This is a genomic window from Pseudomonas tensinigenes (assembly GCF_014268445.2).
Lineage (GTDB): Bacteria > Pseudomonadota > Gammaproteobacteria > Pseudomonadales > Pseudomonadaceae > Aquipseudomonas > Aquipseudomonas tensinigenes.
Map to the genome: position 1 here is coordinate 2,190,514 of NZ_CP077089.1, position 115,343 is coordinate 2,305,856.

Here is a 115,343-nt window from a genome sequence, read left to right on the forward strand (position 1 = left end):
TGATCGGCAGCCATTCGTTGGCCGGCAACATCATGTCGCTCAGCTCTTCCTTGGCCAGGTCGAACTCGTTGCCCCAGCGATTGAGCGGGCTGTCGGCGCCGGTAAATTGTTTTTCGAAGTTGGACAGGGTGCCGCCGATCAGGCCGAGCACGCCTTCTTCAGGGCTGGCCTGGGCTTTTTTGGTGGCGTCGCGAAGCTTCTTCAGATCGGTCAGCAGCTGTGCGCGTTGCTTGTCGTTTTCCAGCGACTTGATGACTTCGTCGAGGGACTGGCCGAGCGGTTCCTGGGCTTCCGGTTGGGCCTTGTTGGTGTTGAGCAGACCGGGCAAACCGACCGCGTGGGCGGGGGCCAGCGGCAACAGCGTCATCAGGCAGACGAGAAACAGGCTGGGCAAAGCAAAAAGACGAGCGAACACTAGGCGGTCAACCTCGCAAGGGGCGGATTCGCTGGAGTGTACGAGGCCCACTAATGCAATGCGAGCCGGGCGCGGATTTATTCGTTGAGTTTGGCGAGGATCTTGTACACCACCGTGGCGAGGATCGTCAGCATGCCGACCCACATGGCAAACACCCCGGCGTTCTTGTCACGGAAGTTGAAACCGATCGCCAACAGGATCATTCCGCACAGGATGGGAATGAGCATGGCGTGGAACGAAGACATCGAGATCATGGAGACTGCCTTGTCGAAATGAATGATGTAAGTCTAGGTCGGTTTTGGTGGAGCGGTTCTGATGTGTATCAGAATTGAGCCGGTTTCAAAATGAAATTTGTGCTGCCTGGACTGACGCTTTCGCGAGCAGGCTCGCTCCCACATTTGAAATGCATTCCAAGGTGGGAGCGACGGTGCGACGATTCGACCTGCTCGCGAAGCTTTTAAGGCAACTCGCGGCAGGCGTAGAACGCGCTCAGCACTTTGACCAGATGCGCCAGGTCGTGGCTGCCGCACAGTTCGCGGATCGAGTGCATGGCGAAGGTCGGCAGGCCGATATCGACAGTACGCACACCGAGGTGGCTGGCGGTGATCGGGCCGATGGTCGAACCGCAGCCCATGTCACTGCGGACCACGAAGCTTTGCACCGGGACTTCTTCGGCCATGCACAGGTGGCGGAAGAAGCCGGCGGTTTCGCTGTTGGTGGCGTAGCGCTGGTTGCTGTTGACCTTGATCACCGGGCCGGCGTTGAGTTTCGGGCCGTGGTTGGCGTCGTGCTTTTCCGCGTAATTCGGGTGCACGCCGTGGGCGTTGTCGGCCGACACCAGCAGAGATTTCTGGATGGTGCGGACGAACTCGTCACCTTCCGGCAGCAGACGACGCAGGGTCTGTTCGAGCATCGGGCCATCGGCGCCGCAGGCCGAGCAGGAGCCGACTTCTTCGTGGTCGTTGCACACCAGAACGCAGGTTTCGTCGGTTTCGGCGGTGAGCAAGGCTTGCAGGCCGGCGTAGCACGACAGCAGGTTGTCGAGGCGCGCGCCGGCGATGAAGTCGCCATTGAGGCCGATGACCGCAGCACTTTGCGTGTCGTAGAAGCTCAACTCGTAATCCAGCACGACGTCGGCGTTCAGGCCATGTTCGCGGGCCAGTTGATCAGTGAGTACGGCGCGAAAATCGACGCGCTCGTCACCGGCAAATTGCGCGAGGATCGGCGGCAGTTCGGTCTGCGCGTTGATCGCCCACCCCTGATTGGCTTCACGGTTGAGGTGAATGGCCAGGTTGGGAATGATCGCGATCGGTGCCTTGAAATCGATCAACTGGCTTTCGACCTTGCCGTCGCGGCGGAAGGTTACGCGGCCGGCCAGCGACAGGTCGCGGTCGAACCACGGTGCCAGCAGCGCGCCGCCGTAGACTTCAACGCCCAGTTGCCAGAAGCCCTGACGCTGCAACTCCGGTTGCGGCTTGACCCGCAGGCACGGGCTGTCGGTGTGCGCGCCGACCAGGCGGATGCCGCCGTGCAGTGGCGAAGTGCGGCCCATTTTGATCGCGACTATCGAGGAGTCGTTGCGGGTGACGTAATAGCGGCCGTTCGGCTCGGTGGTCCATGGTTCGCGCTCGTCGAGGCGCACGAAACCGGCAGCCTCCAGACGCTGCACCAGACTGGCAGTGGCGTGGAACGGGGTAGGGGAGGCCTTGAGAAAGTCGATCAGGCCTTGGTTCAACTCTTCGCGCATAAGAAACTCCAGACAGCAATGGGCGGGAGTTTAACGCATCGGCCGGGGAATTGAATCTGCACCCGAACCCTTGTGGGAGCGAGCCTGCTCGCGAAAGCGATTGATCAGTCAACATCAATGCTGAATGTGAAACCGCTTTCGCGAGCAGGCTCGCTCCCACAGGGGGCAGTGTGGTCTGTCAGAACGGCGCAGGGCACTCGAAGCGCAGGCGTTCGCCGGTTTGCGGGTGGGTGAAGCTGAGCATGCTCGCGTGCAGGCACAGGCGTGGCCATGCCGCCAGCGCCTGCTCGTGGGCGTAGAGCCCGTCACCCAGCAGCGGATGCCCGATCGACAGCATGTGCACGCGCAACTGGTGCGAACGACCAGTGATCGGCGTCAACTCTACACGACACCAGTCACCGCAACGCTCCAGTACACGCCAGAAGGTCAGCGCATGCTTGCCGAATTCATGGTCGACCACATGACGCGGTTTGGTCGGCGGGTCATAACGCAGCGGCAAGTCGATGCTGCCACTGTCGAGTTCCGGCTGACCCCAGGCCAAAGCGGTGTAGGCCTTTTCGGTTTCGCGGTCGTGAAACTGGCGCGACAATTCGCGGTGCGTGTCGGCGTCACGGGCGAGCAGAATGATGCCGGAGGTTTCCCAGTCCAGACGATGGACGATGCGCGCTTCCGGGTAGCCGTTTTCCTGCAAACGGGTAATCAGGCAATCCTTGTTGTCGTCAGCGCGACCGGGCACCGAGAGCAGCAACGTCGGTTTGTTCACCACCAGTACGGCGGCGTCCTGATGGAGGATGTGGATGTTGGACAGCGGCATTAAAACAGCCTCGTAACAAATGCCAACGGCGGCTCGGAACTGCTGATAACCCTGTAGGAGCTGCCGAAGGCTGCGATCTTTTGACGTTGAAGATCAAAAGATCGCAGCCTTCGGCAGCTCCTACACAAGCATCAATAGTCCGAGCCGCCGTAGCGACTGCCAAATCGACTCAGCGATCGGGCAGGGTGATGTTGAGTTCCAGAATCGAGCAACTGCCCTGGCTTTCCAGTGCAACATGTACGTCGTCGTTGCCGATGTTGACGTACTTGCGGATCACGTCGACCAGTTCCTTCTGCAAGGCTGGCAAGTAATCCGGCGTGCTGCGCTGGCCGCGCTCATGCGCCACGATGATCTGCAGACGCTCTTTCGCTACCGAGGCGGTACTTGGCTTTTTGTTGGCACGAAAGAAGTCAAAAAGGTTCATTACCTACCTCCAAACAGGCGCTCGAAGAATCCCTTCTTCTCGACATCGAGGAAACGGTGGGCTTTTTCTTTGCCCAGCAAACGGTCGACGGTATCGCTGTAAGCCTGACCGGCATCGCTCTGGTCGTCGAGAATCACCGGCACGCCCTGGTTGGATGCCTTGAGTACCGCCTGGGATTCCGGGATCACGCCGAGCAGGGTTACCGAGAGGATTTCCTTGACGTCTTCAACGCCCAGCATCTCGCCCTTTTCAACACGCTCCGGGTGGTAGCGAGTGATCAGCAGGTGTTCCTTGATCGGGTCTTCGCCACGTTCGGCACGACGCGATTTGCTCGCCAGCAGGCCGAGCATGCGGTCCGAATCTCGTACCGAAGACACTTCCGGGTTGGTCACGACGATCGCTTCATCAGCGAAGTACATGGCCAGGTGCGCACCTTTTTCGATGCCGGCCGGGGAGTCGCAGACGACGAACTCGAATTGCTCCTTGAGTTCCATCAGGACTTTTTCCACGCCTTCGACAGTCAGCGCGTCTTTGTCGCGGGTCTGACTGGCAGCCAGTACGTAGAGGTTTTCCAGGCGCTTGTCTTTGATCAGGGCCTGTTGCAGGTTGGCTTCGCCGTTGACCACGTTGACGAAGTCATACACCACGCGGCGCTCGCAACCCATGATCAGGTCAAGGTTACGCAAGCCCACGTCGAAGTCGACGATCACTGTTTTGTGGCCGCGCAGAGCGAGGCCGGTACCGATAGCGGCGCTGGTGGTGGTCTTACCCACACCACCCTTGCCGGATGTAACCACGAGAATCTTGGCCAAGGTGTTTCACCCCTAAGGAAGAAGGACTTTTTAGCCCCTGAAAAACATCTCTTGAAAACTACTGCAGTCGGACAGCCTTGGCTGGAATTCGGCGTTGAGCCTTTTTCCTACTTCGTTTGAGCCGTTTTCGCTACGTTTTAGAGATGCTTGGAAAATGCGGCAGTATCCGTTAAAGCCGAATGATGTTCAACACGTCGCCCGACAGGCTGACCTGTACGCCCGAGCCCCACATAGGGTCGCGACGCAAATCTTCGGAAACCTTGTAATGACCGGCGATGGAGATCAGTTCAGCGCTCAATTGCTGACAGAAAATCCGTGCCTTGGTGTCACCCTTCACGCCGGCCAGCGCCCGACCGCGCATCGGGCCGTATACATGGATGTTGCCATCGGCGAGAAGTTCCGCCCCCGGACTGACCGAAGACACCACGACCAAATCGCCACCCTGCGCATATATCTGTTGGCCACCACGTACTGGCGTGGTGATGACGCGGGTCGGTTTGACCGTTGGCTCCGGCGGTTTTTCCGGTTTCTTTTTGACTTCGGCTTCCGCTGTTTCCAGCGGCCGCTCACGGGCGCCGGACGGCGGCAGCACCGGAATGTCGATGGCGATGGCGGCGGCGATGTCTTCGATGCGGCTGGCGCGAATCGCCAGGGTGCGCAGGCCATGTTGACGGCAGACGCGCATCAGGCCCGGCAGATCGACGGCGCCTTCGCTCGGCGGCAGTTTGTCCAGCGCCAGAACCAGCGGCGCGTTGCTGAAGAAGTTCGGCGCCTGGGCGACTTTGGCGGCCAATTGCCGATCGAGGCTTTCGAGGTCGTTACGGGCCAGTTCCAGCACAGTAATGGCCAGCATGCTGCCCTTGAGCTGGAATACGGGATCTTGGTCTAACGGTTCGGTTTGGCTCATGTCGGCATACAACGGCTTGTCACTAAAAGTGCCGAGACTTATAACGAGAACGCCCGCAGGCCGCAAGCCGGGTCGAACGATGTAGAATGCGCGGCCACTGTATTTACGGAAGCTTTAATGGATCGCCCGCGTTTTCGAAAAGCATTTCTTGCTCCACGCTTCTGGCCGCTCTGGTGCGGTCTGGGGCTTTTATGGCTGATCGTGCAGTTGCCGTATCCGGCGTTGCTGACCATCGGTCGAGTTTTGGGCGCGTTGATGTATCGCGTGGCCGGCGACCGGCGGCGCATTGCCAAGCGCAATCTTGAGCTGTGCTTCCCGGAAAAATCCGCCGCCGAGCGCAAACGTCTGCTCAAGGAGAACTTCGCCTCCACCGGCATCGCTTTCTTTGAAATGGCCATGAGCTGGTGGTGGTCGCGTGAACGTCTGGCCAAGCTGGCCCACGTTGAAGGCCTGGAGCATTTGCAAAAGGCCCAGCGCGAAGGCAAAGGCGTGATCCTGATGGCGGCGCATTTCACCACGCTGGAAATCGGCGCGGCGTTGCTCGGCCAGCAGCACACCATCGACGGCATGTACCGCGAGCACAAGAATCCGTTGTTTGACTACGTTCAGCGTCAGGGCCGCGAGCGGCACAACCTCGATTCGCTGGCGGTGGAGCGTGACGACGTGCGCGGCATGCTCAAATTGCTGCGTTCCGGTCGCGCGATCTGGTATGCGCCGGATCAGGATTACGGCGCCAAGCAGAGCATCTTCGTGCCGCTGTTCGGTATTCAAGCCGCGACCGTTACGGCGACAACGAAATTTGCCCGTCTGGGCAAGGCGCTGGTCGTGCCGTTCACGCAGGAGCGTCTGGCCGACGGCAGTGGTTATCGCTTGGTGATTCATCCGCCGCTGGAAGATTTCCCTGGCGAAACCGAAGAAGCCGACTGCATCCGCATCAACCAGTGGGTCGAGAGCGCTTTGCGTGCCTGCCCCGAGCAATATCTGTGGGCGCACCGTCGCTTCAAGAGCCGTCCACCGGGCGAGCCAAAGCTGTACGCCAAACGCGGTTGATTCACCCATCCTTTCAAGCACCATGGAGTGTTGCGATGAACCCAGCTGAACCGGTCACAGGTTTGATTCTTTCCGGCGGCGGGGCTCGGGCGGCGTATCAGGTGGGGGTGCTGGCGGCGATTGCCGAATTGCTGCCGGTGGGCGCGGACAATCCGTTTCCGGTGATCGTCGGCACCTCGGCCGGGGCGATCAATGCGGTCAGTCTCGCCAGTGGTGCCACGGATTTTCGTGCTGCGATCGAGCGTCTCACCTTGTTCTGGCAGGGCTTTCGCAGTCATCGCGTGCTGCGCAGTGACTGGCCCGGGGTTATCCGTCAGGCCAGCCGCTTTGTCAGCCACAGCCTGCTCGGCCTCGGTCGACAATTGCCGGTGGCGCTGCTCAACAGTTCGCCGCTGCGCGAACTGCTCAATGAAAAACTGCACATGCCCGGCATCGCCGAATCCATCGCGCGCAAGCAACTACATGCCGTGGCGGTGACTGCGTTCGGCTATGAGTCGGGGCAAGCGGTGACGTTCTATCAGGGCGGCGGCAAGATCGATTCATGGCTGCGCCATCGGCGCATTGGCGTGCCGACGCAATTGTCGGTGGATCACTTGCTGGCCAGTTCGGCGATTCCGTTGCTGTTCGCGCCGGTGAAAATTGGCGATGAATACTTTGGCGATGGCGCGGTGCGGCAATCGGCGCCGATCAGCCCGGCGCTGCACTTAGGCGCGAGCCGGGTGCTGGTGGTGGGTGTCAGCGGCAACCCGCGCGGGTTTGATCCGCAGCAGCCGCTGGAGCGCGCTTACACGGGGCAACAGCCGACGCTGGCGCAGATCGGCGGGCACATGCTCAACAGCACGTTCATTGACAGCCTGGAGAGCGACATCGAGTTGCTGCAGCGTCTCAACCAGTTCAGCCACTTAATGCCCGCCGGCACGCCGACCCGCGAGCTCGGTGTGGCGCCGGTGGAAGTGCTGGTGATTTCGCCGAGTCAGCCAATTGATGAGATCGCGGCGCGGCATCGCCAGGAATTGCCGGCGGCGTTGCGTTTGTTTTTGCGCGGGCCGGGAGCGACCAAGACCAGTGGGGCTGGGGTGTTGAGTTATCTGCTGTTCGAGGCGGGGTATTGCAGCGAGTTGATTGATTTGGGGCGGCGCGATGCGTTGGCCAAGCGCGAGGAGCTGTGCCGGTTTTTGGGATTGCCATTTTAAAGCAAAAGATCGCAGCCTTCGGCAGCTCCTACATTGGAATGCGCTATCCCTGTAGGAGCTGGCGAAGCCTGCGATCTTTTGATTTTTATCAGAAGTGGAACTTCACCAGGAAGCTCGTGGTGCTCTGATTGGTCTTGAACGCACCGGTGTCGTCGATGCCGTACTTGTCTTTCCAGTAGTCGTATTCCACACCGACATACAACTGCTTCTCGCCAAAACTCAGCGCCTTGCCCAAGTCGTATTTGACCTGTGGGTTGAAGTGCAGGTTGGCGTGGTAATCGCCTTTGGAGTTGGAATCGTTGTCGGTGACCCAGTCCATGAAGCCGTCGATCAGGATGTCCGACTTGCCGACCGGGATGGTGTACGACCAGACCGGGGTGATCTGCCAGACGTTGTCACCGGCGCGAGCACCTTGGGTGTGGCGCTGGTAGAAGTTCAACTGGAAGTAGTCGAAGCCCGGGATCGCCAGGTCGAAGCCTGGACCGATCAGGTACGACTCGGTGTCGCCTTCGCCGAACTCGTAAGTCATCGCCACCAGGACGTCTTTGATCGGGCCGAACTCGATCTTCTGGTCGAGCACTTTGCCCAGCGAGATGCGCGGGCTGAACTCACCGTAGTAGGTGTTCGGACCGTTGCTGAAGTCCTTGCCACCGTTGTAGAAGATCTTGTCGAGGAAGAAGAAGTTGTCGCCGTACGTCCACGCATCCGCGTGTTCGAAGGTGACGGTCTGCTGGATGCGCGGGTTGACCTGGAAGTCCTTGCCATAGAGGTAGGTCAGGCTGTTGTTCTGCCACTGCAGCAGGCCTTCGGCCATGGCCTGGCCGCCGGCCAACATCGATCCCGCGAGCATCAGGCTGGTGCACATACGTTTCATTCGGTTGCTCCCAAAGTAGGTGTTGCACGTTTATTTTTTTAAGATCGGCGCTCTGGTGTGGCGCCTTTTTTCGTTGCTGCAAAAGTCATCCGATCGGTCAGCTTCGTTGCTGTTAGCAAGAGCCGAGCCAAGGCTTTCGAAAAGCAAAAAAACACCCGCTCGGCTGCTGAAAAACAGTCGATTGAGTGTGTTTTCGGGATGCCTCGGTACTGACCGGGGCCGGGATAAGTTGGCTTTTCGGTCAGGAATTAAATCCGGGCTTTTTTTTAGACCGAATTCAAGAGGCCGCGGAGAATACTGACTCAACGGCCAGGCCTCAAGTGCCCCGCAACAGAGCACCGACGACAGGCATGGGGCATGGTTGCGGGCCATCTTAGAAGTGCACCTTGACCAGCAGGCTGGCGGTGTTCTGATTGGTGTCGAAGTTGTGCGTATTTTCGACGCCGTATTTGTTTTTCCAATAACTGTATTCGGTGCCAACGTACAGCTGCTTGTGGCTCCAGCCCAAGGCTTTGCCCAGGTCATATTTGATCTGCGGGTTGATGTGCAGGTTGGCGTGGTAGGTGCCGCGCGAGTTCTCGTCGTTGTCGACTACCCAATCGAGGTAGCCGTCGATCAGCACATCGGAATTGCCTAAAGGAAAGCTGTAGGACCAGCCGGGGGTGATCTGCCAGACGCCGTCGCCGGGGCGCGGGCCTTCGGTCTGGCGGCGGAAGATGTTCAGGGTGACGTAGTTGAAGCCGGGCACCTTGAGGTCGAAACCGGGGCCGATCAGGTAGGCCTCGCTGTCGCCTTCGCCGTACTCGTAAGTCATCGCCAGCAAGACGTCTTTGATCGGGCCGAACTCGAGTTTCTGGTCGAAGATCTTGCCGAACGAGAAGCGCGGGGTGAATTCACCGTAGAACGCGTGCGGGCCTTTGTTCGCGTCTTCTTTGCCGTTGTAGAAGATCTTGTCGACGAACAGGAAGTTGTCGCCGTACTTCCACTTGTCGGCGTGCTCGAAGGTCAGCGTCTGCTGGATCGACGGGTTGATCGCAAAATTCTTGCCGTACAGATAGCTGAGGCTGTTGGTCTGCCACAGCAGTAAATCGCCGGCCATGGCCTGACTCGCGGCCAGCAGGCCGCCACTCAACAGAACGTTGGTTTGCGTGCGAATCATCTGTTGCTCCCTCTTGTTTTTATTGTTTGAGGCGCAGAGCTGTTGCTTAGCCCTTGTGGGAGCGAGCCTGCTCGCGAAGAGGGCGTGTCAGTCGCCATCATTGTTGAATGACACACCGCTTTCGCGAGCAGGCTCGCTCCCACAGGGTTTTGTGGTGACTTCGTTAGTGCTGGTGCGCGTGGCAGTCGTTGATCTCTGCGCGCTCTTTGCCGCCGAGAATGTTGAACAGCAGGTTCAGCGTCAGCGCACTGAGCGTGGCCATGGCGATGCCGCTGTGGGTAATCGGGCTCATCCACATTGGCAGGTGCGCGAAGAACTCCGGACGCACCACCGGGATCAGGCCCATGCCGATGCTCACCGCGACCAGCAACTGGTTGCGACGGTCACCGATGTCGGCTTCCTGGAGAATCTTGATGCCGGTGGCCGCGACCATTCCGAACATCGCAATCGCTGCGCCGCCGAGTACCGCCGGCGGAATCGACGCCACCAGAAACGCTGCTTTCGGCAGCAGGCTCAACACGATCAGCAAGCCACCGGCAACGATGGTCACCGAGCGGCAACGTACACCGGTCATCTGCACCAAACCGATGTTCTGCGCGAAAGAGGAGTGGGTAAACGTGTTGAAGAAACCCGCCACGAACGAGGCGCCGGCATCGCACAGCAAGCCGCGACGCAGCATGCGTGGGCAGACTTCCTGGCCGGTGATCTTGCCCAGCGCCAAAAACATCCCGGTCGACTCGACGAAGATGATCACCACCACCAGACACATCGACAGGATCGGTGCCAGTTCGAATTTCGGCATGCCGAAATGCAGTGGAGTGACGAATTGAACCCATGGCGCGTTGGCCATGCCACTCAGATCGACCATGCCGATCGCACCGCACAGCAGGTAGCCAAAGCACATGCCGATCAGTACGGAGATGTTGACCCAGAAACCGCGCATAAAGCGGTGAATCAACAGAATCGTGCCCAGCACCAGAGCGGCGATGGCCAGATAAATCGGTGAGCCGAATTGCGCAGCGGCAGCGCCGCCACCGGCCCAATTCACGGCCACGGGGAACAGCGACAAACCGATCGAGGTGATGACCGTGCCGGTCACCAGTGGCGGGAAGAAGCGCACGACTTTGGACATGAACGGCGCGATGAGCATGCCGAAGAAACCGGCGGCGATCGTCGCACCGAAGATGCCTTGCAGGCCGATACCGGGCATGCCGGCCATGGCGACCATGCTGCCGACTGCAGCAAAACTGGCGCCCATCATCACCGGCATGCGAATGCCCATCGGGCCGATGCCCATGGATTGCACGATGGTGGCGATACCGGCGACCAGCAGGTCGGCGTTGATCAGGAAGGCAATTTCTTCACGACTCAGGCCAGCGGCCTGTCCAATGATCAGCGGCACCGCGATGGCACCACCGTACATCAGCAGAACATGTTGCAAACCGACCAGGATCAGTTGCAAAAGGGGCAATCGCTGAATGGCGGGTGCGTCGGGGATGCGCGCTTTGGACAGCTCGGACATGCAACACCTCGGATCTTTTTATTCTTGTGATTGAACAGCTGCCGGGTTGCTCACAGCTGTTTCTGTGCATCAGGTAAACCGCGTTAAGGCGATTCGCGAGCAGGCTCGCTCCCACAGGAAATGCGCGATCTCTGTGGGAGCGAGCCTGCTCGCGAAGCTTTGTTGCTTAGTTGGTCTGTGCTCCCTGGGCGATCCATGCACCGATCAGGTCACGTTCCTGCTGGGTCATCTGAGTGATGTTGCCCAGTGGCATGATCTGCGTGGTGATGGCTTGCGCCTGGATGCGCGCCGCGTTCTGACGGATCTGCTCAGGGGTGTCGAGCATCACACCCGCCGGAGCTGCGCTGAACAACGGACTGGTTGGTTTGGCCGAGTGGCAAACCGCGCAGCGTTCCTGGATCACTGTGTGCACTTTGTCGAAACCCGGGCCTGCGTTGGAGGCTTGTGCTGGTGCAGCAGGTTCAGCAGGGGCTGCCGGTGCTGCTTCAGCCGGTTTCAAGCCACCGCCCAGTGCCGTTTCCGGCAGCGGTTGGTACTCGATTTTCGCTGGTGCCTTGGCCACTTCCGGCGCGGTCGACATCGGCATCGGGCCGGTGACGTACGCCAGACTGATCATGCCCACCGCTGCCACTGGCAGGGTCCAGGCAAACTTGTGGCTGTCGTGACGGGTGTTGAAGTAGTGACGCACCAACACCGCCAACACCGCGATCCCGGCCAGGATCAACCAGTTGTACTGGCTGCCATAAGTGCTCGGGAAGTGGTTGCTGATCATGATGAACAGCACCGGCAGGGTGAAGTAGTTGTTGTGACGCGAACGCAGCAAGCCTTTGGCTGGCAGCGCCGGATCCGGCGTGCGGTTTTCGGCAATCGCCGCGACCAGTGCGCGTTGCGCCGGCATGATGATGCGGAACACGTTACCGACCATGATCGTGCCGATGATCGCGCCGACGTGCAGGTACGCACCACGACCGCTGAACACTTTGCTGAAGCCGTACGCCGCGCCGATGATCAGCACGAACAGAATGAAGCCGAGCAGAGCAGGGCGTTTGCCCAGGGCCGAATCACAGAGGAAGGAGTAGATGAACCAGCCGATAAACAGCGAGCCGATACCGATGGCCACGCCTTCAGGGCCGCTCAGGGTGCTGCCCGGAGCCAGCAGGTAGAGCGTTGGATTGGAGTAGAACACCACGCACAGCAGCGCGATACCCGACATCCAGGTGAAGTAGGCTTCCCATTTGAACCAGTGCAGGTTTTCCGGCATCGCCGGCGGGGCCAGTTTGTATTTTTCGAGGTGATAGATACCGCCACCGTGGATCGCCCACAGGTCACCGGCCAGGCCGGTTTTCGGGTTGACGCGGTTGAGGTTGTTCTCCAGCCAGACGAAGTAGAACGACGCGCCGATCCAGGCCACGCCAGTAATCATGTGAACCCAGCGCACGCTCAGGTTCAGCCATTCCAACAGATGTGCTTCCACAGTCTTTACCTCTCGCCTGTCACTCTTGTTGTCGAGTGATCAGACCTTCTCTTATTGGTGGGGGGCGAGGATCAAACGCTCATCCTCTTTGAAAAAATGCTCATCGCAGTTATTGCCTGTGCCACTGCGATCAACCACCAGGAAGTCATCCCGCTTTTCGATCGTCAGCACCGGATGGTGCCAAACGCCGCGATGGTAATTAATGCCCTGCCTGCCGTTGGTGACGAAGGCGCGGACCAAGCCTGATACAGGTTCATCGCCAACTGGCGCGACCACGATCAGAAAGGGGTTGCCGAGCAGCGGAATGAAAGCCTGGCTGCCCAGCGGATGGCGTTCCAGCATGCAAACGGTCAGCGGCATGTCCTGCGCGTCGGCGCGGAAGATGCTGATGATCGCGTTGTCCTCAGGCTGAGCGGTTTCGACCGTCGCCAGTTTATGGAAGCGCATGGTCGAACCGTTGTTGATCATGAAGTGATCGCTGCCGTCGGTTTCGATGACGTCACCGAAAGGGGCGAAGGCTTCTTTGCTCAGCGGTTCAATCGTTAGTGTGCGCATGCTGTTCTTCTTATCCGAATTCTGTGTTGACTGTTCTGACGCCTTCGCGAGCAGGCTCGCTCCCACAGGGGAATGCATTCCAAATGTGGGAGCGAGCCTGCTCGCGAATGGGTTCAACCTTATTTAGCGACCTTGCCCAGTACGCGCAGGCGACTCACGCCACCATCCGGGAACACATTCAGGCGGATGTGAGTGATCGGGCCCAGCGCCTTGATCTGCTCGACGAAGGTGTGTTCGGCGTGCATTTCCAGCTTCTGGCTCGGCAGCAGTTCACGCCAGAACAGCGACTGGGTTTCGATCTGGCTGTCAGTACCGCCCTTGACGAACGCGCCCTGGATCGAGCAGGTGTCCGGGTAGTTGCCTTTGAAGTGCAGGGTGTCGACGACGATCTTCTCGATCTCGCCCGGGTGACCCAGCGCGACGATTACCCAGTCATTGCCCGGCGTGCGACGACGTGCAGTTTCCCAGCCGTCGCCCATGTTGATGCCACGGCCCGGGTTGAGGATGTTGCTCATGCGGCCGAAGTGTTCGTCGGAGCAGGCGAGGGCGCGGCCACCATTGAGGGCTGCTGCCAGATCGACTTGTTCGTTGTCGCCAACCGCCGACCAGTCACGATGCGGCACACCGTACACGCGCAGACGAGCTACACCGCCGTCCGGGTAGATGTTGAAGCGCAGGTGGCTGAACGCTTGGGCGTTGCTGATTTCGTGGTAGTGGTGGCTGTTGCCCTGCAGCTCGACGGCCGACAGCACTTCAGTCCACTGGGTGTTTTCATCAGGCTCGCCCGAGGCCAGGAAGCACGCTTCCAGAGAGGCCGATGGCGGGAAGTTGCCGGTGAAGAATGAAGTGTCGATGTCCACGCCTTTGATCGAGCCCGGTACGCCCAGACGAATCACAGCGCTGTCGAAGCCTTCGAAGCGCTTGCGGCGCGATTCCCAGCCGTCCATCCACTTGCCGTTGTCATCGAACACGCCCTCCTTCCATACGGCCGGGGTCGGTTGGAACAGACGATTGGCGTCTGCGAACCAGTCATCGGTGACCGAGATGATTTTGGTGCCCAGACGGGCATCGGCCAGGTTGACGAATTTTTCGAAAGGTACGGCGTAAGCTTTCATTCTTCTTGTCTGCCTTTAAAAAAGTGGCTGGGGATGCTTGCAAGACCCTGGGTACTCTCCGCGTTTGATGTACTCGGGTCAGGCTTGCTAAAGAGTCAGTAAACGGAACAGGGCGATCTTGTTGATCTCCGCCAGCGCGCATTTGAACTCGGTGTCGACCGAATTGTGAATGCGCGTTTCGAACGCCGCGAGGATCTGATGCCGGTTGCTGCCTTTTACCGCCATGATGAAGGGAAACTTGAACTTGGCTTTGTAGGCGTCGTTCAGCTCGGTGAAGCGCTGGAACTCTTCGGCCGTGCATTGGTGAATACCGGCGCCAGCCTGTTCATTGGTGCTGGCTTCGGTCAGTTGGCCCTGGACGGCGGCTTTGCCGGCCAGGTCCGGGTGAGCGTTGATCAGTGCCAGTTGACTGGCGTGATCGGCGCTCAACAGGATGTCGCTCATGCGCTGGTGCAGGGTTTCGATCTCGTCGATCGAGGCATCTACGCCCAGGTCGTAGGCCTTCTCGGCCACCCATGGCGAATGTTCGTAGATGTCGGCGAAGGCTTTGACGAAAGCGTCGCGGCTCAGACTCGACGGTTGCAGGGTTTGAAAGCGGCTCATTGGGCGGCCCCTTGGTACGGCTGGGTTTCGTGCCAGTGACGCGCGATGTCGACGCGACGGCTGAACCACACCTGTTCATGACTTTTGGCGTATTCGATAAAGCGCTTGAGCGAAGCGATGCGACCCGGACGGCCGATCAGGCGGCAGTGCAGGCCGATCGAGAGCATCTTCGGTGCTTCAGCGCCTTCGGCATAGAGCACGTCGAACGCGTCTTTGAGGTATTCGAAGAAGTCGTCACCCTTGTTGAAACCCTGCACTTGGGTGAAGCGCATGTCGTTGGTGTCGAGGGTGTACGGGATCACCAGATGCGGCTTGCCGGTCGGGTTGTTCGGTTCCCAGTAGGGCAGGTCATCGTCGTAGGTGTCGCAGTCGTAGAGGAAACCACCTTCTTCCATCACCAGACGACGGGTGTTCGGCCCGGTGCGGCCGGTGTACCAGCCCAGCGGGCGCTCGCCGGTGATTTCGGTGAGGATGCGGATCGCTTCGAGCATGTGCTCGCGTTCCTGCGCTTCGTCCATGTACTGATAGTCGATCCAGCGGTAGCCGTGGCTGCAGATTTCGTGGCCGGCATCGACCATCGCACGGATCACGTCCGGGTGGCGCTGGGCGGCCATGGCGACGGCGAAGATGGTCAGCGGAATGTCGAATTCCTTGAACAGTTTCAGGATCCGCCAGACACCGGCACGGCTGCCATACTCGTAAAGCGATTCCATGCTCATGTTGCGCGCGCCTTGCAGCGGCTGGGCGGCAACCATTTCGGAGAGGAAGGCTTCGGATTCTTTGTCGCCGTGCAGAATGTTGCGCTCGCCGCCTTCTTCGTAATTGAGTACGAACGACAGGGCGATGCGGGCATTGCCCGGCCAGTGTGGGTGAGGAGGGTTACTGCCGTAACCGATCAGGTCGCGTGGGTAGTCAGCGCTCACTGCAGTCTTCCTTCTTGTTCGTTGACAGATGTATGTGGCGGCCTGGCAGGCTGGCGTCACAGCGATGGGCTGATTGTATACAACTTTATTCGCAATTTGTAAGCCTGAATTTTCGCATTTTTCACCGACTGTCATCTTTTACTGCTATTGGCGTGAGCCTGCAAGAAACCTGCCTGACCAGTCAGCTAATGGATAGGAGGTTCAATGAATAGGCGTATCGCTGGCTCATCGGCAGGAAACCCCCGAATGGCGGGGGTGAAGTGAAAAATGTCGTTTTTATTGTGTACAATTTTTTTGAAAAATGTCTTAATCAATCGCTCGCCGCAGCGTTTCGTGCTCCGAATCGGTGCGGTCTCCTTTTTATCTGACTTCGGGAGGCGCGAGGTCTGACTGCTCCACGCAGGCAGGCGCGCAGAATCAATGGGACGTTTGACAACACACGTTTTGGACGCTGCACACGGTTGCCCGGGCAGTTCGATCAAGGTCGAGCTGTACCGCGTTGAAGGTTCGCAACTGGAATTGGTCGCCAGTGCTGTAACCAACAGCGATGGCCGGGTCGATGCGCCGCTGCTGCAAGGCGATGATTATCGTACCGGGGTTTATCAGGTTCAGTTCCACGCGGGCGATTACTACCGCGCCCGTGGCGTTCAGTTGCCGGAACCGGCATTTCTGGACGTGGTTGTGCTGCGCTTCGGCATCTCCGCCGAACAGGATCACTACCACGTGCCATTGCTGATTTCGCCATACAGCTATTCCACGTACCGGGGCAGCTGACCCCCAAGCAGCTGCCCCCACCGGGAAGCGACTGCGCATATAGCTTCTTTGGTCTTTCGCCCGCTCACACTGCGGGCTTTTTTTCGTCTGCGTCAGGCTGATGTCAGACCTGGCCAGGCTGAAGGCTTGAACCTGACGCGCTCGTTATTTTTGGCGGAAAACAAAAAGACTCGGTTGGCCCGAAGAATCTCTTTCCAGACCGCCGATCAAATATACGACCTTGTCTTCGGCGAGTGCCTTGTTCAACAGGGCCTCGTCGGAAGGCTCATGTTTGTTGACCAGCGCTTTGGTTCGCAGCCAGTTCGTGACATCGAAATCCAGGTAGTTGCCCTGCATCAAGGCCGGGAAGCGCAGGATGAATACAAGATCGACACCTTGCTGCTGAATCATCAATGCATCTTGCTGGGCCGCCGATCCGCGAAAGCTAGAGGAAACCTGATAACCCTGTTCCGTCAGAATGCTCTGGAACAGGGTTCGCAGTTTTTTGCTGCGATACTCGTCGTTGATCTTGCGCAAATGCTGAGGCACGCGCTGCAAATCGAAGTCGATACGTTGCAGGCCTTCGGTGAACCCTGACGGTTTGGCAATGTAACTCTCGCCGGGTCTGGAAAGCGCAGGCAATAACAACAACGGGTCGACCAGATCGTATCGGCTGACTTTTTGATCCCACATGTTTTGCGGCCTGACTGCCCAATACTGGAAGGTTTCAAACAAATCGTTCAGCCCGTAACCGTTGAGCGTTTCGGCGTGATTGGCGCGATTGAACATGGCGCGGGCGACGGCACTCGTCGAATGCTCTGCCATGTATGGAAAAGTATCGGCCACGTACTGCGCGAGGGGGTTTTTAAATGGAGGGCCAGCGACGACCTCCCATTTGTCGTTGACCGGTATTCCCCATCTTTCCTTCAACTTCACTGCGCCCTTGGGCTGCAACTGCGGGGTGGTGCCTAACATCTGCTCGAAAGCCTCGAAGCCTTCGGCGGCGAACAGTGGGGGTTTGATAAAGACCAGGGCGTCAGTGGCATGTCCCGCCTGCGAAACGATCGGATAGTGTTGTCCGTCGATCTCGATAGAGTCTCCGGTGCCTGGTTTTACGGCGCTTCCCCAGGCATGCCAGTCGCTGGCAGATAGCACAGGAGCAGACGGCCCGGTAGCGTCCGGTTCAGCCTCCAGACGTGGCCGTTTGCTTGGCCCGGCTGTCGGCTCCTCGGCGGCGGGGGCTGGTCGGCGATTGTCCGCTTGCACCGCGCCGCTGACCTTGCGACGCCAGAGCGTTGTTTGCGGTATCTGCTCGACCAGATCGCCGGTTGACCGCTGTCCGGACCACGCCAGTTCAAACTGGCCATCATCGTTGCGGCGCACCATGGCAGTGCCTTCTGCCATGTTGACGTAGGCATTTTTGTGCTTGTCGTAACGGATACCGTTCGTGGTGTCTGGCGCAATGGTCAGCAGCGCCGCGAGGTGCGGGGGCAGAAAGAGTGACGTCTGTGAGGGAGGCGCGGGTGCCAGCACTGGCGGTAACCGGGTTTCAGACGTTGGCGGGCGGGAATACCAGTCGGCCTCGAGACGCCAGCGTGGCTGACCGGCGATTTTTTTCAGCAGGGGAGGCGTTACACCCGGAGCGGCGGGCCAGGGAATCTGCAAGTCGCCATCGACGTTGTGTTCGGCGCGGTAATAGCCACCTTCACCAAGATGCGCATAAAGGTGACCTTCTGGACTGAAAAACAAACCGTCCACGGATTCATGCGGTCGCAGCAGATGACTCTGCAAGGCGGGCCAGGAAATCTCCCTGAGTTTCGCATTGAGGTCGGTAGTCACTGGATCGGTTATGTACGTCACCGTTACTTGTGGGCTTGTATCCCTCCCTGAACTTGCGGTGGGAACGTTGTCGAGGAACGAGGCAAGCAACGGGCCAGGCATAGGGCCAATCATAAGGGCGGGCGAATGGGGCGGCCCCTGATCCTGCACCGGTCGGGTCGTAGAAGCATCAGGCGTTCGATTGCCCATCGGGGGCTTGGGTGGTTTAGTCATTGGCGTATCTCTAAGTGATCTATCGTTGAATGTTGTCGGGCCATGGGTTGATTGAATGGGCCGTGCAGCGTTTGTTGCCGGGTGCCTGTAACGGTCGTCCCGCAGGCAACAAATGGCCATCGTCGCCTTGCGACGTTGGGTTATTTCATTGGTTGTACTTGTCCTGAAAAGACTCAGCCCTCCCTGACGATAAACAGCGTTGCCAGACGTTGCGTGCGTTTATCAATGCCACCCAATAGATGGACCAGCCGCTGTTCCTCTCTATAAGTGGCCAATGTTTGCTGTTTTTCACCCATACGGATTTGCAGGTCGGTATCGCTCCAGGCAATACCGGGCGTTGCGTTGCGCTGTATTTGCTGACCGCTGACTGCAGGGAAGGTCAATACAAACAGGCTGTTGATCTTTTCCCGGTGAAACAGCAGCGTGTTTTCACCAGTGCTGAGCGTTGCAGGCTCGAGGCGGTAGCCGTTTTTCGTCAGTACGGCGCTGAACAGTTTTCGCAGTTCAGGTGTCGCCGGCAGCACGGCATGATCGATCCAGAGCTGAGCAAATTGCCCCGGATCGAAATCCAGTCGCTGCAAACCTTCACCCAGCGAGGAAGGAAGCGCTGATGACCGTTGGGCCTCATTCAAGGGCGGCAGTTTGCGCAACAGGCAAAGTGGCTCGGCCAGATCCTGTCGCTGCACCTTGTTGTTCGTCCGGTCGGCCCAGAAGCGCAACGTCTGATTCAATACCGCCAGACCGTGGCCGTTGATGATTTCCGATCTGTTGGCCTGGTTGTACATGGCTCTGGCGAGGAAACTGATCGATTCCTCGGTGAGATATTTGAAATGGGCCGAAATGTATTGCGTCAGCGGCAACTCGAACGGCAAGCGCTGGCCCAGAACGCTCCACCGATCATTGACCTTGACCACCCACCGGGGTTGCAAGGCGGGGTCGGTGACAAGCATGCGCTCGAAATTGTCATACAGATCCGGTGAAAACCGTGGGTGTTTCATATAGGCCATGGGGGTGTCGGCGATTAGGGTCTGAGTCACCACCGGGTAATAAAGGTTGTCGATTTCAACGTGCGTTTCCAGCGGCCAGGGGGTTGTCTTGCCCCAGTCGCGCCATGCCCCGTGAGACAGATCGAGCGCGCCTTCGCTTGACGAAATCAGGCTTTGGGCAAGTGCCTGCGTATCGGTGGCACTGTCTGCGTCGTGGCCCATGAATGACCGTTTACCGGGGCGTGGTGCGAAGTCGGTCGGCGTCGCAGGTCGGCGCCTGTCCTGACGTGGATTGTCGTGCCGGGCAGAGGTTTGCGGATTTTTTTGCCGCCAGTAGAGCGTTCCGGGCATCCGTTCCAGAAATACGCCAGAGGGGTGGCGATCTGCGGCGGAGGTTTGCTGATAATCGCCGTCGTCATTTTTCCCCACCATGACCGTGCCTTCGGCGGTATCCACATAGGTTTTTCGATACCGGTCATACCGGATCGCATCGGGTGAGTCTGTTGCTGGAGAAAGCCGGGCCGCCAGATGCGGCGCCAGGTATGTCGGCGTGTGACCGGCAATCGGGCCAGGCGGGGGCGTGAAGGGGGCTGGTCTGCCTGAGTCTTCGACAAGCCAGGCCGGGATCTCGAAACGCCACAATGACTGGTCCCTGATTTTGCTGACGAACGGGCCGGGCACTCCGGGGGCAAAATCGAAGGGAATCTGATAGCGACCGTCGGATTGGCGCTCGACCAGCAAATGGCCTTCGTTCTCGACAGCGGCATAAATCCTGCCATCGGCGCTGATGGACAGGCCGCTGTCGATATCCAGAGGAATCAACAAATGCAGGTGTTCAGCGGGCCAGGTGAGCGAGCGCAACGCAGCATTGGGCGACAATGGACGGTGGGCAGGCAGTTCGCTGACCAGCACCGATGGTGGGGGTGTCAATTCGCCGGTCGGCACATGGGGTGTGAGGTCAGCCATGCGCTGTTCACCCATCCGCACGGTGTCGATAGCCGCGCCAGGGGCGGGACTGATATCAGCCGACTCCGCCGCCGGTGAACGGGGCCCCGTGGTGGAATCGGCTACGGCGGTACCCGGGATTTTTTTTGGTGGTTTGGCCATGCAGGTCATTCTCGATGGGGTTGGTTGGGGATGGACATGGCGCTCAACCTTCTCTGACGATGAACAGCAGCGTCTGCTGCGCAGAGACGGTTTGCGTGCCGCCGACCAGATAAACGACCTTGTCGGGTTCGAGCATTTGCCGCCATCTGGATCGCGCCAGGCGGGCCCTGAGTGTCGGTACCAGCAGTTCGTCGCCAGGATCGCTCCTGCGATTCACCCTCCCGTCCGGGGTGCTTGGACGCAGACGCAAGACGAACACCACGTCCAGAGTGCTGCGCTGAAACAGCAAGGCATCCTCGCTGAACAGTCGACTGGTGCGATCCACGGCATAACCGTTGTCCTGCAGAAGCTCGCTGAATAACGCGCGCAGGCTGGAACCGGGGGCGTGCACGGCCTCACGCCATCGTTGTTCGAACAGCCGGGTATCAAAGTCGATGCGTTCCAGGCCCGTGGCAAAGGGCGAGGGCAGCAACAGTGTCTGTCCATTCAGATGGGCGGAAGGTTGGGTGGGCAACACGGGAAGCATCATCAGCGGGTCAGCGAGCTCGCGTCTGGAGGCGAGGGCAAGGGTTCGGTTTTCCCAGTGATAGAAGGTGTCGAACAACACGCGCAGTCCATCACCGTTGATGACTTCGCTGTGGTTGACCTCGTTGAACGCTGCTCTGGCGATGGCGCTCAAGGAGTGGTCGGCCAAGTACCGGAAAGAGGTGGCTACAGACTCAGTCAGCGATTTTTCGAATGACGGGAGTTCCACCACTGTCCATTGGTCATCTTTCCTGATGGCCCACTTCGGTTGCAGTGATGGATTGTTCTTGAGCATCTGCTCGAACGCGTCGTATCGACCCGGACTGAACAGCGGGTGTTGAAGGAACACCAGGGTAGTGTCAGGCAGTACGCGTTGCGGCACGATCACGTAGTGCTGACCGTCTATTTCTATGGAGTCATGCCATTCGGGTTTGAGGGTCATCCCCCAGTGCCGCCATTCCCCGGCAGACGTGGCCGGTGCCAGCGGTCTGGCATCGGCTGTCGTCCCGGATATTGACCCTGTGTCGTCTGGTTTTTGCTCCTCTGCCAGGCGGGGACGTTTGCCGGGTGCGGGCGAATTTTCGTCGGCCTCGCTCGCAGGCCGTTTGTGCACGGGGGGCGGTAAATCATGCTGCGATGATGATTGCGGCGTTTTTATCCGCCACTGTCCGCTGCCCGGAATCTGTTCAACGTCTGCGCCGAGCCAGTTTCGTGCGTGGGCGGAAGCCTGCCGGTAGTGCCCCTCGGGTTGCTGGCGAACCAGACAGAGCGTGCCGTCTTCCATCTCGACATAGGTCGCTCCGCGTTTGTCGTGACGGAGGCCGTCCGGGCTGGCCGCGGTATTTCCTGTTCGCCAGTTGGCCTGGTCGGCCGTGAGGTGACTGGGCAATTCGCCGCCTGATGCGCCTGCCCTCGCACGATCTACCTCGGGGGAGAGCACCGCTCGATCAACCGAGTCGGGCCTCCAGAAGGGCTGACCGTCGATCTGTTGCAGAAACGGGCCGGGCTCCCCCAGAGACGCAGGCCAGAAAACTCGATAACGCCCATTCGTTTGACGCTCGACTTGCAGGTAACCCTCGCCGATGACCTGCGCATACGTGCCGCCCTGCGGGCTGTGAAACAGGCCATTGTCGATCGCGCGCAACATATGGGCATTGGCAGCGGGCCAGGTAATGGAATTCATATTGCTCTCCAGCAACCTGGCAATCGATTCAGGCGATGCGTTGACCACTACCGATGGCAGGCGCCCGGTCGCGTCTGGTGCAACATCCGCCGACGGTTCTGGGGTGCGGACAGTGTTGCCTGCCGCGAGATCGGGAGTGTCGGTGCCGGAACGGGGGCCCGCGGACTGATTCGATCCCGGTCTCGGCGGGGTCGACAAGGCGTCGGACGGCGTGGTCAGTGGAATTGGCTTGGGTGGCTTCACCATCCTTGGTGCTCCATTGGTTAATTGGGTTGCGGGCGGCTGTCAGCCTTCTCTGACGATGAAGAAACTCTTTTCGCCGGACCCGGTTGGTTGCACGCCGCCCACCAGATAGATGACCTGTTTCTGGGCCAGGTGAATGTTCAACTCGCGCTGGGCCGCGGGGGTCAGCCTTGCCTGAAACGCGGAACCGGAGATTTCGCTGCCTGGTAACGTTGGGCGAGGAATCGAGTGACCGGTGATGCGCGGCAGTTTCAACACGAACACCGCAGCGACGCCTTCACGGTGAAAGATCAATGCGCCTTCCTGCAATGCGCGCGAGGACGGATGGAGCGTGTAGCCGTTGTTGCGCAGAAGCGTGCCGAACACGTTGCGCAGATTGGCAGGGGTGGGTGCTGCTGCGTATTCGGCCCACTCACCAGGAAACTTCTGTGGATCGAAATCGATCCGCTGAAACCTATGCGCGTTGGACGGGGGCAAGGAAAGGAGGCCGCCGGGATACAGTGGGTCGGGTTGTACCGACAGTCTGGGCAACAGCATCAACGGGTCGAGAAGGCCGCGTGTGGTCGGCGCTTCGTTATTGATGCGGTCGTGCCAGTGCCGAAAGGTCAACACCATCATCGACAACGCATGGTTGTCGAGGGCTTTGGATTGTCTGCTGTGATCGAATACCCCGCGTGCGAGGGCGCGCTCGGTATGTTCCGACAAATATTTGAAGGCACTGGAGACGTATTGCGCCATCGGCATTTCGAACGGCAAATGGTTTTCCACGACGTGCCATTGGCCGTCGCGCTGGATTGCCCACTTCGGTTGATGTGAAGGCTCATTGATCAGTACGTGTTCAAAACCGTCGTAGCCCTCGGGCGAAAATCGCGGATGTTGTACGTAAACCAGGCCGGTGTGCGGTTGACCGCCAGTGGAGACAATCGAGAAGTGGGCGCCGTCTATTTCTATCGAGTCGCCCTGTTCCGGTTTGCTGGTTTTCCCCCAGTTTTTCCATTGGCCAGCAGACAGATCCAGAACATTCGGCTGTCGCGAAATCAACGACTCCATCAATGCGTCTGCCCGAGCGGTGTCGGCCTGTTCATGACGCGGCCGTTTGCTCGGCCCCGCCGTTTCAGCAGGCGGGAGCACTGGATCTGCCTGCGGACGTTTTGCCGTCGTGGATGTCGGCTCTACTCGCCGCCAGAGTTTGCTGGCGGGAATCAGTTCAACCTCAGCGCCAAGCCAGTTTCGGTCATGGGCCGAGGCTTGCCGGTAATGCCCCTCGGGTTGTCTGCGCACCAGCCAGAGACTGCCGTCCTCCATATTGATATACGACGCACCACGTTTGTCGTGACGAAAACCTTCCGGCGTGTGCGGGGTATTCATCAGCAGTGCCGCCAGCTCAGGTGCAATGTTGAGGTTGCCGGCCCCCTCCACAGCACCTGCGTGCGGCGGCGTCGAGTCTGCTGCTCCCGGCGCCGCTTGCGTGGGTTGGACGGGTGAGTGGGGCAGCGGATCGGGCAGGGCGTTGACGATGACGCTTGGGCGCTGGCCGGGCACATCGGAGACGATCATCGCTGAGGATGAACCCGGCGTCGGACTCCCGCCTGCCGTGTCGGCGATGGAAAGCCCGGTGCCTGCGCGCGTATCCGCCGGGGTGTCTGGTCTCGGCGGAGGCAGTGATGTATCGGCTGACGTTGAAGCCGGAATTTTCTTGGGTGGCTTAGCCATTGAAGTGCTCCGATAAAGCGGCATCCGAGGCTCTGCAGCGGACGCGCCAAAATGATCAGGCGAACTTGCGCCGCAACGATTCTGAAATCGCGCGGCGGGTTTCAAGAGCACTTATGTTCGGCAATCGGCAGTCGTGGCGTGCGGTATATACGTCTTGCTTTGTGGCCAGATGATGCAAGGCATGTCAGTGTTATCGAAGAGTATCCGTGGCCGCTTGGGAACCCTCGAGGCGCGATACACAAGGGTTCCCGGCGGGCTTCAACGCTCTCTGAGAATGAACACCGAATCGGCGGCCGACTCGGTCTTCAGCACGCCGCCGATCAACCACACCAGATTCTTTTGTGCCTCGGCGCTCGTCAGCGCGAGGTGCGCGGCACTGCCAATGCGTGCGGGCAGATCCGGATCGGCCAACTCGGTACCCGGCAGGGTGTTATGCACCACCACTTCATGTTTGAGCACCCCCAGTTTCAGGAAAAAAACCGTCTCCTGATCTGCGCGTTTGAAGACCAGCGCCGGTCTGCGGTGATCGTGCGTCAGCGGGAAAACGTCATAGCCACTGCGGATCAGCAGGGCGCCGACCAGACGCCGCAGGTTGTAGTCAGAAGGGGCAGCCGAGTAGTGCCGCCATTCGAACGCGAAATGCTGCGGATCGAAGGTGAGCCTGTGCAGTTCACCCTCGACCTGCGGCAGCAGTTTGATGACTTTCCTGCCCGCGATTTCGCTGGTGGAAGCGACGGGCAACAGGTTGAGCGGGTCTGCATAGGCAGGCACCGTGGGGAAGGGCTTGTGGTTCCACTGATGCAACACGGCCTGTATGTTCATCAGTCCGGTGGCCGTGATGGCTGGTGGGTAATCCGACAGTTCGAACAGTCTTCTGGCGACGGCCCGTGAAGTGAACGCGGAAAAATCCACGAAGGTCTCGGCGACGGATTGCGACAACGGCTTCTCGAAGAAGCGTTTGCCCGGTCGCGCCTCGCCCGGCTCATACCCGATGCGAAAGGTTGCAACCGGCTGCAAGTCAGGTGCGTCGCGCAACATCTGTTCAAAGGCATCGAAATACGCCGGTGCAAACTCCGGGTGCTGCAGGAAGTACACCTTGGGAAGCCGGTTGGGGGCCGTGCCGATTGGCACGATCGAGTAATGAAGCCAGCCCAATTGCACCGACTCTCCCGATGACGGTGGGTTCAAATGGCCCCACGGCAACCAGAAATACGGTGTTTGATCCGCGTCAGCGGAGGTTGGCTGTTCCGGAACCGCGCCTGCGTCGAGCCGTGCTCGCTTGCCTGGGCCAGGCTGGGCAGCGTCTGACTCGGCAGTGGGACGCAGGCCTGATGGCGCGGGGGTCTGTTCAATCGGACTGACCGGGACTTTCCGGCGCCAGAGCTTTGTGCCCGGAATCATCTCCACCTCGGCACCGGAGGACGATCGTTCGCTGGCGGATATTTCCTGGTAGTGCCCGTCGCGGCGCTTGCCCACCAGAACCATCCCCCCTTCCATTTCGACGTAGGCTTTATTGTGCTTGTCGTAACGGATTCCGTCCGTCGAAAGTGCCGGCTCCAGCAGAGCAGTCAATTGAGGGGCAAGGTAGGCGGGTGAGCGTGAGGTGGGGGCGGACTCGGCCGAGATCGGTGGTGATTGCCAGCCAGGGCGTTCGATACGCCAGCGTGGCTGGCCGTCGATTTTCGCCAGGACCGGCCCGGGAACCCCGGGCGCGAAGGAGAGAGGTACGTGGTAGATCCCCTGTGCGTTCTGCTCGACCTGAAAGCGGCCTTCCGTACCTATTTCTGCGTATATGCGCAAATCCGGCCCCTCAAACAGTCCGCTATCCGCGACTCCGAAAGGCGCCAGTTCCGCATAGCGACTGCGCGGCCAGGCGATTTCGTTCCTCGCCGATTCGACGGACGGTTGCGGCATGTCGCTCACGATCACGGCGGGTCGACTCAAATCAGCGTCAACCTGCACATTCGGTAAATGCGCGATGGGCGTCGGATCGCCAGGCAGTCGCAAGGTGGAAGGGCCGGCTGCCTGAAGTCGATTTGTCAGGGGCTCTGCCTCGGGTAGTCGTGTGGTAGCGGGTGTATCGGTACTGGCGGAACCAGCGACTTTCTTTGGGGGCTTGGCCATGAACAACATCCTGTTGATAGGCGTTTCTGAATAAGGAAATGATCTGTTTGCATTCGCCGGACGCACGCGCTGCCAGCCCCGATGAGTCGGGCCTGGGAAGGTTTCGAGGCGTCAGTGATCGTTTCTTGTGGATGATGCAGATTTGTCGGGCGTTACCCGGCACGGAGGCTCACGCCGCCGGAACCTCGATCAGTGGAGGTGCCGGGGTTAACAGGCTTGGTCGTTGATGCGTGCAATATCTGAAAACCTGCAGTTGCGAGTAATCGATGACTCGGCGCTTGTCGCTATCCAGAATCCATCGCCGCATCGGCAAGCTGTAACTCAGTGTCCCGGGCTCATTGTCGGCCAGGGCGATGTACCTGACTTTCAACACTTTGTCGGCGACCGATGCGAATTCGTCCGGCAACGCCGCCGTCGCATCGGGCTCTTCAAAGAACCGCGCGTCCAGTCCATCCTGATACACCCAGTCAAAGGAGAGGTCGACGGTGTGGACGATGCCCTTTTCGGTGATCACACGCACCTGGTCGATGAGGTCTTCGCTGTCGTAAGTCGGCAGGTGAATAACGCAGGTGCCGATTTGCAACTGGTTGTTTTCGAGGGTGATGTCGACTTTGCCGAGTTCCGTGGCGTCCAGGTCCCAGGTGGATGCAAATGGCAGGCGCAGGCTGGAGCTGGCAAGGGCGCCCGGCGTACACAGACGGATATGCATGTTGGCGGCAAGGTGAACCAGGTATGTCGAGCCCTGGCCTTCCAGTGTGTCCAGCCCGGGCTGGAGCGCATAAGCGTAGAGCTTGGCGCATCCGGCATTGGCCTTCAGTTGGTACGGCTCATTCTGCGTCAGGTCGTAGGCGTAGTCGCCGGGCAGCAGTTGCAGCGGGAGTGAAATCGGAGTGGTCCATTCGGTGAAGGCATACACGGCAAATTTTGCATCAGCGGGTTGTGCCTCGGTTTCCGGAGTCAGGCGTAAATTCGCTGCGACGCCATCCTTGAAGACCAGTGTCACTTTATGATCGAGATAAGTGTCCATGGCTCTCAGGATCTTCAGCAGATTCATCGGGTCCATGCCGCCACGCTTGGTCGAGTAGCCTTTGATGAGTAACGATTTATCTGCAAAGTGGCAGGACAGATCACACCCCACCACCAGGTCGCCATTGGCGTCGGATATTCTGGCGCCGAAGCGGGCCTCGACTTTGCTTAGTTCTGCGCTTGAATAGTCCACAAACAGACGGGTTACCGAATTGCGTTTTTTCGCTAGATAAAGCGTGGTCAGGTCATGGGTTTTCGGGATGAACAAGTCCAGCGGTCTGTCGTCTTTGATGATATGTGTATCGGCGTTAAGAATAATCGGGCCTTGTCGTCTCCCGACTTTGCTAATCACTGCATGTACATCAATGTTCTTGTTGTGTTCGATGGTTTCCGGCAAGTCCGGCACCAGGTGAAAGTCATCCTTGGTGATAAACGTCAGCTGATTGTTTTTCAGCGTGAGCCTGCTATCCACTTGCTGATAAATGTCATGGACGGAAACAACATTCCTGGGCATCTCATAAAAGTCGAATCGTGATGTGATTACCAGGCTGTTTTCTTTGATGGCCCAGCTTTCAATCTGATCCGCTCGCCAGTTCAACGCAATAACGCTGGCCTGTTCACCGTCCTCGAAGATGGCCAGATCGCCAGGGACGTGGGCAATGATGTAAGTATCCATTCCCGCGTTTCCGTGTGCAGAGGCACCGGTGTGAGACAGGACTATCTGGTCATCGCCACCGCCTGCGGTGATCGTGTCCCTGCCTTGGGATCGGATGATATTGGGGCCGTCCGTACCGTTGACGGTTGAAGTGGCGCCAGGCACGGTCTCAATGTTTTCAATACTTTCGAGCAAACTATGGAAGGTATGTTTTTTCCCGTCCTCTGCGTCACTGTCTGTCACGCTGACATGCAACGTACCGAACTGCAGGTCGACGTCATAACCGGAGCCTTCGGGCAATCTTGAGATGTAGTTGCCTTCCAGCACCAGCGTATCGTTGCCAGAGCCGCCCCTGATCTTCGAATACCCGGGCACGTCGGCGCCCGTCTCGATCAGCTTCCCGGCCGCTTCGAAGACAAACCGGTCATCCTTTTCGCCTCCCGTGAGATCTTTTTTTCCCGCGCCGTAATGAACCGTGTTGGGTTTTTCTTTCACTCCTTTGATCACGTCTTTACCGTCGCCGATGAACCAGATGACGCCTTTGTGCGCTGCGGCGGTTCCCAGTTCTGCGCCGGGAGTATCAGGTGTGACGCCGTCTCGGGCATCGATCGTGTCATCCCTGCCTTTGATTTTTGGCACATCGACCGTTTCCCAATTGTCCTGCTTGGTCCACCAGTTTCTGATCAGCCTGCGGCTCGGCTCGAGTTCTACTTCGAATGCGCCGTTGACGACAGCTTCGAGCTTTTTCTCCCAGGTCCCATCGAGCAATCTTCGGGCGGTCCGTTTTAATTGCCGGCTATGTTCAACCGTGGCTTTGGCTATGGAATAGCGGTCCTGGACATCTTTGTCGGGACTCTTTCCCACGAACGAAAACCAGCCTGTACGCCAGCGCTCCTCGTCGGTGAGTTCGATGTAATCATCAATGTCATCGACGATCCGTACGGCGCCATAAATCTGTGAGCCGACGGCAAGCAACGCACCAGCGAGAAGGCCGACCGGCCCGGCGAATGAAAAACCGGCCAGTGCGGCCAGGCCGAGAATCACTGTCATGCCGGCACTGGCGATACTCAAACCAGCGCTGACGTAATGGTCTATGGCCTCTTTGCCTTTGGCATTGTCGGCAGCATTGAATGACCTGACGGCGGTATAGATATCGAAAGGCAGCGTCAGGGCGCCACCGACCAGGCCTCCGGAGCGGCTCAACCTGATCGCAAATCGGGTTTTGACAAAGTCGGTGTAGGCACTGTGTCCGGCTTTGAGCATCTGCGTCGCGGACCGGGTCACGGCGATATCAACGGCAATGGAACCCAGCTCGGAGGCGAGGCCAGTGGTGTTGATCACGATCTCGTCGGTATTGTTGGTTCTTATCCCGTCATAAATTCCGCGCAAGCCCATGTAAATTCCAAACCCCTGAATACCGAGGCTCGAACCCAGCGTCGTCGTACTTTTGGCGATATTGACCCAGCGATGTGTTTTTCGGGGTAATTGCGCGTGTCTGAGATCGAGTCTCTGTGCCGCATTCAAGAGTTTCTGCAGTTTGCCGCGATAGCCGTCCGCATCGATCTCCTCGCCAACTGCTTCTTTCATTACAGGAGGCGCCGTCAGTGGACGTCGGCTGGCAACTTCGAATAGCAGCGACGGTAATAGATAACTGTCTGTACCCGCCGATTGCCGCATCTGCAGTTCGACATTGGCCGGGTTGAACTGTAACGAGTTGATGAAAGAGCGCTTCGGTGTGCGGAAAAAAGTGTTTCGACCGTTCAAGGACTGACCGTCGATCGTGGCGCCCAATATATCGAGGGAAACGCGGGTCACCGACAGCGAACCAATCTCGATCGGACCGAACAAGTCATCGACCATTTTCAGTTGAGCGGTCTTTGCAGGGTTTTTAGGCAGCGCTGAATTGTCCGACTCACTGTTCAAATCCAGAGTCGAAGTTGTTTTTTCATTGGTATGAATATCGATGTCGTTAATGACGACGGTGTCATGGTGTATGACGGAGTCTTGAATCAATGTGGCCATTTGAACATCCTTGTTCAGGGCAATTTGTTGTACGGAATAGACGTGATGTTATGAGCAAATCCTTGGTGCTGTACATCGATGGGGTATTGCGATGTATTACGATTGGACGCTAATCAGGCCGGGCAATTAATGCCGCTACGCAGTACCGGGGATGCGAAACCACCCTGGATATTTAAATGCTCAGGGTGGTTGTCATTGGCAGTTGTTCAATGCACGGGTTTATTTCAATCAGTGGCTGCTGAGCAAAGACGCGGCGCCTGCTCCACCAAACAAACCGGCGCTGATCCGATTGAACCAACTTTGGCCCTTGCCGCTACGCAAGTAACGCGCTGCGCCATGGGCGCCAAGGCCGTATGCCAGCTTGCACAGCAGATCCAGCACGGTCCAGGTAGCGATCATGACCAGTAACTGCGGCAGGAATGGTTGTTCGGCGTTGAGAAATTGGGGCAGGAAGGCGGCGAAGAACAGGATGTCTTTCGGATTGCTTGCACCCAGCACGAAGGCGCGCCCGAACAATGCGCGGAAGCGTGGTACGGCCGCTGTTTGCGGGACTTCGGCACCCGTCGATGGCTGGCGCGATTGCTGCCAGCTCTGCCAGGCGAGGTAGAACAAGTAAAGAGCGCCGACAATTTTAAGGGCGCTGAACAGCTGTTCCGATGTCAGCAGTAGCGCGCCCAGGCCCAGCGCCGAGGCACTGAGCAAGCAGATCGATGCTGTTACCCCGCCAAGAAACGCCGGGTAAGAACGGCGCAAACCGTAATTCAGACTGTTGCTGATCATCAGCAGTGACAGTGGCCCGGGAATGAGGATCACCACCAATGCAGCGCCGCTGAACAGCAGCCAGGTTTCCAGACTCATCACTTTCCTCCTTTTTTGTTGGTATCGAGAATGTGCAAAAGCCCCACCCGCGAGGGTGAGGCCGTTTTGAAGCTTGAACCGCGCGCCGCTTACAAGAAGATGAACTTGGCGATGAAGATCGCGCAGAGCACCCACAGGCTGACGGAAATTTCCTTGTACTTGCCGGTGCCGGCCTTCAACGCCACATAGGTGATGAAGCCCAGCGCGATGCCGTCGGCGACCGAGAAGGTCAGTGGCATCATGATCGCGGTGACGATGGCCGGGATCGCGTCAGTGGCTTCGTCCCATTCGATGTGGGCCATGCCGCCCATCATCAGCATCGCCACGTAGATCAGTGCACCGGCGGTGGCATAGGCGGGAATCATGCCGGCCAGCGGTGCAAAAAACATTGCCGCTATAAATAGCACACCTACGGTGACTGCGGTAAGACCAGTCCGACCACCAGCGGCCACACCGGCAGCACTTTCCACATAGCTTGTCACTGGAGGGACACCAACCACGGCGCCGAAGACGCTCGAGGCACTGTCGGCTTTCATCGCGCGGGAGAGGTTTTCGATACGGCCGTCAGCGTTGACCAGATTGGCGCGCTGGGCGACGCCCATCAGGGTGCCGGCGGTGTCGAACATGTGCACAAAGAGGAAGGCCAGCACCACGCTGATCATGCTGACGTTGAACACGCCGGCTACATTCATGGCCATGAAGGTCGGGGCCAGGCTCGGTGGAGTCGACATGATTCCTTCGTAGTGCACGATGCCCAGGCCCCAACCGGCCAGGGTCACGGTGATGATGCTGATGAGGATTGCGCCGAAGACACGGTGATAACTGAGGATCGCGATCATCAGGAAGCAGATCGCCGCGAGCAGGGGGCCAGGTTCGCGCAGGGAGCCGAGTTTGATCAGTGTGGCCGGGCTATCGACGACGATGCCGGCGGTTTTCAGACCGATCAGGCCAAGGAACAGACCGACACCGGCACCCATCGCAAAGCGCAGGCTGACCGGAATGCTGTTGAGCAACCACTCACGAATCCGCGAGAAAGTCAGAATCATGAACAGCACACCGGAGACGAACACCGCGCCCAGCGCAGTTTCCCAGTTGTAGCCCATGGTGCCGACCACGGTGTACGTGAAAAACGCATTGAGGCCCATGCCCGGCGCCAGACCCACCGGCCAGTTGGCGTACAGGCCCATCAACAGGCAGCCCAGTGCAGCGGCGATACAGGTGGCGACGAAGGCTGCACCGTGGTCAATCCCGGCATCGGCCATGATGTTCGGGTTGACGAAGATGATGTAAGCCATGGTGATGAAGGTTGTCAGACCGGCAATCAGCTCGGTCTTCACCGTGGTGCCATGCAAGCTGAGTTTAAACAGACGTTCCAGCAAGCCACTGCGTAATGGTGGCGAGAGGTCCAGCGTCGATGCTTCGGATTTGCGGCTTTCCACAGCGAGTACTCCTCAAGAGTTTTATTGTTATTTCCAGGGCCGGACCCATGAGGGGTGGCAGCGGCCCTTTGAGGCATACGCGAATTTGTTGACCATGCGGTCAGGAACTCGCACGCTGTGGATTATGCTTTTGTGTACAAATAAAGCAAATATTGTTTTTGGTTTTGTTTACGAAAGTTCCGTCGATAGGGATATATCGCCTGTGGGGCCCCTTCGCGAGCAGGCTCGCTCCCATAGGGGAACTCATACCCCTGTGGGAGCGAGCCTGCTCGCGAAGAGGTCAGCCAATCAATCAAGAACTGTCTGGCTGTTCCCCAATGCCAGATTCACCGCCAACCAGCCATTCACCGCCGCCTCCCCAGCCTCGGCAAACACCCGCTCCAGCAATTTCACCTGCTCACGGCGCAACGCCTGCTCAAATTTCGCACCTTCCGCCGTCAACTCCAGCAGCCGCTTACGCTTGTCAGCCTCAGACGCCACGCTGTCCACCAGATGCATCTCCTGCAACTGCCGCAACGGCATGTTCAACGCCTGCTTGCTCACGCCGAGCAATCCCAGCAATTCCTTCACGCTCAAATTCGGGTAACGCGCGATGAAAAACACAATGCGCTGATGCACCCGCGACAGCCCACGGCGCTCGAGCATTTCATCAGCCTTGGCGGTGAAGGCCTGATAGCCGAAGAAAAACGCTTCCATCGCCTGTTGTTGGCTTGCAGGGTTTTTAAGGTCAAGCATGTTGACGTACTCGCTCAAGCTGTCGTAATTTCAGTCAACCAGTTTGACTCATTTTTCGTCCGCCTCGCTACCGGTGACCGCCATGGCTTTTTCCGAACGTGTCTCGCGCCTTAAAAGTTCTTTGATCCGTGAAATCCTCGCCGCCGCCCAGCGTCCGGAGGTGATGTCGTTCGCTGGCGGCTTGCCCGCCGAAGCCATGCTGCCGAAGGTCGAGTGGGCCGACATGCCGCTGTCACTTGGCCAATACGGCATGAGCGAAGGCGAACCAGCGTTGCGCGAAGCGCTGGCGGCGGAGGCGAGGGCGCTTGGCCTGGAATGCGCGGCGAGTCAGGTGTTGGTGGTTAGTGGTTCCCAGCAGACCCTCGATCTGGCGGCCAAGCTATACATCGACAAGGGCACGGAAATTTTCCTGGAGGCGCCGACCTATCTCGCCGCATTGCAGATTTTCCAGTTGTTTGGCGCCGATTGCCTGACCGTGCCGCAAGAAGCCGACGGCCCGAATCTGGCGCAATTGCGCCATCGTCTCGAACAGCACCGGCCAGCGTTCATCTACCTGATTCCGACGTTCCAGAATCCGTCCGCTGTTCGCTATAGCGAAGCCAAGCGTGCTGCCGTCGCCGCATTGCTCGATGAATTCGGCGTCACCCTGATCGAAGATGAACCCTATCGTGAACTGACTTTCGATGGCGGTAGCGCCAAACCGATTGCCGGGCGTCTGCAGAAGGCGAGCTGGATCTACACCGGCACTGTGTCGAAAACCTTGCTGCCTGGTTTGCGCGTCGGCTACCTGATCGCCAGCCCGGATCTGTTCCCGCATCTGCTCAAACTCAAGCAGTCGGCAGATCTGCACACCAATCGCATCGGTCAGTGGCAGGCGCTGCAATGGATCGGCACGGAGAAATATCAGCAGCACTTGAGCGAATTGCGTGGGTTCTATCGGCAGCGGCGCGATGTCTTTCAAGCAGCGCTGGAAAGGCATTTTTCTGATCTGGCGGATTGGAACATGCCGCAGGGCGGGCTGTTTTTCTGGCTGACGTTGAAGCAACCGCTGGATACGCGAACGTTGCTCAACGAGGCGTTGGCCAATGATGTGGCGTTCATGCCGGGCGAGCCGTTTTTCCCGGATCCGGATAAGCATCACGGGCATTTGCGCCTGAATTTCAGCCATATCGATCCGGCGCGGCTGGATGAAGGGTTGAAGCGACTGGCGGCGGTGGTGCGCCAGGCGCAGCTGGATAAAGCGGCCTGAAAACAAATAAACCGGCTCGAGGGCCGGTTTATTTTTGACTGAGATTTTTGGTGCCTGGAATGGCCTCATCGCGAGCAGGCTCACTCCTACAAGGGAACGCATTCCAAGTGTAGGAGTGAGCCTGCTCGCGAAGGGGCCATCAGCCCCAATACAGAAACATCAGACCGCAGCAAACCGCTTATCCAGATAATCAATAATCACCTTGGACTCATACATCCAGGTTGTCTGGCCATTCTCTTCAATGCGCAGGCAAGGCACCTTGATTCGGCCACCCTGTTCCAGCAGGGCCTGACGATCCTGCTCGTTGTTCTTCGCATCCTTCAGCGCCACCGGCACATTCAAACGACGCAGAGTACGGCGAGTTTTCACGCAGAACGGGCAAGCATGGAACTGATACAGGGTCAGGCCTTGCGCGGCGGCATTGACCTGGGCCTGAGTTTCGGCAGGGCGCTGTTTCTTGCCCGGACGGGTAATGAAGTCGATGAAGATAACCAGTTGGCCGAGGCCGACACGAAGCGCTTTGACGAACACGTTGAAAGCCTCACGGTGCAAATAAAGAAAGTCGCGCAGCTTACCCGATTTTTCACGGGCGAAAAAAAACCGGCGATGAATGCCGGTTTTCTTCGTGCAGCAAATTACTTGATCAGGCTGAGAAACTCGCTGCGAGTCGCGGCGTTTTCGCGGAACTCACCGAGCATCACCGAGGTGATCATCGACGAATTCTGCTTCTCGACACCGCGCATCATCATGCACATGTGCTTGGCCTCGATCACCACGGCTACGCCCAGCGCGCCGGTGACTTGCATCACTGCATCGGCGATCTGCCGGCTGAGGTTTTCCTGAATCTGCAAGCGGCGAGCGTACATGTCAACGATCCGCGCGACCTTCGACAGGCCCAGCACTTTGCCGCTCGGGATGTACGCAACGTGCGCCTTGCCGATGAACGGCAGCAGGTGGTGTTCGCACAACGAGTACAACTCGATGTCCTTGACCAGCACCATCTCGCTGTTGTCGGAGCTGAACAGGGCACCGTTGGTGACCTCTTCGAGCGTCTGTTCATAACCGCGGCAGAGGTACTGCATGGCTTTGGCGGCACGCTTTGGCGTGTCGAGCAGGCCCTCGCGGGACACGTCCTCGCCCAATTGGCCGAGAATCGCGGTGTAATTCTGTTCCAGGGACATGAAACTACCTGTGGGGATTTTCGCAAAGGGCAAGGGTACGGTGGCGGACACAACCCTGCAAGTTCGGTGTAACGCGATTATTCGTCGCGACCTTCCATCATGGTGCGTTTAAGCATCACGTAAACCGCACCGGCCCCACCGTGTCTGGCCTGGCACGAGCAGAAACCCAGAACCTGCGCATGTTGACGCAGCCAGGTGTTGACGTGGCTTTTGATCATCGGCCGCTTGCCGTCCAGGCGCACAGCCTTGCCGTGGGTGACGCGCACGCAGCGGATTTCGAATTTGGTCGCTTCGGCGAGAAACGCCCAGAGCGTTTCGCGGGCCTTTTCCACGCTCATGCCGTGCAGGTCAAGGCTGCCTTCGAACGGAATCTGGCCGACCTTGAGCTTGCGCATCTGACTTTCCTGCACGCCGTCACGGGACCACATCAGCTCGTCTTCCGGGCCGACATCAATCACGAACTGATCGGACAGGCCATCAACGGTAGCGGTGTCGGTGCGCACGGTGGCGGATTGGCGCAGCTTGGCGATCTGTGCGCGGTCAGCCTTGGGTTTGCCGGTGTCGGCGCGGTCGTGCTTGATCGGCTTGACGCCTTGGATCGCACTTTTGAACAGGGAAAAATCGTCGTCTTGCATGTCAGCCTCCGCGAAGGGCGGCCAGTTTACCCAAGTCGAAACAAAACGGCCCGGCAAAAAGCCAGGCCGGTGAGTCAGTCGTGTTTTTTCATCAGGTGCGGGGACATGTTCAGTTCCCGCGATTGCCGTGCGCGACGGCGGCAGCGGCGCCACAGGGCGACACCGAAATACAGAAACAGCAAACCGACCGCCAGAATGATCGCCGAACCCGTTGGTGTAGCGTTCAAGTCACCGAGTGCCGGTGGGCGCCCGAGCAGGCTGGCCGCCCCGGCCATCGCCAACAGCACGCCGAACGTCGCCAGAATGGCGGCGATCGCTGCGCCGAATCGAAAACGCCAGTTGCTTTGGCCTTTGGGCCGCAAGCGGCGTGCGTCAAATCCATCGGATAACTTCATTCCGACCTTCCTCAATGGGTATCGGCCCTTCGACCGGGAGTTGACCGGGTTGTTCCTGAGGCTATGGCATTTGCGGCAAATGAGAGGATTTTGCAGATGAGCGGCGCCGCGAGCCGCCCATCAGAGCCGATCAGATCAGGTCTTGCGTCAATGCCAGCGTGGCGAAATTGTCCGCCATGATCGCCATTTCGGCTTCCTGCACCACGGCGGCGCTGAGCACGCGGCCCTTGAACGGCAAGTCGCGGGTGGCGCAGGCGTCTTCCACCAGAGTGCAACGGAAGCCCAGGTTCTTCGCTGCACGTACGGTGGTGCTGACGCTGGAGTGGCTCATGAAACCGCAGACGATCAAGTCCAGCGAGCCAAGGTTTTGCAAACGGTCCAGCAGCTCGGTGCCATGGAACGCGCTCGGCAGCAGTTTGCCAATAATGGTTTCGTCACCTTGTGGCTCAAGGCCGGGGATGAATTCGCCGCGTTCGCCCTGCGGGTCGAACAGGCCACCGACGGTGCCGAGGTGACGCACGTGCACGATCGGCCGACCGGCTGCACGGGCTGCGGCAACCACTTGTTTGATGTTCGCGACGGCCGCGTCCATGCCGCTCAGGGCCAGCGGGCCACTGAGATACTCTTTCTGGGCATCGATGATGACCACGGTGGCATGGCTCAGTGTGGCCGCTGCGTAACCGCGACCGCTGAGTTGAAACATCGTTTTTGGAACGGACATTCTGGGGCTCCTTGGGGTGGGGCTTTTGCGACATTGTCCTCTGGCTGAGCGGTTCTGTGAATCGCTACCATCGTAGGCACCGTCGTTATTGGCCTGCAGCCTTGTCAAGTTACACGTTCTGTTCAATAGCCGATGCAAAAAACAGAAAACTCCTACCGTCGTCCGGATGATTTTCCTGCGTCGTCGTCAGGCGTTTTGGCTGGTAGAATCGCCAGTCGTTTTTTCTGGAGTTCTGCCCCGTGATCACTTCCCGACTTCGTACCCTGCGCGACCACATCCGTTGGGCCGTCAGCCGCTTCCATGGGGAGGATCTGTTTTTCGGCCATGGCACCGACAATGCCTGGGACGAAGCGCGGCAACTGGTGCTCGGCGCTTTGCACCTGCCGTGGGAAATCGCCGACAGCTACCTCGATTGCGCGCTGGAAGACGATGAGCTGGTCAATTTGCAGCGTTTGCTCAAGCGCCGTATCGAAGAGCGTATTCCCACCGCTTACCTGTTGGGCGAGGCGTGGTTCTGCGGCATGTCGTTTATCGTCGATGAGCGTGTGTTGATCCCGCGTTCGCCGATTGGCGAATTGATCGAAAACCACTTCGCCCCGTGGATCGGCACCGAACCTGCGCGCATTCTCGACCTGTGCACCGGTTCCGGTTGCATCGGTATCGCCTGCGCCTACGAGTTCCAGAACGCCGAAGTGGTGCTGGCGGATCTGTCGTTCGAAGCGCTGGAAGTGGCCAACCAGAACATCGAGCGGCATGGCGTCGATGAGCGCGTCTATACCGTTCAGGGTGATGGTTTCGATGGTTTGCCGGGTCAGCGCTTCGACCTGATCGTGTCCAACCCGCCTTACGTGGATGCGGAAGATTTCGCTGACATGCCGGACGAATATCAGCATGAGCCCGAGCTGGGTCTGGCCTGTGGCGATGATGGTCTGAATCTGGTTCGACGCATGCTGGCTGAAGCGGCGGATCACCTGACCGAGAAGGGCTTGTTGATCGTTGAAGTGGGCAACAGTCAGGTACACGTTGACGCGCTGTACCCGGAAGTCGATTTCGCCTGGCTCGAATTCGAGCGCGGCGGGCATGGCGTGTTCATGCTGACAGCGGAGCAGTGCCGCGATCATCAGGCGCTGTTCGCTTCCCGCGTCTGATCCTTAAAAGCTTCGCGAGCAAGCTCGCTCCCACAGGTTCGGTGTACGACACAAATCCTGTGGGAGCGAGCCTGCTCGCGAATGGCCGCACTGCGGTCTCAAGCCATCAGCGGTGCGTGGCGATCCAGATCAACAACCCCGCCTGAAACACCGCAAACGCCACCAGACACGTAATAGTGAAACGCAAACCAGCGTCTTCACGCTTGAACTTGCTGACCTTGTCTTCCTGCTTCTTCAGCTTCACTTCCTGCTCGGCCAGATTCTGCTCGGCCTGCTGAAGCATCTGCGCTGCTTCAAGAATTTCGACGATCTGCAGCTTTTCGCTGTTCCAGTCGCCGAGCAGATCGCCAACCTGCACTTCCTTGACGCTACCCTTCAAATGCTGCGCATCGGCGTACACCACATCAAACCCGTGCACGCGCAAAAAGTGATCGCGACGCAGACGCGTGTCTTCGTTCAGCGCGTCCTTGTTGTTCAAGTCCATGCCGTCGACGGTGTAGGTCGGCCAACGCTTTTTCGCCCAATTGATGCCTTGCGCGGCCATGTAACGGCCGATGCCACGGTTCATCGGTTCGATCTGCAGGCCGCTGTCGGGGCCGAAGTGCACACGCTTGGTGGTGTGATCCACCCACACGTCCAGCTGATTCTGCTCTTTGCGCACACGCTGGCCGGGCAGTTTGATCGCCATGCGCATCAGGCTTTTTTCTTTGCTGTTGCGCTCGGCATAGCCGAATTCGACGAAGCGCAAGGGGCGTCCGCCGGTGTTGCGGTCGGTTTGCAGCGGGGCCAGGCGGAGCATCTTGTGGTGCTCGACGTGGACATCCGCCCACGGCAGCTCGACCGCTGGCGGTGCGTCTTTTTCAGCGGTGGTGTCGGGTGAAGTCTGGGTATCAGTCATAACGGCGAGATCCTGTCCAAGCCCTGCTTGTCGCCAGCCGTTGCGCTGGCGACAAAGGCTTATCGGCCGTTTTTTGCAGGACTAGAGGGCAAACAACGCTTAACTGGCGCGAAGTCCGTCAATAAACTCAATGATCTTCGCGCCGAGTTCCGCCGCCAGTGGCAAATTTGGATCCTTGTACGAAGCCAATTGCCGCTTCATATCGTTGTGGACGATGCGCATGACGTGGTTCATGCCGTCGATCACCGCCAGTTCGGCGTCGGGTTTGGCGGCCTTTAGCGCTTGCGCATCGCCAACGCCGACCTGCATGTCGTTGCTGCCCTGAACGATCAGCGCCGGCATCTGCAGTTGCGCGAAGGCTTTCGCCGGGTCCTGACGGAACAGCGAAATCAGATACGGCTGCACGCTCGGGCGGAAAATCACCTGCAACGGTTGCGGCACATTGTCATCGGTGTGGCCAGCCTTGAGGCTATCGAGCAATTCATTGCTGCGCAGCATCAGCGGTGGCGGCAGGCTGCGGGCCAGTTGTTCGCGGATCACCTGATCGACCGGGCGGGCGCTGCCGGACAGGGAAATCACCGCCGCCGCATCGACTTTCGGCGCGGCGAGGCTGGCAATCAGCGCGCCTTCACTGTGGCCGAGCAGGATCAATTTGCCGAAACGCGGGTCGGCTTTGAGCTTCTGCCCCCACGCCACCGCGTCCGCCGCGTAGGCTTCCACCGACAAATTGCGCTCATCCGGCGTCGCCGCCAGGCTCGCCGCAACACCGCGCTTGTCGTAACGCACGCTGGCGATGTTGTGTTTGGCCAGCACCCAGGCCAGGCGCTTGAGGCTGTCATTGCGCCCGCCGTCGGGGTTGTTTCCGTCGCGATCCGTAGGACCCGAGCCAGAAATAATCAGGACAACCGGCACCGGGTTGTCAGACTTTGGCAGCAGCAGCGAACCGAAAAGTTCGCCGGTGCCGGTATCCAAAGTAACCGGGCGTTGTAGGACCGTCGCTTGGGCAAAGCCCGTAAAGAGGGTAAGACTCAAGATCAAAACTCGCAGCATCATCACGCCATCATTCGTCAAGGTGCCGGTTGGACTCGCCAGCACCACTAAGGTTCGAGGATGAACTACTCGGTTAGCCTGCGTATACTGGCGCGCATCACGAATTTGGGTTTGATTTCACGGAGCGTCCTGCATGTCCGGCAATACCTACGGCAAGTTGTTCACTGTCACCACCGCTGGCGAAAGCCATGGTCCGGCGTTGGTCGCCATTGTCGACGGCTGCCCGCCGGGCCTGGAGATCTCCCTCGAAGACCTGCAGCGCGACCTCGATCGCCGCAAGCCCGGCACCAGCCGCCACACCACCCAGCGTCAGGAAGCCGACGAAGTCGAAATCCTCTCCGGCGTGTTCGAAGGGCGCACCACCGGTTGCTCGATCGGCCTGCTGATCCGCAACACCGACCAGAAGTCCAAGGACTACTCGGCGATCAAGGATCTGTTCCGCCCGGCCCACGCCGACTACACCTACCACCACAAATACGGTGAGCGCGACTACCGTGGCGGTGGCCGCAGCTCGGCCCGCGAGACCGCAATGCGCGTGGCGGCCGGTGCGATTGCCAAGAAATATCTGGCCAGCCAGGGCATCGTCATTCGTGGCTACATGAGCCAGCTCGGCCCGATCGAAATCCCGTTCAAGACCTGGGATTCGGTAGAAGAGAACGCCTTCTTCAGCCCCGATCCAGACAAAGTCCCTGAGCTGGAAGCCTACATGGACCAATTGCGCCGCGACCAAGACTCGGTCGGCGCAAAAATCACCGTGGTTGCCGAAGGCGTAATGCCCGGTCTGGGCGAGCCGATTTTCGATCGTCTCGACGCTGAACTGGCGCATGCGCTGATGAGCATCAATGCCGTCAAAGGCGTGGAAATCGGCGCCGGTTTCGCTTCGGTTGCCCAGCGCGGCACCGAACATCGCGATGAAATGACTCCGGAAGGTTTCCTCAGCAACAACGCGGGCGGCATCCTTGGCGGTATTTCCTCCGGTCAGCCGATCGTTGCCCATTTGGCGCTGAAGCCGACGTCGAGCATCACCACCCCGGGCCGTTCGATCGACATCCACGGCAACCCGGTCGATGTCATCACCAAGGGCCGTCACGACCCGTGCGTGGGCATCCGCGCCACGCCGATTGCCGAAGCGATGATGGCCATTGTGCTGATGGATCACCTGCTGCGTCACCGTGGCCAGAACGCCGATGTGCGCGTGAGCACGCCGGTGCTGGGTCAGCTTTGATGGCAGGCTCTAAAGCCGTCGCGGCATAACCGTGACGGCGCTCCCTTACTGGCGGCTGTCCAGTTTCTATCTGTTCTATTTCGCCTTGCTCGGTTCGACAGCGCCGTTTCTGGCGCTGTACTTCGATCACCTCGGCTTCAGTCCGGCGCGGATTGGTGAGCTGGTCGCCATTCCGATGCTGATGCGCTGCGTGGCGCCGAACATCTGGGGCTGGCTCGGCGATTACACCGGCAGACGCCTGGCCATCGTGCGCTTTGGCGCGCTGTGCACGCTGCTGACTTTCTCGTTGATTTTCGTCAGCAAGACCTACGCCTGGCTGGCGATGGTCATGGCGTTGCACGCGTTCTTCTGGCACGCCGTGCTGCCGCAGTTCGAAGTCATCACCCTGGCGCATTTGCAGGGGCAGACCTCGCGTTACAGCCAGATTCGTTTGTGGGGCTCGATCGGTTTCATCATTACCGTGGTGGCGTTGGGGCGCCTGTTCGAATGGCTCAGCCTCGACATCTACCCGGCGGCACTGGTGCTGATCATGGCCGGCATAGTCCTCAGCAGTTTGTGGGTGCCGAATGCGCAACCGCCGCAAGGCAATCGGCCGAGCGGCGAGGGCTTTCTCAAGCAACTGCGCAATCCCGGCGTGCTGGCTTTTTACGGCTGCGTGGCGCTGATGCAGATGAGCCACGGCCCGTATTACACCTTTCTGACCTTGCACCTGGAACGACTCGGTTACACACGCGGCACCATCGGCATGCTCTGGGCCGTGGGTGTGGTCGCCGAAGTGCTGATGTTCATGGCGATGAGCCGGATTCTTGCGCGGTTTTCCTTGCGCCGCGTATTGATGGCAAGTTTTCTGCTGGCGGCGCTGCGCTGGTTGCTGCTAGGTTCGTTCGCCGAGTTTCTGTGGGTGCTGTTGTTCGCTCAGGTTCTGCACGCGGCGACCTTCGGCAGTTTTCACGCCGCTGCCATCGCCTTCGTGCAACGTAGCTTCGGCGCCCGTCAGCAAGGGCAGGGCCAGGCGTTGTACGCCGCACTGGCCGGCACCGGCGGTGCGCTCGGCGCGTTGTATTCCGGTTACAGCTGGAATGCCCTCGGCGCGACATTGACCTTTAGTATTGCCAGTCTCGCGGCGCTCGCTGCTGCCGTTATCATTGCCACACGTATGCAAGAGGACAGGCCATGAGCCTTACGCGTGAACAACTCGCCCAGCAAATCGTCGACGCCGGGCGCTTTCTTTATGGTCGCGGCTGGTCGCCGGCCACCAGCAGCAATTATTCGACGCGCCTGTCGGCCAGCGAAGCGCTGCTGACCGTTTCGGGTAAGCACAAGGGCCAGTTGGGTTTGGATGATGTGCTCGCCACCGACCTTTCCGGCAACAGCCTGGAACCGGGCAAAAAGCCCTCCGCCGAAACCCTGCTGCACACCCAGCTATATAGCTGGCGCCCGGAGATCGGCGCAGTGCTGCACACCCATTCGGTAAACGCCACGGTGCTGTCGCGTCTCACCCCCGAAGACTTCATCGAGTTCGAAGATTACGAACTGCAAAAAGCCTTCAGTGGCATCTCGACCCACGAATCCCGGGTGCGCGTGCCGATTTTCGATAACGATCAGGACATTGCGCGCCTCGCTGCCAAGGTGCAGCCTTGGCTCGACGCCCATCCCGATTGCGTCGGTTATCTGATTCGCGGCCACGGCCTCTACACCTGGGGCGCGCAGATGAACGACGCGCTGCGGCAGATCGAGGCCTTTGAATTTCTGTTTGAATGCGAGTTGAAAACTCGCAGCGTCATGAACCGCCAAGGCTGACTTCACCGGAAGTAGCCCATTTGCCTGATGAAATGCTGTGCCCGACCGGTCTGCAAGAACCGGACGGCAAGGCCGATACCGAGGAATTGCCCCAATGAGCAGCCTGTCCGTCTATCACGTTTCCAGCCCCGATATTCCCAACAAGGTGCTGACCCACTTCGAAGACATCGCCTCGACCCTGGCCGAGCAGGGCGTGCGCTTCGACCGTTGGCAAGCCGCCGCAAGGATTCAGCCCGGCGCTACCCAGGAAGAAGTGATCAGCGCCTATAAAGAGCAGATCGACCAACTGATGACCGAACGCGGTTACATCACCGTCGACGTGATCAGCCTCAACAGCGATCACCCGCAAAAAGCCGAATTGCGCGCCAAGTTTCTCGAAGAACATCGCCATGGCGAAGACGAAGTCAGATTTTTCGTCGCCGGCCGTGGCCTGTTTACCTTGCACATCGACGATTACGTCTACGCCGTACTGTGCGAGAAGAACGATCTGATCTCGGTACCGGCCGGCACCAAGCACTGGTTCGACATGGGCGAGCATCCGCACTTTGTCGCGATTCGCCTGTTCAACAACCCTGAAGGCTGGGTTGCCAATTTCACCGGCGAAGACATCGCCGGCCGCTTCCCGCGTCTGGAGGACTGATTCGATGTCGATCAAAGCCATTGTTACGGACATTGAAGGCACCACCAGCGCAGTGAGTTTCGTGTTTGACGTGCTGTTTCCATACGCGGCCAAACATTTGCCGGACTTCGTGCGCCAGAACGCTGAACGCGCCGATGTTGCCGAGCAACTCGACGCGGTGCGCCGTGACAGCAATGCACCGCAAGCCGATGTTGAACGGGTTGTTGAAATCCTCTTGAGCTGGATCGAAGAAGATCGCAAAGCCACGCCGCTCAAAGCCTTGCAAGGCATGGTCTGGGCTCAGGGTTATCACGCCGGGCAGTTGAAGGGGCATGTTTACCCGGATGCCGTTGAAGCGCTGCAGCGCTGGCATGCTGCCGGTTATCAACTGTTTGTGTACTCGTCGGGCTCGATTCAGGCGCAGAAACTGATTTTCGGCTGCTCGGAGGCGGGGGATCTGACACCGCTGTTCAGTGGTTATTTCGACACGACGTCCGGGCCTAAGCGTGAGGCGCAGTCGTACACCAATATCCAGAAAGCCATTGGCGTCGAACCCGAAGAAATCCTGTTCCTCTCGGATATCGTCGAAGAGCTCGACGCCGCGCAAGCAGCCGGCCTGCAAACCTGCGGCCTCGCCCGTGAAGGCGGCGAGCTGGGGAGCCATCTCACCGTCGACACGTTCACCGCAATAGAACCCGAAGCCTTCTGACCTCACCGATCTAGTGTGGGAGCGAGCCTGCTCGCGAAAGCGTCCGTTCAGCCAGCATTTTCAGTGGCTGACACACCCCATTCGCGAGCAAGCTCGCTCCCACAGGGGATTGGCGTCAGCCACAAAAAAAACAGGCCGTGAAGCGAAAGCTCCACGGCCTGTTTTGTTTAAAGCGCTTTAAAAATTACAGCGAGTGATAGGTCGGCAGGGCAAAACGCTGCTGGCTCTGCAGCATGGCAATTTGCGGCAGTTCACTGGCTTGTTCAGCCAGGTCGCGGCGAATTGCACTGATCGCCCACGACAGCTGGTCGCCGGCATGCAGTTGCTGATAGGTCAGTGCGCGTTTGAACACTTTGCCGTCGCTGCTGCGCAGAGTCAGCAGAATTCCGCCATCAGGACGTGGCGCAGTGGTGACGTCGAAGTTGGAGAACAGGGAGGTAAATTTTTCTTGGATCAGGCTCATGTCTATCAGCTCCGTATGCACTTGAATGGCAAGCATGCAGAGGAGGTTGCAGCGATTGTGCCAGCATTTGAAATTAATAAAATCCTTATAAATCAATAAGTTAAAGAATATGAAAATTCAGGTTGTCGTGCAAACTGCATGAGTGGCCATCGTGCATCCTGCATTTTGCGGGATCGTTGTCGAAACAAAGGAACCAATCGCTTACCCGATGATCACCGCCGCCCTCGGCCGATCAGCGGATACAAAACATTGCAAAAACCGCGTGTACAGCCCGAGAAGCGCTGACGTATTTTCGATCTCGACCCGCGCTCGAACGCGTCGGTTGCTTCAAGCCAAAGCCCGAAAAATAAAAACATCGACCTGCACGCCAAGGTCGAACGGGGAGCTTCCATGAGTCACGCGCCAAGCGACACGATTACCTGGGGCATGATGCTCCGCAAACTGCCGATGATTGCCAAAGCCATTCCGCGAGTGGTCAAGGGCATGAAGGTGGCCAACGTCACGGATCCGACCCAAAGCTGTGGCCTTGGCTGGACATTCGAACAAGCGACGCTGCGCAATCCCGAGGGGCCGGCGTTGTTGCAGGGCGATGTGCGGCTGACTTATGCGCAGGTCAACCAGTGGGCCAACCGCATAGCTCATTATCTGAACGGGCAGGGCATCGGCAAGGGCGACGTGGTCGCGGTGTTCATCGAAAACCGCCCGGAATTGCTGGTGACCATTCTGGCGCTGGCCAAGGTCGGCGCGGTCAGCGCGCTGCTCAATACCTCGCAGACTCGCGACACGCTGATCCACAGCGTGAATCTGGTGGCGCCGGTAGCGATTGTCGTCGGCGAAGAACTGCTTCCGGCTTATGCGGCGATTCGCGAGCAAGTGGCGATCACCGCGCCGCGCACCTGGTTTGTCGCCGATCAGGACACCTACAGCCATCCGGGCATTGCGCCCGAAGGCTACGTCAATCTGATCAGCGCCAGTGCCGATGCCTCCAGCGAAAATCCGCCGAGCAGTCAGCAGGTGTTTTTCGACGATCCGTGTTTCTACATTTACACCTCCGGCACCACCGGCCTGCCCAAGGCCGGCGTGTTCAAACATGGCCGCTGGATGCGCAGCTCCGCCAGTTTCGGCATGATCGCCCTCAACATGGGCCCCGACGATGTCGTCTACTGCACCTTGCCGCTGTATCACGCCACCGGTCTTTGCGTGTGCTGGGGCTCGGCAGTCAACGGCGCCTCGGGCTTCGCGATTCGTCGCAAGTTCAGCGCCAGCCAGTTCTGGAACGACGTGCGTCGTTATCGCGCGACCACTATCGGTTACGTCGGCGAGTTGTGTCGTTATCTGGTCGATCAACCGGCCAGCGCCGATGACAGCCGCCACGATGTGCGCAAGATGATCGGCAACGGCTTGCGTCCCGGCGCATGGGCCGAATTCAAGACACGCTTCGCCGTCGGGCACATCTGCGAGCTGTATGCGGCGAGCGACGGCAATATCGGTTTCACCAACATCCTCAACTTCGACAACACCATTGGCTTCTCGCTGATGGCGTGGGAGTTGGTGGCCTACGACCATGACAGCGGCGAACCGCTGCGCAGCGCCGACGGTTTCATGAGCAAGGTTGGCAAAGGTGAGCAGGGCTTACTGCTGGCGCGGATCGACGAGAAGGCGCCGCTGGACGGCTACACCGATCCGCAGAAAACCGCCAAGGTCGTGCTGCACGACGTGTTTAGCAAAGGCGATCGCTTTTTCAACACCGGCGACCTACTGCGCAATATCGGTTTTGGCCACGCACAATTTGTTGATCGGCTCGGTGATACGTATCGCTGGAAGGGCGAAAACGTCTCGACCACTGAAGTCGAAAACCTGTTGCTGCAACACCCGCACATCTCCGAAGCAGTGGCTTATGGCGTGGAAATCCGCAATACCAACGGCCGTGGCGGGATGGCGGCGATAACGCCTGCGGAATCCCTTGCGACGCTGGATTTCGCCGAGTTGCTGACCTTCGCCCGCGAACGTATGCCGGCCTACGCGGTGCCGTTGTTCCTGCGAGTGAAGGTCAAGATGGAAACTACCGGCACTTTCAAATATCAGAAAACCCGCCTGAAAAATGAAGGCTTCGACCCCGGCCAGACGGGTGATGACCCGATCTACGCATGGCTGCCCGGCACCCAGACTTATGTTCGGGTCACTGACGACGTATTGGCCGAAATTCATCAGGGCAAACATCGTTATTGAATCTGGCTATGAGACGGCTTGAGAAAAAGGGGGTGACAGCCACCGTCGCGCTCGGGAAACTGTCGGCTTTCCGATTGACCGAAAGTGGAGTTGCCCCATGTCCGACCAAAGCCGCCAGATGACCCCTGAAGAAGCTGCCGAATTCACCGAGCAGGTTTTCAACAAGGCGCGCGACGGTGATGCCGAGATGCTCGATCGCCTGGTCAGCGCCGGTTTGCCGGTCAACCTGAAAAACAGCAAGGGTGACACGCTGCTGATGCTGGCGAGCTACTACGGCCATGTCGATGCGGTGAACGTACTGCTTAAACACAAGGCTGACCCGGAAATGCGCAATGGCAACGGCCAGAGTCCGATTGCCGGTGCGGCGTTCAAAGGTGATTTGGCAGTGGTCAAGGCACTGGTCGAGGCGGGTGCCGAGATCGAAGGCTCGTCGTTTGATGGGCGTACGGCGCTGATGATGGCGGCGATGTTCAACCGCGTTGCAATCGTTGAATACCTGATCAGCAAAGGCGCCAACGCGCAGGCCAAGGACGCTAATGGCGTGACCGCGCTCGACGCTGCACGGACGATGGGCGCGGTTGATACCACTGCGCAGCTGGAAAAATTGTTGGGTTGATAAGATCAGAAGATCGCAGCCTGCGGCAGCTCCTACACTGATTGCGTTTGTGGCCCGTTTCGCGGTCGAACGCTGAACTTGCAGGAGCTGCTGCAGGCTGCGATCTTTTGCTTTGTGCGCTATCCTCCGCGCCCTCGAAACTCACCTTCGCCACAGGATCCGCCCTCATGAAAGCCGCACTCGTCGAACTCATCAGCAAAATCAGCTCCGGCTGCATGGGCGAGGACGAGATCGTGAAAGTCGCCGACGAAGCGGCACAGGCCTACGCCGATGCCGATGCCTTTCTGACAGCCAATCCGGACATCAACTACGACGACACCTTTCCGATTCCGCTGGGCGAGTGGGTGGTGGTCGGCAGTCTGCCGGAAACCGTGCTGTTCCAGGCTGACACCTACGTTGACCTGTTCGCGCAGATCGTTGCCTCTTTTGGCCCGGGCGTTGATTTCAACCTCAAGCCCAAGCAACTGGCCAAGACCGAAGCACTGACTGCGCTCAATCGAATCCAGGTGCAAATGAGCAGCATGAACAAGGAAAACGGCGGTTACACGCTGATGAACTTCAGTCAGTTGCTCGACGACGAGCTGCAGATGGTTTTGGTCTACGGCAACGACGTGCCACGGGTACTGGAGTTGTGCGCCGAAGTCGGCATCGCCGCCGCGCCATCGCTTGAAGCCCTGAAGATCGCTGTTCACGTCTGAACGCAATAAAAGGGAACCCTGCGCGCGACCGTCTATCCTAAAAGTGCATGCCACTATTCTGGAGCGACACCATGGGTTCCACGTTCAACGGTCTGATCGGCCTGATCATCCTTGCCCTCGACATCTGGGCCATCATCAACGTGTTGAAAAGCGGCGCAACCACCGGGATGAAAATCGTCTGGGTGCTGCTGATCATCCTCCTGCCGGTGCTGGGCCTGATCATCTGGGCGATTGCCGGACCGCGGGGTAACGTGCGGATCTGATAACACCGCATTACCCCTGTGGGAGCGAGCCTGCTCGCGAAAGCGCTAGATCAGTCACCGACAATGTTGACTGGTACGCCGCCTTCGCGAGCAGGCTCGCTCCTACAGGGATTGTGGTCTGCCGATGAAGTGAGGTTCGACCTGTCATCTTCGGCAACGTAGAATGCGCGCCTTTCCCGGGCAATCGTCCCCACGATTGGCGCCCGCGCATTCATCGGAGCACTTGACCATGACCGTCACCAAAACCAGCGAGTACCTGGAAACCCTCTACGAAGGCTACGGCCAGCGTTTTCGCATGGAAAAACTGCTGCACGAAGTGCGCACCGAACACCAGCACCTGGTGATCTTCCAGAACCCGCGCATGGGCCGTGTCATGGCGCTGGACGGCGTGATCCAGACCACCGAAGCCGACGAATTCATCTACCACGAAATGCTCACTCATGTGCCGATCCTCGCCCATGGCAGCGCCAAGCGCGTACTGATCATCGGCGGCGGTGACGGTGGCATGCTGCGCGAAGTGACCAAGCACGCCGGCGTTGAACACATCACCATGGTCGAGATCGACGGCACCGTGGTCGACATGTGCAAAGAGTTCCTGCCGAACCACTCCAGCGGCGCCTACGACGATCCGCGTCTGAACCTGGTGATCGACGACGGCATGCGTTTCGTCGCCACCACCACGGAAAAATTCGACGTGATCATCTCCGACTCCACCGACCCGATCGGCCCGGGCGAAGTGCTGTTCTCGGAGAACTTCTATCAGGCTTGCCATCGCTGCCTGAACGAAGGCGGCATTCTGGTGACCCAGAACGGTACGCCGTTCATGCAGATCGACGAAGTGAAAACCACCGCCGGTCGCCTGAATAGCCTGTTCCCGGACTGGCACTTCTATCAAGCGGCCGTACCGACCTACATCGGCGGTTCGATGACCTTCGCCTGGGGCTCGACCAACCCGGCCTACCGCAAGCTCAGCCGTGAAACCCTGCAACAGCGCTTCATTGGCAGCGGCATCGTCACTCGCTACTACAACCCGGAAATCCACATCGGCGCCTTCGCCTTGCCGCAGTACGTGCTGCAGGCGATCAACAAGCCAAGCAACGATTAAAAGAACACTGAAACTCCCCTGTGGGAGCGAGCTTGCTCGCGAAATCGGACTGTCAGGCAACATATTTGTTGAATGAAAAACCGCTTTCGCGAGCAAGCTCGCTCCCACATTTGCTTCCCCGTAATGTAGATGTCGTCTTATTCATGTTCGTGCGCTGTAATCCTTTTGAACCAACTTTCGGCGTTCACAGTCGAGATAGTGGTAAGCCCATTTGCGGGTTTGATCGAGGAGGCACCGATGCAAAAGTGGAAAGTCACTTTCGTGGACGATCATGGTGAAATTGTCGATGAGGTGTTCGAGCGCGCGGAATGCCCCAGCGACGATGAGGCCGCTCGCTTGATCAAGGAACGGCTCCTGCCCGTCGCCGCCAAACTGGATCTCAACGATCTGGAAGGGCGAACCCCCGATGCTGGCGTCAAAAGCCTCGAAACCCAAAACAGCATCAAGATCCGCAGCATCACTCCAATCTGAAAATCTTCCTTCATCCGAAGCAACCAGGCCTTGGCAGCGGCTCTAACTTGGGGCTACTCTGCAAGCGAGATCAGCGAACGGATCGCTAAGGTCTGGTCTTGTCAGCTACATGCTTGTTCCCGCGTGCAACCACGTTGCCGTCGTACTTTGGCCTAAGGCCCGGGGCGGGAATACGGAAAGTCTATCCATCTATGCGAGGGGGACGATTCATGAGCACAGCCTATCAAGAAGACATCAGCAGCAATGTTCTGCGCCGCATGAAAGAAGGCGGTTTCGATTTTTCCCGATTCCATCCCATCGAGTTCTACGCGATTTTCCCGGACGAGGAGCGGGCGCGCAGGGCGGCAGGCAAATTTCGCGGTGAATCCATCAATGCCCAGGTCAGCGTGCGTGATGACGGTGCGTGGGCGCTGGAATTAAGCAAAGTGATGTACGCGACATACGACGATATCGGCGACTTCGAGCAGGGATTCTCTGCCGTGGTTGAACCTCTGGGCGGCATTATCGAAGGCTGGGGTGTGAAACAGGAGGTGCGCAACCGCCATCGTTTGAATTGATCTCTGTTTTCATTTGTTGAACAACGGCTGACCTTCGGGTTGGCCGTTGTCATTTCCGACGTAAGCAAAACGCTGTGGCAAAACCCTGAAACAAGAAACCGAGGCAAAAAAAAGCCACCGGAGAGGGTGGCTAAAAGGGAAGACCGATAAGGAGAGGAAACCGGTCAGGGTTACAGCGGGGCGGGCTGCGAGCGCAGTCCAGGGCAGTTGAGCTGGCGACTTCGCGGCGCTGTGCGCGGGGAAGTTTTGCAGCGAATGCGCGGATTATCCGCAGGCAGTGCCGGGCAGTGAAATCAACTCTGACTATGCTGGTGATAGGCGATGCAGTGCGTCGCAATGAAGCGGGGGCAATCCGGCTGGGGCAATTGCCGCACAGGAATGGTGCGGTGCTTGCGGCGTGTATTTCCAACCGATTGAAATCAAAGCGTTTATGCCGATGGCACGGGCCTTGCGAAGGCCTGTAAGTCCGGGTGACAAGGAGTACGGCATGATCCGCACCTATTTTGATGAGATGTACGATGCCGGCGGCCAGGTTCGCCCGCATTACCGGGAGTTCGCCCGCTGGCTGGCCGACACGCCTGACGAACTGCTGGCCCAACGGCGACGCGAGGCTGACTTGCTGTTCCATCGCGCCGGGATCACTTTCACGCTCTATGGCGACGAGCAGGGCACCGAGCGCCTGATTCCTTTCGACACCATCCCGCGCAGCATTCCCGCCAGCGAGTGGCGAATCGTCGAGCGCGGCTGCATCCAGCGGGTCAAGGCGCTGAACATGTTTCTCGCTGACCTCTATCATGAGCAGCGCATCATCAAGGCCGGGATCATTCCTGCCGAACAGGTGCTGGCCAACGAGCAATATCAGTTGGCGATGCAAGGCCTGGATCTGCACCGTGATATCTATTCGCACATCTCCGGCGTCGATCTGGTACGCGATGGCGACGGCACCTATTACGTGCTCGAAGACAACCTGCGCACCCCGAGCGGCGTCAGCTACATGCTCGAAGACCGCAAAATGATGATGCGCCTGTTCCCGGAGCTGTTCGCCGCGCAGCGCATTGCGCCGATCGATCACTACCCGAACCTGCTGCTCGACACCCTGAAAAGCTCAAGTCCGATCGACGACCCGAGCGTCGTAGTGCTGACGCCCGGACGCTTCAACAGTGCATTCTTCGAGCACGCGTTTCTCGCCCGGGAAATGGGCGTGGAACTGGTCGAAGGCGCGGATCTGTTCGTGCGTGACGACAAGGTCTTCATGCGCACCACCGACGGCCCGAAAGCGGTGGACGTGATCTACCGCCGCCTCGACGACGCGTTCCTCGATCCGCTGGCGTTCAATCCCGACTCGATGCTCGGTGTGCCGGGGCTGCTGTCGTCCTATCGCTCCGGCAATGTGGTGCTGGCCAACGCCATCGGCACCGGCGTGGCGGACGACAAATCGGTGTACCCGTTTGTTACCGACATGATCCGGTTCTACCTCGACGAAGAACCGATCCTGAAGAACGTGCCGACCTGGCAGTGCCGCAATCCGTCTGAACTTTCCCATGTGCTGGCCAATCTTCCAGATCTGGTGGTCAAGGAAACCCAAGGCTCCGGCGGGTACGGAATGCTGGTGGGGCCGGCGTCGACGACGGCCGAAATCGACGCGTTCCGCGAGCGGATCAAGGCCAAGCCCCACGCGTATATCGCGCAACCGACGCTGTCGCTGTCGACTTGTCCGACCTTTGTCGAAAACGGCATTGCGCCGCGCCATATCGACTTGCGTCCGTTTGTCTTGTCCGGTCGCGAAACACGGGTGGTGCCCGGCGGTTTGACCCGTGTCGCGCTGCGCGAAGGCTCCCTGGTGGTGAATTCCTCCCAGGGCGGCGGAACCAAGGACACCTGGGTGGTCGAGGATTGAAGGAAGCTTGCCATGTTAAGTAGAACTGCCTCGGATCTGTATTGGATGTCGCGTTACCTGGAGCGGGCGGAAAACCTCGCCCGGATGCTCGACATCAGTTACTCGCTGTCGTTGATGCCGCAGGACGGTCGCGGCGACGGTTTGCACGAATTGGCCATGCCGTTGCTGATCACCGGCACCCTCGACGATTATCTGGAACGTCACGGCGCGCTACATGCTGAACGCCTGCTGCACTTTTTCGCTCTCGATGCGGCCAACCCGGCAAGTATCTACAGTTGCCTCGGCGCGGCGCGGGCCAGTGCGCACGCCGTGCGCGGACGCATCACGGCGGACATGTGGGAGAACATCAATTCGACGTGGCTGGAGATTCGCGGGATCGCTGAACAGGGCCTGAGCCGCTACGGCATGAGCCGTTTCTGCGAATGGATCAAGGAGCGTTCGCACCTGTTCCGTGGTGCGTCGTACGGCACGATCATGCGGAATGATGCGTTTCGTTTCATTCGCCTCGGTACGTTCATCGAACGCGCGGACAACACCCTGCGATTGCTCGATGCCCGCTATGAAATGGCTGGCGATCAGGCTGAAGCGGTCAGCGACGGTACGGCCCACGCCTATTACCAATGGAGTGCGTTGCTAAGGGCCTTGTCGTCGTTTGAGGCGTACACCGAAATCTACCGCGATGCGCCCGGCGCCCGGCATGTCGCCGAGTTGCTGCTGTTGCGCGCCGATGTACCGCGCTCACTGCGGGCCTGCACCGAAGAGATCGATCAGATTCTCGCGCAGTTGCCCGGGGCCAACGGCCGACCGGCGCAGCGTCTGGCGGCAGAGATGGACGCACGCTTGCGCTACACCGGCATCAACGAAATTCTCGAGGAAGGCCTGCACGCGTGGCTGACCGAATTCATCCCGCTGGTGCGCCAGTTGGGCAACGCCATTCACAGTTCCTACCTGGAGGCTGCATGAGACTTTCCATTAGCCACGAGACCACCTATCACTACGAAGATCAGGTGCGCGCGAGCATCCAGTACCTGCGACTGACACCTCACGACAGCGAGCGTCAGCACGTGTTGAGCTGGCAACTCGACCTGCCGCGCCCGGTGCGCGCGCAACTCGATCCCTTCGGCAACATCCTGCACGTGCTGACCATGGATGAACCGCACGAAGCGATCATCATCGGCGCGCGCGGCCAGGTTGATATCGATGAGTTGCGCGAGGCCGAGCATGAGAGCCAGTCGGCGCTGCCGTTCCTGCGTTTTACCCGGCTGACTGAGGCAGATGAGGCGTTGCGCGCGTTTGCCGAGAGGTCCTGTAAGCAACGGCGGGATCGCACCGCGCTGATTGATTTGATGCACGGTTTGAATCAGCACATGACCTACACGCCGGGTTCCACCGAAGTCGACACCAGCGCGGCGGAAGCCTTCGCCGGGCGTGCCGGAGTTTGTCAGGATCACGCTCACGCGTTTCTGGCTTGCGCACGCAGCCTCGGGATTCCTTCGCGTTATGTGTCGGGGTATTTGTACAGTGAGGATTGCGAGCATCTGGCTAGCCACGCTTGGGCAGAAGCCTGGCTGGATGACGCCTGGTACAGCTTTGATGTGACCAATCAACTGGCGCGGCCGGAGCGGCACCTGAAACTGGCGGTGGGTCTTGATTATCTGGATGCCTGCCCGGTGCGCGGCATGCGCCGGGGCGGTGGGTGTGAGCAGATGCATGCGAAAGTATTTGTCTCGCCGACCCCGGTTATCTCCGTCCAGCAACAGTAAACGCTGTACTCCTGTGGGAGCGAGCCTGCTCGCGAAGGCGGTTTATCAGTCACTGATGCAGTGTCTGACACGCCGCTTTCGCGAGCAGGCTCGCTCCCACAAGGGAAATGGCGTTACGGCTTAACCTTGCGTCCGGCCATGTGCCGCAAATAGCCCACCAACATCTGCAAATCCCCCTCCGGCAACACCTCTACCGAAAACCCTGGCATCTTCGCCTGCGGCCACTGCCGCAAACTCTGCGGATCACGAATGTAGCGCTTGAGGAAATCCGCGCCGAAATACTCGGTCGGGTTATACGGAATATTCAGGTCCGGCCCGAATTGCGCATCGCCCGCACCGTTCAACCGGTGACACGCCAGACAGTTCTTCTGAAACAGCGCAAATCCGCGATTCACCGGGTCATCCGCCTTCAACGCAGGATCCGGCAGCAGGGCAGGGAAGCGCTCGGCCACCGGTGCCATGCGCTTGATGCTCGCGACCTGGAATGGCCATTGCTCCGGGCTGATATTGCCCGCCTGCGGATCGGTCCAGACCAGATAAAACGGCCCGGCGCTGTGCTTGCCTTCCGACAGTGGCGGCCATGGTTGAGCCGGATCTTCGATGGCCAGCCAGGCCCGTGCGCCTTTTGCGTTGAGCAGCGGCGCTGCGGTCAGTTCCGCGGCAAACCCGTCCAGTGCCACCGCTTGCAGGTGATCTTGCGGTTTGATCCCGGTCAGCAACGCGGCCACGGGCACGGCGCGATAGGTCATGTCCTTCTTGTAGGACACATCGTTTTTGATGGTGAGGGTTTGTACCTGAGGATGCTTGAGCAGTTCTTCGGTCTGCCAGGTGCGGCTGCTTGCACCCAGTTGCAAATCCAACTGTGCGGCAGACAAGGGCATGCTCAGCAGCATGGCCCCGAACACAATGAGCGCTTTCAAATGATCGCCGTCCATGTCGTGGGAGTGCGCAAAGGTTGGCACAGCCACGCTGGCCCGGGTAGCGGGCCAGTCACATTTTCTGTGGCGATAAACAGCACCTGCCGCTTGGTTCAGCCGATGACCTTGGTCAGATTCGGCAAAATCAACAACAGCGTCGTGGCGAAAAGAATGAGCCCTGCTTGACGTACTTTCGGTTGTTTGAACATGGCTTGACCGCCTTTATTGTTATTTCCTGATGCTTGCCTGCATATCCATGACGGCACGCGTTGCACTTCCTGTTGAAGAACGCCTGCCTCGGCAAAACCCGACGACCATGACGTACATGTTCTACATTAGGGGCCACGTCACGCTTGGCTTAGATCCATTTCGTATGGAGTGCTGGGAAACTGCGATTAAAAAGGCATGAGGCGTATTGCCAGCTTCTTCGCCGCCCGCTGGCTAGACAACTCGCCGACCTGAACCGGTTCACCCGCTCGCCAATGACCGTCCGTCTGAGCGGGTGCGTCAAGCGCATTGAGCGCTGTGGTCATTGAATCCGAGAGCGCCCGGGCGAAGAGTGGAGGCAAGAAAACCACTCCACGCACAGGTTCGAGGACGTCATGACCCAAGCTTTGATATTCGATGCGTTACGCACGCCCCGTGGCAGAGGCAAGGCCGATGGTGCTCTGCACAGCGTCAAACCGGTGAATCTGCTGGCCGGTCTGCTGACCGCGCTGCAGGAACGTACCTCGCTGGATACCAGCCAGGTCGATGACGTGGTGCTCGGCTGCGTCACGCCGATTGGCGATCAAGGCTCGGACATCGCCAAAACCGCCGTGCAAGTGGCCGATTGGGATGTCAGCGTCGCGGGTGTGCAGATCAACCGTTTCTGCGCCTCGGGACTCGAAGCGGTCAACCTTGGTGCAATGAAAGTGCGTTCGGGCTTCGAAGACCTGGTGGTGGTCGGTGGCGTCGAGTCGATGTCGCGGGTGCCGATGGGCAGCGATGGCGGCGCCTGGGCGCTGGACCCGCAAACCAACCTGCACAGCCACTTCACCCCGCAAGGTGTTGGCGCTGACCTGATCGCCACGCTGGAAGGCTTCAGTCGTCAGGACGTCGATGCCTACGCCTTGCACTCGCAACAGAAAGCCGCACGGGCGCGGGCTGACGGCTCGTTCAACAAGTCGCTGGTGCCGGTGCAGGATCAGAACGGCATCATCCTGCTCGATCACGATGAGTTCATTCGTGCCGAGTCGACTCTGGAAGGCTTGGGCAAGCTCAAGCCGAGTTTCGAAATGATCGGCCAGATGGGTTTTGACGCCACGGCGCTGCGGGTCTACAGCCATGTCGAACGCATCAATCACGTGCACACACCGGGCAACAGTTCCGGGATCGTCGACGGCGCTGCGCTGATGCTGATCGGCTCCGAAGCCAAAGGTCGGGCGCTGGGCTTGCAACCGCGGGCGCGCATCGTCGCCACGGCGGTCACCAGCACCGATCCGACCATCATGCTCACCGGCCCTGCACCAGCCACACGCAAAGCGCTGGCAAAGGCCGGGCTGCGCGTCGAGGACATCGACCTGTTCGAGGTCAACGAAGCGTTTGCCTCGGTGGTGCTGAAGTTCATCAAGGACATGGCCGTCGACCCGGACAAGGTCAATGTCAACGGCGGCTCCATCGCCATGGGCCACCCGTTGGGCGCCACCGGTTGCGCGATCCTCGGCACCCTGCTCGATGAACTGGAAGCGCGACGCCTGCGCTATGGCCTGGCGACGCTGTGCGTCGGCGGCGGTATGGGCATTGCCACCATCATCGAACGCCTCTGAGCCCCGAATTCAAGGAACCTTGTTATGAGCGAAGCCATTCGTTACGAAAAAGGCCAGGACGCTATCGTCGTGCTGACCATCGACATGCCGGGCCAGAGCGCCAACACCATGAACGCCGTGTACCGCGAGGCGATGGCCGAGTGTGTCGCCCGTCTGGTGGATGAAAAAGACCAGATTGCCGGGGTCATCATCACCTCGGCGAAGAAAACCTTCTTTGCCGGCGGCGACCTCAATGAGCTGATCAAGGTCGGCAAGCCTGAAGCCAAAGCTTTCTACGACATGGTGCTGACCCTCAAAGCTCAGTTGCGCACTCTGGAAACCCTCGGCAAACCGGTGGTCGCGGCGATCAACGGCGCGGCGCTGGGCGGCGGTTGGGAAATCTGCCTCGCCTGTCATCACCGCGTGGCTTTGGATGATGCGGCGGTGCAACTCGGTCTGCCGGAAGTGACCCTTGGCCTGTTGCCGGGCGGTGGCGGAGTAGTACGGATGGTGCGCATGCTCGGCATCGAGAAAGCGCTGCCGTATTTGCTTGAAGGTAAAAAGGTGCGGCCGCAACAAGCGTTGCAGGCGGGTCTGATCGATGAGTTGGCGACGGATCGCGATGAATTGCTGGCCAGGGCGCGCGCCTGGATCGTTGCCAATCCGACGGCAGTGCAGCGCTGGGATGTGAAGGGTTATCAGATTCCGGGCGGTATGCCGTCGAATCCGAAAGTCGCGCAGATGCTGGCGATTGCGCCGTCGATTCTGCGCAGCAAGACCCAAGGGACACTGCCGGCGCCGGAGAAAATCCTCTGCGCGGCAGTCGAGGGCGCTCAGGTCGATTTCGACACTGCGCACCTGATCGAAACCCGTTACTTCACTGAACTGACCACCGGGCAGATCTCGAAAAACCTGATCGGCACATTCTGGTTTCAACTCAATGAGATCAACGCCGGAGGTTCGCGGCCGCAGGGCTTTGCGCCTTATAAAACGCAGAAGGTCGGCGTGCTCGGCGCCGGGATGATGGGCGCAGGGATTGCCTTTGTCAGTGCTTCGGCGGGTATTGAAGTGGTGCTCAAGGACGTCAATCTGGCTGCCGCCGCAAAAGGCAAAGCACATTCTGCGGCGTTGCTGGACAAGAAAGTCGCTCGCGGACAGATGGATGCTGCGAAGCGTGATGAGGTGTTGGCGCGGATCAAGCCGTCCGAAAGTGATGCCGACCTCGCGGGTTGCGATCTGATCATCGAGGCGGTATTTGAAGATCGCGATCTCAAGGCCAGGGTTTCCTCTGCCGCCCAGCGAGTGGTCGGCGCCGACGCGGTCATCGCGTCGAATACATCGACGTTGCCTATCACCGGGCTGGCGGCTGCCGTGCCTGATCAAAGCAAATTCATCGGCCTGCATTTCTTCAGCCCGGTAGAAAAAATGCCGCTTGTGGAAATCATCAAAGGCGCACAAACCAGCGACGAAACCCTCGCCCGAGGTTTTGATTTCGTTCTGCAAATCAAGAAGACGCCAATCGTGGTCAACGACAGTCGCGGCTTCTTCACCTCACGTGTGTTCGGCACCTTCACCAACGAAGGCATCGCCATGCTCGGCGAGGGCGTAAGTGCGCCGATGATCGAGACCGAAGCGCGCAAGGCCGGGATGCCGGTCGGGCCTCTGGCGATCTCTGACGAAGTTTCCCTCAGCCTGATGAGTCATATCCGCCAGCAAACTGCCAAAGACCTACAGGCAGAACGGAAGCCGCTGATTGAGCACCCTGCCTTCGCCGTGATTGACTTGCTGCTTCACGAATACAAGCGTCCGGGCAAAGCGGCGGGAGGCGGTTTCTATGATTACCCGGCGGGAGGCCAGAAACATTTGTGGCCAGAACTGAAGGCGCGCTTCGAGAAGCCCGACGGGCAGATCTCGCCGATAGATGTGCGTGATCGGCTGTTGTTCGTGCAGGCCATCGAAACCGTGCGCTGTGTGGAGGAGGGCGTGTTGACCTCGACGGCGGACGCCAATGTCGGTTCGATCTTTGGTATCGGTTTTGCCGCGTGGACGGGCGGTGCGTTGCAGTTCATCAACCAGTACGGGGTGAAGGATTTCGTCGCTCGCGCGCAGTATCTGGCCGAGCAGTATGGCGAGCGTTTCGCGCCGCCAGCGTTGCTGCTGGATAAAGCGGCAAAAGGTGAAATGTTCTAAGGGCGATGTTTCAGGAGCAGTGCGCATTCCGGGGCTTGCCTTGCCAGGGTGTTTCAAGGCAGGCTCTGGGGTGTTCATTATTCCCATCACGTGTCAGGTATTTTTTATGTCGCTACGCATCTGCATTCTGGAAACCGACATCCTGCGTCCGGAACTGGTCGATCAATATCAGGGTTACGGGCAGATGTTCCAGCGCCTGTTCTCGCAGCAACCGATTGCCGCCGAGTTCACCGTCTACAACGTGATGCAGGGCGAATACCCGAGCGACGATCTGACCTTCGACGCGTACCTGGTCACCGGCAGCAAGGCCGATTCGTTCGGCACTGATCCGTGGATCCAGACCCTTAGGGAGTACCTGCTGACGCGTTACGAGCGCGGCGACAAACTGCTCGGCGTGTGCTTCGGTCACCAACTGTTGGCGCTGCTGCTCGGTGGCAAGAGCGAGCGTGCGACGCAGGGTTGGGGTGTCGGCACCCACAATTACAAACTCGCGGCCAAGGCGCCGTGGATGAGCCCGGTGCGTGAGGAACTGACGCTGCTGATCAGCCACCAGGACCAGGTCACAGCGCTGCCGGAAAACGCCACGGTTATTGCTTCCAGCGATTTCTGCCCGTTCGCGGCGTATCACATCAATGATCAGGTGCTGTGCTTCCAGGGGCATCCGGAATTTATCCACGATTATTCGCGAGCGCTGCTGGATCTGCGTCAGGAAGCGTTGGGTTCGCAGATCTACACCAAGGGGGTGGCCAGCCTCGAGCAGGAACACCATGGTGCGACGGTTGCGGAGTGGATGATGCGTTTTGTGGCGCATAAGCCAGAAACTGTCTAAGGCCAAAAGCTTCGCGAGCAGGCTCGTTCCCACATTGGATTTTCGGTGCGCCACCGATCAATGTGGAAGTGAGCCTGCTCGCGAATGTTCCAGACAACTCGGTTTGCTCTACAACCACCCCGATTTCTTGAAGCTCGCCCACAAACTTACACATCCCACCGCAATAAACCCCAGCACGCCGAAATAGCCGTAGTGCCAGCTCAACTCCGGCATGTTCTGGAAGTTCATCCCGTAAATCCCCGCCACCGCCGTCGGAAACGCCAGGATCGCCGCCCAGGCAGCAAACTTGCGCTGTACCACGCTTTGCCGTGATGCCTCGAGCAACACACCGATCTCGATGGTCTGGCTGGCGATGTCGGCCAAAGTGCTCAGGTCTTCCATCTGCCGCGTTACGTGGATCTGCACATCGCGGAAGTACGGGCGCATATTCTTGTCGATAAACGGGAAACTCAGCTTCTGCAGTTCCTCGCCAATCTCCACCATCGGCGCCGCGTACCGGCGCAGGCGCACGACATCGCGGCGCAAGCCATGCAGCTTCTGAATGTCGCGTTCATTCAACGCGCTACACAACACGTTGCGTTCCAGTTCATCGATTTCGGCATGAATGGCTTCGCCCACCGGCTGATAGTTCTCGATGACGAAATCGAGCAACGCATACAGTACGAAATCTTCCCCATGTTCCAGCAGTAGCGGGCGCGCCTCACAGCGTTGGCGGACATGCGCGTAGGACGCCGAGTGACCGTTACGCGCGGTGATGATGTAGCCCTTGCCGGCAAAGATGTGCGTCTCGATAAATTGCAGAACGCCGTTTTCGCGAATGGGCGAATAGGTGACGATAAACAGAGCGTCGCCAAAGGTTTCCAGTTTCGGTCGACTGTGTTTTTCCAGAGCATCTTCGATGGCCAGTTCGTGCAGGTTGAACTGACGTTGCAGGTTGGAAAGCTCTTGAGCGTCCGGCTCTTCCAGACCGATCCAGACAAAGTGACCGGTTTTCGCGGCCCAGGCAGCGCCTTCGTCGAGGGAAATATTGGTGACTTTCTTGCCTGCGCTATACACCGCAGCAGCAACAACTCGACCCATGGTGGTGATTCACTTCTTCTTGGCAGGTGGCAGGGAATACAAGGCTTCAGCTTAGCCGTGTCGCTGCTTGAGAGTCAGTGAAATCTGTACAGTTCACTGGGCAAAAGAAAACCCGCACAGGGCGGGTTGTCTTCTTAGGCGGCTTGCAGTTGCCGGTCCATCGATTCAATGCACTCGCGCATCTGTTCGCGGCACTGATTGATGAGCATGGGCATGTCATCCATGGTCAATCCGGCTGTGGGAATTGCCGGCAATGAGCGTATGAGGATTTTCCCGCTGCGCCAGCGATTCAGACGCATGTGCTTGATGTAACTGCTGACGCAGACCGGAACGATCGGTACGCCGGCGGCGATCGCCATCTGGAACGCACCTTTCTTGAATGGCAGCAATTCTTCACCGAGGTTGCGCGTGCCTTCCGGGAACACCCAGATCGAGGTGTCTTCGTTCTGCAAGGTATTGGTCGTGGTGAGCATCGATTGGCGAGCCTTGTGCGCATTGCCACGGTCGATCAACACATTGCCGGCCAGCCAGAACAATTGTCCGAACAGCGGTACCCATTTCAGGCTCTTTTTGCCGATGCACACGGTACGGCGTGGCACTACGTTGCCAAATACGAACAGGTCATAGTTCGATTGGTGGTTGGCGATGATCACGCAGCTGTCGGGTTTGTTCAGCAAACCGCTGACATCGGATTTCACCCGTAAACGCAAAATACACATCGCCGGCAATGCGTAGAGGCGGGCGCACAAACGGCTGTTGTCCGGATTGAACGGGCGGCATATCCCGAGGATCACCCCGAGCACACCCGCTAAAATAAAGTGCAGGCCCATCAACAACATACGAAACAGGAACAGCATTTTCAGGCCCCACCGGGACAAAAGGTGGCGCAGTGTACGGATGTGCACTGTTTTCGGCAATTGCCGCTATAGAGTCCGGAGATGACCGATGTTTAAGCGCATGTTTCCAAATGGAGGGTCAGACCTGTCCTAGAGCTGTCGCAGACTTTTAAACCTTGCGCGTATGAAAAAGCCCGACACGACGGTCGGGCTTTCTTTACGTTCTTGAATCCAGGCTTAGCCCAGATGCTCCTGATCCTGGATGATCGCGTTATCCAGCGCTTCCAGCAGTGCCTTACGGACTTTCAACTTGGTGTTCTTGTGCGCGAGCATGTTGATCTTCTTAAGTTGGCGCGCAGCGGCGAGGGCGGCACCTTGCAGCTCCTCGGCGGAAACCACCTTGTCGAGAAAACCGGCATCCACGGCGCTTTTCGGATCGAACATCTCGCCGTTGATCACCGAGCGGTGGAACGCCGAGCGACGCAGGCGATCACGGGCGAGCTCGATACCGGCGTGGTGCATGGTCATACCGATCTGCACTTCGTTCAGACCGATACTGAACGGGCCGTCGACACCGATACGGTAATCGGCAGACAACAGAATGAAAGCGCCCTTCGCCACGGCATGACCCGGGCAAGCGACGATCACCGGGAACGGGTGAGAGAGCAGACGACGGGCTAGCGTCGAACCGGCAGTCACCAACGCTACCGCTTCTTTAGGGCCGGCGGTCATGACTTTCAGGTCATAGCCGCCGGACAAAATCCCCGGCTGACCGGTAATGATCACGATGGCACGATCCGTCACCGCCTGATCCAGCGCCGCGTTGAATGCCGCAATCACGTCCGGAGAAATGGCATTGACCTTGCCGTTGCTCAAGGTCAGGGTCGCGATACCGTCTTCGAGGTGGTAGGAAATCAACTCACTCATGACGCTATTCCTTGTAAGAAAGATGGGCAGACGTTACCCACCGCCGCAGGCCAGGTAAAGCGCCGTGACTGACCCGCCAGTCACCGTTTCACGGCCCATCCAGCGTGGCGAGGCATTGCGCTTCTATATAGAAGGGCCGCGCCCACCGAAGATTGGCCGGTTTGCCATGGCCTGCCAGCGGGCAAAACGACTTTTTCTCTTAACCGCATGAAAATTCTGAAAAAAAGTTTGCCATCGCAAAAGCTTTCGACTACATTAGCGCGCCTCGACAGACAGAACATGTTTGAAGAGATACGGTGAAGTGTCCGAGTGGCTTAAGGAGCACGCCTGGAAAGTGTGTATACAGGAAACTGTATCGAGAGTTCGAATCTCTCCTTCACCGCCACATTCAGTACACAAAACCCCTGATTTCGAAAGAAGTCAGGGGTTTTGTGGTTTCTGGCGTCTGGATTTTATTGGCTGTGCAGTGATGTCTGCTGTGACCGAATACAATTGCGGGCTTATTTATCAGTAAAGGGACGACATTTCATGATCATTTCCAGCACTCACACCATCGAAGGCCGGCAGATCACTGCATATCTGGACATTGTCAGTGCCGAGTCGGTGCAGGGGGTCAATGTGATCCGTGACATGTTTGCCGGTATGCGCGATTTTTTCGGGGGGCGTTCGCAGACGCTGGAGCGGGCGTTGAAGGAGGCGCGTATTCAGGCGACTGAGGAAATCAGGGAGCGGGCGCGTGCTCTGCAGGCGGACGCGGTGGTCGGAGTGGACTTCGAGATCAGCATGCCCGGTGGCAAGGGCGGGATGGTTGTGGTGTTTGCGACGGGGACGGCCGTGAAGTTGCGCTGAATGTTGATCGCCAGGCAAGTGAGCCCATCCAGATAATGAATGGGCTCTTTTTCTATGCCATCAGCCCTGTGGCTTGAGGGTCACAGCGCCTTTAGCGTCATAGGTCAGCGGCGTGTCGATGGCGACAAGCGCAGGTGTGTCGGAAGGTTGACTCGGTTGCACCGGCTGGCTTGGATGGTAAATGACGCTAGGCTGCAGAACCGGCGTATCGGGGCCCGGATATTTGATGGTGATTTCACCGGAAGCGATCTTTTCCTTGAGTTTTTCCGCCCCGGCTTTGCCGGCTGCGATTTGTTCGTCCGTGAGCTTTACGACGGGTAGATTCGGGAATCCGTTGATTTGCATGTTCTCTCCTTGAGATTCATTTGTATGAAGAAGGGCAACGGCCTGCCTCCGGAATTCTTTAGTAATGCGGGACCAACGGTTCATCGTCGAGTTTGATTTTTGTAGGCCATTCGTCGGGCTTCAGCTGATATGAACAACAAGTCCAGGAATGACCGACTAGTCTCAAAAACCATGGAGGTCGATATTTTTTCAGGCAAAAGGTTTTTTGCCGGTCTCGGCCTGTTACGAAGGGGCGAAGATATGACTGATCCGTATATCGAAGACGATGGCGCTGAGTTTTCCTTCAACAACTGCGTACGGTGCGGCCAGACCGAGTACCAGTCAGGTTTTGGCGAGGATCCGGTGCAGATCGGCAAAATCAAATCCACGGCACCGAAAGGACCGAAGGCGAAATTTCTCCCCAAGGTCACCCCGCGAGCCAGAAAATAATCTTTGTCTGAATAACCCCGTCATCGAGCGGGTTTTTTTATGACTGTGCGTGTGAAGAAATTTCTTACAGTTGATGACGGCAAATCAATTTGCTTTCACAAACTTTTCACGTCTACCGCAGTAGGGTGAAGCCATCCGTTAGAAAGCAAGTCTCCAGCCCGTCTCCCCAGCGGGCTTTTTTTTGCCTGTCATAAAACCTTTTCCGGAATCGCTGTCCAATCGGCGCCAAGTGCGCGAAGCCACTGATTTCGGCTGGACTTTTTCGCGGCGACGGCATTAAATCCCGGCCCTTTTTGTCATCCCAATTTTTGAGGTTTTCGTCATGCGTTTAACACTGCCTGCTCTGGTTCTGGGGCTTCTGGTTGCTCAAGGTGCAATGGCTGCTGGCGATGGTACTGCGGCGCTGGGCGGTGGTCTGGGGGGCGCGCTGGGTAATGTCGTCGGCCAGAAAATGGGCGGCAGCACTGGCGCGGCAATCGGTGCTGGCGTAGCAGGCGCGGCGGGCAGCGCTATGGCGGCGCGCAAGGGTAGCCGGACCAAAGCGGCGATTGGCGGCGGTGTTGGCGCGGCCGGTGGTTCAGTGATCGGCAACAGCCTGGGCGGCAAGACTGGCGCCACGATTGGTGCAGGCCTGGGCGGTGCGGCTGGCGGCGCAGTGGGCAGCAACTTGTCCAAAGGTCACAAGCGTCACTGAGACTGATCGTTTGTCCGAAAAAGCCCGGCTCGATGTCGGGCTTTTTCATGGCTGAACGTTTTCCCCGTTCGACTCTCCAATCTCACATAGGCCCATGTCTGGGCGGACTGTCCCGCTTCGGGAACTGTGAGGTTCATATGCGCTTGTCATTATCTGCACTGTTTTTCGGTTTGCTGGTAGCACAAGGGGCGATGGCCGCTGGTGATGGCACCGCCGCTGTGGGTGGCGGCCTGGGCGGCGCGCTCGGTAATGTGGTCGGTGGACAACTCGGTGGCAGTACTGGCGCGGCGGTAGGTGCAGGCGTTGGCGGCGCGGCCGGCAGTGCCGTCGGGGCGAACAAACGCAATCGAACCGAAGCTGCCATTGGCGGTGGTCTCGGCGCGGCGGGCGGCTCGGTCGTCGGCAACAGCCTCGGCGGCTCTACGGGTTCGACCATTGGCGCAGGGTTGGGCGGCGCGGCGGGTGGTGCGGTCGGTAATAACCTCGGTGACGATGGTGGATCTCATTCGGGCGGCGGTCATAAGCACAAGAACAAACATAAAAACCGCCATCATTGATGGTGGGTTAAACGGAAACCCGGCATTTGCCGGGTTTTTTGCATTTGCTCGTCGGACTCCGGAACGATTGGCTGTAGGGCTTTTCGAACGTTTTACACGCCACGAGATGATGAGGTTTGCCATGACTCCTGAAACTGAAGGCAAGGAAGAGAAAGGCTCAAGTGGACTGCCGTTTATCAATGATCCGGGGAATGAGGATCCGGGGTCGTTGATGGATGATGCGACGGTGCCGTTGAATGATTCGGATGAGGCGGATATGGAGTATGAAGAGGACGAGGATGAGCAGTGAGGGGGAATAGGTTGGGTTGAAAGCCTGGAACTGGTTTTAAGGGCCTGAGTGAGCAGGCCCTTTTTGTGGTCGTGTCTAATTGGTTTCTTTTGAGTCAACCAATACATATAGGTTACTTATGCCAGACATTTTTTTGATTTTTTTAAGCTTTAAATATTCTTCGAGTTCTTTTTTAATGGTTTCTTCATCGCAATATTTTCTATGTTTCGAGGGTCTGTCACGAGCGAAGTTGTATAGGCGCCAAGTATCAAACCCATTGATTTCACCGTTTGGGCCATAGTCAAAATCTACGCTTCCTGTCGATAAATTGATGCGGCAGCCAATACCATGCAATTCATATTTAACGCCTCGAGTAATTCTCCCGCATCGCTTTATTGCCTTGGTGCGCCAAAGCCTTCGAATGTCTCGAGTGCCAAATTTGCGCTCAAATATCAGCGTGCTGGACTCCACCATGGAGATGAAATCATTTATCAGGATGTCCAAAGTTTCATTTTGATCGCTCATCTTCTTCTCCGATGCTCCAATCTGTCTAAACCTACGTTGTTCGCGGACTCTATTACATCTTCAATACTGTTTAGAGTTCTGTCGTATTTTATAAGATCGGTTATGAGTTTGATTGTCACATTTGTTGAGGTTTGCCGTGCGGCTGCTGCGCGATGGTGTCCGTCCAAAATATATAGGTTGCCGTCATGTTCTATGACATCGATGGGATCTTCTGGGTCGTATCCGTTGCGCATTTTATTTTTATAATCCTCGACTTTCTTGGTTGAGGTCTTTCCCTCTATTGTATGTATTCGCTTCAAAGTTTTTGGATCTATATTGTGAGCAATTTCCGGTAGTTTCGGCTCTCCTTCATCAACCTTAACCCCATCACTTCCACCCGGCACCTCACACCCAGGCTTATTCGGCGGCGGGCAGTTGGAGTTCAACCCCAACGGATCCACCCATCCCGTCGGATTCGGTACGTACTGGTACTGGTTCAGCCCACCGGCCAACTTGATCGGGTCCGGCGTCAGATACCGCCCCAATCTCGGGTCGTAATACCGATGCCGGTTGTAATGCAGGCCGCTTTCCCCGTCGAAGTATTGCCCCTGAAAGCGTAGCGGCTGGTTCAGGTAGTCTTCGCCGGCCAGGGTCAGCGCGGCGACTTTGCCGTAGGCGTCGTATTGCGCTGACCAGACGATGTCGCCGCTGTAGTCGGTGAGTTCCTGCGGGGTGCCGAGGTGGTCGAGTTGGTAGTAGAACGGGCAGGCCTTTTTCGGGCCTTTGCCGTCGAGCAGCGCGAGGGGGCGGAAGGTGCCGGGTTCGTAGACGTAGCTGCGGTATTCGTTTTCGCTGCTTTCGGCGACGAGGTGGTCGCCTTGCCAGAAGAACTCGGTGGTCTCGCCGTTGACGGTTTTGCGGATGCGTCGGCCGAAAGCGTCGTAGGCGTAAGTCGCGGTCTGGCCGTCGGGGCGGGTCAGGCCGATCAGGCGGTGCTGGCAGTCGTAGCGGTATTCGGTGACGAGTTTTTGTCCGCTGCCGCGGCGTTCGCGGATCAGGTTGCCGAAGGCGTCGTAGTCGTAATGGCGGTCGCCCTGCATCAGCAGGCGGTTGCCCTTGATCTGGCTCGGGCCAGGACGGTCCTGCATCAGCAGGTTGCCGGCCGGGTCGTGGGCGAAGAATTCCGGCAGTTCGTCGCGCGAGTGACGTACGCGGATCAGCCGATCGAGGGCATCGTAGCCGTAGGTACGCTGGCCGTGGCGGGTGTCGGCGATGTGCGCCAGATTGCCGTTGGCGCTGTAGGCATAATCGCGGCGGTACAGTGAATCGTGCTGATGGCCTACAGTGTGGGCGAGTAATCGTCCCTGGTCGTCGTAGGCATATTCGCTGAGCAGCAGACCTTGCTGGCGTTGTTGTTCGCGGCCCGACTGGTAGACATGCCGGGTCAGCGATGCGCCATTGAGGTCGATGGCGGCCAGCGCCCCGCCCTTGGCGTAGTGATAGTCGAGTTTGCTGTTGTCCGGCAGGCGCATGCGCTGGAGCTGGCCGCAGGCGTCGTAGCTGTAGCGCAGGGTGCCCCAGCCCTGATGTTCGGTGATCAGCCGGTCCTGACGGTCGTACTCGAAGGCCAGCGGGTGTTGCTGACCGTCGTCGACCCCAATCAAACGGCCGAGGCGGTCGTATTGATAGCTGACCTTGATGCCGTCGGGCAGGGTTTTGGCCAGAAGACGCCCGGCAGCATCGCGCTCATAAGCGGTGAGCAAACAAGAGCCGTCATCCCCGAACTCGGTCTTCTCCAGCAGATGGCCGTTGAGGTCATAGGCGTACGCCGTGAGACGGCCATCAAAACCGCTTTCCTGACGAATCAACCCGGTCGGCGTGTAGTCCAGCCGGTACTTTTCCCCGGACTCGTTTTCGATCTCGGTGAGCAGCAGTTGCGCATGGTCGTAGCGGTACTGCACCCGCGTGCCGTCGGGGTTGATCCGCCGCGAGACCAGGTGCAGGTCGTCGTCGTATTCGTAGCGGGTGATGCGCCCCAGCTCATCGCGCTCGGCGGTGACCTGACCGTAGGCGCCGTAGCTGTAGGCGCGGGTGCTGCCGGTAGGAAATATCGTCTGAATCAGTCGGCCAACGGCGTCCCAGTGCTGACGGGTGACCGCACCGTGTTCGTCGGCGGTTGTGGTCCGTCGCCCCAGCGCGTCGTAGGAAAAACGCCGCACGCCACCGTCGGGCAAGGTCTCTTCGATGAGTTGGCCGAGGGCATTCCAGACCAAGCGATGCCGACTGCTGTCCGGGTAGCGGATCGACAGCAACTGACCCCGGGTGTCGTAGTAGTAATGGGTAACCTGACCGTCAGGATCGACCGCTTCGGTGACATCGCCCTCGGCATTGCGTCGGTAGATCCACACGGCGTCGCCGCGAGAACGTTTGTGCAGGAAACCGTTGCGATACTCGTAGGACGTGGGGGCCTCGTCCGGCGGAATCAGCGCAATCAGCCGTCCGACCTCGTCGTAGCGGTATTCGGTGACCGCGCCCAAGGCATCCTGCTCGGCAATCAAGCGCCCCGAGGAGTCATAGGCCTTGAGCTGTTCACCGCCGTCAGCCTCGACCTTGCGCACCAGCCGCGCACGCTCGTCGTGGACGTAAACCTCTTCGGTGCCATCGACGTAATGCACCGCGACACTGCCGTCGTCGTTCCAGACGTAGCGCGTGTCCATCTGCGAAAACGACGCCCAGTGGCGCACGCACCGTGCGGCTTTCCCCGAGCGCTCCCACTCCCAGAAGAAACTCGCGCCGCCGGCCAGCTGCCGCTGCAGGATTACGTGGGCGTCGTCGTAGTCGTAACGCTCGCTGTCACCAACGGCGTTGCTGGCCTCGATCAGGTGCTGATAAGCGTCGTAGCGGTAACTGACCAGCGCTTGTTCAGTTACCCACTCTGCGTTCTGAAAAACCTGGTAATCCACACCCAGCAACTGCGCCCGGTCATAGCGCAACAGCAGCGAACGCCCGGCGCCGTTGTCCAGCCGCTGCACCCGGTCAGAGCGATCGCGCTGCACCGTCAGACGATTGCCATAGGCATCGCTGATCGCCGTCAGTCGTCCTGCGCGAAAGTGATAGAACCGCGCCGTTTCCCCGGCCAGCGCGAGGATCAGTTCTTCCGGCTCATCACCCAGAAAGATCGCCGCCCGCGACAGGCTGTTGTGAATCGACGGTCGCTCAATACTCGGCAGCGGAAAACGGGTACGGCGGTTTTCATGGTCGACCCAAACAACCACATCAGCGAAAAACTCCAGCCGATGCGCCAGCGAATGGCTCCAGCCAAACCCCAACCCGACATCAATCTCGACGGCGCTCGAGCGATACAACCGCGTGAACTCAAACGGCAACACGCCATCGAGCACGGCATCAGTCAGGGTCAGCAGTTCCTCGCCAGTGACCATCGACACCGGACAACCGTTGGTGCAGGTACGCGGCACGCAATCAGCGCTGTCGCCGTTGGGGTTTTTCGACTGATCCGGCGAGTCGTCATGCGGCTCATGCCGCTCGATCCGGCTCGAACCGCCAGACTTGTCCCGCACAACAGGCGCCGGATTCGGCACAGTCAACACCAGCGAATCGGCCTGACGAATGTTCAGCGGTATCGCCGGTGTCGGTTTCAACTCAACGTCACGCACATTGAGCATCAGCGGCTTCAAAACGCTGGCATGCCGCGTCAAATCCGCCGAGGACGTCAGTTCGGCCAAGCGCAACGCCGACGCCGCCAGCCATTCTCGAGCCCGGGGGGACTTGATCTTCGCCAGCACCTTGCTGCTCAAGCGCACCGGCACGCCGATGCCACCCGACAACCCCATCAGCAGAAAACTGACCAGCAGCTCGGCCCGAACCTCGGCCACCACTTCGGCCAGATACTGCGGCGGCAGCATCTTCAGCCAACTGGTAAACGCGGCCAGATAAATGAACAGCAACGGTTCGTCACTGAGGACCAGCAAGCCGTTGGCAATGGCGTCGCTGGAGGCATTCAGTAACGCCTCAAGCTCGGCCTCGCTGAGGTATTCCAGAAGCTTTTCGCTGTTGGCCTGCAGGTCGGCGAGGAGGGCGAATACCTGTTTAATGTCGTCCCAGACTCCATTCAGGGCTTTCTCGAACCCGCGCCAGTCGGCCTGCTGCAACTGACCGTACCGGTCAAGAAACCCGGCGCTGGAAAACTCCGTCCACTGTGGTTGAAACCCTGCCCACTCAGCGCGCAGCCAGCCTTCCAGGCCTGCAATGACGCCTTCATAAGAGGCATACAGCGCACGCACATGGTCGGTGGACACATCGGGAAAGAAGGTGATGCGATAACGCTGGCCCCGATCGCAATCAGTCACCTGCAGAATGCCGCTGGGGCCAATGGTGTACTGCAGTGGTTCGCCGAAAGTCAGCACGCCGCCGACGTCGGCAAGCACCGGTTCGAGCGTCACCGGCGTATCGCCGATCGGCACGAACCGCGCGGCCTCGAACATATGCACCAGCGTCAGCGACCCGCTGGCCGAGCACATGACCACCGATGAACTGAGCGGTTGGCGCGACTTGATCGGCGCGCTGAGGCGCACGTCGTTGCCGACGGTGAAGACCTGCTCGACATCCAGCGCGGTGCCTGTCCAGAACTGCTCGGCCCAGGCGTCGTAGTGGTTCAGGCACAGGCGGAATTCGCGGATCAGGTGTTCGAAGTCCGGCTCGTCCGGGTTCAAAGCAGCAACAACGAGCAGGCCGATGCTGTTGTTCAGGGCCAGCAGCCGATCGGTTGGAAGCATTCGCAGTTCTCGCGCACATCAAAAAGGTGCGAGGACTTTGCGGGGGATCAATCAGGAAAGAAGTCGGGCGAGTAGGCGATGTCTGTAGGATGTTTCGCTAAATACTTGCGAGTCGTTCATCGCTGCAACGGACATTGCCCGTTGCTCAATGTCCGTCGTGCTCGTTATGCTGCTGAACCCTTTAATCAGATCCGCGTAGCGGCGCCAACCGTGCCGCCCGGGATGTCTTTGTTAACGGATCCGATGATGAATGCACCGCTGAAGGCGTTCGGCCCGATCAAGGCCGTGATTTTCGATATGGACGGTTTGCTGCTGGATACCGAGGGCATTTACACCGAAGTCACCTCGCTGATTGCCCAGCGTTACGGGCGCACCTTCGACTGGAGCATCAAGCAGAACATCATTGGTCGTGGGGCCAACGATCTGGCGAACTACGTGGTGCAGGCGCTGGATCTGCCGATCACCGCCGAAGAGTTTCTGGTGATCCGTGAGCCACTAATGCGCGAGCGTTTCCCCACCGCGCAAGCGATGCCGGGTGCCGAGGAACTGATTCGCCATCTCAAGGCGCACAACATCCCGATTGCCGTGGGTACCAGTTCCTCGCGTCAGTCGTTCGGCCAGAAAACCACGCTGCACCGCGACTGGTTCGCGCTGTTCGATTTCATTGTCACGGCAGACGATCCGGAAGTCGGCGCGGCCAAACCGGCGCCGGATATCTTTCTGACCGCTGCCCGACGCTTGGGCGTGGCACCTGAGGATTGCCTGGTGTTCGAGGATTCACCGTTCGGTGTGACCGCCGCGAAAGCCGCCGGCATGACTGCGATCGCCATCCCCGATGCCGCCATGGCCGATGAAAAGTACGCACACGCTGACGGGATTCTTCGCACGCTGAAAGCGTTTACCCCGAGTGCTTGCGGCTTGCCTGCGCTGGAATGGGCGTAAACATCTGACACAAAAAAACGCCGCCCCTGGGTAACAAGAGGGGCGGCGTTTTTCGTTCAGTCGACTCAGATAAATCAGGCGCCGAAACCACCGTCGATGGTCAGGCTGGCACCGGTTATGTAGCCGGCTTCCGGACCTGCCAGATAGGCGACGAAACTGGCGATTTCTTCGGCTTTACCGTAACGACCGACGGCCATCAGCGGAATCAGGCTTTCGGCGAAATCACCGTGCGCCGGGTTCATGTCGGTGTCGACCGGGCCAGGTTGCACGTTGTTGACGGTGATGCCGCGTGGGCCGAGGTCGCGGGCCAGACCTTTGGTCAAACCGACCAGCGCCGATTTGCTCATCGCATACACACCGCCACCGGCGAAGGGCATGCGGTCGGCGTTGGTGCTGCCGATGTTGATGATGCGCGCGCCTTCGCCCATGTGCTTGGCAGCTTCCTGCGAGGCGATGAAGACGCTGCGAATGTTGATCGCTACGGTCTGGTCGAAGTCTTCGAGTTTGAATTCTTCCAGTGGAGCAACGGCCAGCACGCCAGCGTTGTTGACCAGAATGTCGAGGCGGCCAAAGGCTTCAACCGTGGCGCCGACCGCGTGGCGGATGGCAGCGGCATCGGCGCTGTCAGCCTTGATCGCCAAGGCTTTACCGCCGTTGGCGGTGATGCTGTTCTGCAACTCTTCGGCTTTCGCGGCGGAGCTGACGTAAGTGAAGGCTACTGCAGCGCCTTCAGCGGCCAGACGTTTGACGATGGCAGCGCCGATACCACGGGAACCGCCTTGAATCAGAGCGACTTTGCCGCTGAGGTGTTGAGTGGTCATGTTCGATCTCCAAACTGTTCAAGGCGAAATGCCTTGGTATTGGTGCCGAGTATCGGCGTGGTATCGACAACTGTGTAGACCATGATTGCTATAGTCTGTGTAAACCAGAAGTTTATAGTGACGATCATGGAAACCTTCAGCAGCATTGAATGCTTCGTGCGCAGCGCCGAAGTCGGCAGCTTTGCCGAGGCCGCGCGACGCTTGAGTCTGACCCCGGCGGCAGTCGGCAAAAGCGTGGCCAAACTCGAGGTTAGGCTCGGCGTGCGGCTGTTCCAGCGTAGTACACGCAGCCTGACGCTGACCGAGGCCGGGCAACTTTTCCTCGATCAGGTGAGTGGCAGTTTGACGACCATTCAAAACGCCGTGGCCAATCTGTCCAGTGTTGAAGGGCTGCCGGCGGGAACGCTGAAAGTCAGCATGGGCGCAGCATTTGGCTGTCTGCATATCGTGCCGATGCTCGGTGAGTTCCTGCGACGATATCCGGCGATTAATCCGGACTGGCATTTCGATAATCGACAGGTCGATCTGATCGCCCAGGGCTTTGATGCGGCCATCGGTGGCGGTTTCGAATTGCCGCAAGGCGTGATCGCACGCAAGTTGAGCCCGGCGCACCGGATATTGGTCGCGTCCACCGACTATTTACAGGCCAATCCCGAGATCATCGAACCGGACGACCTCAGCCATCACGACGGCATTCTGATCCGCTCGCCGCAAACCGGACGCGTGCGTTCCTGGCAATTGACCGGACGTAATCCACAGAACTGTCAGCCGTTGATGCTCAAGGCGCGAATGACCATGAGTGATTCCGAGGCGGCTTGCAGGACGGCGGCACAAGGCTTGGGGATTGCGCTAGTGAGCATGCCGTTTGCGGTGGGCTATCTGGAGGCGGGGACGTTGCAGCGAGTGCTGCCGGACTGGTTTGTTGATGATGGCAATATTTCGATTTACTACGCCGAGCATAAATTGTTGCCGGGCAAGACTCGGGCGTTTGTGGATTTTTTGATTGAGCAGTTTGCCGAGAGAGGGTTGGCGCGGCGGTTCAGTGCGATTTGAACAAGGCTTTAGACCGAGTCGCTGCCTTCGCGAGCAGGCTCGCTCCCACATTTGGAATGCATTTCCCCTGTGGGAGCGAGCCTGCTCGCGAATGGAGCGACTCGGTCTCCGATGATGAATTCAGCGGGCAAACCGCCCCGGCCAGCCAATAATGTTCTTCGGCCGTGGCGTCGCGTAAGTCCGCACTTTCGAGGTTGATAACTTCAGTCGAACCAGCGATTCCGCAATCGTCACCGCCGCCGTCACCCCATCCACCACCGGCACGCCGGTACGTCGACGAATCTGCTCATCGAGCCCGGCCATGCCACCGCAACCCAGGCAGATCACCTCGGCTTTGTCCTGCGTCACCGCCAGTTCAGCCTGATGCACGATGGCTTCCAGTGCGCGCTGCGGTTCGTGCTCCAGCTCCAGAACGGCCAGCCCGCTGGCCCGTACCGAGGCACACCGATCCCACAGACCGGACAATTTCAGCCGATCCTCAATTAACGGCACGGTGCGATCCAGCGTGGTCACCACCGAATAGGCATGGCCGAGAAACATCGCCGTACTCGCTGCTGCATCGGTGATATCCACCACCGGCACATTGAGCAATTCCTGCAAACCTTCACGACCATGCTCGCCGTAACCGGCCTGAATCACCGCATCGAACGGCTGATCGTAGGACATCACCCGATCCATCACCGCGATGGCCGCCAGATAGCTTTCGAAGTTGCCTTCAATCGAATCGGCGCCGAAGTACGGCGTCAAACCGACGATTTCGGTTCCGGGTGAAGCGACAGCCTGCGCCGAGCGGGCGATGGCCTCGGTGATGGATTCGGTGGTGTTGACGTTGACCACGAGAATACGCATGGGGAAATCCTTATAGCGGGCAGTTCGGCGGCCCGAAGTCCGGGCCGCGAGGGAGTTAATGGCAGACGTTGTCGACAGCGATCGATTCGCCGCTGATGTCGGCGTAGTGCGGCTGGCGCTTGGCGATGATCAGGTAGAGCATTCCGGCGATGCCGGCACCGATCAGCCAGGAGAACGGCGAGACGCTGTGGAAACCGGGAACCAGTGCCAGGACGATGGCGATCAGCGCCGCAGGAATAAACGCCGCCACCGCACGGAAATTGATTCCTCGGCTGTAGTAATAAGCGCCGTTGGGATCTTCGCTGTAGAGCTGCGGTACGTTGATCCGACCTTTGCGGATCAGCCAATAGTCGACCATGATCACGCCGTACAACGGGCCGAGCAGGGCGCCGAGGCCGGACAGGAAGTACACGATCACCAGCGGGCTGTTGTAGAGGTTCCACGGCAGGATCAGCACGGCGATGGTCGCGCTGATCAGCCCGGCGCGGCGGAACGTCAGGTACTTCGGCGCCAGGTTGCTCAGCACGAAGGCCGGGGCGACGAAGTTGGCCATGATGTTCACCGCGACGGTGACAATCAGGAATGCCAGGCAGCCGAGCACCAGGAAGAAGGTGTTGGGAATCGAGGCGATGATCTCGGTCGGGCTTTCGATGATCCGGCCATTGATCTGAAATTGCGCACCGCACAGCAGGACGGTAATTGCGGCGAACACCAGAATATTCACCGGCAAACCCCAGAAGTTTCCTACCTTGATGGTCTTGCGGCACGGCGAAGAGCGGGCGAAGTCGCAGAAATTCAGAATCAGCGTGCCGTAGATCGCCAGCCACAACGCGCCGCCGGCAAAGATGTTGCGCCACATCTCGCCTCCGGTCAGTGGTTCGCGAGTCGACCAGGCGATGGTCGCGTTGGCCTGGAAGTACATCCACGCGGCCAGCGCGGCGACCGTCAGTAAAATCACCGGCCCGGCAAAGGCTTCGTAACGGCGGACCATCTCCATGCCGTAGGCGAGAATCGCCAGCTGCACGAACCAGATTGCCACGAAGCACACCCAGCCCAAGGTCGATAGCCCGAGAATCGAATCGTGGTCATATTCGGCGAGGCCGGGATGCACTGCGGTGAGCAGTACACGGAAAACCACCGACGCCAGATACGTCTGAATGCCGAACCAGGCGATGGCGATAACCGCCCGGATCAGTGCAGGAATTTGCGCGCCGTGGATGCCGAAACTGATCCGGCTGATCACCGGAAACGGCACGCCGGTTTTCTGCCCCATGTAGCCGGACAGGTTCATGAAGAAGTACACCAGCGCCGCGCCAATCCCCAGCGACAGCAGAATCTGCCAGCCACCCAGGCCAAGGGCGTAAAGGCCGATGGCGAACGAGTAGTTAGCAATGTTGTGCACATCGTTGGTCCACAGGGCGAAGATGCTGTATTTGCCCCAGCGCCGACCTTCGGCCTTGGTTGGCGCCAGGTCGCTGTTGTGCAGGCGGGGGCTCAGTTGTAACGGCTCGGTAAGCCCTTCATCGGGTAACGGCTGGTCGAGGGCAGAGGCGGGCAGATTCAGCGCGATGTTATTGGAGAGACTTGTACGCATTCCGGCAGGCTCCTGATGTTCAGGGCCGCGATGACTGTGCATGAGCCGTCAGGCTCGACAAATCTTCGTCGCGGCCAGCAAACATCACTGGTTACGGGGCATCTGCAGCCTGTACGGGATAGGGCGCTTCAGGCTTGCGGATCGAAAGTGTTTATGTTTTGCAGTTTTGTATACAAAACATGTATGCACTAAAGCCAGATTTGTGCCAATTGCTGATCTATGCGCAGCGCTACTCATTTCGAAAAGTTATCGGAGCGTGTTAAGTCTTTGAAAATAAGTGCTTAAAAATTGACCGGTCGAACAAGTATTTATTTTTTGGTGGGGGATTTTGATGGCGGGCGGAGGCGAGGGGTTTCTGGCGGCGATGTAACTTTTCAGGGCGCTGAAAGTAAAAAGTGCACACATAAATGGCACTGATGGTGACATTCGTGTGTACACCTTTTTAAGGTCGTGCATGTGCAGAATGTGGGAGCGAGCCTGCTCGCGAATACGTTGGATCAGTCAACGAAGATGTCGATTCAGACTACGCATTCGCGAGCAGGCTCGCTCCCACAGGGGGGGGCACTGGAATTGGTTATCAGGCCTTGCTAATGATATTCCCCGCATGCAACCCGCATTCTTTCTGCGTCGCTTCTTCCCACCACCAGCGACCTTCGCGCTCGTGCTGATTCGGCAGGACCGGGCGGGTGCACGGTTCGCAGCCGATGCTGATAAAGCCGCGCTCATGCAGGCTGTTGTACGGCAGCTCGAGCATGCGGATGTAACCCCAGATCTCTTCGCTGGTCATCTGCGCCAGCGGGTTGAACTTGTACAGTGTGCGCTCCGGGGTGGAGAACGCGGTATCGATTTCCATCACCGCCACGGCGCTACGAGTGCCCGGGCTCTGGTCGCGGCGCTGGCCGGTTGCCCAGGCGTTGACGGCGGACAGTTTGCGCCGCAAAGGTTCGATCTTGCGGATGCCGCAACATTCGCCATGACCGTCCTTGTAGAAGCTGAACAGGCCTTTTTCCTTCACGAACGGTTCGAGTTTCGTGTAGTCCGGCGACACCAGCTCAATGTCGATCTTGTAGTGCTCGCGCACCTGATCGATGAAGCGGTAAGTCTCCGGGTGCAGGCGGCCAGTGTCGAGGCTGAACACCTTGACGTTCTTGTTGAGCTTCCAGGCCATGTCCACCAGCACCACATCCTCGGCGCCGCTGAAAGATATCCACAATTCATCGCCGAACTCGGCAAACGCGAGTTTGAGGATGTCTTGCGCGGATTTATTGGCATAGGTCGTGGCGAGTTCCACGACGTCGAACGTTGCACTCATCAGGGCGGCTTCCTACAGGTCGGTGGCGCTGGGCGCTCTATATGGGGCCGATGGTAACAAAAAGCTGCGAGGCTCGGGGCGCGCTGTGCGTTGCGCGCCTGCTTTTGAGTCGCTAGAGTTCGGCCTCGCTCGACTCAAATAATCAATACAAACGGGAGTGTCTTGTGGAAATTGCTTGCCTGGATCTTGAAGGGGTGTTGGTGCCGGAAATCTGGATCGCCTTCGCCGAAAAAACCGGAATCGAATCCCTCAAGGCCACCACCCGGGACATTCCCGATTACGACGTGTTGATGAAACAACGTCTGCGCATCCTCGATGAGCACGGTCTGAAGCTGTCGGATATTCAGGAAGTGATCGCCACGTTGAAGCCGCTGGATGGCGCGGTGGAGTTCGTCAACTGGTTGCGCGAACGCTTTCAGGTGGTGATTCTGTCGGATACGTTCTACGAGTTCTCGCAGCCGCTGATGCGCCAACTGGGCTTCCCGACCTTGCTCTGCCATCGTTTGATCACTGACGAGACCGGGCGGGTGACCAGCTATCAGTTGCGTCAGAAAGATCCGAAGCGTCAGTCGGTGCTGGCGTTCAAGAGCCTGTATTACCGGGTGATTGCGGCGGGGGATTCGTATAACGACACGACGATGCTGGGCGAGGCGGATGCGGGGATTCTGTTCCATGCGCCGGAGAATGTGATTCGGGAGTTTCCGCAGTTTCCGGCGGTGCACACCTTTGCCGAGTTGAAGCAGGAGTTCATCAAGGCCTCGAATCGGGATTTGAGTTTGTAGTCGTCTGCAAAGGCCCCTTCGCGAGCAGGCTCGCTCCCACATTTGGAATGCATTCACCCTGTGGGAGCGAGCCTGCTCGAGAAGTTTTTAAGCTTTTAAAGGTGCTGCAGGGTTTCGAGGAGGATTCTGACTTTGGTAATTGACTCCTGATACTCAGCCTGCCAATCCGAATCGGCGACAATCCCGCCGCCGCCCCAGCAGCACACTTGCCCATCCTTGACCAACAGACTGCGAATCGCGATGGAGCTGTCCATCTCGCCGCGCACGTCCAGATACAGCAACGAGCCGCAATACAAGCCGCGCCGGGTCGGCTCCAGTTCATCGATGATCTGCATCGCGCGGATCTTCGGTGCGCCGGTGATCGAGCCGCCGGGGAAACTGCCGGCAATCAAATCCAGTGCATCACGATCATTCGCCAGCTCACCGGTGACGCTGCTGACCAGGTGATGCACGTTCGGATAGCTTTCCAGGCTGAACAACTCCGGCACCCGCACCGAGCCGATGCGGCAGGAGCGGCCGAGGTCGTTGCGCAGCAGGTCGACGATCATCAGGTTTTCCGCACGATCCTTGGGGCTGGCCAGCAGTTCGGCGGCGTTGGCGGCGTCTTCGGCCGGGGTCAGGCCACGCGGGCGGGTGCCTTTGATCGGGCGGGTTTCCACCTGACGCTGGCTGACTTTGACGAAGCGTTCCGGCGAAAGGCTCAACACCGCGCCGCCGTCGGGCAGGCTCTGGAAACCGGAGAACGGTGTCGGGCAGGCTTCTCGCAACTTGCAGTAAGCCAGCCACGGATCGCCCTGACACTCAGCGCGGAAGCGCTGGGCGAAGTTGACCTGATAGCAATCGCCGGCCTGGATGTAATGCTGAATGCGTTCGAAGGCTTGGCGGTAATCGTCGGCCGAAAGGTCGGCGGTCATCGGGGCGTTCAGTTTGAACGGTGTCAGCGCGTCAGCCTGCGGCTGAGTGAATAACTCAATCAGGCGTTGTTTTTCGCCGTCGATCACGGACGGATGGAAGACCAATTGGCTGGTGGCCATCTGGTGATCGCTGATCAGTGCCCAGGCGTACAGGCCAAAACGCGCGTCCGGCAATTGCAGATCATCGCGCGCCTGACTCGGCAGGTTTTCCAGATGACGACCGAAGTCGTAGCTCAGATAGCCGATCAAGCCGCCAGCGAATGGCAGTTCGAAACCCGCTGGCAAATCAGCCTGACCGAGGCGATTCAGATTGTCACGCAGACGTTGCAGGAAATGATTGCCGCTTTCGTCGGGCAACACCGCCAGTTGTTCCAGCGGCCAGGCGCTGAGCAGGTCATAACGGCCACGGTCGGCACTTGGCCGGCCGCTGTCGAGCAGCACGGCGCCGGGAGCGTTGCGGATGGCCGCGAAGTAGTCGGCGGGATTGGCGCGGTAGGGCAGCGGGTGTACGGAGCAGTTCAACATGGGCGGGGCAGATCGGCCGTTGAGGCGGGGTGGGGATTGTAGTCCTCTCCGATGCCAGATCAAAGTCAAAAGCCTCCCCCTCACCCCAGCCCTCTCCCCCAAGGGGGCGAGGGGGAAAGGGAGCAGATCTTCATGATTTTCAAGATCCAGGTTCGGCTCGATATCTCAAGCTGGCGAGGGGGAAGGGGGCAGATCGGGGGCTTTTCAAGACCTGAGTTCGACTCGATATTTCGAGTGCGGGAGCAGATCTTCATGCTTTTCAAAGCCTGAGTTCGACTCAAGACGTTCAGGTCGGCGTACCTCGAACATCCACCACGGTCAGTCCCCTCTCCCTCTGGGAGAGGGCTAGGGTGAGGGGCTTTTAGTTTTTCAGCTTTTAGCCTTCCACAGCAGGAATATGCCCAAACATCTCCTGAGTAAACGCCACCCGCTCCTCAACCGTCTCCGTCACCCCACGCGCCTTCAGCTCTTCCAGCCGCGCTTCAACCGCGTGCGTGCGCAACGTCAGCCCGCAATCATTGGCGATCTGAATATTCAGCCCCGGCCGCGCATTCAACTCCAGAATCAGTGGGCCTTTCTCCTGATCGAGCACCATATCAACGCCGATATAGCCCAACCCGCACAGCTCATAACAGCCCGCCGCGAGTTTCATGAAACCGTCCCAGTAGGGCAGTTGCACGCCGTCCACCGCGTTGGTGGTGTCGGGGTGTTTGGTGATGATGTTATTCAGCCAGGTGCCGCGCAACGTCAAACCGGTCGCCAGATCGACACCGACGCCAATCGCGCCCTGGTGCAGGTTGGCTTTGCCGCCGGACTGCCGGGTCGGCAGGCGCAGCATCGCCATCACCGGATAACCCATCAGCACGATGATGCGAATGTCCGGCACGCCTTCATAACTGATGCTCTTGAAGATCTGATCCGGGGTCACCCGGTATTCGATCAGCGCGCGATCACGATGGCCGCCCAGCGAATACAGACCAGTGAGGATGCTCGAGATGTGATGCTCCAGCTCTTCGTGGGCAAGGATCTTGCCCGACACCGTGCGATAGCGACCTTCAAAGCGGTCGGCAATCACGATGATGCCGTCACCGCCAGCACCCTGCGCCGGTTTGATCACAAAGTCGCTGCGCCCGCCGATGATCTCGCCGAGTTTGTCGATTTCCTTCTCGGTGGAGATCACGCCATACAGCTCCGGCACGTGAATGCCGGCCTCGATCGCGCGCTCCTTGGTGATGATCTTGTCATCGACGATCGGGTACAGGCTGCGCTTGTTGTACTTGAGCACGTAGTCGGCGTTACGCCGATTGATGCCCATGATGCCCCGCGCCTCGAGGGCCTTCCAGGTCTTCCAGAAACCGAACATCAGGTGTCAGCCTTCTTCAGGAAAGCCTTGAAACGCACCAGCTCAGTCAGGCGGTAGCCGCGATAACGACCCATGGCCAGCATGAAGCCGACCAGAATCAGCAGGATCGCCGGAAAGGTGAACACGAAGTAAACCAGCTCAGGCACGGTCATGATCAAGTGCGCCAGAGAAGCGGCGAACAGCGTGCCGATCGCGACTTTCATCGCATGGCTGGCGCCGCGCTCTTCCCAGGTGATCGACAGGCGTTCGATGGTCATGGTCAGAATCACCATCGGGAACAGCGCCACGGACAAGCCGCGCTCCAGGCCGAGCTTATGACTGAACAGGCTGATCGCCGCGATCAACACCACGACAAAGGTCAACACCACCGAGAGTCGCGGCAGCATTTGCAGCTTCAGGTGTTCCAGATACGAACGTAGTGACAGGCCCAGCGCGGTGATCACGGTAAACAGCAGAATGCCGAAGCCCAACTGCGTCTCGCGGAAGGCGAGGGCGATCAGCACCGGGGTGAACGTGCCGAGTGTCTGCAGGCCGATCAGGTTGCGCAGAATCAGGATCACCAGCACGCCGATCGGGATCATCACCATGATCATGAAGGTCTGCTGGGTCTGCAGCGGCAAGCCGTACAGCGAGTATTCGAGGAAGTTGGCGTCGGTGTTCTCGTCGGTCAGCTTGGCCAGACGAATCGCGTTCATCTCGCTGTTGTTCAGGCTGAAGGTCACGTTGGCTTTCTTGCCGCCGTCGACGGTGATCAGGTTTTCATCGCCGGTCCACCACAGCAGGCGGTCGGTCGGCAGGCCTTGCTCGCCGGTTTCCGGGTTGAAGTACAGCCAGTCGTTGCCGTTGAAGCTGCGCAGCCACAGTTCAGGCATTTGTGGCTGATCGGCGACGAGACGGATGGTGTGGACCTTTTCCACCGGGACGTGGGCGATGGACAGCAGCAGTTCGACGATTTTGGCTTTGTGCGGCGTCGACGGATCGCCGGCCAGCAGCAGTTTCACGTTGTCATCGTTGACGTTGTTGACGCGTTTGATCGCTTCGCCGATGAAGGTTTCGACGTCGGCCGAATGCTGGCGAATCGGCGCGAGCAGGGCTTCGGCGGCGATTTTCTCAGGGCCTTCGATGGCGATGCTGTCGCGGAAGGTCGGGCCTTTGATCTTGGATTTTTCGGCGGTGTAACGCTTGGTCAGCACCAAGCGGTAATAAAGCGTCTGGTTGCCCTTGGCCCGGCGCGCCGACCAGGTGACCTTGCGGTTGCCGTCGACGCGGTTCACAGCGACGCCGTAGTTATTGGAGATAAAACTCTCGTTGAGGCTGACGTAATCGCGGCTCAACGGTGGCACGAACATCTGGATCTTCACCGGATCCTTGGTGCTGGCGACGAATTCGACCTTGGCGTCGATGTTCCACAAGTCGTCGGTCGCATCTTCGGTCACCGGGATGCCGAGCACGAAAATCTGATAGGCCGTAACCGAAACGCCCAGGAGCACCAGAATGGTGATCAGGATTTTCAGGTGGAAGGTTAGAGAACGCATGGAAATTACTCGGCGGTATGAGCGGCGATGGTGCAGGCAGGTTTGCCGGCAGCGTATTTAAGACTGGGGTCGACCAGCGCGTCGAAGCGTTTCAGCGCCTCGGAGCCGATCAAAAGCGGATATTGGAACGCACTTCGGTCGGTCAGGTTCACTTCGATGCTGCGCATTGCCGATCCCATGCAGATATCCAGCTCGATCACCGGACGAGCGGTGTACTTCTTGCCTTCTTCCGGGTCGTAGTCGCCGGCGCGGCGCTTGATCTTGCTGACCCGGGCCAGCGGCCGTTCGATCGGGTGCGAGTGCGCGGCGTCGATGGCCAGGTAGAAACGAACCCAGGACTCACCGTTGCGTTTAAAGCGTTTGATGTCGCGGGCACTCAGCGAGGCGGTTTTCGCCCCGGTATCGAGTTTGGCCGCGACTTCGAGATTGATGCCGTCAAGCGAAGCGTATTCGTTGAGGCCGTACACGGTTTTTTCCCCCGCGGCGGCGAGGCCGGGCAGGCAAAACAGGGCAAAGAATGTGGGAAAAGGCTTGAGTCTCATAAATCCTGGTGCGCAGCGTTCCGTTTTCGGTTCAGGTCCTTGGCAAAACTTGCGCAAGGCCCTTCGTGTGCCTGGCAGCTTTATATGACAAGCCGTACAAATGGCCAGCAAATGCGGGCGGCATTCTAGCACGGTGGTTTTATGGCGCCAGCGCCGGGGGCGGTCTATAAAAGATCAAAAGATCGCAGCCTTCGGCAGCTCCTACATAGGATTTGCGTGCGCCCTGTAGGAGCTGCCGAAGGCTGCGATCTTTTAAGGTTATTAGACGATTGTCGACAATGCCTATTTATCCTTTGACTGATTCGGGCTAATTGGCTAGTTTTTGCCGCATTGGATTTAAAGGTGTCGACAATCATGCTGGATCAACTCGATCCCCCAGTCATCAGCGGCGACGATTCCGAGACACTCTCGGAAAACGTTTTCCGGCGCATTCAGGCGGCTATCGTCAAAGGCGAGATCGCCCCGGGCAGCAAGATTTCCGAGCCTGAGCTGGCGCGCACCTACGGCATCAGCCGCGGGCCATTGCGTGAGGCCATCCATCGGCTCGAAGGCCAGCGTCTGCTGGTGCGTGTACCGCACGTCGGCGCACGGGTGGTCTCACTCAGCCATGCCGAATTGCTCGAACTCTACGAAATCCGCGAATCCCTCGAAGGCATGGCCTGCCGACTGGCGGCCGAACGCATGAGCGTCGAAGAAATCGACGAACTGCGCCGAGTGCTGGAGACCCATGAGCGCGACGCCGCGTTTCAGGCTGGCGTCGGCTACTACCAGCAGGAAGGCGATTTCGACTTCCATTACCGGATCATCCAGGGCAGCGGCAACCGCACGCTGACGCAGATGCTCTGCGGCGAGCTGTATCAACTGGTGCGCATGTACCGCATCCAGTTCTCGACCACGCCGAACCGCCCACGCCAGGCCTTTGCCGAACACCACCGGATTCTCGATGCCATCGCCGACCGTGACGGCGAACTCGCGGAATTGTTGATGCGCCGTCACATCGGCGCATCGAAACGCAACATCGCCCGTCACTACCAGGACGGCGCCCACAATAAGACAGCCACTGAACGAGGTGAGTCATGAGTTCCAAGCACAGCACTCCAGGCCAGCGTTTCCGCGATGCGGTCGCCAGCGAGCACCCATTGCAAGTGGTCGGCGCGATCAACGCCAACCACGCGCTGCTGGCCAAGCGCGCCGGTTTCAAGGCGATCTACCTGTCCGGTGGCGGGGTGGCCGCAGGTTCGCTCGGCGTGCCGGATCTGGGCATCACCGGTCTGGATGACGTGCTGACCGACGTTCGGCGCATCACCGACGTTTGCGATCTGCCGCTGCTGGTCGACGTCGACACCGGTTTTGGTTCGTCGGCGTTCAACGTCGCGCGCACGGTCAAGTCGATGATCAAGTTCGGCGCGGCGGCGATTCATATCGAGGATCAGGTCGGCGCCAAGCGCTGCGGCCACCGTCCGAATAAAGAGATCGTCAGCCAGCAGGAAATGGTCGACCGCATCAAAGCCGCCGTCGATGCCCGCACCGATGACAGCTTCGTGATCATGGCGCGTACCGATGCGCTGGCGGTGGAAGGTCTGGAATCGGCACTCGATCGCGCGGCGGCGTGCATCGAGGCAGGCGCCGACATGATCTTCCCGGAAGCGATCACTGAGCTGGAAATGTACAAGCTGTTCGCCAACCGCGTGAAAGCGCCGATCCTGGCCAACATCACCGAGTTCGGTTCGACACCGCTGTACACCACCGAGCAACTGGCCGGCGCCGACGTGTCGCTGGTGCTCTATCCACTGTCGGCGTTCCGCGCGATGAACAAGGCTGCCGAAAACGTTTACACCGCGATCCGTCGCGACGGCACGCAGCAGAATGTCATCGACACCATGCAGACTCGCATGGAGCTTTACGATCGCATCGATTACCACACCTTCGAGCAGAAGCTCGATGCGTTGTTTGCCGCCAAGAAATAAAGATCAAAAGATCGCAGCCTGCGGCAGCTCCTACATGAACCGCATTCCCCTGTAGGAGCTGTCGAGTGCAACGAGGCTGCGATCTTTTCGCCACACTCCCTAACAAATTCAAGATTGGAGATAGAAATGGCTGAAGCAAAAGTACTCAGTGGCGCCGGGCTCCGTGGCCAGGTTGCCGGGCAAACCGCACTGTCCACCGTGGGCCAGGCCGGTGCCGGGCTGACCTATCGCGGCTACGACGTGCGCGAACTCGCTGCCGATGCGCAATTTGAAGAAGTCGCGTACCTGCTGCTCTACGGCGAGCTGCCAACCCAGGCGCAACTCGACGAATACCAAGGCAAACTGAGCAAGCTGCGCGACCTGCCGCAAGCGCTGAAAGAAGTGCTCGAACGCATCCCCGCCGACGCCCACCCGATGGACGTGATGCGCACCGGTTGCGCGTTCCTCGGCAACCTCGAGCCGGAGCAAGACTTCTCCGAGCAGCGCGACAAGACTGACCGCCTGCTCGCCGCGTTCCCGGCGATCATGTGCTACTGGTATCGCTTCAGCCACGACGGCAAACGCATCAATTGCGTCAGCGACGAGCCAACCATCGGCGGCCACTTCCTGCACTTGCTGCACGACAAGAAGCCGAGCGAACTGCACGTCAAAGTCATGAACGTCTCGCTGATCCTCTACGCCGAACACGAATTCAACGCCTCGACCTTCACCGCCCGCGTTTGTGCGTCGACCCTGTCCGATCTGTATTCCTGCGTGACCGCCGCCATCGGTTCGCTGCGCGGCCCGTTGCACGGAGGCGCCAACGAAGCGGCGATGGAAATGATCGAGCGTTTCGCGTCGCCGGAAGAGGCGATCAAAGGCACCCTCGGCATGCTCGAGCGCAAGGACAAGATCATGGGTTTCGGCCACGCGATCTATAAGGACAGCGATCCGCGCAATGAGGTGATCAAGGGCTGGTCGAAAAAACTCGCCGATGAAGTCGGTGACAAGGTGTTGTTCCCGGTCTCGGAAGCCATCGACAAGACCATGTGGGAACAGAAAAAACTCTTCCCTAACGCCGATTTCTACCATGCCTCGGCGTACCACTTCATGGGCATCCCGACCAAGCTGTTCACGCCGATCTTCGTCTGCTCGCGCCTGACTGGCTGGGCTGCGCACGTGTTCGAACAGCGTGCCAACAACCGCATCATCCGTCCAAGCGCCGAGTACGTCGGCGTCGAACAGCGCAAGTTCGTGCCAATCGAACGTCGCTGAAATGGTGAGTGCCAGCTGCTGATCCGAGATTCACCGAAATCCCTGTAGGAGCTGCCGAAGGCTGCGATCTTTTGATCTTTGTTTTTAAGATCAGGATCAAAAGATCGCAGCCTTCGGCAGCTCCTACAGGGGCGTTGTGAATTTTGAGGTCGGTGTCTGGCCCCACCCTTTGAAACTACCGTGACCCGAGTCCTGACCCGATGAACACAGAATTCCGCAAAACCCTGCCCGGCAGCCCTCTGGATTATTTCGACGCCCGCGCGGCTGTCGAGGCGATTCAGCCCGGCAGTTACGACACTCTGCCGTACACCTCCCGCGTGCTGGCGGAAAACCTCGTGCGTCGCTGCGACCCGGCCACGCTCACCGATTCCCTCAAGCAACTGATCGAACGCAAGCGCGACCTCGACTTCCCATGGTTCCCGGCGCGTGTGGTCTGCCACGACATTCTCGGCCAGACCGCGTTGGTCGACCTCGCCGGCCTGCGCGACGCCATCGCGTTGCAGGGCGGCGACCCGGCGCAGGTCAACCCGGTGGTGCCGACGCAATTGATCGTCGACCACTCGCTGGCGGTGGAAGCGGGCGGTTTCGACAAGCAGGCGTTCGAGAAGAACCGCGCCATCGAAGACCGTCGCAACGAAGACCGTTTCCACTTCATCAACTGGACGAAAAAGGCCTTCAAGAACGTCGACGTGATCCCGCCGGGCAACGGCATCATGCACCAGATCAACCTGGAGAAAATGTCTCCGGTGATCCAGGTGCGCGAGGGCGTCGCGTTCCCCGACACCTGCGTCGGCACTGACAGTCATACCCCGCACGTCGATGCGCTGGGCGTGATCGCCATTGGCGTTGGTGGCCTCGAGGCCGAGAGCGTGATGCTCGGTCGCGCGTCGTGGATGCGTCTGCCGGAAAGCGTCGGTGTCGAACTGACCGGCAAGCTGCAACCGGGCATCACCGCCACCGACATGGTGCTGGCGCTGACCGAATACCTGCGCAAACAGAAAGTCGTCGGCGCATGGCTGGAGTTCTTCGGCGAAGGCGCGGCGGCGCTGACCCTCGGCGACCGCGCGACCATCTCCAACATGGCCCCGGAATACGGCGCCACGGCGGCGATGTTTTACATCGACCAACAGACCATCGATTACCTGAAACTCACCGGTCGTGAAGACCAGCAAGTGCAGTTGGTCGAGCAGTACGCCAAGCTCACCGGCCTCTGGGCAGACAGTTTGAAAGGCGCGCAATACGAGCGCGGCCTGACTTTCGACCTGTCCTCGGTGGTGCGCAACATGGCCGGCCCGAGCAACCCGCACGCCCGCGTCGCGGTGTCGGATCTGGCCGCCAAAGGCATCTCCGGTCAGTGGGATGACGTGCCGGGGCAAATGCCCGACGGCGCGGTGATCATCGCCGCCATCACCAGTTGCACCAACACCAGCAACCCGCGCAACGTGATTGCCGCCGGCCTGCTCGCGCGCAACGCCAACAAGCTTGGCCTGACGCGCAAACCGTGGGTGAAATCCTCGCTGGCACCGGGTTCGAAAACCGTGGCGCTGTACCTCGACGAAGCGGGACTAACCACGGAACTGGAACAGCTCGGTTTCGGCGTCGTCGCCTTCGCTTGCACCACGTGCAATGGCATGTCCGGCGCGCTCGATCCACTGATCCAGCAAGAGATCATCGACCGCGACCTGTATGCGACTGCCGTGCTTTCCGGCAACCGCAACTTCGACGGCCGCATTCACCCGTATGCCAAGCAAGCGTTCCTCGCGTCGCCGCCACTGGTGGTCGCATACGCCATCGCCGGGACCATCCGTTTCGACATCGAAAAAGATGTGTTGGGCGTGGTCGATGGCAAGGAAATCCGCCTCAAAGACATCTGGCCGAGCGACGAAGAAATCGACGCCGTGGTGAAGTCTTCGGTCAAGCCTGAGCAGTTCCGTCAGGTCTACATTCCGATGTTCGCCGTCCACGAAGACACCGGCCCGAAAGTCACGCCGCTGTACGACTGGCGCGAAATGAGCACTTACATCCGCCGTCCGCCGTACTGGGAAGGCGCGCTGGCCGGCGCACGTCCGCTCAAGGGCATGCGCCCACTGGCGGTGCTGCCGGACAACATCACCACCGATCACCTGTCGCCATCCAACGCGATCATGCTCGACAGCGCCGCCGGCGAATACCTGGCGAAAATGGGCCTGCCGGAAGAGGACTTCAACTCGTACGCCACCCACCGTGGAGACCACTTGACCGCACAGCGCGCAACCTTCGCCAACCCGAAACTGTTCAATGAAATGGTCGTGGAAAACGGCAAGGTCAAACAGGGTTCGCTGGCGCGTGTCGAGCCGGAAGGCCAAGTGATGCGCATGTGGGAAGCCATCGAAACCTACATGGAACGCAAGCAGCCGCTGATCATCATTGCCGGCGCCGATTACGGTCAGGGTTCGTCCCGCGACTGGGCGGCGAAAGGCGTGCGTCTGGCCGGCGTCGAAGCGATTGCCGCTGAAGGTTTCGAGCGCATTCACCGCACCAACCTGGTGGGCATGGGGGTGTTGCCGCTGGAGTTCAAGCCGGGCACGGACCGTCACACGTTGGCCATCGATGGCAGCGAAACCTATGACGTGATCGGCGAGCGCAAACCGCGTGCGGATCTGACGCTGGTGATCCACCGCAAGAACGGCGAGCGCGTTGACGTGCCGGTGACTTGCCGTCTGGATACCGCTGAAGAAGTGTCGATCTACGAGGCCGGCGGCGTGTTGCAGCGCTTCGCTCAGGACTTCCTCGAAGAGTCGGCGGTTGCCGTTTAAAACAAGTTAGGGACCAAGGGATGATGAGTCCCTTGGTCCTTTGAGGAGCAACCATGGCTCACGCACCACAGATTAAAATCCCCGCCACCTACATGCGCGGCGGCACCAGCAAAGGCGTGTTCTTCAGCCTCAAGGATCTGCCCGAAGCGGCACAGATCCCCGGCCCGGCTCGCGACGCTTTGCTGCTGCGCGTAATTGGCAGCCCCGACCCCTACGACAAGCAGATCGACGGCATGGGCGGCGCCACCTCCAGCACCAGCAAAACCGTGATCCTGTCGAAAAGCATCAAGGCTGATCACGACGTCGATTACCTGTTCGGTCAGGTCTCGATAGACAAGCCCTTTGTGGACTGGAGCGGTAACTGCGGCAACCTTTCGGCTGCGGTCGGTTCGTTTGCCATCAGCAACGGTCTGGTCGATGCCAGCCGCATTCCGCACAACGGTGTCGCGGTGGTGCGCGTGTGGCAGGCCAACATCGGCAAAACGATTATTGCCCACGTGCCAATCACCAACGGCGAAGTGCAGGAAACCGGTGATTTCGAACTCGACGGCGTGACCTTTCCGGCCGCTGAAGTGCAGGTTGAGTTCATGGATCCGGCGGCGGAAGAAGAGGGTGGCGGTGGTTCGATGTTTCCTACCGGCAACCTCATCGATGAGCTGGAAGTCCCGGGTGTTGGTACTTTCAAGGCGACCATGATCAACGCCGGTATCCCGACGATTTTCGTCAACGCCGAAGACATTGGTTACACCGGCACCGAGTTGCAGAGCGCGATCAACAGCGACTTGAAAGCGTTGCAGATGTTCGAGACGATTCGGGCTTATGGCGCGTTGCGCATGGGGCTGATATCGAATCTGGATGAAGCGGCCAAGCGGCAGCACACGCCGAAAGTTGCGTTCGTTGCCAAGCCTGCGGATTACGTGGCCTCCAGTGGCAAAGCGGTTGGCGCTGGTGACGTGGATTTGCTGGTGCGGGCGTTGTCGATGGGCAAGTTGCATCACGCGATGATGGGTACGGCGGCGGTGGCGATTGGTACGGCGGCGGCCATTTCCGGCACGTTGGTAAACCTTGCTGCCGGTGGCGTTGAACGGAATGCCGTGCGTTTTGGGCATCCGTCCGGGACGTTGCGCGTTGGTGCTGAAGCCAGTCTGGAAAACGGCGAGTGGGTGGTGAAGAAAGCCATCATGAGCCGTAGCGCGCGTGTCCTGATGGAGGGTTACGTACGCATTCCCGGAGATTCCTTCTGATCCGAGAGCTTTTACCCTCACCCCAGCCCTCTCCCGGAGGGAGAGGGGGCCGACCGAGGTGTCCGGAGATGTACATCGACCTGAAAGATCGAGGCGATTATGGATTCAGGGGCCGACCGAGGTGTCCGGAGATGTACATCGACCTGAAAGATCGGGGCGATTATGGATTCAGTGAGGGCGGATCGGGCGGGCTGAAGTTTGATATTCACCTGCTCGATTATGGATTCAGCGCAGATCGTTCACTTCGGTGAACCTCTACAGCATCCCCCAATCAGTCCCCTCTCCCTCGGGAGAGGGCTAGGGTGAGGGGCCCACCCACTGAAGAAACCCAAAACAAGCAGGCACCCCAGACCTGCAATCAACCCGACCAAACCCGCCAAGCCCTGAGGAAGACCGCACCCACTCATCATTCCCGCACAGGAGAACCGCAATGAGCGCCAACGTCGACCTGAACAACCGCCCCGACTACGATCATGTCCTGCAGGACATCGCCGATTACGTCCTCACCTTCAAAGTCACCTCCGCCGAAGCTCTCGACACCGCCCGCAATTGCCTGATGGACACACTGGGCTGCGGCCTGCTGGCACTGCGTTTCCCCGAATGCACCAAGCACCTTGGCCCGATCGTCGAAGGGACAGTGGTTCCTTACGGTGCGCGGGTTCCCGGCACCAGCTATCGCCTCGACCCGGTGAAAGCCGCGTGGGACATCGGCTGCATCGTTCGCTGGCTCGACTACAACGACACCTGGCTCGCCGCCGAATGGGGCCATCCCTCGGACAACCTCGGCGGAATTCTTGCGGTGGCTGATCACCTCTCGCAAAAACGTCTGGCCAACGGTGAGTCACCGCTGACGATTCGCGATGTGCTCGAAGCGATGATCATGGCCCACGAGATTCAAGGCGTGATTGCCCTGGAAAACTCCTTCAACCGGGTAGGGCTTGATCACGTCATCCTGGTGAAAGTTGCCTCGACCGCCGTTACCGCCAAACTGATGGACGCCAATCGCGAGCAATTGTTGTCGGCGCTTTCCCATGCGTTCGCCGATGGTCAGGCGCTGCGCACCTATCGTCATGCGCCGAATGCCGGCTCTAGAAAGTCCTGGGCGGCGGGGGATGCGACGAGTCGTGGTGTGCGTCTGGCCGACATCGCCATGCGCGGCGAAATGGGTATTCCCGGCGTGCTGACTGCGAAACAGTGGGGCTTCTATGACGTGCTGTTCAGCCACACCAATAGCGATCTGGCGTTGAAACCGGAAGATAAACGCGCTTTCAGTTTTTCGCGGCCGTTCGGCAGTTACGTGATGGAAAACGTGCTGTTCAAGATCAGCTTCCCCGCCGAATTCCATGCGCAAACCGCCTGTGAAGCGGCGGTAACCTTGCACCCGCAGGTGCGCAATCGTCTGCATGAAATCGACCGCATCGTCATCACCACCCACGAGTCGGCGATTCGCATCATTTCCAAGGTCGGGCCGCTGGCCAATGCCGCCGACCGCGACCACTGCATCCAGTACATGACCGCCGTGCCGCTGGCGTTCGGCAATCTGGTCTCCGAGCAATACGAAGACGATTTCCACCGGGCGCATCCGGTCATCGACGTGCTGCGCGAGAAAATGGTCATCGTCGAAGAGCCGCGTTTCACCCGTGAATATCTGGAGTCCGACAAACGCTCAATCGCCAATGCCGTGCAGGTGTTTTTCAAGGACGGCAGCAGCACCGAAAACGTCGTGGTGGAATACCCGATCGGTCATCGTCGCCGCCGTGTCGAGGGCATTCCGTTGCTGGAGGACAAGTTCAAGGCCAACCTGGCCACGCGTTTTACCGGCCAGCGTAGCGGTGAGATCTTTGCGTTGTGCAAGGATCAGGCGCAGCTGGAGTCCACCCCGGTAAACCGTTTCGTAGACCTACTTGTGATCTGACGAAAAACCTGTAGGAGCTGCCGCAGGCTGCGATCTTTTGACTTTGATTGTAGAAAACAAGATCAAAAGATCGCAGCCTGCGGCAGCTCCTACACGGACCGCGTACGCCATTTTTCGATGGGCAACTTGGTGATCGCAAAACCGCTCAACAAAATCGCCGAATAGATCATCAGCTCCCGGGACAGGGTTTGCCCCTCGTACCAGGCGCCGATGATCACGGCGAACACCGGGAAAATGATAAACACGAACGACAGAATGATCGGGCTCAAGCGTTTAAGCAGTAAAAAGTAAACGATGAATCCGCCGACCGAGGCCACCAGTCCCAGATACAGCAGGGCGCCCCACGAGCGGGCGCTGACGTCACTGAACACCGGTGTCTCAACGCGCAGTCCGACAATAAATAACATCAGCCCGGCGATACCGATCGGCAGCGTGTTGTAGGTGATCACACTGATCGCGCTGCCGTGTTTTTTCGTCACCACGTAGCACAGCGCGTGCATCACCGCTGCACACAGGATCGCCAGCACCCCCAGCCATTCCGCCTGATCGAGATGCAGACCCTGACTGCGAATAATCATGAACAGACTGCCAAAGCCGATAGCGATGCCGAGCATCTGCGACGGGTAGATTCTCTCGCGCAGAAACAGCGCGGAAAACAGCAGGATAAACACCGGCATGCAACTGAACAGCAGCGCTGTCAGGCCTGACGAGACGTGCATTTCGCCGTAGTTGAGCAGGTAGTAGGGCAGGCTGAAATACGACAGCGTGACGAACACAAAGAACCCGCGACTTTGCCGGGGAAATAACAGTGGTTCCTTGCGCAAGAGTGCGAAGCTGAGGAACAGCGGAAAGGCAATCAGAAAGCGCAACCCGGCGGCCGTCAGCGGCGGCACGCTTTCCACGGCAATCTTGATTCCTAGCCAGGTCGTGCCCCAGCTCAGACAGACGATTAGAAACAGCGTGCTGGTGAGCAATCCGGCGAGCCAGGGTTTGCTGGTATTCATCGGTGTGCTGATGGCGGTCGACATGTGGCGTGCTCCGAACGGTGGAATTGACCTGATCGCGGAAATGGTTTATTTCTGATTGAACCTGTTTTCAGCACGCTATTCGGGGCGAGAATGACTGTCAAAGTAAGTATTGCCATGGTGTCAATCCTCCGCGACGGCCTCGCCAATGGCGTCGGCGTGAAGTACAAACGCTTGGCCGATGCGGTCGCACAGGCCATCGACGAAGGTGTGATCGATGCGGGATGCAAGTTGCCGCCGCACCGATTGCTGGCCGACAGCCTGGGCGTGACCATCGGCACCATCAGCCGTGCCTACGGTGAACTTGAGCGTGTCGGATTAGTGGTGGCTCGCGTAGGAGATGGCACCTATGTGTGTCAGCGCGGGATGGAGCGGCCGCAGGACAAAGGCTTTCGCAATGTCAGCGATGAGCCGTCAGGCTGTTTCGACATGAGCCGCAATCAGCCGATTCCCGCACAGGAAGCGGCGTTCATGAGCCAGAGTCTGCAGGAGCTGGCCAGCGATCCGCGGGTGTTACAGCAGTTGACCGGGTATACCGCCGAAGCCGGGTTGGCGCGGCATCGTGTGGCGGGGGCGGTGTGGTTGCAGCACGAGGCTTTTGTGCCGCACGCCGATCAGGTGTTGTGCGTCAACGGCGGTCAGCATGGTTTGTTGTGCGCGCTGATGGGCTTGCTCAAGGCCGGCGACACGGTGGTGACTGAGCATTTGTCCTACCCCGGATTGATTGGAGTCGCACGTCAGCTCGGGATAAAACTCATTGGCGCGGCGATGGATGACGAAGGACTTGTGCCGTCGGCACTGGAGGAAATCTGCCGTCAGCATCGTGTTTCGGCGCTGTATTGCACCCCGACGATCCAGAATCCTACGGCCGCCGTGATGTCGATCCCACGGCGCGAGGCGATTGCAGACCTCTGTCGCCAGCACAACCTGCTGATCATCGAAGACGAAGCCCACGCCGTGCTGGACCGTCAGCGCCCATTGCCGCTCAGTTATTTCGCGCCGGAGCGTTCGGTGTTGATCGGCAGTCTGAGCAAGGCTGTTTCCGCCGGATTGCGCGTCGGTTATCTGCACGCGCCGCAAGCGTTGATCGGGCGTTTGAGTGCCGCCATTCGCGCAACGTGCTGGATGGCCAATCCGTTATCGATGGAAGTCGCGAGTCTGTGGATTGAAAGCGGCATGGTCGAGCGTTTGCTGGACGAACAGATCAGCGAGATCGCTCGGCGCAAGGCATTGGTGGCGCCTGTTTTGCAGGGTTTGAATTACAAGACTCACCCTTACAGCCCGCATTTCTGGGTGGAAGTGCCTGAGCTGTGGCGGGCGTCGCAGATTGCGGCGGAGTTGAAGGAGAACAACTATCTGGTGGCCACTGCTGAGGCGTTTGCTGTGGGGCATGCAGCGGTGCCGCAGTTCATTCGGGTGAGTGTGTGTAATGCGGTGGGAGATGATCAGTTGTTGCTGGCAGGCTTTGAAGCTCTGGCCAAGGCATTAACAGACACCGTGTAATCGTTCTTCGCGAGCAGGCTCGCTCCCACATTTGAAACGCATTCCATTGTGGGAGCGAGCCTGCTCGCGAAGGCGTCAGCCCAGACACCACAAATCTACTTGAACCGCCGCTCCACACCTTTCTCCACCAGAATCTTCGCCGAAATCTCTTCCACCGAAAAATGCGTGGAGTTGATGTTGGGGATGTTCTCGCGGCGGAACAGGTTCTCCACCTCGCGCACTTCAAATTCGCACTGGGCGTAGCTCGAATAACGGCTGTTGGGCTTGCGCTCGTTGCGGATCGCGGTGAGGCGATCCGGGTCGATGGTCAGGCCGAACAGCTTGTGCTGATGGGCGCGCAGGGCCGTTGGCAGGGTCAGGCGTTCCATGTCGTCTTCGGTCAGCGGATAGTTGGCCGCGCGGATGCCGAACTGCATGGCCATGTACAGACACGTCGGCGTTTTGCCGCATCGCGACACGCCCACTAGTATCAAATCGGCTTTGTCGTAATAGTGCGTGCGCGCACCGTCGTCATTGTCGAGGGCGAAGTTTACCGCCTCGATGCGCTCCATGTAATTGGAGTTATGCCCGATCGAGTGGGACTTGCCGACGGTGTAGGAAGAATGCTCGGTCAGTTCCTGCTCAAGCGGGGCGAGGAAGGTCGAGAAAATATCGATCATGAAACCATTGGAGGTTGCGAGAATCTCACGGATGTCCTGATTGACGATGGTGTCGAAGATGATCGGACGGAAGCCGTCGGTTTCAGCGGCTTTGTTGATTTGTTGTACCATGGCTCGCGCTTTATCCACGCTGTCGATGTACGGTCGCGTGAATTTGCTGAAGGTAATGTTTTCGAACTGCGCCAGGAGGCTTTGACCCAGGGTTTCGGCAGTGATGCCGGTGCCATCGGAGATGAAGAAAGCAGATCGTTTCATTTGCACCTTGGGCCTTAAGCTAGTCATCAATCTTGGATATGATAGGCGCGATTTGCCGGCCGCCAATGGCCAGCATTCTCACTTATTTTCCAGGTCCAGGCCATACAACCGGCCAAGGCTCCCCCGGGCCGCCGGTTTCTGAGCTTTTCCAACACAGTTAGTGGAGAGATCACCTTGGTAGAGTACGTAGTTTCCCTCGATAAGCTCGGCAAACACGATGTTGAGCATGTGGGGGGCAAGAACGCATCCCTGGGCGAGATGATCAGTAACCTGGCAGGCGCCGGTGTTTCGGTCCCCGGCGGCTTCGCCACGACGGCTCAGGCTTATCGTGATTTCCTCGAACTGAGCGGCCTCAACGACCAGATCCACGCGGCCCTCGATGCGCTCGACGTCGACGACGTCAACGCCCTGGCCAAGACCGGCGCACAGATCCGTCAATGGATCATGGAAGCCGAATTCCCCGAAAAACTGAATGCCGAGATCCGCACCGCGTTCGCCGCGCTGTCGGCCGGCAACCCTGATGTGGCCGTGGCCGTGCGTTCTTCCGCCACCGCCGAAGACTTGCCGGACGCCTCGTTCGCCGGTCAGCAGGAAACCTTCCTGAACATCCGTGGTGTGGAAAACGTTATCCGCGCCGCCAAAGAGGTGTTCGCTTCGCTGTTCAACGACCGTGCCATTTCCTACCGCGTGCATCAGGGCTTCGACCACAAACTGGTCGCCCTGTCGGCTGGCGTGCAGCGCATGGTGCGTTCGGAAACCGGCACCGCCGGCGTGATGTTCACCCTCGATACCGAATCGGGTTTCCGTGACGTGGTGTTCATCACCGGCGCCTACGGTCTGGGCGAAACCGTCGTACAAGGCGCGGTCAACCCGGATGAGTTCTACGTGCACAAGGGCACGCTGGAGGCCGGTCGTCCGGCGATCCTGCGTCGCAACCTGGGCAGCAAAGCGATCAAGATGATCTACGGCGACGAAGCCAAGGCCGGTCGTTCGGTCAAGACCATCGATGTCGACAAGGCTGATCGTGCGCGTTTCTGCCTGAGCGACGCTGAAGTCAGCGAACTGGCCAAGCAAGCGATGATCATCGAAAAGCATTACGGCTGCCCGATGGACATCGAGTGGGCCAAGGACGGTGACGACGGCCAGCTGTACATCGTGCAGGCGCGTCCGGAAACCGTGAAAAGCCGCACCCAGGCCAACGTCATGGAACGTTACCTGTTGAAAGAAACTGGCACCGTGCTGGTGGAAGGTCGTGCGATTGGCCAGCGCATCGGCGCCGGCAAAGTGCGCATCATCAAGGACGTCTCCGAGATGGACAAAGTCCAGCCGGGCGACGTGCTGGTTTCCGACATGACCGACCCGGACTGGGAACCAGTGATGAAGCGCGCCAGCGCCATCGTCACCAACCGTGGCGGGCGTACCTGCCACGCGGCGATCATCGCTCGTGAGCTGGGCATCCCGGCAGTGGTCGGTTGCGGCAACGCCACCCAGTTGCTGAAGGATGGTCAGGGCGTGACCGTGTCCTGCGCTGAAGGCGACACCGGTTACATCTTCGAAGGCGAGCTGGGCTTCGACATCAAGAAGAACTCCGTCGATGCCATGCCGGAGCTGCCGTTCAAGATCATGATGAACGTTGGCAACCCGGACCGCGCTTTTGACTTCGCGCAACTGCCGAACGCCGGTGTCGGCCTGGCCCGTCTGGAGTTCATCATCAACCGCATGATCGGAGTCCACCCGAAAGCGCTGTTGAACTACGACGGTCTGCCGCAGGAAATCAAAGACAGCGTCGACAAGCGCATCGCCGGTTACAACGACCCGGTCGATTTCTACGTCGACAAACTGGTCGAAGGCATCAGCACCCTGGCTGCCGCGTTCACGCCGAAAAAAGTCATCGTGCGCCTGTCGGACTTCAAGTCCAACGAATACGCCAACCTGATCGGCGGCAAGCTCTACGAGCCGGAAGAAGAAAACCCGATGCTGGGTTTCCGTGGCGCTTCGCGTTACATCAGCGAATCGTTCCGTGACTGCTTCGAACTCGAATGCCGCGCGCTGAAGCGTGTGCGCAACGAGATGGGCCTGACCAACGTTGAAATCATGGTGCCGTTCGTCCGTACCCTCGGCGAAGCCAGCCAGGTTGTCGATCTGCTCGCCGAAAACGGCTTGAAGCGCGGCGAGAACGGTCTGCGCGTGATCATGATGTGCGAGCTGCCATCCAACGCGATTCTGGCTGAAGAGTTCCTCGAATTCTTCGACGGTTTCTCGATCGGTTCCAACGACCTGACTCAGCTGACGCTGGGTCTGGACCGCGATTCCGGTATCATCGCGCACCTGTTCGACGAGCGTAATCCGGCGGTCAAGAAGCTCTTGGCCAACGCGATTGCCGCGTGCAACAAGGCCGGCAAGTACATCGGCATCTGCGGTCAGGGTCCATCCGACCACCCGGATCTGGCCAAGTGGCTGATGGAGCAGGGCATCGAAAGCGTGTCGCTGAACCCGGATACCGTGCTGGAAACCTGGTTCTTCCTCGCCGAAGGCCAAGCCCCGGCTTAATGAGTATGTGAACGGCCCGCTTCCCCTGTGGGAGCGAGCCTGCTCGCGATGACGGAGCAATATCCGCCATGGATATTGGCTGACACACCGCTTTCGCGAGCAGGCTCACTCCCACAAGGGCAGGGCTTTGAGATTCAAGTAGGGCGGGCTCCTGTAGATGCCGCCCTTTTTTGTGCAAGAGCATTATGCAAAGCAGCAGTGACCTATTTCCTGTCGCCCTGATCAGCGCCGAACGGCGTGGCGATCTGAGCGAAGACGTGTATCGCCTGAAACCCGGCAACAGCCCCGACTGGTCCGTGGAAATCGCTGTGACCCGGTTGGGCATGGCCGATAACTCGGCGCCTCGCGGTGTGCCGGTGATTTTGCTGCACGGCAGTTTTTCCAATCGACGTTTCTGGTTTTCACCCAAAGGACTCGGTCTGGGCGCGTATCTGACGCGACTGGGTTTCGACGTGTGGATTCCGGAGATGCGCGGCCACGGACTGTCGCAGCGCAACGAGGAATACCGGCGCAACCGTGTCGCCGACTATGCGCGATACGATCTGCCGGCGATTGCCGCGTTCGTGCGTGAGCAGAGCGGGCAGATTCCGCATTGGATCGGCCATTCGCTGGGCGGCATCACCCTGGCCGCCGCGCTCGGTGGTGAGTACCTTGGCGAACCCGCCGTGGCTTCGGCTGCGTTTTTCGGCACACAAGTCAGCCGCACTTACTGGCCGCTGAAAATTCCGCCGGTGGAGTGGAGCGGGCGCTTTATTCTCAAGCGTTTTGCGCAACTGTCGGGTTCGCGCCTCAAGCGTGGACCGGAAGATGAGCCGATCGGTCTGGCACTGGAAAGCATGCGCTGGTACGGCTTGTTCGGCCGTTTTGGCGACAAGGACAAGGATTGGTGGGTGGGTCTGGCCGATGTTCAGGTGCCGGTGCTGGCAGTGAGCGCAGCGGGCGATCATCAGGATCCAGCGTGGGCCTGTCGCAAGTTGTTCGAGCAGATCGGCTCCGAGCACAAGCAGTTCATCAATCTGGGCCGCGAGCAGGGCTTCAACGATAATTTCGGCCATGTCGAGATGTTGGTGAGCAAAGCGGCGCAGACTCAGGTGTGGCCGTTGGTGGCGCGCTGGTTGAACGATCAGCAGACGCCGTTGCTGGGCGAGAAGCCGGATCTGGCCGCTGCGGTCTGAGAGGGAGGCCCTGAAAAGGGCATTTCGTTCGCGTTGGCTTGCGGCTAAGATATGACGAATTGTGCGGTTCTGGTCATATTCGGTGGCAGTTTAGCGATTACGTTTCAGCGTTTGTTCAGGTTCATTCAGCCAACATTCAATGAGCTAAGGTAAACAGCGACCACCGGAGATCGTCTCAAAAGAATGCGTCATCCTTGATCGTCTTCCTTGTTACAGGAGTTTTTCGATGAACCATTACCTTACGCCTGACCTGTGCGACGCCTATCCGGAGCTGGTGCAGGTGCTGGAACCGATGTTCAGCAATTTCGGCGGCCGTGATTCGTTCGGCGGTGAAATCGTGACCATCAAATGCTTCGAAGACAACTCGCTGGTCAAGGAACAGGCTGAACTCAAGGGCAACGGCAAGGTACTGGTGGTCGATGGCGGCGGTTCGCTGCGACGTGCATTGCTGGGCGACATGATCGCCGAGAAAGCCGCTAAAAACGGTTGGGAAGGGCTGGTGATCTACGGCTGCATTCGTGACGTCGATGTGATTGCCCAGACCGATCTGGGCGTGCAGGCGCTGGCCAGCCACCCGATGAAAACCGAAAAACGCGGCATTGGTGACCTCAACGTCCCGGTGACTTTCGCCGGTGTGACGTTCCACCCAGGCCAATACATTTATGCGGACAACAACGGCGTGATCATCTCGCCGAGTCCGTTGAAAATGCCTGAATAAGCTTTTCGACAAAGGGATGCGGATGTTCGAGGAAGAAAACGCGCAATGGGGGCTGGTGCATGCCCTGGTGCTGGACGGAAAAGGCGGTGCGCGTTCGATAGCCCGGACTGAGCTCGACGATTTGCAGTTGCAGGCCCATGAAAGTCTGTGGCTGCATTGGGATCGCAGCCATCCGCAGACCCAGACCTGGCTGCGCAAATCCAGCGGTCTCAACGAATTCACCTGCGATCTGCTGCTGGAAGAGAACACGCGCCCCCGTCTGTTGCCGCTGCCGGATGCCGAGCTGTTGCTGTTTTTACGCGGGGTCAATCTCAATCCAGGCGCCGAGCCGGAAGACATGGTCTCGGTGCGGATTTTCGCTTCGGCCCAACGAGTGATTTCCCTGCGTTTGCGCCCATTGCGCGCCACCGATGAACTGTTGGTGCAATTGGCGGACGGCAAGGGCCCGAAAACCTCTTCTGAGCTCATCCTTTATCTGGCGCAGTTCCTCACCAACAAGGTGCAGGATCTGGTCACTTGCCTCTCGGAAATCGCCGACGAGGAAGAAGAAAAGATGGATGCCGACGAACGGTATACCCCCGAGCATGGCGCCATTTTGCACATCCGTCGCAGGGCTGCCGGGCTGAAGCGTTTTCTTGCGCCGCAGCGGGATATTTTCGGACAGCTCACGCGGATAAAACTGCCGTGGTTTGTCGATGACGATGCCGATTACTGGAACGAATTGAACAACAGCCTGACTCGCTATCTCGAAGAGCTCGAATTGACCCGAGAGCGCGTGGGGCTTGTGCTGGAGGCCGAAGACCGGCGTTTGAGCGAGCGCATGAATCGCACGATGTACCGCTTCGGCATCATCACCTGCATCTTTTTGCCGATGAGTTTTATCACCGGTCTGCTGGGCATCAACGTCGGTGGAATTCCATTTGCCAGCAGCCCTTATGGTTTCCTGATCGCCTGCTTGACGGTGCTCGCCCTGGCCTTCGGTCAGTGGTGGTTATTCCGTCGTTTGCGCTGGGTCTGAAGATGGCGCATGTGACCCGACCAAATCTGCCCGCGTCTTTCACAGACATCACGAGAGGTGCGTATGCACGATCCGTTTGAACAGTCTTTGCGCGACATGCTCAACGCTTCGCCGTCCAGCCGCGACGACGATGCCTGTCTGGACCGCGTACTCAAAACCGCCAACCGCCAGGTCGGCGCCGGTGATCTGTTCAGCCTGCTGGGCCGCTGGCTGCCCGCGCTGATGATCGCCCTGAATAACGGATCGGCCCATGTCTCGCCGGTTTCCCGTCTTCGTAAACCTACCGCTCGCACTGCTGATAAGGCTGATTGAATATGGAACTCGACCTCTGGACTCAGAGCCTCGTCACTGCAATGACTGCGTTGTGGACCAAAGTAGCCAACTTCATCCCGAACCTGTTCGGCGCACTGGTCGTGCTGCTGTTGGGTTTCGTCGTGGCCAAGCTGCTCGATACCTTGCTCTCCAAGCTGCTCGCCAAACTCGGCCTTGATCGCTTGATGGGTGGCACCGGCCTGACTAAATTAATGTCGCGTGCTGGACTGCAAGTTCCGATCTCGACCCTGATCGGCAAAATCGTCTACTGGTTTGTTCTGCTGATTTTTCTGGTTTCGGCAGCAGAATCCCTTGGCCTTGAGCGAGTTTCAGCTACGCTGGATATGTTGGCGCTCTATTTGCCGAAAGTATTCGGCGCGGCGCTGGTGTTGCTGGTAGGTGTTTTGCTCGCGCAATTGGCCAACGGGCTGGTGCGCGGGGCGGCAGAAGGCGTTGGCCTGGACTACGCTTCGGGGCTTGGGCGAATTGCTCAGGGGCTGGTTATCATCATCAGCATCTCGGTCGCGATCAGTCAGCTTGAAGTCAAGACTGACCTGCTGAACCATGTGATCGTCATCGTTTTGATTACCGTTGGTCTGGCCGTTGCGCTGGCCATGGGTTTGGGAAGCCGGGAAATTGCCGGTCAGATTCTTGCGGGAATCTATGTGCGTGAGTTGTATCAGGTTGGGCAACAAGTGCGTGTTGGCGAGGTCGAAGGCCAGATCGAAGAGATCGGCACGGTTAAAACCACATTGCTGACCGATGAGGGTGAGCTAGTCTCTCTTTCCAATCGGATCCTGCTGGAACAGCATGTGAGTAGCCGCTAATCCGGCAAACCCTGCTAATGTATGCCGCCGCGAAATGCCAGCTGATGCTGGTTGCGGTGGACATTGACCTGACTGTCGGCACGACTTGTTTTGAATAAAGCCCAAACGCTATCCACGCGCTACGACCCCCGCGAGCTCTCTGATGAGGAGTTGGTCGCACGCTCGCATACCGAGCTTTTTCACGTAACGCGCGCCTATGAAGAACTGATGCGGCGTTACCAGCGAACATTATTTAACGTTTGTGCGAGATATCTTGGGAACGATCGCGACGCAGACGATGTCTGTCAGGAAGTCATGTTGAAGGTGCTGTATGGCCTGAAGAACTTCGAGGGGAAATCGAAGTTCAAAACGTGGCTCTACAGCATCACGTACAACGAATGTATTACGCAGTATCGGAAGGAACGGCGAAAGCGTCGCTTGATGGACGCATTGAGTCTTGACCCCCTCGAGGAAGCGTCCGAAGAAAAGGCGCCGAAACCCGAGGAGAAGGGCGGACTTGATCGCTGGCTGGTGTATGTGAACCCGATCGACCGCGAAATTCTGGTGCTACGATTTGTCGCAGAGCTGGAGTTTCAGGAGATCGCAGACATCATGCACATGGGTTTGAGTGCGACAAAAATGCGTTACAAACGTGCTCTAGATAAATTGCGTGAGAAATTTGCAGGCATTGCTGAAACTTAGTTCAGCGCAAATATCTCTTACGTGTAGGCAAGTTCTGATAGACTTGCCGCCGAGTTGTCCCCCGGTTTGCGGGACTGCTTCACAATCACCAGATGGGGATTTAACGGATGAAACTGAAAAACACCTTGGGCTTGGCCATTGGTTCTCTGATTGCCGCCACTTCGTTCGGCGCTCTGGCACAAGGCCAAGGCGCAGTTGAAATCGAAGGCTTCGCAAAGAAAGAACAATTCGACAGCGCTCGTAACTTCAAGAACAACGGCAACCTGTTCGGCGGTTCGATCGGTTACTTCCTGACCGACGACGTTGAACTGCGTCTGGGCTACGACGAAGTGCACAACGTGCGTTCCGACGACGGTCGTAACATCAAGGGCGCGAACACCGCTCTGGACGCTCTGTACCACTTCAACAACCCAGGCGACATGCTGCGTCCGTACGTATCGGCTGGTTTCTCCGATCAGAGCATCGGTCAGAACGGTTCCGGCGGTCGTGACCGCTCCACCTTCGCCAACCTGGGCGCTGGTGCCAAGCTGTACTTCACCGAGAACTTCTACGCCCGTGCTGGCGTTGAAGCTCAGTACAACATCGACCAGGGCGACACCGAGTGGGCTCCTAGCGTTGGTATCGGTGTGAACTTCGGTGGCGGCTCCAAGCCTGCTGCTGCTCCAGTTCCAGCACCAGCTGAAGTCTGCTCCGACAGCGACAACGATGGCGTTTGCGACAACGTTGACAAGTGCCCGGACACCCCAGCCAACGTAACTGTTGACGCTGACGGCTGCCCAGCAGTTGCTGAAGTTGTTCGTGTTGAGCTGGACGTTAAGTTCGACTTCGACAAGTCGGTTGTGAAGCCAAACAGCTACGGCGACATCAAAAACCTGGCTGACTTCATGAAGCAGTACCCATCCACCACCACTACTGTTGAAGGTCACACTGACTCCGTCGGTCCTGACGCTTACAACCAGAAACTGTCTGAGCGTCGTGCAAACGCCGTTAAGCAAGTTCTGACCAACCAGTACGGTGTTGAATCGTCCCGCGTTCAGTCTGTTGGCTACGGCGAATCCCGCCCAGTTGCTGACAACAAAACTGAAGCTGGCCGCGCTGTTAACCGTCGCGTAGAAGCGCAGGTTGAAGCTCAAGCTAAGTAATTAGCTGCCGCTCTGAGAAAAGCCCGGCTTAGGCCGGGCTTTTCTTTGTCTGCGATTTGAGTCTCAAACGTTGAAAAAGTCAGGTTGTTCCTACATCGAGGCCACACGCGTCTCGCTGGCTTGCTCCGCATTACCAGCCACCGCGCCGATCACCAGTATCGCAGGGCTCTTCAATTTGAATCTGTAGGCCGCTTCGCTCATTGCCGTCAGATCACTCCGGCATTCGCGCTGCTCCGGCAACGATGCATTTTCGATCATTGCCACCGGCGTATCCGCCGCCATCCCGCCTGCCAATAACTGATCGCGAATCTCGCCCAGCTTGGCCACACCCATATAAATCACCAGCGTTGTGCCACTTTGCGCCAATGCCTGCCAGTTCAACTGGCTGTCGTCCTGAGTATGCGCCGTCACCAGCGTCACACCTCGCGCCACACCCCGTAACGTCAGCGGAATATCGCACTGCGTCGCCCCAGCGAGCCCGGCGGTGATGCCATTGACCAGTTCCACCTCGACCCCACGCTCACGCAGCCACTGCGCCTCTTCGCCCCCTCGGCCGAAAATGCACGGATCACCACCCTTGAGCCGCACCACACACTTGCCGTGGCGGGCATAGCGCAGCATCAGCCGATGGATAAACGCCTGCGGTGTCGAACGACAACCGCCGCGTTTACCCACGGCAATGATGCGCGCGCCGGGGCAGTGTTCCAGCACCGCATCGTTGACCAGATCATCGATCAGCACCACATCGGCTTCGCGTAAGGCGCGTACCGCTTTGAGGGTCAGCAGTTCGGGATCACCAGGACCTGCGCCCACCAGCCAGACTTTTGCATTCATGGTGTTTTCCTCATCAGATGACGGCGACTGGCTGCACATCGGCAGCCAGCAAACGTTTTATTTCCGGGACACACGAGCCGCATTGCGTGCCGCAGCCCAAATTGTTTTTCAAACCTTGCAGATCCAGCCCTTGGCGAATGCCGGCGCAGACCGCGTTGAGACTGACGTTCTTGCAGTTGCACAGGGTTTTATCCGCGCTGGCCTGTACACCGACGCTGCCCGGTGGTGCGCTCATCGGCGCCAGTAACCAGCGCCGCAGTTGTTCGTCGGCGCGGCCCTCCAGCCACAAGCCTTGCAACCAATGCTGCGCGAGGGTTTCGCCGGCCAGGCGAATCGCGGTGATACGACCGTTTTCAATACGCACGCGCTTGCCAATGGCCCGGCGAGGATCGTCATAGGCCAAAACCGGGCCGTCGATCAGTGACAGGCATCGGTCGATTTCACTGAGCAATTGCGCATCCGGCGCCTCACTGCTCGCAGCGCGTATCAGCAGCGCCGATCGCTCACGTCCGACAAGGCTGATACTTACGTAGGAAAATGCCTCACAGAGCGGTCGTAGCGTCTCGAAATGCCGTTGAACATCGCCCTCGATCAAGGCGAATAATTGCCAGGGCAGATTGACCGGTTCCACACGGACGCCGCTGTGCTTGAGTTCCGGTTGTTTCGACAGCGGATCAGAGGCCGGCAGAGTCAGGCTGTTTACGCCGCCCTTGAGAAAGCGGTCGCCCCAGTGCATCGGCAGAAATGCTTGCCCCGGACGTACGCTGTCATCACTTCCGACCGCGACAATAACTGCACCGCGACGACTTTTAAGGTTGACCAGATCTCCCGGCTGCAAACGGTGCCGGCGCATTTCGTCTGGATGCAGACTCAACACCGCTTCGCTGACATGCCCGAACAATTGCGCCGCCGTGCCGGTGCGGCTCATACCGTGCCATTGATCACGCAGGCGGCCAGTGATCAACGTCAGCGGAAAGCGTGCATCACGCTGTTCTTTGGCGGCGCGGTAAGGGTCGGCAATGAAATGAGCGCGGCCAGTGGCCGTAGGAAAAATACCGTCCCCGTACAGTCGTGTTGTTCCTACGCGGGCGCCGACAGGGAAGGGCCATTGCTGCGGTCCGATCTCGTCGATCAGCGCATGACTGATCCCGGACAGATCCAGATCGCGGCCATGCGTCAGCCCTTTGAATTCATCGAACAACTGCGCAGGTTGGGTGAACGCAAACAGGCTCGGTTCAACGGGACGCAGATGTTTCTCCAGGCGTTGTGCGAAATCTACCGTAATCGCCCAATCCGGCCGCGCCTCACCCGGTGGGAGGATGGCTTTGCGTACGTGGGAAATGCGTCGCTCGGAGTTGGTTACCGAGCCTTCCTTCTCGCCCCAACTGGCAGCAGGCAGCAGTAGATCTGCGAACGCAGCGGTTTCGGTGGTGCGAAAAGCCTCCTGCAACACCACAAACGGGCAAGCTTCCAGCGCCGCGCGCACCGCACTCTGATCCGGCATCGATTGCGCAGGGTTGGTGCAGGCAATCCACAACGCCTTGATCTTGCCGCTGCGCACTTGCTCGAACAGTTCGATGGCGCTGAGACCAGTGCTTTCCGGCAGTTGATCCACACCCCAATAAGCCGCCACTTCGGCGCGGTGTTCAGGGTTGGCCGCGTCACGATGACCCGGCAACAGGTTCGACAAACTACCGGTTTCGCGTCCGCCCATGGCATTTGGCTGACCGGTGAGAGAGAAAGGTCCTGCACCCGGACGGCCAATTTGCCCGGTGGCCAAGTGCAGATTGATCAGTGCACTGTTTTTCGCGCTGCCGGCTGTGGACTGGTTCAGGCCCATGCACCACAGCGACAAAAAACTCGGCGAAGTACCGACCCATTCGGCGCACTGCTGCAATTGCTCGACGCTGATGCCGCATAACTGCGAAACCATTTGCGGGGTGTAATCGCGCACCAGATTTTTCAGTTCGGCGAGGCCATCGGTGTGCGCTTTGACGAAATCGCGATCAATCCAGTCTTCCCACAACAACAGATGCAAAATCCCATGAAACAAAGCGACATCGGTACCGGGCAGAATCGCCAGGTGCAAATCGGCAAGGTCGCAGGTGTCGGTGCGCCGAGGATCAATGACGATGACTTTCATCTGTGGGCGTCGGGATTTTGCCTCTTCCAGCCGGCGAAAAAGTACCGGATGGGCGTAGGCCATGTTACTGCCGACAATCATTACGCAATCGCTGAGTTCCAGATCCTCATAGCTGCACGGCGGGGCGTCGGCGCCGAGGCTGCGCTTGTAGCCGACCACCGCCGACGACATGCACAGGCGTGAATTGCTGTCGATGTTGTTGGTGCCGACCAGTGCCCGCGCCAGTTTGTTGAAGGCGTAGTAGTCCTCGGTCAGCAACTGTCCGGAGATATAGAACGCCACGCTGTCCGGGCCGTGTTCGGCGATGGTTTCGGCGAACACGTTGGCGGCATGCTCCAGCGCGGTGTCCCAATCCGTGCGGCTGCGCGCCAGGCCTTTGCCCAAACGCAGTTCCGGGTACAGCGCGCGGGCCGCGAGGTCGCCGGTCAGGTGCAGGGTCGAGCCTTTGCTGCACAGTTTGCCGAAGTTGGCCGGGTGCGCCGGATCGCCGCTGACGCCGAGGATGCGCTCGCCGTCATGCTCGATCAGCACGCCGCAGCCGACCCCGCAATAACAGCAGGTCGAGGCGGTCGTCTGGCGGTTCATCAGACCGCGTCCCGCAGAGCCAACTGCACCCGACCGTTTTCGACCCGCGCCGGGTGATGGTGCGCGCAACCGATGTCAGGCGCCTGCGCTTCGCCAGATTCGAGATCGATTTGCCAGTTGTGCAGCGGACAGGCCACGCGTTTGCCGTAGATCAAACCTTGTGACAACGGCCCACCCTTGTGTGGGCAGCGGTCGTCGAGGGCGAAAACCTCATCGTCGCTTGTACGAAAAATCGCGATGTCACCTTTCGGTCCGGCAATGATCCGCGAACCGAGGGTATTGATCTCGTCGAGGGCACAGATATCCAGCCAGTTCATGCTGGCACCTCCAGATTTTTCACGGGGATTACGTCGAATTCTTTCTTCAGTTGCGGCTGCGCCAGACGTTCTTTCCACGGGTCTTGTTCGAACGACAGGGAGAATTGCAGGCGCTCGTTCAGGGCTTTGCGGCGCTCCGGGTCTTCCAGCACGGCTTTCTTGATGTGTTCCATGCCGACCCGTTGCAGGTAGTGCACGGTACGTTCGAGGTAGAAGGCTTCTTCGCGATACAGCTGCAGGAAGGCGCCGTTGTATTCGCGCACTTCTTCGGCGGTTTTCAGCTTGACGAAGAACTCGGCGACTTCGGTTTTGATCCCGCCGTTGCCGCCGATGTACATCTCCCAACCGGAGTCGACGCCGATGATTCCTACGTCTTTGATTCCCGCTTCCGAGCAGTTGCGTGGGCATCCGGAGACGGCCAGTTTCACTTTGTGCGGCGACCACATGTTGAACAGGTCGTGCTCAAGCTCAATGCCCAGTTGCGTCGAGTTCTGCGTGCCGAAGCGGCAGAACTCGCTGCCGACGCAGGTTTTTACCGTACGGATGGATTTGCCGTAGGCGTGGCCGGAGGGCATGTCGAGGTCTTTCCAGACGCCGGGCAAGTCCTGCTTCTTTATGCCGAGCAAGTCGATGCGCTGACCGCCGGTGACCTTGACCATCGGCACGTTGTACTTGTCGGCCACATCGGCAATTCGCCGCAGTTCCGAAGGGTTGGTCACGCCGCCCCACATGCGTGGTACCACCGAATAGGTACCGTCCTTCTGAATGTTGGCGTGCGCACGCTCGTTGATCAGGCGCGATTGCGGGTCGTCCTTGGCTTCGCCGGGCCAGGTGGAAATCAGGTAATAGTTGAGGGCAGGGCGGCACGTTGCGCAGCCGTTCGGCGTGCGCCAGTTGAGGTAGCTCATGGTGCCGGCGATGGTTAGCAGATGCTGTTCGCGAATGGCTTGGCGGATCTGGCCGTGGTTGAGGTCGCTGCAACCACAAATGGCTTTTTCGCTTTTCGGTTTGACGTCGGCCGCGCCGCCAACGGTGTTGATCAGGATCTGTTCGACCAGCCCGGCGCACGAGCCGCAGGAGCTGGCCGCTTTGGTGTGTTTCTTTACTTCATCGACGCTGAACAGGCCGTGTTCCTGAATCGCTTTGACGATGGTGCCTTTGCACACGCCGTTGCAACCGCAGACTTCGGCGGTGTCGGCCATGACCATGGCTTTGTCCTGGCCCTGATGTCCTACATCGCCGAGGGCGTTTTCGCCGAACATGAGGTGATCGCGGATCTCGCCGATGGCGTGATTCTCACGAATCTGTCGGAAATACCAACCGCCATCTGCCGTATCGCCGTACAGACAGGCGCCGACCAGCACGTCATCCTTGATCACCAGTTTTTTGTACACGCCGCCGATCGGATCGGAGAGGGTGATGGTCTCGGTGCCTTCGCCGCCCATGAAGTCGCCAGCGGAAAACAGGTCGATGCCAGTGACTTTCAATTTGGTCGAGGTTACTGAGCCCTGATAACGGGCGAAGCCCAATTGTGCGAGGTGGTTGGCGCACACCTTGGCTTGTTCGAACAAGGGCGCGACGAGACCGTAGGCGATGCCGCGATGGCTGGCGCACTCGCCGATGGCGTAAATGCGCGGGTCGTAAGTTTGCAGGGTGTCGTTGACCAGGATGCCGCGATTGCACGGGATGCCGGCCTTCTCAGCGAGTTCGGTGTTGGGGCGAATGCCGGCGGCCATTACCACCAGGTCGGCGGGGATGATGTCGCCGTTCTTGAACTGCACCGAGCCGACCCGGCCATTGCCGGCGTCGTGCAAGGCCTGGGTCTGTTCACACAGACGGAAGTGCAGGCCTCGGGATTCGAGGGCAGTTTGCAGGAGTTGGCCGCTGGTTTTGTCCAGTTGCCGCTCCAGCAGCCATTCGCCGATATGCACCACGGTGACGTGCATGCCGCGCAACATCAGGCCGTTGGCGGCTTCGAGGCCGAGCAGGCCACCGCCGATGACCACCGCGTGTTTGTGGGTTTTCGCGGTGTCGATCATCGCTTGAGTGTCGGCGATATCGCGGTAGCCAATCACGCCGTGCAGGGTGTTGCCGGGGATCGGCAGGATGAATGGCGTCGAACCGGTGGCGATCAGCAGGCGGTCGTATTCGGCTTCGGTGCCGTCCTCGGCGATCACCCGGCGTTTGACCCGGTCGATCTCCACCACTTTGCGGTTGAGCAGCAACTTGATGTGGTTTTCCAGGTACCAGTCGAGGTCGTTGAGCACGATCTCCTCGAAGGTCTGCTCACCGGCCAGCACCGGTGATAGCAGGATGCGGTTGTAGTTGGTGTGCGGTTCGGCGCCGAAGACCGTGATGTCGTACAGCTCGTTGCTCAGCTTGAGCAGTTCTTCGAGGGTGCGGACCCCGGCCATGCCATTGCCGATCATCACCAGTTTGAGTTTTTTCATCAGGTTCTCCGGGGAGCTGCGGCTGGCCTCTTGTGGGCAGTCAGGCCTTGCTCGAGAAATTTTGCGCAAACAAAAAAAGGCGTCCCGCTAGTTGCCTAGCGAGGACGCCTTTGTCCTGGTCCCGTTCTCTCGGGAAGCGCAGCCTTCGTCGTTGAAGGTTGGGCTTTATGTGTGTGTTGAGTGGGGTAATGCAGTGGTTGTGCCAAGTGGGGGAATGGCGTGTTTATTAGGCGGGAGCGGTTATTGACGGGGATTTTTTGCACCGAATCGACGCGGGTTGCTCGTTCGTGGGGCATTCAGGCAGACAGAATTGTTGTGATTGGGCTGGCCTCTTCGCGAGCAGGCTCGCTCCCACAGTGGATCGGAGTCGTTCACAAAACCCCTGTGGGAGCGAGCCTGCTCGCGAATGACGCGACGCGGTCTCAGCCGTGAAACAACAAAACCAGCAGCACCAGATTCCCCAGCAGAGCCACGATCGCCATCGTCCGCCACACCTTCAAAGGCTCACGTTCCAGTAACGGTCTGGGCCGCACACTCAAACTCTGCCTCTCGCCCTGTTCCAGCACCAACAACCATTCCTCAGCCGTTTCAAAGCGCAACTGCGGATCAGCCGCAACGCCGCGCTCCAGACTCTGCGCCAGCCATTCCGGCAGGTCCGGCCGAAAACGGCTGGCACTTACCGGCAGACCAAAGCGCGGTCGCTGAAACGCTTCGATCTCGCCATAGGGAAAATGCCCGGTGAGCAGGAAATACAAGGTCACACCGACCGCATACAAATCCTGCTGCACATTCGGCGGATCCCCACGAAACGCTTCCGGGGCGATATAGCTGGGCGTTCCCGGTAGTGTCGACGGCGCGTCCTCGGACAAGCCTGGGCAGTACGCCAGACCAAAATCCAGCAGACGCAATTCGCCGTCGTCGCCCACGTGCAGGTTTTCCGGTTTGATGTCCCGATGCAGGATCTGCCGCCGATGCAGCAACCCGACCGCACGCAACAGGCGCTCGGCGATGTCCTGCCACTGCGCCAGCGGCAATGGGCCGGACTGCTCAAACAGCTGCGCCAGCGTCGCCCCGGAATATTCGCGCATCACGTAGTACAAATGCTGACGCTGCTGGCACGCATAGACTTCAGGAAAGTGGCGACCGGCTACGCGTTTCAGAAACCATTCCTCGGACAACAGTGCTTGCCCGGCGTAGGAATCATCGGCGGAACGCGTGGGTAGGGTTTTCAGAAGCCACGTCTGACCTTGTCCATCAAGCACCCGATACAGCAGCGATTGCTGGCTCTGAGCGACAACATCCAGCACTTGCCAGCCTTCGAACGACTGACCGGGTTTCAACGGTGGCGGTAGAGGCCATTGCTGCAGATGAATCAGCGCATCGCCGATACTGGCCTCACCCAAAGCATCCACCCGCACCAGCAAAGCACTGGCATTGTCCTGGCTCCCCGCTAGATGCGCGGCGTTGACCAGTGTCTGCGCGGCACTGTGCAGATCCGGCTGATCACGCAGAATCGCTGCAATCGCGGTATCGCCCAGCGTTGACCAGACACCGTCACTGAGCAAAACAAAGCACTCTCCGTCGCGCAGTTCACCATCAAGGAAGTCCAGCACCAGATGCTGATCCAGCCCCAATGCACGCTTGAGCACATGCTGCATGCCCGGCTGATCCCAGACATGATCCTCCGAGATCCGCTGCAAATTATCGCCGTGCCAGCGATACACCCGACAATCGCCGACGTGGGCGAGGGTAAAACGCCGACCGCGCATGACCAAAGCACTGACCGTGGTGAGCAACGGTTGCCCACCCCCATTGGCCTGCAACCAGCGGTTTTGCGCGAGCAGCAGGCGATCCAGCGCCTGCGCCACGCTCCAGGTTTCCGGCGTGGCGTAGTAGTCGAGCGCCAAGGCCTGCAAGGTCGAACGCGCAGCGAGGCCGCCATCGGCGCATTGGCTGACGCCGTCGGCGATGGCGAACAGATAACCTTTGCTCGCCGCCAGCGCCGGAGCCGGTGTCACCGAACGCAAAGCGTCCTGATTCTCCGCACGCGGGCCGGTGGCGCTGGCTTCGGCAAAACTCAGTTGCAGGGCCATCGACGCTTCAGACCCGCGCCGCCGTCACTGCCGCTGAACCCCAGGTGGTTCTCCAGCGACGCTTGACGCCGTGCAGGCCAAACCATGCCAACACGCCGAGGCTGGCGAACAACCACAGGGCCAGTTGATAGCTGCCGGTGCTCTGCTTGATCGCGCCCATGCCGGCCGCCAAGGCAAAACCGCCGATGCCGCCGGCCATGCCGATCAGGCCGGTCATCACGCCGATTTCCAGACGAAAACGCTGCGGTACCAGTTGAAAAACCGCGCCGTTGCCCGCGCCCAATCCGAGCATGGTGCAGACGAAAAGTGCCAGTGCAGCGTAGGAACTTGGCAGGTTGAAACCAACCGCGGCGATGCACACGGCGGCGACGGTGTACATCGCCAGCAATGTGCGAATGCCACCGAAGCGATCCGCCAGCGCGCCACCCAGCGGTCGCATCAAACTGCCGCCGAACACGCAAGCTGCGGTGTAGTAACCGGCGGTCACCGGGCTCAGCCCGTACTGATCGTTGAAGTAGCCGGGCAGGGCGCTGGCCAGACCGATGAAGCCGCCGAAGGTGACGCTGTAGAAAAACATGAACCACCAACTGTCACGGTCGCCGAGGGCTTTGAAGTAGTCAGCCATGGCTTTGGCTTTTGGCCGCTCAGGCGCATTTTTTGCCAGCCAGGCGAACAGCACCAACGTCAGGATCAACGGAATCAGAGCGAAACCGAAAACATTGCTCCAGCCGAACGCAGCGGCGAGCACCGGCGCGAGCAGCGCGGCGAACACGGTGCCGGAGTTGCCTGCACCGGCAATGCCCATGGCTTTGCCCTGATGCTGTGGCGGATACCATTGCGAGGCCAGCGGCAGGGCGACGGCGAACGAGGCGCCGGCCATGCCGAGAAACAGGCCGAGGATCAGCGCCTGCTCATAACTGTGGATGCCGATTTTCCAGGCACCGAATAGCGCGCAGATCACAATGACCTGACCGATCAGCCCGGCGGTTTTCGGCGACAGACGATCGGCGAGCATGCCCATCACGAAGCGCAGTACGGCGCCGGCGAGGATCGGTGTTGCGACGACGAGGCCACGTTGTTGCGTGGTCAGGTGCAGATCAGCAGCGATTTGCACCGCCAACGGGCCGAGCAGGTACCAGACCATGAAGCTCAGGTCGAAATAGAGGAAGGCCGCGAACAGGGTCGGGGTGTGGCCGGATTTCCAGAAGCTTGAATTCATCGCGCACCTCAGCTGAAAAGAGTCTCGAAAGGAGTCATGCAACAGCAGGTGGGGCGCCGCCACGGCCGCACCACCGGCCCCGAGCTGTGGGGCCAAAACGCAAAAACGCCGCTACCTGATTCGCCGGTTGGGCGAACGGGTGAGCGACGTCTTTGTCGTGGGTGGGGCAACCGCCGTTGGTTACCTGTGCGTTTTACTTAGCGAGATTTGTGCCAACAGCCGGAAAGTCAAAAGCCCCTCACCCTAGCCCTCTCCCAGAGGGAGAGGGGACTGATTGGGGGATGCTCGCGAAGTACGCCGACCTGTGATTTCTGCTGTGAATCCATAATCGACTCGGTCTTTCAGGTCGATGTTTGACGTCAGACTGCTCGGTCGGTCCCCTCTCCCAGAGGGAGAGGGGACTGATTGGGGGATGCTCGAGAAGTACGCCGACCTGTGATTTTCTGCTGTGAATCCATAATCGACTCGGTCTTTCAGGTCGATGTTTGACGCCAGACACCTAGGTCGGTCCCCTCTCCCTCTGGGAGAGGGCTAGGGTGAGGGGCTTTTCAAGCGCTCAGAGCATTTCAGCCCAGCAACTCACTCATGGCAATAATCTGCTCCGCCACCTGAATCAGCTTCTGCTGCCGGCTCATCGCCTGGCGTCGCATCAAGGTGTAAGCCTCTTCCTCATTGCAATCCTTCATCTTCATCAATAACCCCTTGGCCAGCTCAATGCGTTTGCG

102 protein-coding genes and 1 tRNA gene (2 of these 103 only partly in view) are annotated in these 115,343 nt (G+C 58.9%); 47 read left to right on the forward strand and 56 right to left on the reverse strand.

The genetic code is table 11. The features are described from left to right. The 7 genes from HU718_RS09695 to minC form a co-directional block, all read right to left on the reverse strand. A protein-coding gene (locus HU718_RS09695) for a mechanosensitive ion channel family protein (RefSeq protein WP_186616553.1) crosses the window boundary here: on the reverse strand, window positions 1-415 show its start. The gene continues 1,739 nt to the left of window position 1, outside the view; 415 of the gene's 2,154 nt are visible here — the first part of the coding sequence; its start codon is at window positions 413-415; its stop codon lies off the left edge, out of view. Window positions 416-492: 77 nt separating this feature from the next. Continuing rightward, window positions 493-669, reverse strand: a complete 177-nt coding sequence (locus HU718_RS09700) for a hypothetical protein (RefSeq protein WP_016982863.1) — start codon at window positions 667-669, stop codon at window positions 493-495. Window positions 670-872: 203 nt separating this feature from the next. Next, window positions 873-2,162 (reverse strand): M18 family aminopeptidase, encoded by a 1,290-nt coding sequence (locus HU718_RS09705; protein WP_007919200.1) that lies wholly within the window; start codon window positions 2,160-2,162, stop codon window positions 873-875. A gap of 178 nt (window positions 2,163-2,340) precedes the next feature. Next, window positions 2,341-2,976: an RluA family pseudouridine synthase gene (locus HU718_RS09710; RefSeq protein WP_016982865.1), complete on the reverse strand. Its 636-nt coding sequence runs from the start codon at window positions 2,974-2,976 to the stop codon at window positions 2,341-2,343. A gap of 169 nt (window positions 2,977-3,145) precedes the next feature. Continuing rightward, window positions 3,146-3,400, reverse strand: coding sequence for a cell division topological specificity factor MinE (minE, locus tag HU718_RS09715; RefSeq protein WP_003223146.1), 255 nt, complete (start codon window positions 3,398-3,400; stop codon window positions 3,146-3,148). Beyond that, window positions 3,400-4,212: a septum site-determining protein MinD gene (minD, locus tag HU718_RS09720; RefSeq protein ID WP_007913953.1), complete on the reverse strand. Its 813-nt coding sequence runs from the start codon at window positions 4,210-4,212 to the stop codon at window positions 3,400-3,402. The genes minE and minD overlap by 1 nt, the downstream gene beginning before the upstream one ends. Window positions 4,213-4,381: 169 nt before the next feature. Further along, window positions 4,382-5,119 (reverse strand): septum site-determining protein MinC, encoded by a 738-nt coding sequence (minC, locus tag HU718_RS09725; protein WP_095114357.1) that lies wholly within the window; start codon window positions 5,117-5,119, stop codon window positions 4,382-4,384. Window positions 5,120-5,236: 117 nt separating this feature from the next. Here minC and HU718_RS09730 point away from each other — a divergent pair, with 117 nt between their 5' ends. Both HU718_RS09730 and HU718_RS09735 read left to right on the forward strand, forming a co-directional pair. Further along, window positions 5,237-6,169, forward strand: coding sequence for a lipid A biosynthesis lauroyl acyltransferase (locus HU718_RS09730; RefSeq protein ID WP_095050911.1), 933 nt, complete (start codon window positions 5,237-5,239; stop codon window positions 6,167-6,169). A gap of 35 nt (window positions 6,170-6,204) precedes the next feature. Further along, on the forward strand, window positions 6,205-7,362 hold the full coding sequence (locus HU718_RS09735; RefSeq protein ID WP_186616554.1) for a patatin-like phospholipase family protein: 1,158 nt from the start codon (window positions 6,205-6,207) through the stop codon (window positions 7,360-7,362). A gap of 88 nt (window positions 7,363-7,450) precedes the next feature. Here the strand turns inward: HU718_RS09735 and HU718_RS09740 are convergent, their stop codons facing one another. The 8 genes from HU718_RS09740 to puuE all read right to left on the reverse strand — a co-directional run bounded on the left by HU718_RS09740 (window position 7,451) and on the right by puuE (window position 15,587). After that, the gene (locus HU718_RS09740; protein WP_186616555.1) at window positions 7,451-8,236 is read right to left on the reverse strand and encodes an outer membrane protein OmpK; all 786 of its coding nucleotides are present in this window, start codon (window positions 8,234-8,236) and stop codon (window positions 7,451-7,453) included. 373 nt (window positions 8,237-8,609) lie between these two features. Further along, a complete protein-coding gene (locus HU718_RS09745; protein WP_016982869.1) occupies window positions 8,610-9,395 on the reverse strand; it encodes an outer membrane protein OmpK in 786 nt (261 codons plus the stop codon). Between the two features lie 163 nt (window positions 9,396-9,558). Next, window positions 9,559-10,917, reverse strand: coding sequence for a nucleobase:cation symporter-2 family protein (locus tag HU718_RS09750; RefSeq protein WP_186616556.1), 1,359 nt, complete (start codon window positions 10,915-10,917; stop codon window positions 9,559-9,561). A 166-nt stretch (window positions 10,918-11,083) separates the two neighbouring features. After that, a complete protein-coding gene (locus HU718_RS09755; protein WP_102901186.1) occupies window positions 11,084-12,391 on the reverse strand; it encodes a urate hydroxylase PuuD in 1,308 nt (435 codons plus the stop codon). A gap of 51 nt (window positions 12,392-12,442) precedes the next feature. After that, entirely contained in the window at window positions 12,443-12,946 is a 504-nt protein-coding gene (locus HU718_RS09760; RefSeq protein ID WP_034151759.1) for an ureidoglycolate lyase, read from the reverse strand. Between the two features lie 119 nt (window positions 12,947-13,065). Then, window positions 13,066-14,061: an allantoicase gene (alc, locus tag HU718_RS09765; RefSeq protein ID WP_186616557.1), complete on the reverse strand. Its 996-nt coding sequence runs from the start codon at window positions 14,059-14,061 to the stop codon at window positions 13,066-13,068. 87 nt (window positions 14,062-14,148) lie between these two features. Next, window positions 14,149-14,664: a 2-oxo-4-hydroxy-4-carboxy-5-ureidoimidazoline decarboxylase gene (gene uraD / locus HU718_RS09770; protein WP_064586706.1), complete on the reverse strand. Its 516-nt coding sequence runs from the start codon at window positions 14,662-14,664 to the stop codon at window positions 14,149-14,151. Beyond that, on the reverse strand, window positions 14,661-15,587 hold the full coding sequence (gene puuE / locus HU718_RS09775; protein ID WP_038366990.1) for an allantoinase PuuE: 927 nt from the start codon (window positions 15,585-15,587) through the stop codon (window positions 14,661-14,663). Before puuE ends, uraD begins: the two co-directional genes overlap by 4 nt. A gap of 420 nt (window positions 15,588-16,007) precedes the next feature. On the opposite strand from puuE, the gene uraH reads away from it, so the two are divergent. Next, entirely contained in the window at window positions 16,008-16,361 is a 354-nt protein-coding gene (gene uraH / locus HU718_RS09780; protein ID WP_008080901.1) for a hydroxyisourate hydrolase, read from the forward strand. A gap of 144 nt (window positions 16,362-16,505) precedes the next feature. On the opposite strand, the gene HU718_RS09785 is transcribed toward uraH, so the two are convergent. The 9 genes from HU718_RS09785 to HU718_RS09825 all read right to left on the reverse strand — a co-directional run bounded on the left by HU718_RS09785 (window position 16,506) and on the right by HU718_RS09825 (window position 33,008). Continuing rightward, on the reverse strand, window positions 16,506-18,281 hold the full coding sequence (locus HU718_RS09785; RefSeq protein ID WP_186616558.1) for a hypothetical protein: 1,776 nt from the start codon (window positions 18,279-18,281) through the stop codon (window positions 16,506-16,508). Between the two features lie 284 nt (window positions 18,282-18,565). Then, on the reverse strand, window positions 18,566-20,485 hold the full coding sequence (locus tag HU718_RS09790; RefSeq protein ID WP_186616559.1) for a hypothetical protein: 1,920 nt from the start codon (window positions 20,483-20,485) through the stop codon (window positions 18,566-18,568). 43 nt (window positions 20,486-20,528) lie between these two features. Further along, entirely contained in the window at window positions 20,529-22,439 is a 1,911-nt protein-coding gene (locus tag HU718_RS09795) for a hypothetical protein (RefSeq protein WP_186616560.1), read from the reverse strand. Between the two features lie 39 nt (window positions 22,440-22,478). After that, on the reverse strand, window positions 22,479-24,149 hold the full coding sequence (locus HU718_RS09800; protein ID WP_186616561.1) for a hypothetical protein: 1,671 nt from the start codon (window positions 24,147-24,149) through the stop codon (window positions 22,479-22,481). A 258-nt stretch (window positions 24,150-24,407) separates the two neighbouring features. After that, window positions 24,408-26,273, reverse strand: coding sequence for a hypothetical protein (locus tag HU718_RS09805; protein ID WP_186616562.1), 1,866 nt, complete (start codon window positions 26,271-26,273; stop codon window positions 24,408-24,410). Window positions 26,274-26,442: 169 nt separating this feature from the next. Next, window positions 26,443-29,976, reverse strand: coding sequence for a calcium-binding protein (locus HU718_RS09810; protein WP_186616563.1), 3,534 nt, complete (start codon window positions 29,974-29,976; stop codon window positions 26,443-26,445). 228 nt (window positions 29,977-30,204) lie between these two features. After that, window positions 30,205-30,834, reverse strand: coding sequence for a LysE family translocator (locus HU718_RS09815; RefSeq protein WP_186616564.1), 630 nt, complete (start codon window positions 30,832-30,834; stop codon window positions 30,205-30,207). Window positions 30,835-30,923: 89 nt separating this feature from the next. Then, a complete protein-coding gene (locus HU718_RS09820) occupies window positions 30,924-32,273 on the reverse strand; it encodes an NCS2 family permease (protein WP_007914003.1) in 1,350 nt (449 codons plus the stop codon). 288 nt (window positions 32,274-32,561) lie between these two features. Then, window positions 32,562-33,008 carry a MarR family winged helix-turn-helix transcriptional regulator gene (locus HU718_RS09825; RefSeq protein WP_122598921.1) on the reverse strand — a complete coding sequence of 149 codons (447 nt, stop codon included), beginning with the start codon at window positions 33,006-33,008 and terminating at the stop codon, window positions 32,562-32,564. Window positions 33,009-33,090: 82 nt separating this feature from the next. On the opposite strand from HU718_RS09825, the gene HU718_RS09830 reads away from it, so the two are divergent. Beyond that, window positions 33,091-34,257 (forward strand): aminotransferase-like domain-containing protein, encoded by a 1,167-nt coding sequence (locus HU718_RS09830; RefSeq protein ID WP_186616565.1) that lies wholly within the window; start codon window positions 33,091-33,093, stop codon window positions 34,255-34,257. 159 nt (window positions 34,258-34,416) lie between these two features. On the opposite strand, the gene HU718_RS09835 is transcribed toward HU718_RS09830, so the two are convergent. From HU718_RS09835 to HU718_RS09855, 5 genes are all read right to left on the reverse strand, one after another. Next, window positions 34,417-34,788, reverse strand: a complete 372-nt coding sequence (locus tag HU718_RS09835; RefSeq protein ID WP_095120114.1) for a glutaredoxin family protein — start codon at window positions 34,786-34,788, stop codon at window positions 34,417-34,419. A 104-nt stretch (window positions 34,789-34,892) separates the two neighbouring features. Continuing rightward, window positions 34,893-35,438, reverse strand: coding sequence for a GTP cyclohydrolase I FolE (folE, locus tag HU718_RS09840; RefSeq protein ID WP_003442011.1), 546 nt, complete (start codon window positions 35,436-35,438; stop codon window positions 34,893-34,895). Between the two features lie 77 nt (window positions 35,439-35,515). Next, entirely contained in the window at window positions 35,516-36,073 is a 558-nt protein-coding gene (locus tag HU718_RS09845) for a Smr/MutS family protein (RefSeq protein WP_007914022.1), read from the reverse strand. A gap of 74 nt (window positions 36,074-36,147) precedes the next feature. After that, complete coding sequence (locus HU718_RS09850) at window positions 36,148-36,468, reverse strand: hypothetical protein (RefSeq protein ID WP_003223191.1); 321 nt, start codon at window positions 36,466-36,468, stop codon at window positions 36,148-36,150. Window positions 36,469-36,598: 130 nt separating this feature from the next. Further along, the gene (locus HU718_RS09855; protein ID WP_007914026.1) at window positions 36,599-37,189 is read right to left on the reverse strand and encodes a cysteine hydrolase family protein; all 591 of its coding nucleotides are present in this window, start codon (window positions 37,187-37,189) and stop codon (window positions 36,599-36,601) included. 239 nt (window positions 37,190-37,428) lie between these two features. Between HU718_RS09855 and prmB the strand changes: the two genes are divergently transcribed. Next, complete coding sequence (gene prmB / locus HU718_RS09860) at window positions 37,429-38,337, forward strand: 50S ribosomal protein L3 N(5)-glutamine methyltransferase (protein WP_007914027.1); 909 nt, start codon at window positions 37,429-37,431, stop codon at window positions 38,335-38,337. Between the two features lie 106 nt (window positions 38,338-38,443). On the opposite strand, the gene HU718_RS09865 is transcribed toward prmB, so the two are convergent. Further along, window positions 38,444-39,235, reverse strand: a complete 792-nt coding sequence (locus HU718_RS09865) for a hypothetical protein (protein ID WP_110721157.1) — start codon at window positions 39,233-39,235, stop codon at window positions 38,444-38,446. A gap of 99 nt (window positions 39,236-39,334) precedes the next feature. Continuing rightward, a complete protein-coding gene (locus HU718_RS09870; RefSeq protein ID WP_095120115.1) occupies window positions 39,335-40,288 on the reverse strand; it encodes an alpha/beta hydrolase in 954 nt (317 codons plus the stop codon). A gap of 130 nt (window positions 40,289-40,418) precedes the next feature. Here HU718_RS09870 and aroC point away from each other — a divergent pair, with 130 nt between their 5' ends. The 5 genes from aroC (at window position 40,419) to mtnC (ending at window position 44,638) form a co-directional block, all read left to right on the forward strand. After that, complete coding sequence (gene aroC, locus HU718_RS09875) at window positions 40,419-41,510, forward strand: chorismate synthase (RefSeq protein WP_077571784.1); 1,092 nt, start codon at window positions 40,419-40,421, stop codon at window positions 41,508-41,510. 31 nt (window positions 41,511-41,541) lie between these two features. Next, the gene (locus HU718_RS09880; protein WP_186616566.1) at window positions 41,542-42,687 is read left to right on the forward strand and encodes an MFS transporter; all 1,146 of its coding nucleotides are present in this window, start codon (window positions 41,542-41,544) and stop codon (window positions 42,685-42,687) included. Beyond that, window positions 42,684-43,310: a methylthioribulose 1-phosphate dehydratase gene (locus HU718_RS09885; RefSeq protein WP_103303802.1), complete on the forward strand. Its 627-nt coding sequence runs from the start codon at window positions 42,684-42,686 to the stop codon at window positions 43,308-43,310. The genes HU718_RS09880 and HU718_RS09885 overlap by 4 nt, the downstream gene beginning before the upstream one ends. 94 nt (window positions 43,311-43,404) lie before the next feature. Further along, on the forward strand, window positions 43,405-43,950 hold the full coding sequence (locus HU718_RS09890; RefSeq protein WP_150731649.1) for a 1,2-dihydroxy-3-keto-5-methylthiopentene dioxygenase: 546 nt from the start codon (window positions 43,405-43,407) through the stop codon (window positions 43,948-43,950). A gap of 4 nt (window positions 43,951-43,954) precedes the next feature. Further along, complete coding sequence (gene mtnC, locus HU718_RS09895; protein ID WP_150709058.1) at window positions 43,955-44,638, forward strand: acireductone synthase; 684 nt, start codon at window positions 43,955-43,957, stop codon at window positions 44,636-44,638. A gap of 184 nt (window positions 44,639-44,822) precedes the next feature. Here the strand turns inward: mtnC and HU718_RS09900 are convergent, their stop codons facing one another. Beyond that, window positions 44,823-45,101, reverse strand: a complete 279-nt coding sequence (locus HU718_RS09900; protein WP_008080936.1) for a DUF3509 domain-containing protein — start codon at window positions 45,099-45,101, stop codon at window positions 44,823-44,825. A 390-nt stretch (window positions 45,102-45,491) separates the two neighbouring features. Between HU718_RS09900 and HU718_RS09905 the strand changes: the two genes are divergently transcribed. From HU718_RS09905 to HU718_RS09950, 10 genes are all read left to right on the forward strand, one after another. Beyond that, entirely contained in the window at window positions 45,492-47,330 is a 1,839-nt protein-coding gene (locus HU718_RS09905; protein WP_186616567.1) for a long-chain-acyl-CoA synthetase, read from the forward strand. A 97-nt stretch (window positions 47,331-47,427) separates the two neighbouring features. Beyond that, window positions 47,428-47,946 (forward strand): ankyrin repeat domain-containing protein, encoded by a 519-nt coding sequence (locus tag HU718_RS09910; RefSeq protein ID WP_095120017.1) that lies wholly within the window; start codon window positions 47,428-47,430, stop codon window positions 47,944-47,946. Window positions 47,947-48,113: 167 nt separating this feature from the next. Beyond that, complete coding sequence (locus HU718_RS09915) at window positions 48,114-48,644, forward strand: hypothetical protein (RefSeq protein ID WP_150730535.1); 531 nt, start codon at window positions 48,114-48,116, stop codon at window positions 48,642-48,644. Window positions 48,645-48,715: 71 nt separating this feature from the next. Further along, the gene (locus tag HU718_RS09920; protein WP_007914053.1) at window positions 48,716-48,907 is read left to right on the forward strand and encodes a PLDc N-terminal domain-containing protein; all 192 of its coding nucleotides are present in this window, start codon (window positions 48,716-48,718) and stop codon (window positions 48,905-48,907) included. Window positions 48,908-49,136: 229 nt separating this feature from the next. After that, complete coding sequence (speE, locus tag HU718_RS09925; protein ID WP_016982904.1) at window positions 49,137-50,012, forward strand: polyamine aminopropyltransferase; 876 nt, start codon at window positions 49,137-49,139, stop codon at window positions 50,010-50,012. Between the two features lie 237 nt (window positions 50,013-50,249). After that, on the forward strand, window positions 50,250-50,483 hold the full coding sequence (locus HU718_RS09930) for a hypothetical protein (protein ID WP_041068889.1): 234 nt from the start codon (window positions 50,250-50,252) through the stop codon (window positions 50,481-50,483). Between the two features lie 209 nt (window positions 50,484-50,692). Further along, a complete protein-coding gene (locus HU718_RS09935) occupies window positions 50,693-51,040 on the forward strand; it encodes a ribonuclease E inhibitor RraB (RefSeq protein WP_007914059.1) in 348 nt (115 codons plus the stop codon). A gap of 487 nt (window positions 51,041-51,527) precedes the next feature. Further along, complete coding sequence (locus HU718_RS09940) at window positions 51,528-52,937, forward strand: circularly permuted type 2 ATP-grasp protein (protein ID WP_016982906.1); 1,410 nt, start codon at window positions 51,528-51,530, stop codon at window positions 52,935-52,937. 12 nt (window positions 52,938-52,949) lie between these two features. Next, complete coding sequence (locus HU718_RS09945) at window positions 52,950-53,900, forward strand: alpha-E domain-containing protein (RefSeq protein WP_016982907.1); 951 nt, start codon at window positions 52,950-52,952, stop codon at window positions 53,898-53,900. Further along, window positions 53,897-54,700 (forward strand): transglutaminase family protein, encoded by an 804-nt coding sequence (locus tag HU718_RS09950; RefSeq protein ID WP_102901166.1) that lies wholly within the window; start codon window positions 53,897-53,899, stop codon window positions 54,698-54,700. Before HU718_RS09945 ends, HU718_RS09950 begins: the two co-directional genes overlap by 4 nt. A gap of 113 nt (window positions 54,701-54,813) precedes the next feature. Here HU718_RS09950 and HU718_RS09955 read toward each other — a convergent pair whose 3' ends face one another. Further along, entirely contained in the window at window positions 54,814-55,635 is an 822-nt protein-coding gene (locus HU718_RS09955) for a c-type cytochrome (protein WP_186616574.1), read from the reverse strand. Between the two features lie 584 nt (window positions 55,636-56,219). On the opposite strand from HU718_RS09955, the gene HU718_RS09960 reads away from it, so the two are divergent. The 3 genes from HU718_RS09960 to HU718_RS09970 all read left to right on the forward strand — a co-directional run bounded on the left by HU718_RS09960 (window position 56,220) and on the right by HU718_RS09970 (window position 60,423). Continuing rightward, entirely contained in the window at window positions 56,220-57,425 is a 1,206-nt protein-coding gene (locus HU718_RS09960; RefSeq protein ID WP_186616568.1) for an acetyl-CoA C-acetyltransferase, read from the forward strand. A 24-nt stretch (window positions 57,426-57,449) separates the two neighbouring features. After that, window positions 57,450-59,594: a 3-hydroxyacyl-CoA dehydrogenase NAD-binding domain-containing protein gene (locus HU718_RS09965; RefSeq protein ID WP_186616569.1), complete on the forward strand. Its 2,145-nt coding sequence runs from the start codon at window positions 57,450-57,452 to the stop codon at window positions 59,592-59,594. A gap of 106 nt (window positions 59,595-59,700) precedes the next feature. Then, the gene (locus HU718_RS09970) at window positions 59,701-60,423 is read left to right on the forward strand and encodes an amidotransferase (protein WP_102901162.1); all 723 of its coding nucleotides are present in this window, start codon (window positions 59,701-59,703) and stop codon (window positions 60,421-60,423) included. 108 nt (window positions 60,424-60,531) lie between these two features. On the opposite strand, the gene HU718_RS09975 is transcribed toward HU718_RS09970, so the two are convergent. The 3 genes from HU718_RS09975 to HU718_RS09985 all read right to left on the reverse strand — a co-directional run bounded on the left by HU718_RS09975 (window position 60,532) and on the right by HU718_RS09985 (window position 63,266). After that, a complete protein-coding gene (locus tag HU718_RS09975; protein ID WP_053116847.1) occupies window positions 60,532-61,503 on the reverse strand; it encodes a magnesium and cobalt transport protein CorA in 972 nt (323 codons plus the stop codon). Window positions 61,504-61,637: 134 nt separating this feature from the next. Then, a complete protein-coding gene (locus HU718_RS09980) occupies window positions 61,638-62,360 on the reverse strand; it encodes a lysophospholipid acyltransferase family protein (protein WP_095120024.1) in 723 nt (240 codons plus the stop codon). 216 nt (window positions 62,361-62,576) lie between these two features. Next, a complete protein-coding gene (locus HU718_RS09985; RefSeq protein WP_077571799.1) occupies window positions 62,577-63,266 on the reverse strand; it encodes a crotonase/enoyl-CoA hydratase family protein in 690 nt (229 codons plus the stop codon). A gap of 295 nt (window positions 63,267-63,561) precedes the next feature. Here HU718_RS09985 and HU718_RS09990 point away from each other — a divergent pair. Continuing rightward, window positions 63,562-63,651, forward strand: a tRNA-Ser gene (locus tag HU718_RS09990). Between the two features lie 143 nt (window positions 63,652-63,794). Beyond that, on the forward strand, window positions 63,795-64,115 hold the full coding sequence (locus HU718_RS09995) for a YbjQ family protein (RefSeq protein WP_186616570.1): 321 nt from the start codon (window positions 63,795-63,797) through the stop codon (window positions 64,113-64,115). 60 nt (window positions 64,116-64,175) lie between these two features. Here HU718_RS09995 and HU718_RS10000 read toward each other — a convergent pair whose 3' ends face one another. Next, on the reverse strand, window positions 64,176-64,460 hold the full coding sequence (locus HU718_RS10000; protein WP_186616571.1) for a hypothetical protein: 285 nt from the start codon (window positions 64,458-64,460) through the stop codon (window positions 64,176-64,178). Between the two features lie 240 nt (window positions 64,461-64,700). Here HU718_RS10000 and HU718_RS10005 point away from each other — a divergent pair, with 240 nt between their 5' ends. The 4 genes from HU718_RS10005 to HU718_RS10020 all read left to right on the forward strand — a co-directional run bounded on the left by HU718_RS10005 (window position 64,701) and on the right by HU718_RS10020 (window position 66,429). Then, entirely contained in the window at window positions 64,701-64,889 is a 189-nt protein-coding gene (locus tag HU718_RS10005; RefSeq protein ID WP_095120116.1) for a hypothetical protein, read from the forward strand. Between the two features lie 322 nt (window positions 64,890-65,211). Next, on the forward strand, window positions 65,212-65,583 hold the full coding sequence (locus HU718_RS10010; protein WP_038366883.1) for a hypothetical protein: 372 nt from the start codon (window positions 65,212-65,214) through the stop codon (window positions 65,581-65,583). 137 nt (window positions 65,584-65,720) lie between these two features. Beyond that, complete coding sequence (locus tag HU718_RS10015; protein ID WP_007914081.1) at window positions 65,721-66,140, forward strand: glycine zipper domain-containing protein; 420 nt, start codon at window positions 65,721-65,723, stop codon at window positions 66,138-66,140. 121 nt (window positions 66,141-66,261) lie between these two features. After that, on the forward strand, window positions 66,262-66,429 hold the full coding sequence (locus HU718_RS10020) for a hypothetical protein (protein WP_007914082.1): 168 nt from the start codon (window positions 66,262-66,264) through the stop codon (window positions 66,427-66,429). Between the two features lie 75 nt (window positions 66,430-66,504). Here the strand turns inward: HU718_RS10020 and HU718_RS10025 are convergent, their stop codons facing one another. Together HU718_RS10025 and HU718_RS29895 are read right to left on the reverse strand one after the other, a co-directional pair. Then, window positions 66,505-66,933, reverse strand: a complete 429-nt coding sequence (locus tag HU718_RS10025) for a DUF6896 domain-containing protein (RefSeq protein WP_186616572.1) — start codon at window positions 66,931-66,933, stop codon at window positions 66,505-66,507. Further along, a complete protein-coding gene (locus HU718_RS29895) occupies window positions 66,930-71,705 on the reverse strand; it encodes an RHS repeat-associated core domain-containing protein (protein ID WP_217868275.1) in 4,776 nt (1,591 codons plus the stop codon). Before HU718_RS29895 ends, HU718_RS10025 begins: the two co-directional genes overlap by 4 nt. A 246-nt stretch (window positions 71,706-71,951) precedes the next feature. On the opposite strand from HU718_RS29895, the gene HU718_RS10035 reads away from it, so the two are divergent. Continuing rightward, window positions 71,952-72,647, forward strand: coding sequence for an HAD-IA family hydrolase (locus HU718_RS10035; protein WP_064116942.1), 696 nt, complete (start codon window positions 71,952-71,954; stop codon window positions 72,645-72,647). Window positions 72,648-72,721: 74 nt separating this feature from the next. On the opposite strand, the gene HU718_RS10040 is transcribed toward HU718_RS10035, so the two are convergent. Further along, entirely contained in the window at window positions 72,722-73,468 is a 747-nt protein-coding gene (locus tag HU718_RS10040; RefSeq protein WP_186613725.1) for a 3-oxoacyl-ACP reductase family protein, read from the reverse strand. A gap of 126 nt (window positions 73,469-73,594) precedes the next feature. Here HU718_RS10040 and HU718_RS10045 point away from each other — a divergent pair, with 126 nt between their 5' ends. Further along, on the forward strand, window positions 73,595-74,521 hold the full coding sequence (locus HU718_RS10045) for a LysR family transcriptional regulator (protein WP_095120033.1): 927 nt from the start codon (window positions 73,595-73,597) through the stop codon (window positions 74,519-74,521). 120 nt (window positions 74,522-74,641) lie between these two features. Here the strand turns inward: HU718_RS10045 and HU718_RS10050 are convergent, their stop codons facing one another. The 3 genes from HU718_RS10050 to HU718_RS10060 all read right to left on the reverse strand — a co-directional run bounded on the left by HU718_RS10050 (window position 74,642) and on the right by HU718_RS10060 (window position 78,276). Next, the gene (locus HU718_RS10050) at window positions 74,642-75,370 is read right to left on the reverse strand and encodes an aspartate/glutamate racemase family protein (RefSeq protein ID WP_102900795.1); all 729 of its coding nucleotides are present in this window, start codon (window positions 75,368-75,370) and stop codon (window positions 74,642-74,644) included. Between the two features lie 55 nt (window positions 75,371-75,425). After that, complete coding sequence (locus tag HU718_RS10055) at window positions 75,426-76,964, reverse strand: NCS1 family nucleobase:cation symporter-1 (protein WP_186613723.1); 1,539 nt, start codon at window positions 76,962-76,964, stop codon at window positions 75,426-75,428. A 577-nt stretch (window positions 76,965-77,541) separates the two neighbouring features. After that, window positions 77,542-78,276, reverse strand: coding sequence for a phosphoadenylyl-sulfate reductase (locus HU718_RS10060; RefSeq protein WP_186613721.1), 735 nt, complete (start codon window positions 78,274-78,276; stop codon window positions 77,542-77,544). A gap of 164 nt (window positions 78,277-78,440) precedes the next feature. Here HU718_RS10060 and thrH point away from each other — a divergent pair, with 164 nt between their 5' ends. Beyond that, on the forward strand, window positions 78,441-79,058 hold the full coding sequence (thrH, locus tag HU718_RS10065) for a bifunctional phosphoserine phosphatase/homoserine phosphotransferase ThrH (protein ID WP_122605872.1): 618 nt from the start codon (window positions 78,441-78,443) through the stop codon (window positions 79,056-79,058). 95 nt (window positions 79,059-79,153) lie between these two features. Here thrH and pabB read toward each other — a convergent pair whose 3' ends face one another. The 4 genes from pabB to rloA form a co-directional block, all read right to left on the reverse strand. Further along, entirely contained in the window at window positions 79,154-80,497 is a 1,344-nt protein-coding gene (pabB, locus tag HU718_RS10070) for an aminodeoxychorismate synthase component I (RefSeq protein WP_186613719.1), read from the reverse strand. A 376-nt stretch (window positions 80,498-80,873) separates the two neighbouring features. Next, window positions 80,874-81,860, reverse strand: a complete 987-nt coding sequence (locus HU718_RS10075) for an alpha-L-glutamate ligase-like protein (RefSeq protein WP_016983747.1) — start codon at window positions 81,858-81,860, stop codon at window positions 80,874-80,876. Further along, complete coding sequence (gene rloB, locus HU718_RS10080; protein ID WP_186613717.1) at window positions 81,860-83,395, reverse strand: osmotic stress tolerance membrane protein RloB; 1,536 nt, start codon at window positions 83,393-83,395, stop codon at window positions 81,860-81,862. The genes HU718_RS10075 and rloB overlap by 1 nt, the downstream gene beginning before the upstream one ends. Window positions 83,396-83,400: 5 nt before the next feature. Further along, on the reverse strand, window positions 83,401-83,937 hold the full coding sequence (rloA, locus tag HU718_RS10085; RefSeq protein ID WP_016983749.1) for a retropepsin-like aspartic peptidase RloA: 537 nt from the start codon (window positions 83,935-83,937) through the stop codon (window positions 83,401-83,403). A 357-nt stretch (window positions 83,938-84,294) separates the two neighbouring features. Here rloA and HU718_RS10090 point away from each other — a divergent pair, with 357 nt between their 5' ends. The 6 genes from HU718_RS10090 to prpD all read left to right on the forward strand — a co-directional run bounded on the left by HU718_RS10090 (window position 84,295) and on the right by prpD (window position 93,112). Further along, window positions 84,295-85,017 carry a GntR family transcriptional regulator gene (locus tag HU718_RS10090; RefSeq protein ID WP_172828118.1) on the forward strand — a complete coding sequence of 241 codons (723 nt, stop codon included), beginning with the start codon at window positions 84,295-84,297 and terminating at the stop codon, window positions 85,015-85,017. Next, a complete protein-coding gene (prpB, locus tag HU718_RS10095; protein WP_007916432.1) occupies window positions 85,014-85,904 on the forward strand; it encodes a methylisocitrate lyase in 891 nt (296 codons plus the stop codon). The genes HU718_RS10090 and prpB overlap by 4 nt, the downstream gene beginning before the upstream one ends. A gap of 126 nt (window positions 85,905-86,030) precedes the next feature. Beyond that, window positions 86,031-87,158: a bifunctional 2-methylcitrate synthase/citrate synthase gene (gene prpC / locus HU718_RS10100; protein ID WP_186613715.1), complete on the forward strand. Its 1,128-nt coding sequence runs from the start codon at window positions 86,031-86,033 to the stop codon at window positions 87,156-87,158. Window positions 87,159-87,358: 200 nt separating this feature from the next. Beyond that, window positions 87,359-89,953: a Fe/S-dependent 2-methylisocitrate dehydratase AcnD gene (gene acnD / locus HU718_RS10105; protein ID WP_186613713.1), complete on the forward strand. Its 2,595-nt coding sequence runs from the start codon at window positions 87,359-87,361 to the stop codon at window positions 89,951-89,953. Window positions 89,954-90,006: 53 nt separating this feature from the next. After that, window positions 90,007-91,197 carry a 2-methylaconitate cis-trans isomerase PrpF gene (gene prpF, locus HU718_RS10110; protein ID WP_186613711.1) on the forward strand — a complete coding sequence of 397 codons (1,191 nt, stop codon included), beginning with the start codon at window positions 90,007-90,009 and terminating at the stop codon, window positions 91,195-91,197. Between the two features lie 430 nt (window positions 91,198-91,627). Continuing rightward, window positions 91,628-93,112 (forward strand): 2-methylcitrate dehydratase, encoded by a 1,485-nt coding sequence (gene prpD / locus HU718_RS10115; protein WP_186613709.1) that lies wholly within the window; start codon window positions 91,628-91,630, stop codon window positions 93,110-93,112. An 89-nt stretch (window positions 93,113-93,201) separates the two neighbouring features. Here prpD and HU718_RS10120 read toward each other — a convergent pair whose 3' ends face one another. Next, window positions 93,202-94,116 carry a DMT family transporter gene (locus HU718_RS10120; protein WP_186613733.1) on the reverse strand — a complete coding sequence of 305 codons (915 nt, stop codon included), beginning with the start codon at window positions 94,114-94,116 and terminating at the stop codon, window positions 93,202-93,204. Window positions 94,117-94,230: 114 nt separating this feature from the next. Between HU718_RS10120 and HU718_RS10125 the strand changes: the two genes are divergently transcribed. Next, window positions 94,231-95,640 (forward strand): aminotransferase-like domain-containing protein, encoded by a 1,410-nt coding sequence (locus HU718_RS10125; RefSeq protein ID WP_186613707.1) that lies wholly within the window; start codon window positions 94,231-94,233, stop codon window positions 95,638-95,640. Window positions 95,641-95,735: 95 nt separating this feature from the next. Here the strand turns inward: HU718_RS10125 and ppsR are convergent, their stop codons facing one another. Further along, window positions 95,736-96,554, reverse strand: coding sequence for a posphoenolpyruvate synthetase regulatory kinase/phosphorylase PpsR (ppsR, locus tag HU718_RS10130; protein ID WP_007916411.1), 819 nt, complete (start codon window positions 96,552-96,554; stop codon window positions 95,736-95,738). A gap of 174 nt (window positions 96,555-96,728) precedes the next feature. Here ppsR and ppsA point away from each other — a divergent pair, with 174 nt between their 5' ends. The 8 genes from ppsA (at window position 96,729) to HU718_RS10170 (ending at window position 104,977) form a co-directional block, all read left to right on the forward strand. Further along, window positions 96,729-99,104 carry a phosphoenolpyruvate synthase gene (ppsA, locus tag HU718_RS10135; protein ID WP_110719766.1) on the forward strand — a complete coding sequence of 792 codons (2,376 nt, stop codon included), beginning with the start codon at window positions 96,729-96,731 and terminating at the stop codon, window positions 99,102-99,104. Window positions 99,105-99,289: 185 nt separating this feature from the next. Further along, complete coding sequence (locus tag HU718_RS10140; protein ID WP_186613705.1) at window positions 99,290-100,279, forward strand: alpha/beta fold hydrolase; 990 nt, start codon at window positions 99,290-99,292, stop codon at window positions 100,277-100,279. A gap of 226 nt (window positions 100,280-100,505) precedes the next feature. Next, window positions 100,506-100,997 carry a ribonuclease E activity regulator RraA gene (rraA, locus tag HU718_RS10145; protein ID WP_102900780.1) on the forward strand — a complete coding sequence of 164 codons (492 nt, stop codon included), beginning with the start codon at window positions 100,506-100,508 and terminating at the stop codon, window positions 100,995-100,997. Window positions 100,998-101,019: 22 nt separating this feature from the next. Next, a complete protein-coding gene (gene cmaX, locus HU718_RS10150) occupies window positions 101,020-102,015 on the forward strand; it encodes a divalent cation transporter CmaX (protein ID WP_150794368.1) in 996 nt (331 codons plus the stop codon). Between the two features lie 63 nt (window positions 102,016-102,078). Further along, on the forward strand, window positions 102,079-102,327 hold the full coding sequence (locus HU718_RS10155; protein ID WP_102900778.1) for a CrfX protein: 249 nt from the start codon (window positions 102,079-102,081) through the stop codon (window positions 102,325-102,327). A 2-nt stretch (window positions 102,328-102,329) separates the two neighbouring features. Next, entirely contained in the window at window positions 102,330-103,154 is an 825-nt protein-coding gene (locus HU718_RS10160) for a mechanosensitive ion channel family protein (RefSeq protein ID WP_007916401.1), read from the forward strand. 90 nt (window positions 103,155-103,244) lie between these two features. Next, window positions 103,245-103,835, forward strand: a complete 591-nt coding sequence (gene sigX, locus HU718_RS10165; protein WP_011333251.1) for an RNA polymerase sigma factor SigX — start codon at window positions 103,245-103,247, stop codon at window positions 103,833-103,835. A 107-nt stretch (window positions 103,836-103,942) separates the two neighbouring features. After that, a complete protein-coding gene (locus tag HU718_RS10170; protein WP_016985589.1) occupies window positions 103,943-104,977 on the forward strand; it encodes an OmpA family protein in 1,035 nt (344 codons plus the stop codon). A 90-nt stretch (window positions 104,978-105,067) separates the two neighbouring features. On the opposite strand, the gene cobA is transcribed toward HU718_RS10170, so the two are convergent. The 7 genes from cobA to HU718_RS10205 all read right to left on the reverse strand — a co-directional run. Continuing rightward, window positions 105,068-105,811, reverse strand: coding sequence for a uroporphyrinogen-III C-methyltransferase (gene cobA, locus HU718_RS10175; RefSeq protein WP_186613703.1), 744 nt, complete (start codon window positions 105,809-105,811; stop codon window positions 105,068-105,070). Between the two features lie 13 nt (window positions 105,812-105,824). After that, entirely contained in the window at window positions 105,825-108,539 is a 2,715-nt protein-coding gene (locus tag HU718_RS10180; RefSeq protein WP_186613702.1) for a nitrate reductase, read from the reverse strand. Then, window positions 108,539-108,856 (reverse strand): nitrite reductase small subunit NirD, encoded by a 318-nt coding sequence (gene nirD / locus HU718_RS10185; RefSeq protein WP_150705793.1) that lies wholly within the window; start codon window positions 108,854-108,856, stop codon window positions 108,539-108,541. Before nirD ends, HU718_RS10180 begins: the two co-directional genes overlap by 1 nt. Then, window positions 108,853-111,306 (reverse strand): nitrite reductase large subunit NirB, encoded by a 2,454-nt coding sequence (nirB, locus tag HU718_RS10190; protein ID WP_095120051.1) that lies wholly within the window; start codon window positions 111,304-111,306, stop codon window positions 108,853-108,855. The genes nirD and nirB overlap by 4 nt, the downstream gene beginning before the upstream one ends. Window positions 111,307-111,728: 422 nt before the next feature. Further along, a complete protein-coding gene (locus tag HU718_RS10195; RefSeq protein ID WP_186613700.1) occupies window positions 111,729-113,399 on the reverse strand; it encodes a bifunctional protein-serine/threonine kinase/phosphatase in 1,671 nt (556 codons plus the stop codon). Window positions 113,400-113,406: 7 nt separating this feature from the next. Continuing rightward, window positions 113,407-114,618, reverse strand: coding sequence for a nitrate/nitrite transporter (locus HU718_RS10200; protein WP_095111816.1), 1,212 nt, complete (start codon window positions 114,616-114,618; stop codon window positions 113,407-113,409). 566 nt (window positions 114,619-115,184) lie between these two features. After that, window positions 115,185-115,343, reverse strand: partial view of an ANTAR domain-containing response regulator gene (locus tag HU718_RS10205; RefSeq protein ID WP_007916390.1) — the end only. The gene runs 417 nt beyond the window's last position; only the last 159 of its 576 coding nucleotides appear in the window; the start codon falls outside the window, past its right edge; its stop codon occupies window positions 115,185-115,187.

What these genes read in the sequence shown, in the direction of transcription:
- HU718_RS10160 (WP_007916401.1), top strand. Translation starts at nt 102,330, where the DNA reads ATGGAACTCGACCTCTGGACTCAGAGCCTCGTCACTGCAATGACTGCG.
- speE (WP_016982904.1), top strand. Translation starts at nt 49,137, where the DNA reads ATGACCGTCACCAAAACCAGCGAGTACCTGGAAACCCTCTACGAAGGC.
- HU718_RS09845 (WP_007914022.1), bottom strand. Translation starts at nt 36,073, where the DNA reads ATGCAAGACGACGATTTTTCCCTGTTCAAAAGTGCGATCCAAGGCGTC.
- ppsR (WP_007916411.1), bottom strand. Translation starts at nt 96,554, where the DNA reads ATGAAACGATCTGCTTTCTTCATCTCCGATGGCACCGGCATCACTGCC.
- prpC (WP_186613715.1), top strand. Translation starts at nt 86,031, where the DNA reads ATGGCTGAAGCAAAAGTACTCAGTGGCGCCGGGCTCCGTGGCCAGGTT.
- nirB (WP_095120051.1), bottom strand. Translation starts at nt 111,306, where the DNA reads ATGAAAAAACTCAAACTGGTGATGATCGGCAATGGCATGGCCGGGGTC.
- HU718_RS09825 (WP_122598921.1), bottom strand. Translation starts at nt 33,008, where the DNA reads ATGCTTGACCTTAAAAACCCTGCAAGCCAACAACAGGCGATGGAAGCG.
- minE (WP_003223146.1), bottom strand. Translation starts at nt 3,400, where the DNA reads ATGAACCTTTTTGACTTCTTTCGTGCCAACAAAAAGCCAAGTACCGCC.
- HU718_RS09910 (WP_095120017.1), top strand. Translation starts at nt 47,428, where the DNA reads ATGTCCGACCAAAGCCGCCAGATGACCCCTGAAGAAGCTGCCGAATTC.
- HU718_RS09735 (WP_186616554.1), top strand. Translation starts at nt 6,205, where the DNA reads ATGAACCCAGCTGAACCGGTCACAGGTTTGATTCTTTCCGGCGGCGGG.
- alc (WP_186616557.1), bottom strand. Translation starts at nt 14,061, where the DNA reads ATGAAAGCTTACGCCGTACCTTTCGAAAAATTCGTCAACCTGGCCGAT.
- pabB (WP_186613719.1), bottom strand. Translation starts at nt 80,497, where the DNA reads ATGTTGAACTGCTCCGTACACCCGCTGCCCTACCGCGCCAATCCCGCC.
- HU718_RS10155 (WP_102900778.1), top strand. Translation starts at nt 102,079, where the DNA reads ATGCACGATCCGTTTGAACAGTCTTTGCGCGACATGCTCAACGCTTCG.
- HU718_RS09920 (WP_007914053.1), top strand. Translation starts at nt 48,716, where the DNA reads ATGGGTTCCACGTTCAACGGTCTGATCGGCCTGATCATCCTTGCCCTC.
- HU718_RS10170 (WP_016985589.1), top strand. Translation starts at nt 103,943, where the DNA reads ATGAAACTGAAAAACACCTTGGGCTTGGCCATTGGTTCTCTGATTGCC.
- HU718_RS09975 (WP_053116847.1), bottom strand. Translation starts at nt 61,503, where the DNA reads ATGGGTCGAGTTGTTGCTGCTGCGGTGTATAGCGCAGGCAAGAAAGTC.
- HU718_RS09805 (WP_186616562.1), bottom strand. Translation starts at nt 26,273, where the DNA reads ATGGCCAAGCCCCCAAAGAAAGTCGCTGGTTCCGCCAGTACCGATACA.
- HU718_RS09815 (WP_186616564.1), bottom strand. Translation starts at nt 30,834, where the DNA reads ATGAGTCTGGAAACCTGGCTGCTGTTCAGCGGCGCTGCATTGGTGGTG.
- HU718_RS10050 (WP_102900795.1), bottom strand. Translation starts at nt 75,370, where the DNA reads ATGCGTATTCTCGTGGTCAACGTCAACACCACCGAATCCATCACCGAG.
- minC (WP_095114357.1), bottom strand. Translation starts at nt 5,119, where the DNA reads ATGAGCCAAACCGAACCGTTAGACCAAGATCCCGTATTCCAGCTCAAG.
- HU718_RS10195 (WP_186613700.1), bottom strand. Translation starts at nt 113,399, where the DNA reads ATGGCCCTGCAACTGAGTTTTGCCGAAGCCAGCGCCACCGGCCCGCGT.
- HU718_RS09785 (WP_186616558.1), bottom strand. Translation starts at nt 18,281, where the DNA reads ATGCCTGGCCCGTTGCTTGCCTCGTTCCTCGACAACGTTCCCACCGCA.
- HU718_RS10125 (WP_186613707.1), top strand. Translation starts at nt 94,231, where the DNA reads ATGACTGTCAAAGTAAGTATTGCCATGGTGTCAATCCTCCGCGACGGC.
- HU718_RS09730 (WP_095050911.1), top strand. Translation starts at nt 5,237, where the DNA reads ATGGATCGCCCGCGTTTTCGAAAAGCATTTCTTGCTCCACGCTTCTGG.
- HU718_RS09700 (WP_016982863.1), bottom strand. Translation starts at nt 669, where the DNA reads ATGATCTCGATGTCTTCGTTCCACGCCATGCTCATTCCCATCCTGTGC.
- uraH (WP_008080901.1), top strand. Translation starts at nt 16,008, where the DNA reads ATGGGACGTTTGACAACACACGTTTTGGACGCTGCACACGGTTGCCCG.
- HU718_RS10000 (WP_186616571.1), bottom strand. Translation starts at nt 64,460, where the DNA reads ATGCAAATCAACGGATTCCCGAATCTACCCGTCGTAAAGCTCACGGAC.
- HU718_RS09850 (WP_003223191.1), bottom strand. Translation starts at nt 36,468, where the DNA reads ATGAAGTTATCCGATGGATTTGACGCACGCCGCTTGCGGCCCAAAGGC.
- HU718_RS09945 (WP_016982907.1), top strand. Translation starts at nt 52,950, where the DNA reads ATGTTAAGTAGAACTGCCTCGGATCTGTATTGGATGTCGCGTTACCTG.
- HU718_RS09960 (WP_186616568.1), top strand. Translation starts at nt 56,220, where the DNA reads ATGACCCAAGCTTTGATATTCGATGCGTTACGCACGCCCCGTGGCAGA.
- HU718_RS09865 (WP_110721157.1), bottom strand. Translation starts at nt 39,235, where the DNA reads ATGACTGATACCCAGACTTCACCCGACACCACCGCTGAAAAAGACGCA.
- HU718_RS10040 (WP_186613725.1), bottom strand. Translation starts at nt 73,468, where the DNA reads ATGACCACTCAACACCTCAGCGGCAAAGTCGCTCTGATTCAAGGCGGT.
- HU718_RS10020 (WP_007914082.1), top strand. Translation starts at nt 66,262, where the DNA reads ATGACTCCTGAAACTGAAGGCAAGGAAGAGAAAGGCTCAAGTGGACTG.
- HU718_RS09885 (WP_103303802.1), top strand. Translation starts at nt 42,684, where the DNA reads ATGAGCCTTACGCGTGAACAACTCGCCCAGCAAATCGTCGACGCCGGG.
- cobA (WP_186613703.1), bottom strand. Translation starts at nt 105,811, where the DNA reads ATGAATGCAAAAGTCTGGCTGGTGGGCGCAGGTCCTGGTGATCCCGAA.
- HU718_RS10035 (WP_064116942.1), top strand. Translation starts at nt 71,952, where the DNA reads ATGAATGCACCGCTGAAGGCGTTCGGCCCGATCAAGGCCGTGATTTTC.
- rloA (WP_016983749.1), bottom strand. Translation starts at nt 83,937, where the DNA reads ATGAGACTCAAGCCTTTTCCCACATTCTTTGCCCTGTTTTGCCTGCCC.
- uraD (WP_064586706.1), bottom strand. Translation starts at nt 14,664, where the DNA reads ATGAGCCGCTTTCAAACCCTGCAACCGTCGAGTCTGAGCCGCGACGCT.
- prpD (WP_186613709.1), top strand. Translation starts at nt 91,628, where the DNA reads ATGAGCGCCAACGTCGACCTGAACAACCGCCCCGACTACGATCATGTC.
- HU718_RS10200 (WP_095111816.1), bottom strand. Translation starts at nt 114,618, where the DNA reads ATGAATTCAAGCTTCTGGAAATCCGGCCACACCCCGACCCTGTTCGCG.
- HU718_RS10060 (WP_186613721.1), bottom strand. Translation starts at nt 78,276, where the DNA reads ATGAGTGCAACGTTCGACGTCGTGGAACTCGCCACGACCTATGCCAAT.
- HU718_RS09750 (WP_186616556.1), bottom strand. Translation starts at nt 10,917, where the DNA reads ATGTCCGAGCTGTCCAAAGCGCGCATCCCCGACGCACCCGCCATTCAG.
- HU718_RS10140 (WP_186613705.1), top strand. Translation starts at nt 99,290, where the DNA reads ATGCAAAGCAGCAGTGACCTATTTCCTGTCGCCCTGATCAGCGCCGAA.
- cmaX (WP_150794368.1), top strand. Translation starts at nt 101,020, where the DNA reads ATGTTCGAGGAAGAAAACGCGCAATGGGGGCTGGTGCATGCCCTGGTG.
- HU718_RS10075 (WP_016983747.1), bottom strand. Translation starts at nt 81,860, where the DNA reads ATGTTCGGTTTCTGGAAGACCTGGAAGGCCCTCGAGGCGCGGGGCATC.
- HU718_RS09955 (WP_186616574.1), bottom strand. Translation starts at nt 55,635, where the DNA reads ATGGACGGCGATCATTTGAAAGCGCTCATTGTGTTCGGGGCCATGCTG.
- HU718_RS10120 (WP_186613733.1), bottom strand. Translation starts at nt 94,116, where the DNA reads ATGAATACCAGCAAACCCTGGCTCGCCGGATTGCTCACCAGCACGCTG.
- rraA (WP_102900780.1), top strand. Translation starts at nt 100,506, where the DNA reads ATGAACCATTACCTTACGCCTGACCTGTGCGACGCCTATCCGGAGCTG.
- acnD (WP_186613713.1), top strand. Translation starts at nt 87,359, where the DNA reads ATGAACACAGAATTCCGCAAAACCCTGCCCGGCAGCCCTCTGGATTAT.
- HU718_RS09970 (WP_102901162.1), top strand. Translation starts at nt 59,701, where the DNA reads ATGTCGCTACGCATCTGCATTCTGGAAACCGACATCCTGCGTCCGGAA.
- prpB (WP_007916432.1), top strand. Translation starts at nt 85,014, where the DNA reads ATGAGTTCCAAGCACAGCACTCCAGGCCAGCGTTTCCGCGATGCGGTC.
- HU718_RS09870 (WP_095120115.1), bottom strand. Translation starts at nt 40,288, where the DNA reads ATGATGCTGCGAGTTTTGATCTTGAGTCTTACCCTCTTTACGGGCTTT.
- HU718_RS09745 (WP_016982869.1), bottom strand. Translation starts at nt 9,395, where the DNA reads ATGATTCGCACGCAAACCAACGTTCTGTTGAGTGGCGGCCTGCTGGCC.
- rloB (WP_186613717.1), bottom strand. Translation starts at nt 83,395, where the DNA reads ATGCGTTCTCTAACCTTCCACCTGAAAATCCTGATCACCATTCTGGTG.
- HU718_RS09705 (WP_007919200.1), bottom strand. Translation starts at nt 2,162, where the DNA reads ATGCGCGAAGAGTTGAACCAAGGCCTGATCGACTTTCTCAAGGCCTCC.
- HU718_RS09905 (WP_186616567.1), top strand. Translation starts at nt 45,492, where the DNA reads ATGAGTCACGCGCCAAGCGACACGATTACCTGGGGCATGATGCTCCGC.
- HU718_RS10025 (WP_186616572.1), bottom strand. Translation starts at nt 66,933, where the DNA reads ATGAGCGATCAAAATGAAACTTTGGACATCCTGATAAATGATTTCATC.
- HU718_RS10015 (WP_007914081.1), top strand. Translation starts at nt 65,721, where the DNA reads ATGCGCTTGTCATTATCTGCACTGTTTTTCGGTTTGCTGGTAGCACAA.
- HU718_RS09935 (WP_007914059.1), top strand. Translation starts at nt 50,693, where the DNA reads ATGAGCACAGCCTATCAAGAAGACATCAGCAGCAATGTTCTGCGCCGC.
- HU718_RS10055 (WP_186613723.1), bottom strand. Translation starts at nt 76,964, where the DNA reads ATGCGTACAAGTCTCTCCAATAACATCGCGCTGAATCTGCCCGCCTCT.
- HU718_RS09710 (WP_016982865.1), bottom strand. Translation starts at nt 2,976, where the DNA reads ATGCCGCTGTCCAACATCCACATCCTCCATCAGGACGCCGCCGTACTG.
- HU718_RS09740 (WP_186616555.1), bottom strand. Translation starts at nt 8,236, where the DNA reads ATGAAACGTATGTGCACCAGCCTGATGCTCGCGGGATCGATGTTGGCC.
- HU718_RS10180 (WP_186613702.1), bottom strand. Translation starts at nt 108,539, where the DNA reads ATGAACCGCCAGACGACCGCCTCGACCTGCTGTTATTGCGGGGTCGGC.
- HU718_RS09830 (WP_186616565.1), top strand. Translation starts at nt 33,091, where the DNA reads ATGGCTTTTTCCGAACGTGTCTCGCGCCTTAAAAGTTCTTTGATCCGT.
- HU718_RS09940 (WP_016982906.1), top strand. Translation starts at nt 51,528, where the DNA reads ATGATCCGCACCTATTTTGATGAGATGTACGATGCCGGCGGCCAGGTT.
- mtnC (WP_150709058.1), top strand. Translation starts at nt 43,955, where the DNA reads ATGTCGATCAAAGCCATTGTTACGGACATTGAAGGCACCACCAGCGCA.
- nirD (WP_150705793.1), bottom strand. Translation starts at nt 108,856, where the DNA reads ATGAACTGGCTGGATATCTGTGCCCTCGACGAGATCAATACCCTCGGT.
- HU718_RS09760 (WP_034151759.1), bottom strand. Translation starts at nt 12,946, where the DNA reads ATGCGCACACTAACGATTGAACCGCTGAGCAAAGAAGCCTTCGCCCCT.
- folE (WP_003442011.1), bottom strand. Translation starts at nt 35,438, where the DNA reads ATGTCCCTGGAACAGAATTACACCGCGATTCTCGGCCAATTGGGCGAG.
- prpF (WP_186613711.1), top strand. Translation starts at nt 90,007, where the DNA reads ATGGCTCACGCACCACAGATTAAAATCCCCGCCACCTACATGCGCGGC.
- HU718_RS09890 (WP_150731649.1), top strand. Translation starts at nt 43,405, where the DNA reads ATGAGCAGCCTGTCCGTCTATCACGTTTCCAGCCCCGATATTCCCAAC.
- HU718_RS09985 (WP_077571799.1), bottom strand. Translation starts at nt 63,266, where the DNA reads ATGAGTGAGTTGATTTCCTACCACCTCGAAGACGGTATCGCGACCCTG.
- HU718_RS09965 (WP_186616569.1), top strand. Translation starts at nt 57,450, where the DNA reads ATGAGCGAAGCCATTCGTTACGAAAAAGGCCAGGACGCTATCGTCGTG.
- HU718_RS09930 (WP_041068889.1), top strand. Translation starts at nt 50,250, where the DNA reads ATGCAAAAGTGGAAAGTCACTTTCGTGGACGATCATGGTGAAATTGTC.
- HU718_RS09995 (WP_186616570.1), top strand. Translation starts at nt 63,795, where the DNA reads ATGATCATTTCCAGCACTCACACCATCGAAGGCCGGCAGATCACTGCA.
- HU718_RS10005 (WP_095120116.1), top strand. Translation starts at nt 64,701, where the DNA reads ATGACTGATCCGTATATCGAAGACGATGGCGCTGAGTTTTCCTTCAAC.
- HU718_RS29895 (WP_217868275.1), bottom strand. Translation starts at nt 71,705, where the DNA reads ATGCTTCCAACCGATCGGCTGCTGGCCCTGAACAACAGCATCGGCCTG.
- HU718_RS10010 (WP_038366883.1), top strand. Translation starts at nt 65,212, where the DNA reads ATGCGTTTAACACTGCCTGCTCTGGTTCTGGGGCTTCTGGTTGCTCAA.
- HU718_RS09855 (WP_007914026.1), bottom strand. Translation starts at nt 37,189, where the DNA reads ATGTCCGTTCCAAAAACGATGTTTCAACTCAGCGGTCGCGGTTACGCA.
- HU718_RS09950 (WP_102901166.1), top strand. Translation starts at nt 53,897, where the DNA reads ATGAGACTTTCCATTAGCCACGAGACCACCTATCACTACGAAGATCAG.
- aroC (WP_077571784.1), top strand. Translation starts at nt 40,419, where the DNA reads ATGTCCGGCAATACCTACGGCAAGTTGTTCACTGTCACCACCGCTGGC.
- HU718_RS10045 (WP_095120033.1), top strand. Translation starts at nt 73,595, where the DNA reads ATGGAAACCTTCAGCAGCATTGAATGCTTCGTGCGCAGCGCCGAAGTC.
- HU718_RS09800 (WP_186616561.1), bottom strand. Translation starts at nt 24,149, where the DNA reads ATGGCTAAGCCACCCAAGAAAATTCCGGCTTCAACGTCAGCCGATACA.
- HU718_RS09980 (WP_095120024.1), bottom strand. Translation starts at nt 62,360, where the DNA reads ATGCTGTTCCTGTTTCGTATGTTGTTGATGGGCCTGCACTTTATTTTA.
- HU718_RS09790 (WP_186616559.1), bottom strand. Translation starts at nt 20,485, where the DNA reads ATGGCCAAACCACCAAAAAAAATCCCGGGTACCGCCGTAGCCGATTCC.
- HU718_RS09915 (WP_150730535.1), top strand. Translation starts at nt 48,114, where the DNA reads ATGAAAGCCGCACTCGTCGAACTCATCAGCAAAATCAGCTCCGGCTGC.
- HU718_RS09900 (WP_008080936.1), bottom strand. Translation starts at nt 45,101, where the DNA reads ATGAGCCTGATCCAAGAAAAATTTACCTCCCTGTTCTCCAACTTCGAC.
- HU718_RS09810 (WP_186616563.1), bottom strand. Translation starts at nt 29,976, where the DNA reads ATGGCCACATTGATTCAAGACTCCGTCATACACCATGACACCGTCGTC.
- HU718_RS09795 (WP_186616560.1), bottom strand. Translation starts at nt 22,439, where the DNA reads ATGGTGAAGCCACCCAAGCCAATTCCACTGACCACGCCGTCCGACGCC.